This is a genomic window from Devosia sp. UYZn731, assembly GCF_040546795.1.
Taxonomy (GTDB): Bacteria; Pseudomonadota; Alphaproteobacteria; order Rhizobiales; family Devosiaceae; genus Devosia.
Map to the genome: position 1 here is coordinate 1 of NZ_JBEPOL010000009.1, position 110,299 is coordinate 110,299.

Annotated in this window: 122 protein-coding genes and 8 pseudogenes (1 of these 130 cut by a window edge); 68 read left to right on the forward strand and 62 right to left on the reverse strand. The window is 59.3% G+C overall.

Going from position 1 to position 110,299, the window contains the following annotated elements:
• Positions 1–266: 266 nt before the first annotated feature.
• Both ABIB57_RS20755 and ABIB57_RS20760 read left to right on the forward strand, forming a co-directional pair.
• On the forward strand, positions 267–530 hold the full coding sequence (locus tag ABIB57_RS20755) for a helix-turn-helix domain-containing protein (RefSeq protein ID WP_354043371.1): 264 nt from the start codon (positions 267–269) through the stop codon (positions 528–530).
• Positions 527–1,768, forward strand: coding sequence for a type II toxin-antitoxin system HipA family toxin (locus tag ABIB57_RS20760; RefSeq protein ID WP_354043164.1), 1,242 nt, complete (start codon positions 527–529; stop codon positions 1,766–1,768). The genes ABIB57_RS20755 and ABIB57_RS20760 overlap by 4 nt, the downstream gene beginning before the upstream one ends.
• 181 nt (positions 1,769–1,949) lie before the next feature.
• Here the strand turns inward: ABIB57_RS20760 and ABIB57_RS20765 are convergent, their stop codons facing one another.
• Positions 1,950–2,888, reverse strand: coding sequence for an aldo/keto reductase (locus tag ABIB57_RS20765; RefSeq protein ID WP_354043165.1), 939 nt, complete (start codon positions 2,886–2,888; stop codon positions 1,950–1,952).
• 98 nt (positions 2,889–2,986) lie between these two features.
• Between ABIB57_RS20765 and ABIB57_RS20770 the strand changes: the two genes are divergently transcribed.
• Together ABIB57_RS20770 and ABIB57_RS20775 are read left to right on the forward strand one after the other, a co-directional pair.
• A complete protein-coding gene (locus ABIB57_RS20770) occupies positions 2,987–3,808 on the forward strand; it encodes a LysR family transcriptional regulator (protein ID WP_354043166.1) in 822 nt (273 codons plus the stop codon).
• A 193-nt stretch (positions 3,809–4,001) separates the two neighbouring features.
• Positions 4,002–4,484 carry a group II truncated hemoglobin gene (locus tag ABIB57_RS20775; RefSeq protein ID WP_354043167.1) on the forward strand — a complete coding sequence of 161 codons (483 nt, stop codon included), beginning with the start codon at positions 4,002–4,004 and terminating at the stop codon, positions 4,482–4,484.
• Positions 4,485–4,552: 68 nt separating this feature from the next.
• Here the strand turns inward: ABIB57_RS20775 and ABIB57_RS20780 are convergent, their stop codons facing one another.
• On the reverse strand, positions 4,553–5,128 hold the full coding sequence (locus tag ABIB57_RS20780; RefSeq protein WP_354043168.1) for a TetR/AcrR family transcriptional regulator: 576 nt from the start codon (positions 5,126–5,128) through the stop codon (positions 4,553–4,555).
• A gap of 123 nt (positions 5,129–5,251) precedes the next feature.
• Between ABIB57_RS20780 and ABIB57_RS20785 the strand changes: the two genes are divergently transcribed.
• Positions 5,252–5,632: a DUF4267 domain-containing protein gene (locus ABIB57_RS20785; protein ID WP_354043169.1), complete on the forward strand. Its 381-nt coding sequence runs from the start codon at positions 5,252–5,254 to the stop codon at positions 5,630–5,632.
• A 1-nt stretch (position 5,633) separates the two neighbouring features.
• Positions 5,634–6,005: a DoxX family protein gene (locus ABIB57_RS20790; protein WP_502914440.1), complete on the forward strand. Its 372-nt coding sequence runs from the start codon at positions 5,634–5,636 to the stop codon at positions 6,003–6,005.
• Positions 6,006–6,054: 49 nt separating this feature from the next.
• Here ABIB57_RS20790 and ABIB57_RS20795 read toward each other — a convergent pair whose 3' ends face one another.
• Positions 6,055–6,387, reverse strand: a complete 333-nt coding sequence (locus ABIB57_RS20795; RefSeq protein ID WP_354043170.1) for a hypothetical protein — start codon at positions 6,385–6,387, stop codon at positions 6,055–6,057.
• 256 nt (positions 6,388–6,643) lie between these two features.
• Here ABIB57_RS20795 and ABIB57_RS20800 point away from each other — a divergent pair, with 256 nt between their 5' ends.
• The 3 genes from ABIB57_RS20800 to ABIB57_RS20810 are packed head-to-tail and all read left to right on the forward strand — an operon-like array spanning position 6,644 to position 9,331.
• Positions 6,644–7,633 (forward strand): NADPH:quinone oxidoreductase family protein, encoded by a 990-nt coding sequence (locus tag ABIB57_RS20800; RefSeq protein WP_354043171.1) that lies wholly within the window; start codon positions 6,644–6,646, stop codon positions 7,631–7,633.
• 41 nt (positions 7,634–7,674) lie between these two features.
• On the forward strand, positions 7,675–8,013 hold the full coding sequence (locus ABIB57_RS20805) for a YciI family protein (RefSeq protein ID WP_354043372.1): 339 nt from the start codon (positions 7,675–7,677) through the stop codon (positions 8,011–8,013).
• Positions 8,014–8,023: 10 nt separating this feature from the next.
• Entirely contained in the window at positions 8,024–9,331 is a 1,308-nt protein-coding gene (locus tag ABIB57_RS20810) for an RNA polymerase sigma factor (RefSeq protein ID WP_354043172.1), read from the forward strand.
• Between the two features lie 318 nt (positions 9,332–9,649).
• Here the strand turns inward: ABIB57_RS20810 and ABIB57_RS20815 are convergent, their stop codons facing one another.
• Positions 9,650–10,057, reverse strand: a complete 408-nt coding sequence (locus tag ABIB57_RS20815; protein ID WP_354043173.1) for a winged helix-turn-helix transcriptional regulator — start codon at positions 10,055–10,057, stop codon at positions 9,650–9,652.
• A 78-nt stretch (positions 10,058–10,135) separates the two neighbouring features.
• On the opposite strand from ABIB57_RS20815, the gene ABIB57_RS20820 reads away from it, so the two are divergent.
• From ABIB57_RS20820 to ABIB57_RS20835, 4 genes are all read left to right on the forward strand, one after another.
• Entirely contained in the window at positions 10,136–10,978 is an 843-nt protein-coding gene (locus ABIB57_RS20820; protein WP_354043174.1) for an NAD(P)H-binding protein, read from the forward strand.
• Between the two features lie 132 nt (positions 10,979–11,110).
• Positions 11,111–11,476 (forward strand): MarR family winged helix-turn-helix transcriptional regulator, encoded by a 366-nt coding sequence (locus ABIB57_RS20825; RefSeq protein ID WP_354043175.1) that lies wholly within the window; start codon positions 11,111–11,113, stop codon positions 11,474–11,476.
• Between the two features lie 63 nt (positions 11,477–11,539).
• On the forward strand, positions 11,540–12,253 hold the full coding sequence (locus ABIB57_RS20830) for a DUF8737 domain-containing protein (protein ID WP_354043176.1): 714 nt from the start codon (positions 11,540–11,542) through the stop codon (positions 12,251–12,253).
• Positions 12,254–12,287: 34 nt separating this feature from the next.
• Positions 12,288–12,881, forward strand: a complete 594-nt coding sequence (locus ABIB57_RS20835; protein WP_354043177.1) for an NAD(P)H-dependent oxidoreductase — start codon at positions 12,288–12,290, stop codon at positions 12,879–12,881.
• Positions 12,882–12,986: 105 nt separating this feature from the next.
• Here the strand turns inward: ABIB57_RS20835 and ABIB57_RS20840 are convergent, their stop codons facing one another.
• The 4 genes from ABIB57_RS20840 to ABIB57_RS20855 form a co-directional block, all read right to left on the reverse strand.
• Entirely contained in the window at positions 12,987–13,826 is an 840-nt protein-coding gene (locus ABIB57_RS20840) for an SMP-30/gluconolactonase/LRE family protein (protein WP_354043178.1), read from the reverse strand.
• A gap of 99 nt (positions 13,827–13,925) precedes the next feature.
• Complete coding sequence (locus ABIB57_RS20845) at positions 13,926–14,330, reverse strand: GFA family protein (protein WP_354043179.1); 405 nt, start codon at positions 14,328–14,330, stop codon at positions 13,926–13,928.
• Positions 14,331–14,396: 66 nt separating this feature from the next.
• The gene (locus tag ABIB57_RS20850; RefSeq protein WP_354043180.1) at positions 14,397–14,825 is read right to left on the reverse strand and encodes an SRPBCC domain-containing protein; all 429 of its coding nucleotides are present in this window, start codon (positions 14,823–14,825) and stop codon (positions 14,397–14,399) included.
• A gap of 90 nt (positions 14,826–14,915) precedes the next feature.
• Positions 14,916–15,323, reverse strand: a complete 408-nt coding sequence (locus ABIB57_RS20855; RefSeq protein WP_354043181.1) for a winged helix-turn-helix transcriptional regulator — start codon at positions 15,321–15,323, stop codon at positions 14,916–14,918.
• Positions 15,324–15,422: 99 nt separating this feature from the next.
• On the opposite strand from ABIB57_RS20855, the gene ABIB57_RS20860 reads away from it, so the two are divergent.
• Together ABIB57_RS20860 and ABIB57_RS20865 are read left to right on the forward strand one after the other, a co-directional pair.
• A complete protein-coding gene (locus tag ABIB57_RS20860) occupies positions 15,423–16,331 on the forward strand; it encodes an NmrA family NAD(P)-binding protein (protein WP_354043182.1) in 909 nt (302 codons plus the stop codon).
• Positions 16,328–16,915, forward strand: coding sequence for a dihydrofolate reductase family protein (locus ABIB57_RS20865; protein WP_354043183.1), 588 nt, complete (start codon positions 16,328–16,330; stop codon positions 16,913–16,915). The genes ABIB57_RS20860 and ABIB57_RS20865 overlap by 4 nt, the downstream gene beginning before the upstream one ends.
• A gap of 80 nt (positions 16,916–16,995) precedes the next feature.
• Here the strand turns inward: ABIB57_RS20865 and ABIB57_RS20870 are convergent, their stop codons facing one another.
• From ABIB57_RS20870 to ABIB57_RS20880, 3 genes are all read right to left on the reverse strand, one after another.
• Positions 16,996–17,307 carry a hypothetical protein gene (locus ABIB57_RS20870; protein WP_354043184.1) on the reverse strand — a complete coding sequence of 104 codons (312 nt, stop codon included), beginning with the start codon at positions 17,305–17,307 and terminating at the stop codon, positions 16,996–16,998.
• A gap of 73 nt (positions 17,308–17,380) precedes the next feature.
• Positions 17,381–18,460, reverse strand: a complete 1,080-nt coding sequence (locus ABIB57_RS20875) for an RNA polymerase sigma factor (protein WP_354043185.1) — start codon at positions 18,458–18,460, stop codon at positions 17,381–17,383.
• A gap of 21 nt (positions 18,461–18,481) precedes the next feature.
• Positions 18,482–18,931 carry a tautomerase family protein gene (locus ABIB57_RS20880; protein ID WP_354043186.1) on the reverse strand — a complete coding sequence of 150 codons (450 nt, stop codon included), beginning with the start codon at positions 18,929–18,931 and terminating at the stop codon, positions 18,482–18,484.
• A gap of 197 nt (positions 18,932–19,128) precedes the next feature.
• Here ABIB57_RS20880 and ABIB57_RS20885 point away from each other — a divergent pair, with 197 nt between their 5' ends.
• Entirely contained in the window at positions 19,129–20,025 is an 897-nt protein-coding gene (locus tag ABIB57_RS20885; protein WP_354043187.1) for a sigma-70 family RNA polymerase sigma factor, read from the forward strand.
• A 110-nt stretch (positions 20,026–20,135) separates the two neighbouring features.
• On the opposite strand, the gene ABIB57_RS20890 is transcribed toward ABIB57_RS20885, so the two are convergent.
• From ABIB57_RS20890 to ABIB57_RS20900, 3 genes are all read right to left on the reverse strand, one after another.
• Entirely contained in the window at positions 20,136–20,711 is a 576-nt protein-coding gene (locus tag ABIB57_RS20890; protein ID WP_354043188.1) for an MBL fold metallo-hydrolase, read from the reverse strand.
• 21 nt (positions 20,712–20,732) lie between these two features.
• Positions 20,733–21,137 (reverse strand): DoxX family protein, encoded by a 405-nt coding sequence (locus tag ABIB57_RS20895; RefSeq protein ID WP_354043189.1) that lies wholly within the window; start codon positions 21,135–21,137, stop codon positions 20,733–20,735.
• 81 nt (positions 21,138–21,218) lie between these two features.
• On the reverse strand, positions 21,219–21,764 hold the full coding sequence (locus ABIB57_RS20900; protein ID WP_354043190.1) for a dihydrofolate reductase family protein: 546 nt from the start codon (positions 21,762–21,764) through the stop codon (positions 21,219–21,221).
• 127 nt (positions 21,765–21,891) lie between these two features.
• Between ABIB57_RS20900 and ABIB57_RS20905 the strand changes: the two genes are divergently transcribed.
• Positions 21,892–22,410, forward strand: a complete 519-nt coding sequence (locus ABIB57_RS20905; protein ID WP_354043191.1) for a winged helix-turn-helix transcriptional regulator — start codon at positions 21,892–21,894, stop codon at positions 22,408–22,410.
• Positions 22,411–22,504: 94 nt separating this feature from the next.
• Here ABIB57_RS20905 and ABIB57_RS20910 read toward each other — a convergent pair.
• Positions 22,505–22,735, reverse strand: a pseudogene (locus tag ABIB57_RS20910) (Gfo/Idh/MocA family oxidoreductase); the annotation flags it as partial.
• Here ABIB57_RS20910 and ABIB57_RS20915 point away from each other — a divergent pair.
• Positions 22,623–23,024, forward strand: coding sequence for a hypothetical protein (locus ABIB57_RS20915; RefSeq protein WP_354043380.1), 402 nt, complete (start codon positions 22,623–22,625; stop codon positions 23,022–23,024). The pseudogene ABIB57_RS20910 and the gene ABIB57_RS20915 overlap by 113 nt on opposite strands.
• A gap of 461 nt (positions 23,025–23,485) precedes the next feature.
• On the opposite strand, the gene ABIB57_RS20920 is transcribed toward ABIB57_RS20915, so the two are convergent.
• From ABIB57_RS20920 to ABIB57_RS20940, 5 genes and pseudogenes are all read right to left on the reverse strand, one after another.
• A complete protein-coding gene (locus ABIB57_RS20920) occupies positions 23,486–23,830 on the reverse strand; it encodes a HepT-like ribonuclease domain-containing protein (protein ID WP_354043192.1) in 345 nt (114 codons plus the stop codon).
• Positions 23,820–24,116 carry a nucleotidyltransferase family protein gene (locus ABIB57_RS20925; protein WP_354043193.1) on the reverse strand — a complete coding sequence of 99 codons (297 nt, stop codon included), beginning with the start codon at positions 24,114–24,116 and terminating at the stop codon, positions 23,820–23,822. Before ABIB57_RS20925 ends, ABIB57_RS20920 begins: the two co-directional genes overlap by 11 nt.
• A 269-nt stretch (positions 24,117–24,385) precedes the next feature.
• Positions 24,386–25,509 (reverse strand): annotated as a pseudogene (locus tag ABIB57_RS20930) (nucleotidyl transferase AbiEii/AbiGii toxin family protein).
• Positions 25,490–26,233: a DUF6088 family protein gene (locus tag ABIB57_RS20935; RefSeq protein ID WP_354043194.1), complete on the reverse strand. Its 744-nt coding sequence runs from the start codon at positions 26,231–26,233 to the stop codon at positions 25,490–25,492. Before ABIB57_RS20935 ends, ABIB57_RS20930 begins: the two are co-directional and overlap by 20 nt.
• 108 nt (positions 26,234–26,341) lie before the next feature.
• Entirely contained in the window at positions 26,342–26,635 is a 294-nt protein-coding gene (locus tag ABIB57_RS20940) for a hypothetical protein (protein ID WP_502914442.1), read from the reverse strand.
• Positions 26,636–26,637: 2 nt separating this feature from the next.
• On the opposite strand from ABIB57_RS20940, the gene ABIB57_RS20945 reads away from it, so the two are divergent.
• From ABIB57_RS20945 to ABIB57_RS20960, 4 genes and pseudogenes are all read left to right on the forward strand, one after another.
• Positions 26,638–26,964, forward strand: a complete 327-nt coding sequence (locus ABIB57_RS20945) for a hypothetical protein (protein WP_354043195.1) — start codon at positions 26,638–26,640, stop codon at positions 26,962–26,964.
• Positions 26,940–27,056: pseudogene (locus ABIB57_RS20950) on the forward strand (DUF1403 family protein); the annotation flags it as partial. The gene ABIB57_RS20945 and the pseudogene ABIB57_RS20950, both read left to right, overlap by 25 nt.
• Positions 27,031–27,654, forward strand: coding sequence for an SLAC1 family transporter (locus ABIB57_RS20955; RefSeq protein WP_354043196.1), 624 nt, complete (start codon positions 27,031–27,033; stop codon positions 27,652–27,654). The pseudogene ABIB57_RS20950 and the gene ABIB57_RS20955, both read left to right, overlap by 26 nt.
• Positions 27,596–28,159: a gluconokinase gene (locus ABIB57_RS20960; RefSeq protein WP_354043197.1), complete on the forward strand. Its 564-nt coding sequence runs from the start codon at positions 27,596–27,598 to the stop codon at positions 28,157–28,159. Before ABIB57_RS20955 ends, ABIB57_RS20960 begins: the two co-directional genes overlap by 59 nt.
• Positions 28,160–28,476: 317 nt before the next feature.
• Here the strand turns inward: ABIB57_RS20960 and ABIB57_RS20965 are convergent, their stop codons facing one another.
• From ABIB57_RS20965 to ABIB57_RS20975, 3 genes are all read right to left on the reverse strand, one after another.
• Entirely contained in the window at positions 28,477–29,799 is a 1,323-nt protein-coding gene (locus ABIB57_RS20965; RefSeq protein ID WP_354043198.1) for a type II toxin-antitoxin system HipA family toxin, read from the reverse strand.
• Positions 29,789–30,124, reverse strand: a complete 336-nt coding sequence (locus ABIB57_RS20970) for a helix-turn-helix transcriptional regulator (RefSeq protein ID WP_354043373.1) — start codon at positions 30,122–30,124, stop codon at positions 29,789–29,791. Before ABIB57_RS20970 ends, ABIB57_RS20965 begins: the two co-directional genes overlap by 11 nt.
• 423 nt (positions 30,125–30,547) lie before the next feature.
• On the reverse strand, positions 30,548–30,790 hold the full coding sequence (locus tag ABIB57_RS20975; protein WP_354043199.1) for a hypothetical protein: 243 nt from the start codon (positions 30,788–30,790) through the stop codon (positions 30,548–30,550).
• Between the two features lie 54 nt (positions 30,791–30,844).
• Here ABIB57_RS20975 and ABIB57_RS20980 point away from each other — a divergent pair, with 54 nt between their 5' ends.
• Positions 30,845–31,018: a hypothetical protein gene (locus tag ABIB57_RS20980; RefSeq protein WP_354043200.1), complete on the forward strand. Its 174-nt coding sequence runs from the start codon at positions 30,845–30,847 to the stop codon at positions 31,016–31,018.
• A gap of 371 nt (positions 31,019–31,389) precedes the next feature.
• Here ABIB57_RS20980 and ABIB57_RS20985 read toward each other — a convergent pair whose 3' ends face one another.
• From ABIB57_RS20985 to ABIB57_RS21000, 4 genes and pseudogenes are all read right to left on the reverse strand, one after another.
• Positions 31,390–31,572, reverse strand: coding sequence for a helix-turn-helix domain-containing protein (locus tag ABIB57_RS20985; RefSeq protein ID WP_354043201.1), 183 nt, complete (start codon positions 31,570–31,572; stop codon positions 31,390–31,392).
• Positions 31,573–31,585: 13 nt separating this feature from the next.
• Entirely contained in the window at positions 31,586–33,424 is a 1,839-nt protein-coding gene (locus tag ABIB57_RS20990; protein ID WP_354043202.1) for a type II toxin-antitoxin system HipA family toxin, read from the reverse strand.
• A gap of 90 nt (positions 33,425–33,514) precedes the next feature.
• Positions 33,515–33,871: pseudogene (locus ABIB57_RS20995) on the reverse strand (Rossmann-fold NAD(P)-binding domain-containing protein); the annotation flags it as partial.
• Between the two features lie 368 nt (positions 33,872–34,239).
• Entirely contained in the window at positions 34,240–34,872 is a 633-nt protein-coding gene (locus ABIB57_RS21000; RefSeq protein WP_354043203.1) for a hypothetical protein, read from the reverse strand.
• A gap of 657 nt (positions 34,873–35,529) precedes the next feature.
• Between ABIB57_RS21000 and ABIB57_RS21005 the strand changes: the two genes are divergently transcribed.
• Entirely contained in the window at positions 35,530–36,093 is a 564-nt protein-coding gene (locus tag ABIB57_RS21005) for a LysE family translocator (RefSeq protein WP_354043204.1), read from the forward strand.
• A 279-nt stretch (positions 36,094–36,372) separates the two neighbouring features.
• Complete coding sequence (locus ABIB57_RS21010; protein WP_354043205.1) at positions 36,373–37,422, forward strand: helix-turn-helix transcriptional regulator; 1,050 nt, start codon at positions 36,373–36,375, stop codon at positions 37,420–37,422.
• Between the two features lie 761 nt (positions 37,423–38,183).
• On the opposite strand, the gene ABIB57_RS21015 is transcribed toward ABIB57_RS21010, so the two are convergent.
• Complete coding sequence (locus ABIB57_RS21015; protein ID WP_354043206.1) at positions 38,184–38,951, reverse strand: hypothetical protein; 768 nt, start codon at positions 38,949–38,951, stop codon at positions 38,184–38,186.
• A gap of 1,102 nt (positions 38,952–40,053) precedes the next feature.
• Between ABIB57_RS21015 and ABIB57_RS21020 the strand changes: the two genes are divergently transcribed.
• Together ABIB57_RS21020 and ABIB57_RS21025 are read left to right on the forward strand one after the other, a co-directional pair.
• Positions 40,054–40,281, forward strand: a complete 228-nt coding sequence (locus ABIB57_RS21020) for a CopG family transcriptional regulator (RefSeq protein WP_354043207.1) — start codon at positions 40,054–40,056, stop codon at positions 40,279–40,281.
• Positions 40,278–40,715 carry a TA system VapC family ribonuclease toxin gene (locus ABIB57_RS21025; RefSeq protein ID WP_354043208.1) on the forward strand — a complete coding sequence of 146 codons (438 nt, stop codon included), beginning with the start codon at positions 40,278–40,280 and terminating at the stop codon, positions 40,713–40,715. Before ABIB57_RS21020 ends, ABIB57_RS21025 begins: the two co-directional genes overlap by 4 nt.
• A gap of 122 nt (positions 40,716–40,837) precedes the next feature.
• Here the strand turns inward: ABIB57_RS21025 and ABIB57_RS21030 are convergent.
• Positions 40,838–41,020: pseudogene (locus tag ABIB57_RS21030) on the reverse strand (ABC transporter ATP-binding protein); the annotation flags it as partial.
• Between the two features lie 357 nt (positions 41,021–41,377).
• Here ABIB57_RS21030 and ABIB57_RS21035 point away from each other — a divergent pair.
• The 4 genes from ABIB57_RS21035 to ABIB57_RS21050 all read left to right on the forward strand — a co-directional run bounded on the left by ABIB57_RS21035 (position 41,378) and on the right by ABIB57_RS21050 (position 46,062).
• Positions 41,378–41,620 carry a hypothetical protein gene (locus ABIB57_RS21035; RefSeq protein WP_354043209.1) on the forward strand — a complete coding sequence of 81 codons (243 nt, stop codon included), beginning with the start codon at positions 41,378–41,380 and terminating at the stop codon, positions 41,618–41,620.
• 843 nt (positions 41,621–42,463) lie between these two features.
• Entirely contained in the window at positions 42,464–43,408 is a 945-nt protein-coding gene (locus ABIB57_RS21040) for a substrate-binding domain-containing protein (RefSeq protein ID WP_354043210.1), read from the forward strand.
• Positions 43,409–43,477: 69 nt separating this feature from the next.
• A complete protein-coding gene (locus ABIB57_RS21045; protein ID WP_354043211.1) occupies positions 43,478–45,049 on the forward strand; it encodes a sugar ABC transporter ATP-binding protein in 1,572 nt (523 codons plus the stop codon).
• Complete coding sequence (locus ABIB57_RS21050; protein ID WP_354043212.1) at positions 45,046–46,062, forward strand: ABC transporter permease; 1,017 nt, start codon at positions 45,046–45,048, stop codon at positions 46,060–46,062. The genes ABIB57_RS21045 and ABIB57_RS21050 overlap by 4 nt, the downstream gene beginning before the upstream one ends.
• An 822-nt stretch (positions 46,063–46,884) precedes the next feature.
• On the opposite strand, the gene ABIB57_RS21060 is transcribed toward ABIB57_RS21050, so the two are convergent.
• Positions 46,885–47,952, reverse strand: coding sequence for an acyltransferase family protein (locus tag ABIB57_RS21060; protein ID WP_354043213.1), 1,068 nt, complete (start codon positions 47,950–47,952; stop codon positions 46,885–46,887).
• 293 nt (positions 47,953–48,245) lie between these two features.
• Between ABIB57_RS21060 and ABIB57_RS21065 the strand changes: the two genes are divergently transcribed.
• Positions 48,246–48,614, forward strand: a complete 369-nt coding sequence (locus ABIB57_RS21065; protein WP_354043214.1) for a VanZ family protein — start codon at positions 48,246–48,248, stop codon at positions 48,612–48,614.
• Between the two features lie 473 nt (positions 48,615–49,087).
• On the opposite strand, the gene ABIB57_RS21070 is transcribed toward ABIB57_RS21065, so the two are convergent.
• Together ABIB57_RS21070 and ABIB57_RS21075 are read right to left on the reverse strand one after the other, a co-directional pair.
• Positions 49,088–50,260, reverse strand: a complete 1,173-nt coding sequence (locus ABIB57_RS21070; RefSeq protein WP_354043215.1) for a sensor histidine kinase — start codon at positions 50,258–50,260, stop codon at positions 49,088–49,090.
• A 314-nt stretch (positions 50,261–50,574) separates the two neighbouring features.
• Complete coding sequence (locus ABIB57_RS21075; RefSeq protein WP_354043216.1) at positions 50,575–50,952, reverse strand: VOC family protein; 378 nt, start codon at positions 50,950–50,952, stop codon at positions 50,575–50,577.
• Between the two features lie 341 nt (positions 50,953–51,293).
• On the opposite strand from ABIB57_RS21075, the gene ABIB57_RS21080 reads away from it, so the two are divergent.
• Positions 51,294–51,857, forward strand: a complete 564-nt coding sequence (locus ABIB57_RS21080) for a dihydrofolate reductase family protein (RefSeq protein ID WP_354043217.1) — start codon at positions 51,294–51,296, stop codon at positions 51,855–51,857.
• Between the two features lie 287 nt (positions 51,858–52,144).
• Here ABIB57_RS21080 and ABIB57_RS21085 read toward each other — a convergent pair.
• From ABIB57_RS21085 to ABIB57_RS21095, 3 genes and pseudogenes are all read right to left on the reverse strand, one after another.
• Positions 52,145–53,193, reverse strand: a pseudogene (locus ABIB57_RS21085) (flavodoxin family protein).
• Between the two features lie 201 nt (positions 53,194–53,394).
• Positions 53,395–53,967, reverse strand: a complete 573-nt coding sequence (locus ABIB57_RS21090) for a hypothetical protein (protein WP_354043218.1) — start codon at positions 53,965–53,967, stop codon at positions 53,395–53,397.
• A gap of 180 nt (positions 53,968–54,147) precedes the next feature.
• Positions 54,148–55,551, reverse strand: a complete 1,404-nt coding sequence (locus ABIB57_RS21095; RefSeq protein ID WP_354043219.1) for a beta-propeller fold lactonase family protein — start codon at positions 55,549–55,551, stop codon at positions 54,148–54,150.
• 186 nt (positions 55,552–55,737) lie between these two features.
• On the opposite strand from ABIB57_RS21095, the gene ABIB57_RS21100 reads away from it, so the two are divergent.
• Positions 55,738–56,175 carry a cupin domain-containing protein gene (locus ABIB57_RS21100; RefSeq protein ID WP_354043220.1) on the forward strand — a complete coding sequence of 146 codons (438 nt, stop codon included), beginning with the start codon at positions 55,738–55,740 and terminating at the stop codon, positions 56,173–56,175.
• Complete coding sequence (locus ABIB57_RS21105; RefSeq protein WP_354043221.1) at positions 56,118–56,651, forward strand: helix-turn-helix domain-containing protein; 534 nt, start codon at positions 56,118–56,120, stop codon at positions 56,649–56,651. Before ABIB57_RS21100 ends, ABIB57_RS21105 begins: the two co-directional genes overlap by 58 nt.
• Before the next feature lie 259 nt (positions 56,652–56,910).
• Here the strand turns inward: ABIB57_RS21105 and ABIB57_RS21110 are convergent, their stop codons facing one another.
• From ABIB57_RS21110 to ABIB57_RS21150, 9 genes and pseudogenes are all read right to left on the reverse strand, one after another.
• Positions 56,911–57,420: a sensor histidine kinase gene (locus ABIB57_RS21110; RefSeq protein WP_354043222.1), complete on the reverse strand. Its 510-nt coding sequence runs from the start codon at positions 57,418–57,420 to the stop codon at positions 56,911–56,913.
• Positions 57,421–57,583: 163 nt separating this feature from the next.
• Positions 57,584–57,810: pseudogene (locus ABIB57_RS21115) on the reverse strand (alpha/beta fold hydrolase); the annotation flags it as partial.
• Between the two features lie 98 nt (positions 57,811–57,908).
• Positions 57,909–59,141 carry a peptidase T gene (gene pepT, locus ABIB57_RS21120; protein ID WP_354043223.1) on the reverse strand — a complete coding sequence of 411 codons (1,233 nt, stop codon included), beginning with the start codon at positions 59,139–59,141 and terminating at the stop codon, positions 57,909–57,911.
• 121 nt (positions 59,142–59,262) lie between these two features.
• Positions 59,263–60,597 carry an amidase gene (locus tag ABIB57_RS21125; RefSeq protein WP_354043224.1) on the reverse strand — a complete coding sequence of 445 codons (1,335 nt, stop codon included), beginning with the start codon at positions 60,595–60,597 and terminating at the stop codon, positions 59,263–59,265.
• Positions 60,594–61,970: a dipeptidase gene (locus ABIB57_RS21130; RefSeq protein ID WP_354043225.1), complete on the reverse strand. Its 1,377-nt coding sequence runs from the start codon at positions 61,968–61,970 to the stop codon at positions 60,594–60,596. Before ABIB57_RS21130 ends, ABIB57_RS21125 begins: the two co-directional genes overlap by 4 nt.
• Entirely contained in the window at positions 61,967–62,719 is a 753-nt protein-coding gene (locus tag ABIB57_RS21135; RefSeq protein WP_354043226.1) for an SDR family NAD(P)-dependent oxidoreductase, read from the reverse strand. Before ABIB57_RS21135 ends, ABIB57_RS21130 begins: the two co-directional genes overlap by 4 nt.
• 1 nt (position 62,720) lies before the next feature.
• Entirely contained in the window at positions 62,721–63,752 is a 1,032-nt protein-coding gene (locus ABIB57_RS21140) for a ketopantoate reductase family protein (protein WP_354043227.1), read from the reverse strand.
• The gene (locus ABIB57_RS21145; RefSeq protein ID WP_354043228.1) at positions 63,749–64,450 is read right to left on the reverse strand and encodes a creatininase family protein; all 702 of its coding nucleotides are present in this window, start codon (positions 64,448–64,450) and stop codon (positions 63,749–63,751) included. The genes ABIB57_RS21140 and ABIB57_RS21145 overlap by 4 nt, the downstream gene beginning before the upstream one ends.
• A complete protein-coding gene (locus ABIB57_RS21150; RefSeq protein ID WP_354043229.1) occupies positions 64,447–65,436 on the reverse strand; it encodes a GntR family transcriptional regulator in 990 nt (329 codons plus the stop codon). The genes ABIB57_RS21145 and ABIB57_RS21150 overlap by 4 nt, the downstream gene beginning before the upstream one ends.
• 184 nt (positions 65,437–65,620) lie before the next feature.
• On the opposite strand from ABIB57_RS21150, the gene ABIB57_RS21155 reads away from it, so the two are divergent.
• From ABIB57_RS21155 to ABIB57_RS21195, 9 genes are all read left to right on the forward strand, one after another.
• On the forward strand, positions 65,621–67,192 hold the full coding sequence (locus ABIB57_RS21155) for an ABC transporter substrate-binding protein (protein WP_354043230.1): 1,572 nt from the start codon (positions 65,621–65,623) through the stop codon (positions 67,190–67,192).
• A 65-nt stretch (positions 67,193–67,257) separates the two neighbouring features.
• Positions 67,258–68,196 carry an ABC transporter permease gene (locus ABIB57_RS21160; protein WP_354043231.1) on the forward strand — a complete coding sequence of 313 codons (939 nt, stop codon included), beginning with the start codon at positions 67,258–67,260 and terminating at the stop codon, positions 68,194–68,196.
• On the forward strand, positions 68,193–69,041 hold the full coding sequence (locus ABIB57_RS21165; RefSeq protein ID WP_354043232.1) for an ABC transporter permease: 849 nt from the start codon (positions 68,193–68,195) through the stop codon (positions 69,039–69,041). The genes ABIB57_RS21160 and ABIB57_RS21165 overlap by 4 nt, the downstream gene beginning before the upstream one ends.
• Entirely contained in the window at positions 69,038–70,027 is a 990-nt protein-coding gene (locus tag ABIB57_RS21170; RefSeq protein WP_354043233.1) for an ABC transporter ATP-binding protein, read from the forward strand. The genes ABIB57_RS21165 and ABIB57_RS21170 overlap by 4 nt, the downstream gene beginning before the upstream one ends.
• A complete protein-coding gene (locus ABIB57_RS21175) occupies positions 70,024–71,055 on the forward strand; it encodes an ABC transporter ATP-binding protein (RefSeq protein WP_354043234.1) in 1,032 nt (343 codons plus the stop codon). The genes ABIB57_RS21170 and ABIB57_RS21175 overlap by 4 nt, the downstream gene beginning before the upstream one ends.
• Positions 71,052–72,575 carry a carboxypeptidase M32 gene (locus ABIB57_RS21180; protein ID WP_354043235.1) on the forward strand — a complete coding sequence of 508 codons (1,524 nt, stop codon included), beginning with the start codon at positions 71,052–71,054 and terminating at the stop codon, positions 72,573–72,575. Before ABIB57_RS21175 ends, ABIB57_RS21180 begins: the two co-directional genes overlap by 4 nt.
• Positions 72,572–73,522, forward strand: a complete 951-nt coding sequence (locus ABIB57_RS21185) for an isoaspartyl peptidase/L-asparaginase family protein (protein WP_354043236.1) — start codon at positions 72,572–72,574, stop codon at positions 73,520–73,522. Before ABIB57_RS21180 ends, ABIB57_RS21185 begins: the two co-directional genes overlap by 4 nt.
• Positions 73,522–74,058 carry a ribonuclease E activity regulator RraA gene (rraA, locus tag ABIB57_RS21190; protein ID WP_354043237.1) on the forward strand — a complete coding sequence of 179 codons (537 nt, stop codon included), beginning with the start codon at positions 73,522–73,524 and terminating at the stop codon, positions 74,056–74,058. Before ABIB57_RS21185 ends, rraA begins: the two co-directional genes overlap by 1 nt.
• Positions 74,055–74,987: a succinylglutamate desuccinylase/aspartoacylase family protein gene (locus tag ABIB57_RS21195; protein WP_354043238.1), complete on the forward strand. Its 933-nt coding sequence runs from the start codon at positions 74,055–74,057 to the stop codon at positions 74,985–74,987. Before rraA ends, ABIB57_RS21195 begins: the two co-directional genes overlap by 4 nt.
• A 45-nt stretch (positions 74,988–75,032) precedes the next feature.
• Here ABIB57_RS21195 and ABIB57_RS21200 read toward each other — a convergent pair whose 3' ends face one another.
• The 3 genes from ABIB57_RS21200 to ABIB57_RS21210 form a co-directional block, all read right to left on the reverse strand.
• Positions 75,033–75,395: a response regulator gene (locus tag ABIB57_RS21200; protein WP_354043374.1), complete on the reverse strand. Its 363-nt coding sequence runs from the start codon at positions 75,393–75,395 to the stop codon at positions 75,033–75,035.
• A gap of 2 nt (positions 75,396–75,397) precedes the next feature.
• The gene (locus ABIB57_RS21205; RefSeq protein WP_354043239.1) at positions 75,398–78,019 is read right to left on the reverse strand and encodes a PAS domain S-box protein; all 2,622 of its coding nucleotides are present in this window, start codon (positions 78,017–78,019) and stop codon (positions 75,398–75,400) included.
• A gap of 323 nt (positions 78,020–78,342) precedes the next feature.
• Positions 78,343–78,924: a TetR/AcrR family transcriptional regulator gene (locus ABIB57_RS21210; protein WP_354043240.1), complete on the reverse strand. Its 582-nt coding sequence runs from the start codon at positions 78,922–78,924 to the stop codon at positions 78,343–78,345.
• Between the two features lie 247 nt (positions 78,925–79,171).
• On the opposite strand from ABIB57_RS21210, the gene ABIB57_RS21215 reads away from it, so the two are divergent.
• Positions 79,172–80,302 (forward strand): alpha/beta hydrolase, encoded by a 1,131-nt coding sequence (locus ABIB57_RS21215; protein WP_354043241.1) that lies wholly within the window; start codon positions 79,172–79,174, stop codon positions 80,300–80,302.
• Positions 80,303–80,540: 238 nt separating this feature from the next.
• Here the strand turns inward: ABIB57_RS21215 and ABIB57_RS21220 are convergent, their stop codons facing one another.
• The gene (locus tag ABIB57_RS21220; RefSeq protein WP_354043242.1) at positions 80,541–81,461 is read right to left on the reverse strand and encodes a LysR family transcriptional regulator; all 921 of its coding nucleotides are present in this window, start codon (positions 81,459–81,461) and stop codon (positions 80,541–80,543) included.
• 115 nt (positions 81,462–81,576) lie between these two features.
• Between ABIB57_RS21220 and ABIB57_RS21225 the strand changes: the two genes are divergently transcribed.
• Positions 81,577–82,440: an NAD(P)H-binding protein gene (locus ABIB57_RS21225; protein ID WP_354043243.1), complete on the forward strand. Its 864-nt coding sequence runs from the start codon at positions 81,577–81,579 to the stop codon at positions 82,438–82,440.
• 209 nt (positions 82,441–82,649) lie between these two features.
• On the opposite strand, the gene ABIB57_RS21230 is transcribed toward ABIB57_RS21225, so the two are convergent.
• Positions 82,650–83,048, reverse strand: coding sequence for a winged helix-turn-helix transcriptional regulator (locus tag ABIB57_RS21230; RefSeq protein WP_354043244.1), 399 nt, complete (start codon positions 83,046–83,048; stop codon positions 82,650–82,652).
• Between the two features lie 121 nt (positions 83,049–83,169).
• Between ABIB57_RS21230 and ABIB57_RS21235 the strand changes: the two genes are divergently transcribed.
• Entirely contained in the window at positions 83,170–84,018 is an 849-nt protein-coding gene (locus ABIB57_RS21235) for an NAD(P)H-binding protein (RefSeq protein WP_354043245.1), read from the forward strand.
• Positions 84,019–84,182: 164 nt separating this feature from the next.
• Here ABIB57_RS21235 and ABIB57_RS21240 read toward each other — a convergent pair whose 3' ends face one another.
• Positions 84,183–85,076 carry a LysR family transcriptional regulator gene (locus ABIB57_RS21240; protein WP_354043246.1) on the reverse strand — a complete coding sequence of 298 codons (894 nt, stop codon included), beginning with the start codon at positions 85,074–85,076 and terminating at the stop codon, positions 84,183–84,185.
• Between the two features lie 97 nt (positions 85,077–85,173).
• On the opposite strand from ABIB57_RS21240, the gene ABIB57_RS21245 reads away from it, so the two are divergent.
• On the forward strand, positions 85,174–85,968 hold the full coding sequence (locus ABIB57_RS21245) for an SDR family NAD(P)-dependent oxidoreductase (RefSeq protein ID WP_354043247.1): 795 nt from the start codon (positions 85,174–85,176) through the stop codon (positions 85,966–85,968).
• 212 nt (positions 85,969–86,180) lie between these two features.
• Here ABIB57_RS21245 and ABIB57_RS21250 read toward each other — a convergent pair whose 3' ends face one another.
• On the reverse strand, positions 86,181–87,080 hold the full coding sequence (locus ABIB57_RS21250) for a LysR family transcriptional regulator (protein ID WP_354043248.1): 900 nt from the start codon (positions 87,078–87,080) through the stop codon (positions 86,181–86,183).
• A gap of 117 nt (positions 87,081–87,197) precedes the next feature.
• Here ABIB57_RS21250 and ABIB57_RS21255 point away from each other — a divergent pair, with 117 nt between their 5' ends.
• The 6 genes and pseudogenes from ABIB57_RS21255 (at position 87,198) to ABIB57_RS21280 (ending at position 93,882) form a co-directional block, all read left to right on the forward strand.
• On the forward strand, positions 87,198–87,812 hold the full coding sequence (locus ABIB57_RS21255; RefSeq protein ID WP_354043249.1) for an FMN-dependent NADH-azoreductase: 615 nt from the start codon (positions 87,198–87,200) through the stop codon (positions 87,810–87,812).
• A 550-nt stretch (positions 87,813–88,362) separates the two neighbouring features.
• Complete coding sequence (locus ABIB57_RS21260; protein WP_354043250.1) at positions 88,363–88,803, forward strand: DUF2231 domain-containing protein; 441 nt, start codon at positions 88,363–88,365, stop codon at positions 88,801–88,803.
• The gene (locus ABIB57_RS21265; protein ID WP_354043251.1) at positions 88,800–90,239 is read left to right on the forward strand and encodes a PQQ-dependent sugar dehydrogenase; all 1,440 of its coding nucleotides are present in this window, start codon (positions 88,800–88,802) and stop codon (positions 90,237–90,239) included. Before ABIB57_RS21260 ends, ABIB57_RS21265 begins: the two co-directional genes overlap by 4 nt.
• A gap of 445 nt (positions 90,240–90,684) precedes the next feature.
• The gene (locus tag ABIB57_RS21270; protein WP_354043252.1) at positions 90,685–91,164 is read left to right on the forward strand and encodes a hypothetical protein; all 480 of its coding nucleotides are present in this window, start codon (positions 90,685–90,687) and stop codon (positions 91,162–91,164) included.
• A 9-nt stretch (positions 91,165–91,173) separates the two neighbouring features.
• Positions 91,174–91,576: pseudogene (locus tag ABIB57_RS21275) on the forward strand (transposase); the annotation flags it as partial.
• A gap of 476 nt (positions 91,577–92,052) precedes the next feature.
• The gene (locus ABIB57_RS21280; RefSeq protein ID WP_502914451.1) at positions 92,053–93,882 is read left to right on the forward strand and encodes a potassium transporter Kup; all 1,830 of its coding nucleotides are present in this window, start codon (positions 92,053–92,055) and stop codon (positions 93,880–93,882) included.
• 358 nt (positions 93,883–94,240) lie between these two features.
• Here ABIB57_RS21280 and ABIB57_RS21285 read toward each other — a convergent pair whose 3' ends face one another.
• Positions 94,241–94,441 carry a PilZ domain-containing protein gene (locus ABIB57_RS21285; RefSeq protein ID WP_354043254.1) on the reverse strand — a complete coding sequence of 67 codons (201 nt, stop codon included), beginning with the start codon at positions 94,439–94,441 and terminating at the stop codon, positions 94,241–94,243.
• 264 nt (positions 94,442–94,705) lie between these two features.
• Positions 94,706–94,993, reverse strand: a complete 288-nt coding sequence (locus ABIB57_RS21290; RefSeq protein WP_354043255.1) for a PRC-barrel domain containing protein — start codon at positions 94,991–94,993, stop codon at positions 94,706–94,708.
• Positions 94,994–95,262: 269 nt separating this feature from the next.
• Between ABIB57_RS21290 and ABIB57_RS21295 the strand changes: the two genes are divergently transcribed.
• Positions 95,263–95,445: a hypothetical protein gene (locus ABIB57_RS21295; protein ID WP_354043256.1), complete on the forward strand. Its 183-nt coding sequence runs from the start codon at positions 95,263–95,265 to the stop codon at positions 95,443–95,445.
• A 286-nt stretch (positions 95,446–95,731) separates the two neighbouring features.
• Here ABIB57_RS21295 and ABIB57_RS21300 read toward each other — a convergent pair whose 3' ends face one another.
• Positions 95,732–96,145 (reverse strand): hypothetical protein, encoded by a 414-nt coding sequence (locus tag ABIB57_RS21300; RefSeq protein WP_354043257.1) that lies wholly within the window; start codon positions 96,143–96,145, stop codon positions 95,732–95,734.
• Between the two features lie 231 nt (positions 96,146–96,376).
• Between ABIB57_RS21300 and ABIB57_RS21305 the strand changes: the two genes are divergently transcribed.
• The gene (locus ABIB57_RS21305) at positions 96,377–96,634 is read left to right on the forward strand and encodes a hypothetical protein (RefSeq protein ID WP_354043258.1); all 258 of its coding nucleotides are present in this window, start codon (positions 96,377–96,379) and stop codon (positions 96,632–96,634) included.
• A gap of 61 nt (positions 96,635–96,695) precedes the next feature.
• Here the strand turns inward: ABIB57_RS21305 and ABIB57_RS21310 are convergent, their stop codons facing one another.
• Positions 96,696–96,998, reverse strand: coding sequence for a hypothetical protein (locus ABIB57_RS21310; RefSeq protein WP_354043259.1), 303 nt, complete (start codon positions 96,996–96,998; stop codon positions 96,696–96,698).
• 78 nt (positions 96,999–97,076) lie between these two features.
• On the opposite strand from ABIB57_RS21310, the gene ABIB57_RS21315 reads away from it, so the two are divergent.
• Complete coding sequence (locus ABIB57_RS21315; RefSeq protein ID WP_354043260.1) at positions 97,077–97,364, forward strand: hypothetical protein; 288 nt, start codon at positions 97,077–97,079, stop codon at positions 97,362–97,364.
• A gap of 119 nt (positions 97,365–97,483) precedes the next feature.
• A complete protein-coding gene (locus ABIB57_RS21320) occupies positions 97,484–97,909 on the forward strand; it encodes an SH3 domain-containing protein (protein WP_354043261.1) in 426 nt (141 codons plus the stop codon).
• A gap of 645 nt (positions 97,910–98,554) precedes the next feature.
• Here ABIB57_RS21320 and ABIB57_RS21325 read toward each other — a convergent pair.
• Entirely contained in the window at positions 98,555–98,860 is a 306-nt protein-coding gene (locus ABIB57_RS21325; protein WP_354043262.1) for a hypothetical protein, read from the reverse strand.
• A gap of 944 nt (positions 98,861–99,804) precedes the next feature.
• Here ABIB57_RS21325 and ABIB57_RS21330 point away from each other — a divergent pair.
• The 10 genes from ABIB57_RS21330 to ABIB57_RS21365 all read left to right on the forward strand — a co-directional run bounded on the left by ABIB57_RS21330 (position 99,805) and on the right by ABIB57_RS21365 (position 105,013).
• On the forward strand, positions 99,805–99,957 hold the full coding sequence (locus tag ABIB57_RS21330; protein ID WP_354043263.1) for a hypothetical protein: 153 nt from the start codon (positions 99,805–99,807) through the stop codon (positions 99,955–99,957).
• Positions 99,958–100,514: 557 nt separating this feature from the next.
• Entirely contained in the window at positions 100,515–100,841 is a 327-nt protein-coding gene (locus ABIB57_RS21335) for a hypothetical protein (protein ID WP_354043264.1), read from the forward strand.
• A gap of 252 nt (positions 100,842–101,093) precedes the next feature.
• The gene (locus ABIB57_RS26860; RefSeq protein WP_502914452.1) at positions 101,094–101,348 is read left to right on the forward strand and encodes a glycoside hydrolase family protein; all 255 of its coding nucleotides are present in this window, start codon (positions 101,094–101,096) and stop codon (positions 101,346–101,348) included.
• Positions 101,269–101,475, forward strand: coding sequence for a glycoside hydrolase family protein (locus tag ABIB57_RS26865; RefSeq protein WP_502914443.1), 207 nt, complete (start codon positions 101,269–101,271; stop codon positions 101,473–101,475). The genes ABIB57_RS26860 and ABIB57_RS26865 overlap by 80 nt, the downstream gene beginning before the upstream one ends.
• Positions 101,472–101,729, forward strand: coding sequence for a hypothetical protein (locus tag ABIB57_RS26870; protein ID WP_502914444.1), 258 nt, complete (start codon positions 101,472–101,474; stop codon positions 101,727–101,729). Before ABIB57_RS26865 ends, ABIB57_RS26870 begins: the two co-directional genes overlap by 4 nt.
• Positions 101,730–102,056: 327 nt before the next feature.
• Entirely contained in the window at positions 102,057–102,227 is a 171-nt protein-coding gene (locus tag ABIB57_RS21345; protein ID WP_354043265.1) for a hypothetical protein, read from the forward strand.
• 43 nt (positions 102,228–102,270) lie between these two features.
• A complete protein-coding gene (locus ABIB57_RS21350) occupies positions 102,271–102,438 on the forward strand; it encodes a hypothetical protein (RefSeq protein ID WP_354043266.1) in 168 nt (55 codons plus the stop codon).
• Positions 102,425–102,748 carry a hypothetical protein gene (locus tag ABIB57_RS21355; protein ID WP_354043267.1) on the forward strand — a complete coding sequence of 108 codons (324 nt, stop codon included), beginning with the start codon at positions 102,425–102,427 and terminating at the stop codon, positions 102,746–102,748. Before ABIB57_RS21350 ends, ABIB57_RS21355 begins: the two co-directional genes overlap by 14 nt.
• A gap of 691 nt (positions 102,749–103,439) precedes the next feature.
• Positions 103,440–103,688, forward strand: coding sequence for a helix-turn-helix domain-containing protein (locus ABIB57_RS21360; RefSeq protein ID WP_354043268.1), 249 nt, complete (start codon positions 103,440–103,442; stop codon positions 103,686–103,688).
• Positions 103,688–105,013, forward strand: a complete 1,326-nt coding sequence (locus ABIB57_RS21365) for a type II toxin-antitoxin system HipA family toxin (RefSeq protein ID WP_354043269.1) — start codon at positions 103,688–103,690, stop codon at positions 105,011–105,013. Before ABIB57_RS21360 ends, ABIB57_RS21365 begins: the two co-directional genes overlap by 1 nt.
• A 413-nt stretch (positions 105,014–105,426) precedes the next feature.
• Here the strand turns inward: ABIB57_RS21365 and ABIB57_RS21370 are convergent, their stop codons facing one another.
• The 6 genes from ABIB57_RS21370 to ABIB57_RS21395 all read right to left on the reverse strand — a co-directional run.
• Complete coding sequence (locus ABIB57_RS21370) at positions 105,427–106,134, reverse strand: VIT1/CCC1 transporter family protein (RefSeq protein WP_354043270.1); 708 nt, start codon at positions 106,132–106,134, stop codon at positions 105,427–105,429.
• 122 nt (positions 106,135–106,256) lie between these two features.
• Positions 106,257–107,444 carry an NAD(P)/FAD-dependent oxidoreductase gene (locus tag ABIB57_RS21375; protein WP_354043271.1) on the reverse strand — a complete coding sequence of 396 codons (1,188 nt, stop codon included), beginning with the start codon at positions 107,442–107,444 and terminating at the stop codon, positions 106,257–106,259.
• Entirely contained in the window at positions 107,441–108,100 is a 660-nt protein-coding gene (locus ABIB57_RS21380) for a class I SAM-dependent methyltransferase (RefSeq protein ID WP_354043272.1), read from the reverse strand. The genes ABIB57_RS21375 and ABIB57_RS21380 overlap by 4 nt, the downstream gene beginning before the upstream one ends.
• A 50-nt stretch (positions 108,101–108,150) precedes the next feature.
• Positions 108,151–109,236: a type III polyketide synthase gene (locus tag ABIB57_RS21385; protein WP_354043273.1), complete on the reverse strand. Its 1,086-nt coding sequence runs from the start codon at positions 109,234–109,236 to the stop codon at positions 108,151–108,153.
• 96 nt (positions 109,237–109,332) lie between these two features.
• On the reverse strand, positions 109,333–109,833 hold the full coding sequence (locus tag ABIB57_RS21390) for a cytochrome b (RefSeq protein WP_354043274.1): 501 nt from the start codon (positions 109,831–109,833) through the stop codon (positions 109,333–109,335).
• Positions 109,834–109,931: 98 nt separating this feature from the next.
• Positions 109,932–110,299: the end of an FAD:protein FMN transferase gene (locus ABIB57_RS21395; RefSeq protein ID WP_354043275.1), read on the reverse strand. 532 nt of this gene lie beyond the right edge of the window; 368 of the gene's 900 nt are visible here — the last part of the coding sequence; its start codon lies beyond the right edge, outside the window — the gene reads right to left on this strand; the stop codon is at positions 109,932–109,934.

Here is a 110,299-nt window from a genome sequence, read left to right on the forward strand (position 1 = left end):
GCCACTTGACCATCCCCGCACCGCGGGAAACTATCCTACAGGCGGGTCACTTCTCAATGACAACCCCGGGTCAGTTCCAGGCGACAATCAACACTGACTGCGGCCCACATGGTTAGTGCCCCATTATGCGGAGGGCGTGACTTGCACAAGATCGCCTTCAGACGAAGGACATAACTAATAAGAGATATTATCTTTTCCATTATGTGCGATTATCCCATATAATGGTCATTATGATATCCATTAAACTGAATTCACCTACTGACGCAATGCGTGGTGTCGCCGTTCGGGCGCGTCGTGCCAGGCTGGAGCAGAACCTCACTCAAAATGGACTGGCGTCTCGCGCCGGGGTAAGTATGGGTACGCTGAAGCTGTTCGAGACTTCCGGCAAGTCTTCTTTCGAGACGATCGTGAAGATCGCGTTCGCTCTCGGTGCCGAAGCCGAAATCGAAACGCTATTTCCTGACCGGCCTATCACCAGCATCGACGACGTGCTCGAGGCGGCACCACGCAAGCGAGGGCGGCGCAAATGAAACAAATCGACCATGTGGTCCTAGTTGACGTCAGCTTGGACGTTGGCGCCGACAAGTTGCCTATTGGACGCCTTGGATGGCGAACGGGGGAACGTCGCAGCTATTTCGAGTACAGCGAGGCAGCCCTCGACTCCAAGCTTGCACTTTCTCCCTTCGGCCTACCCCTGAAAAGAGGGGCTCAACCCGCACCGAATGCACCCTTCGATGGCATGCACGGCCTGTTCAACGACAGCCTTCCCGACGGATGGGGTCGTAAACTGCTGGACCGACGCATCCAGAAAATGGGCTATGACTACTCGACCCTTTCACCGATGGACCGGCTGAGCTTCGTAGGAAACACCGGCATGGGTGCGCTGCGTTATACACCTGTCGGCGAACTCGAAGAAGTTGAAGTCGGTGAACTCGATCTCGATTGGTTGGCCGAACAGGCAGAATTGGTCCAAGCGGAATCGCCGGCTGCCGACGTGGAACGATTGCAAGCGGCTCAGGGCGGGTCCGGTGGCGTTCGTCCCAAGGTCGTCATCGGTCTCAACCCCGATACCGGGCTTTCGATGGCTGACCGAAACCAAGGCCTTCCCGCCGGATTCGAACCATGGATAGTCAAGTTCCGTTCCGAACAGGACCCGAAGGAAATTGGGCCTGAAGAGTATGCCTATTCGTTGATGGCGAAGGCAGCGGGCGTGGAAATGCCCCCGACGAGGCTACTCCATGGCGGCAGCGGAGCCGCTTACTTTGCCGTGCGCCGCTTCGACCGGACATTGGACGGCCCCCTTCACATGCACACCCTGAGCGGCTTGCTTCATGCCGACCACAAGGCCCCTGAAGTCGACTACTCGGCACTTTTGAAAGCGACCCGTCTGCTGACACGGGACGAACGCCACGTCGACGTCATGGTGCGTCGTATGGCCTTCAACGTCCTTGCCCGCAACCGGGATGACCACTCCAAGAACCATGCTTTCCTCATGGCAGCCGACGCCAGCTGGTCTCCCTCCCCGGCCTATGACTTGACCTTTTCGCTCGGTCCGGGCGGTGAGCACAACATGGCGATTGCCGGTGAGGGCCGAAATCCGTCCTCAAAGCACCTCGTGGCCGAAGCGGTCAGAGCTGGCCTAACCGTCGCGCGCGCCAACCAGATAATCGATGAGGTGAAAGCGGCGATCTCGGTTTGGCGTGACCATGCCGCGCAAGCCGGACTTTCCGAGGAAAGAACGGAAGAGCTGGCGGCATTCCTCAGATGATCGCCTTAACATTCTAGTTTGGATTGCGGACGGCATAGTGGCTGACGATTGCCCGCGCCGCCGCTTGTGACGAATATCCTCGATTTCGATTCGCATAATATGCGGTACGGAACGTTGGTTTTTGCGCAATGCGGATTGGCAGCCTCGGCGCATTTCAGTCAGGGTCTAAGTCCCATTGCGCTTAAAGAGCCTGGGCAGTTAGGGCTTCCTGTGTGATTTCCGCTGCCTTGAGATAGTCGCGCAACCGGTCCACACTTCTGGTCGCAATCAGTGGGATGGTGTTGGCTTGCTGCATCAGCCAAGCCAAAACCACCTGATTAGGTGTGACGCCTAAAGCCTTTGCCGCCGCTTCCACCTTCAACAAACGCTTGCGATTGTCGGGTGTATCATAGCGCTCGGGCAGGGGGGCTCCTTCATAAACTCCGGTCAACAGTGTCGAATAGGCAACTAACGTCAGGTTGCCCCGAAAAGCCAGATAACCCGCCAGTTCAGTGGAAACGACTTTCTGCGGCCCCAAATCCGCCGATTGTTTCGGCTGCAAATAGGAGTGTCGTTGCTGCACAACTTGATAGGATGAGTAGCCCCTCGTGGCGCTGAGTTGGCGCGCTTCCTCGATGCGCCAGGAGGAATGATTGGAACAGCCGATTTCCCTGATCTTTCCCGATTTGCGAAGGGTTTCTAACGCCTCCAGTGTTTGCTCCGTCGGAACCTTTAAATCCTCGATATGGACATAATAGAGATCAATCTGGTCTACGCCCAGACGGTGCAGGCTCAGGTCAGCCGCTGCAGCGATTGCCTTGGCGCCGAGGCCCTCGGCGGCCTCGAAGCCAGATCCGGGCACGGTCGGCTGGGCGCCGACCTTGGTAGCGATGACAAGCTCGTCCCGATTGCCCCGCATCCCGATCCATTCACCCAGCAGGCTTTCGCTTTCGCCCCCTTTGCCACCCTCCGCCCAGAAGGCGTAATTATTGGAGGTATCGAGGAAGCGTCCTCCAGCTTCAAAGTAGGCATCGAGAACTGCAAACGCTGCGTCGCGAGCAATGGTGGTGCCAAATTCGAGACAGCCAAGACACATAGCCGAAACGTTTAAATCGGAGGAGCCTAGCTGAACGAATTTCATGGAGACCTCGTTGATTGGCCGCCGCTCGGGCTGGGACCTAGCCCGTTTTACGTCGCTCGATCTGTCATTACAATGAAATCCATTGTAATGTTCATTTCATGGATGAAACGAAGTTCGACTGGGACGACCTGCGCTTATTCCTTGCCGTGGCGCGGCAAGGTGGGTTGGCTGCTGCTGCCGCCTTAACTGGAAAGAGCCCGCCTACGCTAGGGCGACGCATGCTCAGCCTTGAACGTCGATTGGGCCTGGACCTGTTCGAACGCCTGCCGCGTGGCTATGCGCTGACCGAGCAAGGTAAAGACCTGTTGGCTAAGGTCGCCGAACTCGAAGGCCAACTGACACTGCTGTCCACCGCTAATGGACGGGTGGCCGCGCCGGTTGTCAAAGTCTCAGCGGGAACCTGGACGACCCATTTGTTGTGCCAGCGCGTGACTGATTTGGTAAAAGACGATTCCATCGCCTTGCGATTTATCGCGGCCGACCAGGTGCTCGATATCGGTCGGCGCGAAGCAGTGATTGGCATCAGAAATCAACGGCCTGAACAACTAGACCTTGCTGGAAGGCGCGTCGGGAAAGTGCAGTTTGCGGTCTATGCGGCCGACAGTAAGATCTCGTCTTGGGTACGGGTCATAGGTTCCACGCCGTCGGCCAAATGGCTCCTGAGTAAGACTAGCGGCGCGCAGGCTATGGAAGTGACCAACCCTCGCAATGCGCTCGATCTCGCGCTTGTCGGCGCGGCTCGCGCCGTGTTGCCCACCTTCATCGGCGATGCTCAGCACGGACTGCAGCGAGTGACGCCAGCGATCGATGACCTCGAACATGAACAATGGCTGGTTACGCATCATCAAGACCGCTTCCTGCCTGAAGTCCGGCGGACCGTCGACCGGGTGTACGCCACTTTGCGGGCGGCGGTCCAGTAAAGCGGCGAAGGGCGATACGGCTCATTTATGTTTGTCGCTGGGGCGTCTCTATGTCTTAAATATCGAATACTTGGTCCGATCGTGCATGGTTGCGCCGTCGGCAACCATCCTCGCCAGCAAACGTCATGCTTCACTCAACACCTGTCCAACTGGGCAGTTGACAGGGTGACACATCACGAACACTTTTAATGCCATGTCGAACACTCCAAAAGTGCCGTCGCTCTATGAATGGATTGGGGGGATCGAAGCCCTCGAAAAACTCATCGGCGAATTCTACGGCCGAGTCAGGCTAGACGAAATTATCGGTCCCGTTTTTTCCAAGATGGGCGCCGACCATCCACAACACGTTGCTGCCTTTATCGGCGAGGTCCTTGGTGGACCGCCGGTTTATTCTTCTAATTTGGGCGGTCATTCCGAGATGATCCGCCACCATCTAAATCGCCACCTGACTGAGCAACAGCGACGTCGGTGGCTATCTCTTTTGCTGGATACCTACACCGACTTGGGTCTCCCAAGTGACCCAGAATTTGCGTCTGCGCTTGTTGGCTATCTGGAGTGGGGGAGTCGTTTGGCTGTTCTGAACTCCCAAGCGGGGGTCTCTGAGCCGAGCGCTTCGCCGATGCCAAAATGGGGCTGGGGCGAGGTTAAGGGCCCCTATATCACTGGAGGCGACTGACCGTAAATTTTGGTTTAGAGGCGAACCAAAAGATCGCATCGTGCGGGACCTACGCACCACTTCCTTTGTTACGCTTTGGCGGCAACGATCGCCTGAGCAACAAGCATGATGCGCTGGTCGCGCAGGTCAGGGCGGATGCGGTTGGATCGTTCGAGTTCCGCAAGGCCGTGTAGGGCAGCCCACAGAGTCTCCGCGACAACTTCGGCATGATCGCAAAATGGGGCGACAGCAACGGTGATCGCGTCAAAGCCAGCCCTCAGCTCCTGTCTTGTCTCAGCGTCTCCGAATAGCAGTCCAGTTGGAAGCACAAACATCGCCTCGTAAAGCGCGGGGCGACTCAGCGCAAAGTCGAGATAGGTAGCAGATGTCCGCAACAGGGCGTCTTGGGGTGAGGCCGCCTTGGCCACCGCTTCCCCCAGTTGGGCCGCAAGTTCACTGAACCCCTGCAGGGCAACGGCGGCGACGATGTCGTCACGATTGGAGAAATGCGCGTAAAGGACCGGCTGACTGTATTCAATTTCCCTGGCGAGGCGCCGAATCGTAACCGCCTCCCAGCTTTCGGCTTCGGCAATCTGGCGGGCAGTTGCGACAATGAGCGTTTCGCGTTCCGCTTTCTCCCTGCCCTTTCGCTCTGCAATACCCATGTCCGCGCTCCTGGCCAAACCGAATGTTATTGCCAGGGATTATAGCGCCGATTGACAATCTAGCAACGATTGAAATATTACTAGCGGCGCTAGGACAACGATCTTCGTTAGAAAGAGTATATCATGACGTGGTTTGTAATGGGGGGTGCCTTGGTTGTGGCGCTGGCAATCATAGCAATCGGCATAAGCTACCTGGCCAATCCGATCGCGATGGCAGGCGGCTTCGGGCTGCCTCTTCCGGGAGACGGCACGAACGTGCCTTGGTGGCTCCGGCTCAAGGGCGTGCGCGATGTTGTTTCGGGAACGCTGGTTATCGCCTTCATGATCTGGGGGAGTTCTACCAATGTCGGTATCGTATTGGCAGTCGAAGCGATGATCCCCTTGGGCGACATGCTGCTCGTTTTGGCGGCGAAAGGTTCCACGGGGCGCGCGCTTGGCATTCACGGCACAACAGCTGCCTTCATGATCGTGATTGCAATCTTGATGCTGACGGGAGTGCGCTGAGATGATTCATGTGCTTGCACTGTGGTTCTTGGTCGTCGCCTTCGCCGGGGCGGGCCTGGGCAATGTCGTAAGCGTTCGCAGAGCGTCTAGCGATTTTTCGCGCTGGGGCTATCCGCGTAGGTGGGGGTTGGCGACCGGCCTCCTGGAAATCGTTGACGCGCTACTCTTGTGGTTGCCCGCCAGCCGCATTTTCGGTTTAATGTTGGGGGCCGGCAGCTGCAACGGTTTTGCGTCACCGCGTACCCGCCCATCTTGCCCCACTCAGCGTCTTCTTTACACTGATTGGGCTTGTAGCGCTCACCTCTTGACGCGCGTCAGCGCTCGATCACTTGGCAGTGGACCACCACGGTCAATTATGAAGCGCGGGGAATAGCTTCGTTCTGGAACACATCGGCCATTTCTCGCCGGGCAAACAGGTTGCGTCAATTGACCCAGGTGCCCAGGTTGGTCGAGACGGTGACATCGGGCGAGGTGGTGACGATGCGGTTGGCCAGATTGCTGTCGGTCTTGGCAATGGCGTCGAGAATCTTGCCGACGGCGGTTTGGGTTGAGGTCGCGCCGGTGCCGACAAATTGCGGACCGATGGTATTGATCTGTGGTGAGGTTAGGCGACGACTTTTGGTGGCGTTGAAGGGCACCTGCGCGAGAAAGGCTTCTGTGGCGTCCGGATCGGCAATGCCTTCGAAACTGTCCCATTCATGGCCGTCGCGAACTTGCATCGACTGGCGCAGGATATCCATCTGCGCCGAGGTCATCTGGTCGGCGTGATTATCCTTGTGGCCGGCGAGCGGGGTCGCCCAGCCCTTGACAGTATAGGCGATGAATACGATGGGCGGATCGCTGCCGGCGGCTTCAAATTGTTCGAGCAGGCTGGGACCTGAAAGCGGTCGTTAAATGCGTCTGGCAACAATTTTCGCTACCGCCGATCAAAATAGCCCGGCCTCAATCGTCATTGCTGTATGGGCGCAAACCAAGGCGCCTGATACCGAACCGGAATAAGGCGATTTTCCTATGAGCATTCCAGCCGCCATGCGTGGCCTTCAACAGACCTCCCTCATTGGCCCGCAAGACTTGCGGATGATTGTAGACTTGCCTGTACCGGCGCCCGGCTTCGGCGAGGTCCTGATCCGCGTCATTGCGGCAGGTGTAAATGTAGCCGACCTGTCGCAGGCCTATGGCAACTTTCGAGGTGGTCCGCAGCCACCCTATATCGCCGGGTTCGAAGGTGCGGGCGAAGTTGTAGCCGTAGGCGAAGGCGTGACTGGTCTCTCGCCTGGGGCGCGTGTCATCGGCGTGGGACACGGCGCCTTTGCTGAATACATGGTCCTGCCGGCAGTCGCCGCTGTACCCGTTCCCCAAGGCTGGAGCGATGCACAGGCGCTCGGACTTGTCGTTAATCTGCCCACGGCCTTGGCAACGCTGAAGCTTGGAGGGCTTGCTCGCGGACAGACGGTGCTGGTTCATGCGGCTGCCGGCGCAACCGGCCAAGCGTCGGTAAAGATCTCCAAGCACTACGGTGCTACCGTGATCGCTAGCGCCTCCGCTCCCAAACATGAAGTCGTCCGCGCCTTAGGAGCGGACCACATTCTTGACTCGAAAAATTCAGACATTGCCGCTGAAGTTCTGCATCTAACAAGCGGGGGCGGCGTTGATCTCGTCCTCGAATCGGCAGGCGGTGCTACCTTCGAGGCCAGTCTGGCATCGGCAAAACGCGTCACCGGAAAGGTCGTCGTGTCCGGCCTGCCCGGCGGGGAAGCCACGCTCAGCAACTGGGACTTGGTGTATCGGCATCAGGTACACGTGATCGGATTCAACATCGGTATGTTGATCTGGGCAGCTCCGCAACTGTTCGGCGAAGTCATGGACGAGTTGTTTGGCTTGATCGGGGCCGGCGTTCTGTCTCCTGGTCAGACGACAGTGTATCCGCTTGCTGACGGGCCAAAGGTTCTGGCAGCTTTGGAAAACCGATCCAGTATTGGTAAGCTGGGTCTGCGGCCCTGACGCCTAAGTCGCGGCCAACTCGAGGATGAATCGTGCAGTACATGCTCTTAGTCTACTGGACCGAAGCCGAACACGCGGCTGCTTCTGATGGGCAGAAGGCGGAGAGTTTTGCGGCCTACACAGCCTATGCCGAAGTGCTGCGGCAGTCTGGCGCGCTGGTTACATCCGCTGGACTACAGCCCTCTTCGACGGCAACCGTTGTGCGCGCGCCCGACAGTCGCCCGGCCCTTTGGGATGGGCCCTATGTCGAGAGCAAGGAGCAATTGGGCGGTTACTTCGTCATTGATGTTCCCGACCTCGATGCCGCCATCGCCTGGGCCGTGCGGTGTCCCGGCGCGCAGCGTTACGCGGTAGAGGTGCGTCCTCTGATGGTCTACTAAGCCGCCTTCGATGTCGGGCAGGGACCATGACAGCGCAGTCGATATCACCGAAGCGGTTACCCGTCGAAGTTATGGCAAGCTCGTGGCCATTCTCGCTGCCCGAACCGGTGACGTGGCTGGAGCGGAGGACGCCCTTTCAGATGCTTTTACGTCCGCCCTCGTTGACTGGCCACGGAGCGGCCTGCCCCAAAACCCCGAGGCGTGGCTGCTGTCCGCCGCGCGACGCAAGCAGATCGATACAGGGCGTCACAGCAAGGTCAGCACCGCTGCGACCGACCATCTGCAACTCATGGCAGACGAGCTGCAGTCAATGGCGAACGACAGGCAGCCAATATCCGACGAACGGCTCGCCCTGATGTTCGCGTGCGCACACCCGGCAATCGAACCAGGCATCCGCGCGCCCTTGATCTTGCAGACCATTCTAGGCTTCAACGCTCAGACAATCGGCTCTGCTTTCCTGGTTGCGCCAGCGACCATGGGGGCACGGCTGTCGCGAGCAAAGAACAAGATCCGCGCCGCCGGCATTCCATTGCGTGTTCCAGATCGTGCAGACCTGCCCGAGCGCCTAGCAGATGTGCTTGGGGCCATCTACGGAGCCTATGCCTACGGATGGAGCGATCCCGCCGGCATTGACGGCAGCGTCCGAAATCTCGCCGAGGAGGCAATATGGCTGGGCCGGCTGATCACCAAGGTACTCCCAAGGGAACCAGAGGCACTCGGCCTTCTCGCCCTGATGCTTTATTCACAGTCGCGGCTCAATGCCCGCCGGGATCGCCAAGGCGAATTCATTCCACTCGCCGAACAGAAGGTCACGGAGTGGAACAAGACAATGATTGTCGAGGCCGAGGGTCTGCTGCTCAGTGCCAGCACACTTGGCGCTTTCGGTCGCTATCAACTGGAAGCGGCAATTCAATCGGCACATATAGCGGGACGCCGTGGAGGCGCCACAGACTGGCCGGCAATCGAACGCTTCTACGATGCACTTTGCGCAATTACGGATTCGCCCGTCACCTCCATTAACCGCGCCATCGCCATCGCAGAAACGCGCGGTGCGTCTGAAGGCCTGGCAGCAATGCCGGTGCCCCTCGCAGGGGACCGGCTTAACGAGTACCAACCTTATTGGGCGGCACGCGCGGAACTGTTAATACGCCTGTGCGATTTCGACGCCGCGAAAGAGGCCTACGGAAGAGCTATCGGCCTGGAAGCTGACCCTTCCGTGCGCCGGTTCCTCCAAACGAAGAAGGCCAATCTGGAGAGACGGGCGGACTCACATTCCCGGCGAAGCTTCTCGCTACGCGCTTTTGACCGCATCGAATGATGTCAATCTCTCTGTTTCCTCCCCGAAAGCCGACAGTCTCCTTCCACCCGATCATGCCGCTACCAGCTTGGCCCATGCGGTGGCAGCAGCCGACCCTTTTTCGGTCGTGCGTGCCCGAGGCCCGAATTCCTAAAGCGGCCTTTCGTCTTTGTGATGGGACGTCCGTTTCTCGCACCATTTCAGCCGTGATCCAGGCCAGCGCAGTATGGCGGGTGAATCCCGATGCAATCGGGCTTTTAGCCGTCGTGTGGTGGCTTCTCATGCGAACGAAATTGGCGGAGTTACTGGAAAAGGCGTGAAAAATGGTCTGTTAGTTCATCACACGAGAGGCGTTAACGGGAATCTATTTAATCCGATTACCGAGCGATCGGCCCGAGGCCCGCGAGACTGCAGATAGCTGGTGCCAAACTCGCCAAGCGCGCGGAATGTCGCCGTCAAGCCGGCCCCCAACTCCGTCAATTTGTAAACATCGCCTTTGCCATCAACGGCGGGAGCGCGCGCCAACAGGCCCGCATAGTCCAGCTCGCGCAGGTTGCGCGTCAGTTCCTTGGGCGCAATGGAGTCAACATGGCGCAGCAAAGCGCCGTATCGCAGCGGCCCATGCAGGTAGAGCGGACGTAAGATCGGCAGCTTCCATTTTCCCGACAAGACGGTGATTGCCGTGCCCACCGGGCAGTTTTGCGCCAGGTCCGCACTGACCGGATCCATAGCTTGAAATGCGGTCATTTCCAGGTACCTCGCGGTTCGTTGAGCCTCATCTACGCCAAAGATAGGACTGGCCCATCGAAAAGCAAAGGAATGACCATGAGCAAAACCATCCTCGTCCTCGGCGCCACCGGCAAGATCGGCCGTCGGCTTCTGCCTATCCTGAAGCAACAACACGCCGCAGAGGTCAGGGCCGCCAGTCGTTCCGCCAGCGCGGGGTATATCCCGTTTGACTGGCATAATCCGCAAAGCTGGACATCGGCAGTGACGGGGACCGATGCCGTCTTTCTGATTGGCCCGGAAATGGTCGAAGACCCGTCCGACCAGATTGGCGCCTTGCTCGACCTGGCCAGCAAGCACGGTGTGACAAACGTCGTCGCCGTCAGTTCGCTGGGAGTAACCTTTCCGAACGAACCGGCAAACTCGGGACGGCTGAAGGTCGAGGCGGGTATCAAAGCGTCGGGCCTGACCTGGACCATCTTGCGCCCCGGCGGGTTTCACCAGAATTTCAGCGAAGGATTCTTCGCACCCGGAATTCAGGCAGGCATGGTGCAGACCGCCACTGGCTCCGGCAAAGCGGCGTTTATCGACGCCGGAGACATCGCGGCCGTGGCGGCCATCGCACTTTCTGGCACGGGACACGAAGGGCAAATCTACGCCCTCACCGGCCCGCAGGCATTGTCCTTTCCCGAGGCGGTGGAGATTGTTGGCGCGGCAATGGGGCGCAAACTCGCCTATAGCGCACTGCCCGAGGACGCATTTCGCGCCATGATGATCGGCTTCGGCCTGCCAGCAGGATTTGCCGACGTGGTGGTCAGAGATCAGATCGCCATCCGGGACGGCTATGCCGCCGATACAACTGCCACAGTTGCTGAGATAACCGGCAAGCCCGCCGTGTCATTTGCGGAGTATGCCGCAACCGCATTCCACCGAGCCGACTGAACGCTGCGCAAGGGCTCTGCGGTAGTCGTTGCCAAACACCAGCGTCGGCAACGAATATCGTGGGCCGTTGATGCACTGGCTCCTACGCGCCCGCCGTTGACATAGCACATTACGTGCAGATACACCTATTACATGAACGCGCCCGATGATTTCGCCGAATGCCAAAGCTGCCGCTGCGCCGCCGCGCGCAGGCAGGCCCATAAACTGACACGGCGTTACGACGCGGCGTTGCGGCCACACGATTTGAACATCGAGCAATTTACGCTTCTGGTAAACCTCATCGTCGGCGGACCAACGCCAATAGCGCTGCTGGCGGAACGGCTTGGCCTCGAACGCACAACCCTGACGCGCAATCTTGCGGTGGTCTCAAAGCGCGGATGGATCGACATCATGCGCGGCGAGGACCAGCGTGAGCGCGTCGTGGTGATTTTGCTCGCCGGACAGCAAAAGGCCGATGATGCAAGGCCAGCGTGGAAGCGCGCACAGGCAGCGGCCTGAACGACAACAAAGCCGCCCAACGACGACATAAAGAGTGTATATGCACCTAATTGGAGAAGCACGATGCAGAGTCTTGCGGTTTGGGCGTGGGGCACTTTGCCGGTCGCCATCGTTTTTAACGTGGCCATGCTGACGCTCAGTCTAGCTGACCGTCACCGATGGGCCGTAGTCGGTCTGGCGGCCGGTGCAGCTCTGTGGGTTGGCGCCCAACTTGGGTTGGCCGCCGGTGGCATTTTTTCCGGCGACATGGCGCGGCAGGTCCCGGTCATTGGCGTTGTGGTCTTGATCCCGCTGGTCACGCTTGCTCTGGCGGTGGCGTTCAACCCGACCGTGCGCCAATGGGCCCTCGAACTGCCGATGCAGGTTCTGGTCGGCCTGAACGTGCTCCGGGTTTTCGGCGCATTTTTCCTGTTGCTGGCGCTGCACAATCAAATGGCCGGTCCGTTTCCCTATTCAGCCGGATGGGGCGATGTCATCACCGGCATTGTCGCGGCGCCACTGGCGCTAGCCATCGCCCGCGGTCGGGCAAGTTCGGGCGCGATCTGGACCTGGACCCTGTTCGGAACCGCAGATTTGCTCGCTGCCGTATTTCTCGGTACCATCACCTTCAATGGCGGACCCGGACAATTGCTGGTCACCGGCGCCGGATCAAACGCCATTGGCGTTCTGCCCTGGTCCCTGATTCCAACAGTCCTGGTGCCGTTCTATCTGGCAACGCACGGCATCACCTTCCTGCAACTCAGCGTCCGCCCGCCCGCCGTGCTGAAGTCGGCATGAAGGCAACAGCAGGACACCAATTGCGGCCCTCTGAATGAACATCATCGCACCGCGCCACATCCTCCTCGTCCTGGCCCATCCGCAACCAACCAGCCTGTGCAGCCATCTTGCGCAGACTGTTATCGTCGCACTGCGCGATTTGGGATGGAGCGTCGATGTCCTCGACCTTTACGGCGAGGGGTTCGAAGCGGCGATGAACAGGGAGGAGCGGAGCGCTTACTATAGCCACGCCGCCCGCGCCGCGTCTGAACATCAGGCGCGACTGGTCGCGGCGACGGACCTGGTGCTGGTGTTCCCGACCTGGTGGTTTTCTTTTCCTGCCATTCTAAAGGGCTGGTTTGATCGGGTCTGGGCGCCCGGCGTGGCGTTTGCGCACGGAACGCCAATCACACCGCTCCTGACGGGCCTCAGAAGTTGCACCGTAGTCACGACCATGGGCTCGCCCTGGTGGGTGGATCGCATTGTGATGCGTCAGCCGGTGCGCCGAGTGCTCAAGACCGCCATTCTTGGTGCCTGCGCACCGAAGGCGCGTTTTCGGATGCTGACACTCCACGATGCGGAAGCCGTGAGACCGCGGCGCCTCGCCGCATTTGAACGGCGGATGATTGCAGCATTGCGGCAGCTTTAGCGGCACTCAATTCGTACCAGCGAGACGCTATAAACGATGGCCAGGAGTGGGATCTGCACCATATTGTGGCGCCTTCAGACCAAATCCGAGCGGCGGACCGAGCTATTACCGTCTCGGAAACCCGGCATGCGGTACCGCGACGGGTGTCGACAAGAGCCGCCCAGTGCGCTGAGACGGATCGATTTTGCCGTTCCACTCGTTGGCCGCAATATACAGGGTTTTGCCATCAGACCCTCCCAGCATGCAGGCAAAAGCCATGCGGTCAAGAGGCACTGTATCCAGCACAGCGCCACCTTCAGAGATGCGCAGGCAGCGCTTGCCTGAGCTGGCCCAAATCGCACCCTCGGCGTCGATGCAGATGCCATCGCCTCCCTGTCCGTCGATTTGCGCCCAAAGCCGCTGGTTTGACAGCGTCCCGTCGCGTGCAATGTCAAATGCGGTCAATCGCCCGTTGTAGGATTCTGCGCAGATCAACGTTTTGCCGTCCGGGGTGATCACCATGCCGTTCGGAAAAGCCAATTCCCCTTGCTGGCGGATTATTTCGCCATCTGGCGTTACCAGGACGATGAAGCCGGGACTGAAATCGCCGCCGGGGAACTGGAAATTGATGTTGTTGAGATAAATATGCCCGGCGTCATCAATGACGATCTCGTTGTAACTGAATGGCGCCTCTGACAGATCGGCGAAATCCGTCACCTGACCGTCAGCAAGTATCTGCAATTTGCGGGCGGTGGAATTGACAACGAAGCACCTGTTACTGGCATCCCAGTCAAAGGAGAGAGGCAGGGACTGGATTTTCGCCATGGTCTGGCTAGTGCCGTTGTCATCCACAGCGTAGATAGCGCCACCCAGCCAATCGGCAAACCAGATGCGCCCGTCGTGCCAACGCGTGCATTCGCCCATGATAATATCGGTCTTGAGCGTTGTAATGTTGTGATCGGTCAATGCCGCCTCCGTATCCTGAACAATGTCGGACCAGTCGGCTCCATTTCGACACGTCGCCAGAGATTTTTCAGCGAAGTGAGCCACGAGGCGACAGCAACCTCACAAATGGCGAATTTCGGCAGGCTGGCGATCCCAGCGGTCATGCAGGCCGTCTTCGTATTTGATCGGGGCGGACATCACCGCATCCATATCAATCGCATCCAGCGCGACCACGCTGACGTTGTAGTATTTGCGGGAAACATCGGGAAGCTCGACATATTCGTAGGGCCTGATACCGCATTTTTGGCAGAAATAGTGATGGGCGACTCCTGATCCAAATACGTAATCCGCACGGTGCTCCTCGACACCAAGCGACCTAAAATCCTCGACGTCGACCTTGAATGACCAGAAGCGAGCCTTCGCGCAGACTGAACAGTTACATTTGTCGCTCCCCGCCGCGACATCGATATCCGCCTCGAACCGCAGCGCCCCGCAATGGCACCCGCCGCTATAGGTCTGCTTCACGACAATCTCCCTTCATCGTCTCTGACCAATGCCGGAACCAGCTGTGCCAACTGCGGATCATGACACTCAAGTGGTCTCGGCGGCCTTCTTCAACCCCTCGAGCATCATGGCGTACATTTTCTTGAATTCAGCCTTAGTTTTTTCATCATAGGTCTTTTGCTTGCCGCGGCCGAACTGCTCAAGAATGACCCGGCTGTGCACTCCTTCGGGCACAATCTGGTATCGAAGGAAATTGTAACTCTCGGGACGTTCCTCGGTCCGAGACCAATGCGTGAAGCTCAATTGCTTCGGTGCGGTAGCGGATTCGATCTCGCCGTAGTCGGAAAATGGCTTGCCGTTCCATTCGCCATGCAGGCGGTATTTGGAGCCAGGCGCCCAGTCGGTATCCATCGTGGCGCCCATAAACATCGGCGATGTCGCGTTGGTCATCGCCCGCCAAACCGTCTCGGCGTCTGCGTTAATTGTGGTCTGAACTTCTACGATCGGTGTGTCCATTTCATCCTCCTCGACTTCATCACTGAACAATGCGCTAGCGGAGTCCCAGGCTCAGCACGCCTCATTTTGGCATGCCCGCCCGTGGCTCCGTCATCCACCCCGCAGGTAGGTTTGCAGCTGTTGGACAGCGTCGCTTCCACCTTGCTTCATAGTTTCCGCGATCCGTCCCAAGTCTCGATCAGCCTTGCGGTGCTTGCTGCCCCAAAAACCCAGCTCAACCAGAATTGGCAACAATTCAAGACCTGCTTCCGTCAGGCGATAAATGACTTTGAGACCGTGTCCAGGGTCGTCATGGCGCGAAATAATGCCTTCTTGCTGCAGGGACTGCAGGCGTTCGGCCAGCGTTCTGGACGAAATTCCCTCATCGGACTGAAGAAACTCCCTGAAATGGGTTTTTCCAGCAAAGGCCATGTCCCGAATGAGGAGCAGCGTCCATCGGTCTCCGAGCAACTCAAGGGACAGATTAATCGGGCAGCCGGATCGTTCACTGGTCGACATTCTGCCATCCCATAAGTCTATGGTTTATCATTGCAAGCGTTCCGCCTTCATGTCAATGCTTCCAAATGTAAAGCATATTGTTGCATTAGGAGAACAGGCATGCCCAATTGGACTGATCACCAGGTTGCCGACGCAACCGGAAGGGGCAAAACCGTCGTCGTCGGTGCCACCAGCATCGTCGGCGCCGCGGTCGTCGCAGAACTCGAATCGATGGGTCAAAGCGTAAGCCGGGTTTCGCGCGGCCTTGGCGTGGCGCTCGACGATGCCCCAGCGCTGGCGGAGGCTTTCCAGGGCGCCACCGCTGCCTTCATCATGATTCCATTCGATGTCGTGGCGCCGGACCTGAGGCAATTTGAGGAGATGGCAATATCAAGTTTGATCACCGCCATTGCTGCAGCAGAACTGCATCGCGTGGTTTTGCTCAGCGGCCTGAACGCCCATCTCAAGATGGGAACCTCGCTGGGTGCGGCGATAATGGAAGATAAGATCGACGCCCTCAAACTGGCCGTGGTCGTGCATTTGCGTGCCGGCTTCTTCATGGAAAACTTCGTCAACGGCATGGGTTTTCAAGATCAGGCGCAGACCGGAACGTTTGCAACGCCGTTTCGAGGCGATTTGCCGATGCCGCTCATCGCAGCGGCAGATGTCGGCAGATATGCGGCACGGCTGTTATCCGCAACGACCTTGCCGGCTCACCGCATAATCGAGCTGCACGGAGGCGGACACTACACGATGGAGCAGGCAACAAAGATACTGGGTGCTGCAGTTGGTCGTCATTTGCGCTATCAGCACGTGTCGCTGTCTGACGCCACGGACGGCATGATCGCCAGCGGAATGTCAGCAAGTTTTGCCGATGCTTTGATGGAAACCGCACGCAGCTTCAACCAGGGTGAGGTGTGGGCTCTAGAGCCGCCGATGCCAGGCAACACCACCCCGACCACCCTGGAGACCTGGGCCCAGAGCACGACCCTGACCCCAACCCGGTCGCTGATTGGAGATACGTTGTGAACAAGCTCATACTTCAAATGCAGATGTCTGTGGACGGTTTTGTCGGTGGCGATGGGCAGCATCGCTGGCAGCTGTGGGACTGGGTTGGCGAATGTCCTTGGGACGACGAACTGAAGCGAGATTTCAACGCCACCTTGGCCTCTATCGGCACCATCCTGTTGAGTCGAAAGCTGGCCGAACAGGGTTACCTCACGCATTGGGCCAACGCCGCCAAGAAATTTCCACGAGATAGCTTTTATGCCTTCGCGCAGCAGATCACGTGCGTTCAAAAAGTGATTTTGAGCCGCACCCTTGAAACCTCGGCGTGGAACCGCACAAGAATTGCCAAAGGCGATATCGCCAACGCGGTCGAGGGCCTGAAACGCAATGATGACGGCGACATAATCGCGTTCGGCGGCGCCGGGTTAGCCGCCTCGCTCATTGCGGCGCGTATGGTGGACGAATACCAGCTTTTCATCAATCCGGCGGTGCTGACGACTGGTGAACGACTGTTCGACACGACCGGGTTTCAGAATCTGGATCTTGTTGGATCCAAGTCTTATGACTGCGGCATGGTCGTCAATCGATATAAAAACCGCCGCTAGCGGCACCAACGGTTTGCAGGGCTGCCCACCGAGCAGTTTGGGGCAGACCTGCATGAAGGCTCATAAAATACGAAAGAGGGTCACTCGCTGCCGGTCTGATCAAAACCATATCGGCCGACGATTTTGGCGGACCGGAATTCCGGACCGGTTTCGCGGAGCGCCTTCCCTTCATTCGCGAACTTTGAAAACGCCGGAAATTCGCTGATCGGGCGCGGCGCTGCGCTCTCGTCAACGATGTGCAGAAACCCACCGTCGTCGAGCGCGATGACCATGTAATTGATGCCGTCTGGCCGCTCCTCATGAAGTTCTGCCAGAACACTGCCGATCAAAGCGAGGTTATCGGCGGCCGCACCCGGCAACGTTTTGTAGCTGACAACATTGATTTTATGCATAGTTACGCTCCTGAATAAGGGCGATTGTTCGCCGATCCAGTAGATACGCAGCTCGTTGCCCCGGGATACGAAGCTACCGTCCGAGATCGAAACGTCTGGCGGCCGCGACCTGACCCAGCATCCACGGCATCATCGAGAAGTCCCGGACCTGACCAATCAGTCCATCTTTGCCTCCCACCAGTCGCACCGCCGCATATAGCGTCCAGGCACCATCACGCAGCATGTGGATCGACACGACCGGTTCATCTTCAATGTGACCGAGTTCGGCACCGAAAGACCGCGACGAATCTGAATACCAGCCAAGGTAAGGTGCATCGTTCAGGGGGCCTGCAAAGTGGTCGGCGACGCGAAGTTTGGCGTCTGCAGCGATCATGTCACGCAAGCCATCCCAATCCTGATTATTAAACCGATCAATATACTTTTCGATCAGCGCAACGTCCTGCGAATGGGCAAAGTAGGAGGCTGGTTTGTCTGCCAGCGTCGCCAGTTTTGTGCGGCCACGATGCAGCGCGGACTTTACGCCACCTTCTGACGTGTCCAATATCTGCGCCGCCTCTCCAAGCGAATAATCAAGCACGTCCTTAAGCAGCACACAGGCACGCTCCATTGGCGGCAGCGCTGTGATCATACGCTCAATAGCCCGGTCCAACCCTTTGCCCACCGGCTCGATCGGCTGAACTATCGCGTCCACATCGAACAGGCCGATCCGCACCACGTCACTGCCACGCCGACGCAGAAAATCGATGCTTCGATTGTGCGCAATCCGAAACAGCCAGGGTCGAAGCGGTCGCGTTTCATCAAACTGTTGGCGTTTGCTATAGGCCTCAAACACCACCTCCTGTGCGATGTCCTCGCCGTCAAGCATCGACCCCACCATTCTCGCACAGTATCGTTGCAGGGCAGGCCGCAGATGCCGCAGCGCCTCCAGATATGCTCGATAGTTGGCGTCGAATGAACCGACAAAATCCAGTTCGCTGATTTCGTTCATGGCCTCGGGCCCCACTTTATCTTGCAACAAGATGCGCACCGCGCTCACCGGAGCATCAACGCGGCTCTTACGACTATCGTTGTTCCTTCGAACGGCCTGCAACGTTGATGCCAGCGGGTTTGGCAGTGAACCCACATTCGTCGAGACGTGGTGATGGGGCGGCATGTCCGCCCCATCACCACAGTTTTACATTACTTCAGTCACCATTGGATTTTCAAAGGCCAGCGTTCCGTCAAGCGCGGCATTTTCCAGCCCGACTTCGTGGATGAAGACCAGGACCCACTTTGTCGAAATCACCTTGCCACTCGGCAATGGCACATCTTCACTGCTCGGATCGTAGGCCTCAACAAGCGCTTCGGTGATCTCTTTGGCCAACCGACGCTTGCCATCCACAGTCACGCCGGGAGGTGCCACGATGTTGCAGATCGTGCGGACAGGCTCCATGTCGAGACGGCCATCCTGGCTAACGCTGTCCAGCGACCACTCGCGCAGAAAAACTCGTGTATCGGGGATTGGCCAGGCACCGTGAATTGCAGAGAAGAGACTTTTGACGAGTTTTCGCCTGGCATCGACCGCAATGCCGGGAGGGACATCGATATAGGCTATTGGCATGTGTTCATTCCATTTCAGTTGCATGAACTGATCTGCAGTTGGCCTTGCGCCACTTCTCGAGTTCCGAGGGTGGGAGGCAACCGAAGTCAGTAAAACTATGACGGCTGGGCAGCCGAAATGGATTCCAACCCACAAACAAAGAGTTGGGGACGTGAATATATCCAGGTCCGTAAGGCGCTGCGCCTGCGTATCTAATTTCCGTCGACACTCGTATCGGGTTGATGAGCAAACATTTATCCCCCGGCAGCCTCACGCCGACTGCACACGAAACATTCGAGAGGCGGCTTACAGTGCTCCGCCCGGAGTTGCACCGATACGCCTCACGCATGGTGGGCTCGGCCGTCGACGGCGAGGATGTTGTGCAGGATGCACTGCTTAGCGCCCTGGTGGCTTTCGACACAGTCGGCCCCAAGGGTGATGATCGACCTTGGCTCTTTCGCATCGTGCACAATGCGGCAATCGACTACCTACGAAAGCGACAGCGTCGAGAGCGAACCGTTGCGCTTGTTCAGCGCGAAATCGCGTCAGACGGAAGCGAACTCAACGATAAGGTTGCCTCGCGTGCTGCACTGTCGCTGTTCATGCTGCTCACCCCAACGGAGCGCGCCGCCGTTATTCTGTCAGACGTTTTCAGCTACTCAAACAATGAGTCCGCAGCAATTCTTCAAACGAGCCTTGCAGCGTTGAAGGCCGGGCTGCATCGCGGTCGGATCAAGTTGCGGCGACTTGCCGATTCTCCCAAGCCGGAACGATCCTTGGACGACCGTGAACAGGCTCGGTTGCGGCGTTTCGTTGATCTTTTCAACGCCCACGAATTCGATGCCATTCGTGCAATGTTGTCGCACGACGTGCGCTTTGAACTCGTGTCACAATTCAGTGGCGACAGACTTTCGTTCGCTGCATATTTTACTCGGTATGCCGACATGACGGACCGACAGCTTGCAATAGGTACCATAGATGGGCAACTCGCAGTGCTGGTCGTCCGCACTGATATTCCGGCGGACACTCCCAACAGTTTGATCCTGATAGATTGGGCCGAAGAACAGATTATCAGGCTCCGCGACTACAGCCATGCACGTTACGTCCTTACCGGCGCGTCGATCTTCCGCCTCGCGTAGGATTTTGTTTGTCCGGTGCATTTTCGAGCAAAGGTGACCGACTGAACGGACGCACCCGGCCATGGATCGCTCAAAACCCGACTGTACAGTTCCGACCCCATTTCGGTCGATCAAACCGCACGACCTAATGCCCTAAAGCTGACCAAATAATTACAGAAATCCTCGGTCCAGTGGTCGAGATTGCATAAGGTACACGCGACAATAATCGGTCGCTCACTGTTCTCGATGACGACGATCTGCATTCCGTCCGAATGTCCAGGTGCCGGGACCAATCGTATGCCTGGAAGCAGATCGTATTCTCCATCCACCGCCACATATTGAACGCCTGGCGCGTCTACCCATTCACGTATCGTGTAGTCATCCTTAGTGCGGGCATCGTCCAATTCCTGCCGCTGCACATAGATCGGCTTGCCGGCGAAGAGATGATTATTGCCGCAGTGGTCGAAATGCAGGTGGGCGTTGACGACAATATCAATGCTGGCGAAGTCAAAGTCCTGATCGCTTAAGGGATAAAGTCGTGGTTTCATGTCAGCGGCGGCTGGGTGCAATTCGCGAATACCGGTGTCGACCAGAATCCGCGCGTCCGGATGGTCGATGACGTGAACATTGACCGGGATGCGTGTGCCCGCTGCAAGCAGATCAGCGACGAGATAGCGAGTGACAGTCGTTAAAGGATACGCGGCCATGTGCGGAGTTCCACTTTGGGGTCAGGCATTTTGGGTGAGCAAAGGCGCCGAGGGTACGTTCGGCGAAGCAACTTTCCGGCCTAAGTTCTGAGTGAGGAAGGATAGAACCAGCAGGCCCAAGGCGACGATGGCGGGAATGAAGCCCATGTCGCCAACGCTCAGATGAGCCGAAATTGCCAACAGCAGGTGAAAGAACATACCAGCATAAGCGAGGTCGCTTAGGCGTATCGACACTCGCGTCAGGATCGCCAAAGGAGCAGCGATTTTCACCACTATCAGAACGGTTACCAGATAGGCCGGATAGCCGAAATGGGCGAAGCCCTGCTCCACCAGGGGTCGCCGCATAATGTACATCACAGCGCCGGCGGCATAGACCGAGCACAATAAGGCCGTGCTAATCCAGTAGGCGGTCATTCCCTTTTTCATTGTACTCTCCATGTGTTGCGGTTCTGCGGATGAATTCGCGACTGGTCTTCGTCGCATTCATAGTCGCAAAGCGTCAGCGCCCTAAGCAGGGACGTATGTCAGCTTGATTGCCTGCTCACCGATATTTTCGGTGTCAACGAGCCGCAGCGGCGGCGGCGCCATTCGAAAGAATGGTTTTCCACTACCAAGCACCACCGGCATCAAATAGAGCCGATACTCATCAATAAGCCCGAGCTCAGTCAAAAGCCCTGCCAGCTCCGGTCCGGCAACGTCGATCTCGCCGTCTTGCTTACTTTTCAGCGCCTTGACGAACCCTTCAATATCCTCGGACACCACGGTCGCGTTCGGGCCAACCGACTTCAGGGTTCTAGAAACCACCCATTTGGGCTGGGGTCTCCAAGCTGCAGCAAAGTCGCGCCCGACCTCGTCCTGTCCCGGCTGATCTTCATCCCAATAGCGCATCAATTCGTATATTCGCCGACCGTACAGACAACCGGTGAGCTGGCGAACGTGGTCATTAAAGTGGCGATGAAGCACTTCTCCCGGCATCGGCAGGCCGGGTCCTCCCTCTTTGCCTGAAACATAACCATCAAGGGATTGCATCATCCCGAACACAATCTTTGCCATACGTCGGCTCCTAGCTATTGGCGGCAATCTGAGCGGGCCCGCATTCATTTCCGCTCTTCACCGTGCTACCAACCTTCGTGGGGTCAAAACCATCACTATTTTGCAACCAGTCTGACGGAGGTCATTCATGAATCTGCGACGATCAGGATGTCCAATCAACCTCACGCTGGAAACCTTTGGCGATCGATGGAGCCTGATTATCCTTCGCGACATCATGTTCGGCGGCACACGGCGCTCCTTTCGCTCCCTGCTGACCGAAAGTATGGAGGGGATAGCATCCAATATTCTGGCAGACCGGCTTAAACGCCTGACCGCCAACGGCCTTCTCTCGCGCAGCGGCGATCCAGGCCATAAGCAAAAAGCCATCTATGCTCTTACGTCAAAGGCCATAGACCTGGTCCCGTTGATGGTGGCCATGGGCAGCTGGGGTCTGCGTCACACACCGGCGTCAATGGAACTTTCGATCCGTGCACAGGTCCTCGAAGATGGCGGCTCGCAACTGTGGGACGCGTTCATGGACGAACTGCAGTATCTCCATCTGGGAGCGCTACAACCTTCGGACTCGGTCTTTGCCAAGATGCAGTCGGCCTACGAATCCGCCCTAGTTGAGAAGGCTGGCTCCCGCGTTTGGCTGCCGGCTCTGTAATGTCGGCCGATGCACAATGGTAACCCTTCAGCCAAGCTGCCTGCTGAGCGTTAAGCGTGATCGGTTTTTCTATCAACACATGCTTGCCAGCCCTGATCGCGAGTGCGGCCGCCTCCGCATGGAATGGATGTGGTGTGGCGACATAGATGGCGTCGACATCGTTCGACGCGGCCAGGGCATCGTAGCTACCATAGGCGGAGGCTACCCAGTGCGTGTCCGCAAACTCAGTTGCCTTTTCCAGCGAGCGCGATCCCACGGCGCTCACCGTCATGTTGTTAGCGATCAAGTCCTTGGTGAATGCTGCCGCGATGCCACCGAGTCCCAATACGCCCCAGCGCAATCCAGTCATGTTACTGCCCTCCAACGTCGGGAATTTGATTGCCTTGTGCCAGCAAGACTTCCGGTATCATCATAACCCGACCGCAGGAAAAGACCGATGTCTTAGAGGGTGCCAGAAGCTCGTTGATGAACAGCAACCTCCCCTTCGCCTTGTGCTTGGTTCGACCACAATTCCGACGTTCAAGGCCGCCTATGAACAGCGGCTGCAAATCTGGAACGAGTGGGCAGAGCTTTCGGAACGTGCTCAGGGCAAACCATCTGCCTTGGCAACCTGAACATACCGGATTCCGCACGCGACGGTCGCCGAGCTCATGTTGGCGTTTATGCTGCTGCCGCGAAGACCAGCGACCGATGGATCGCCTAGATGAGGATTTCGATCAACCTTATTTTGCCGGGTTCTACGAGCGTCGGATCGTGAATGGGACTGGTCACAACCTGCCACAGGAGGCTCCAACCGCCTTCGTCACCGCAATGCTTACGTTGGCACAGGTGAGATAGAGTTTCGCGCCGACGGCAGGCTCTTTTGCATAGCTGAGGTTGTCGCAATGTTAGGATTTACGCGACATCAACGTCCGTCTGATTGCAGTGGGCGGGCGTTTGACCGCTAGGTCCTTTTCCTCATTCGGGACGTCATAAAGCTTCGCTGTCTGCTCGCTCAGCTAATGGATGAGAATTCTTTCGACCCTAGCCATGATGGCGTCCTGCATCTGGTAACGTCGTAACGTCGCGGCCTCGGTTACTGGCTATTGGTCAGCTCTGCCTCGACGGCCTGGGCGATACTATCCAATTCGCTCCGCACCGTCTTCCAGACGAAAGCGCTGGCCACGTCCTCGTAGTCGTGGCGGTACACGTTGCCGGCGCCGGCGATGTTCGCCCAGGGCACATCGGGATGGCGCTGCTTCATTTCCTCCGGCAAGCGGCGTGAGGCTTCGGAGATGATCTCCAGGCAGCGTGTAACGGCATAAACCGCCATGACATTATCGGCGAAGGCATCACGGGTCTGGTCGGCGAGGAACTGCCGTGCCAGGACGATATTGTGCTTGATGGTCGCCAGGACCCGCTGCGTGTCCCTAGAAGGCATAAATGGCGTCGTTGACCGCAGCCGGTTTCACATACGGCTTCAACGCGTCACGATCGACGACATCTACGGGGCCATCAAACAGCGCAGCGATATAGTCCTTTAGCCCGACGTACTCGAACACGCCGATCGAGGTGGCGGGGTCGAGTTCGATCATGATGTCGATATCGCTGTCCGAGCGCGCCTCATCCCGCGCGAGCGAGCCGAACAGAGCAGCATGGCGCACACCCTGCCGCTCGAGTTCGGCTCGGTGCTGTTTCAGCATGGCAATGACAGCGCGCTTGTTCATCGTGCTAAAATAGCGCCTCGCGACTTAATTTGCCACCACTAACCCAAATTTTGCGGGGTCGCGGATTGCTGCCCGCTTCTGGGAAACCACTTCGGTCGGTTGAGCGGCTCCAAGGAGCACAAAGCGATCGATGGATTCGCATAATATCGGATATGGATCGCCGGCTTGGCGGAAAGCGGCATGTCTTGTTTCAATTGGATCGTCCTGCCCGGGCTGGACCCTGCGCGATCATGCGGTAGATGGTCTGATGGTTGCCGCCACTTCTTCCTTCAATGCGAGCCAGGCTGGTTCAAGGTTGCGGGCAGGGTGAAGTTGAGGAATTTGTCCAACTCTTCGATGCTTGTCATGACGGCCTCAAAGCTGGGGGCCTTGCCGAAAATCATCGCCGACATCCGCTCATAGTCGGCGGCGAGCTTCTTGCGTATGTCCTCGGTCGGCACCAATCGGAAACTGCCCGATACGGCGCGGTCATATCGATGATCGGGTGCCCGGAACATCAGCTCCTTGTGCTGACGGCTCGCCTCGGCAAGCTCGAGCAAGGAGGCCGTGACCCTTCCATAGTCGGGATGCGTCCATATCTGGTGGACGTCGTAATAGTGCCGTGAATAGCGATTGAGATCGGGGACGGGTCGTTCGGGGTTGCCTTCAAGGCTACGCTTTTCGCTCATTTCGGTCATTGCATGCAGGATCAAGACCTTTTCCCAGAAGGTCCGTTCCGGCTTGACGGTCATGACACCGTGCACCGTGAGGTCCGTCCCCTCGCGCATTTCAGGGGCAAGATAGGGTTCGATCTGCCGGGGTTCGGCCGGGACGGGATCGGGCCGGGCGCCGCCTTCGATGCGAACCGCTGCGTCGACATAGCCGCCGCTGGTGTCGAAGACGCTCCTGTAGCGGCGAACCAGAATATCGAGCGCGTCCTTGTCGCGATAGGCGTCGTGGCCAAATTCGATTGAGAACAGCCCTCTCGACCGCTGGCCGCTTCGACCTCGGCAATCTCCTTGGCCAGGAGGTCTCGCAGTGGCCCCGAAATATAGACCCGCGCCGCTTCGTCCACCTGATTTGCCAGCGCCTTCTGCTGCTGATTGACCGAGGGCAGCGCGGTGATATCGGCCTCGAGGGGAACGCCTAGATCGGCCTTGTATATGCCGATGTCGATGTCCTCGGAAAAGCGTCGGATCAGGCCATAGGCCTTGCTGAGGCTGGTGCCACCCTTGAAGTAAAGCCCAATCGGATCGCCTTGGCGGCGGTTGAAAAGGAAGTCCAGGATCCAGCAGACATAGAGGTCCTTTTCGACGTTCTCCGCTCGCGTTTCTAGGCTCGCCGCAACGCTCGAAAAGAGCGCGATGCGCTCCTCGTCCGGAGAGCGAAGGATATCAATGAACGCCTGATACATGTCGTCCCTCTGGATCGTCTGAGCCGGTAGGGTTGTCGTCGGCGGCCCTGATGGTGACGCTGCGCTCGATGTCAGTGATGACCGGGTACATCCAGGCGGGCAGCGCGCTGATATTCTCGCGCAGGTCCATGAGGATCGCCTCCCGTTGGGTGCTCCTGGAAAGATGGCGCACGATGCCATTCAGGATGGTGTCGAGGCTTGATCGATCACCACGAAACCAGCCCAGCGCCTGGATCACGCGCATGGCCGGCCGTCCCGCCCAAAAGGCGGACTTGGCAGAGATGCGCTTGAAATCGAGGACATAGACGACCGGCGCAGTCGCCCGCGGGTCCCCGGCATTGGCTTCGATTGCTATAGTGCGAGGGTAGGTATCGGCATAGATCGTGGACCGCGCCGGCGTGGCCGTCGTCAGGCCAAGATCGTTGGCCGCAGTCAAGCCATCGATCAGCACGCGGAGTTTGTCGCGCCGCGCAATCGCATCGACGAAGGATGCGCGTGGCGGAAACACCATCTTCCCCGTCAGGCCGCTTTCACCGGGTTTGTCATAGAGACCGCGATGGGGACGGCGAATTTGACCGCTGCTGGTGAGCCGTTGAAGCGCCTTTTCGACGGCGTTTGGCGTGCCGATATCGAGAAAGTCGGCGCGTGACCAGACGCCCGAGGGCGCGGCCTGGGCAATTCTGTCCTGGATGCGTTCAACCGTGGCCGAACGGGGATCGGGCATTCAAGTCACCTCTGACCAAAGAATATATACAAACTTTGGTCAGTAGCAAGGAACTGACCAGAATTTATATCGAAACTTTGGTCAGTAGCGTTGAACGGCGCTAGCGTTTTATTCGGCCCGCGAGAACAAAACCCGATCCCGCGCGCGCACTGGATCGCTCCAATCGCGCCCGAACCAGGCTTTGGCACCCGCGGCGGGCGGACGCTTCAATTCCAACGGGCCTCCGGTGCCCCTCTTCTCGGACGCCACACGGAACACATAGTGGTCGTAGATCCGAACGGCCTCGATCATGTAGCTAGTCGCCACCGTCCGGTCGCGCACCACGACGAGGTTCTCTCCGTTGTCCACTCTTGATGGCTTGGCGCCGATTGGCCAGCCGGACGACGAGCTGCGATGAGACATCTGTGCGCCCGGTCGCCGAGCAGCATCTTGGTTTGAAGTGGGATGAGGATCTGGCCGAGGTGGTGGCCAATGCCGAGGATATGGTGGTGTCGTCGCAGCCGGCGCCAGTGTTGGCGGCCGAAATCGCCGCCGCCGTCTATCGCGCCCGGCCCGATGACGAATTTCTGGGCTTCTGGCTTGCCGACATGCTGCTGATGGGGCAGGTGGCCCCTTCCATCTTCAAATCCGGCGAGAACCGCAAGCGCATCCGGCCGGAGGAGAAGGTTGGGGCAGGGCGGTGCTTTTGGCTTATGCAACCGCTGCGGTGGAGGCCTGCGATCTTGGGATAGAGTTGGCGCAGCGGGCGGCAAAACTGACAACGGTGGCGCCAAAGTTGCGCGCTAAGGGTTCTGGCGATGTCATCAAGCTGCTGCTGTCCGATGACGCTGTACCGGGGTCATGGTCGAGCCCAAAACTGTCGGCACGCGGCGCCAGGCGTACTTTACCTGCCCAGCGTCGCCGGAGGATTTGTCACCGGCACGACGGCCGCTCTCCTGGGAGCACCGGACTGGGGCCAACTCGCCTTTGGCGCTGCCCTGTTTTCCTGGCTGGCGATCGAGTCTGTCTTGTTGCACCGTCTCTACACCGGCCCGGTGATGCCAGCGCCGCTGCGCCCGACCTTGGGGATTCAACTTGCCCCGCCCGTTGTGGGTGCAGTTGCCTATCTCGCAGTTTCTGGCGGCACGCCAGACATCTTTGCGCATGCCTTGATCGGCTATGGCTTGCTGCAGGCACTGCTGCTGTTGCGCATGCTGCCTTGGATCTTTGAGCAGGGTTTCTCCATGGGCTACTGGGCATTCACATTCGGCGCAACCGCCTTGGCCGCCGCCACCTTGAGGCTGGCAATCAATGGCGACCAGGGAGCGACGGCGACCCTGGCTCCCTGGCTATTCGTTGCCGCCAATTTCGTCATGGTTGCAATTGCCTTCGGCACATTGCGACTGGCCCTTAAGGGCCGCTTGCTTCCAAACTCTCTGTGAGGTCAACAAGCGCCCTGCCGCTGGAGCCGCATGGGAGTGTTCAACCGCATCCTGGCCGAACTGGTGGCGCAGAAAGTCGAGCCTTGGTCAACGCCTGGCGACCCATTGCGGAGTGCCGTTTGTCGAGGGCGACCTGCTGCACTCGCTATCCAGCATCGCTAAGATGTCGACCGGGATACCGCTCGAGGATATCGACCGATGGCCTTGGCTGGACGCCATTTCTGCCGCGACGGCTCGCCCGAAAAAGGGCGCCATCGCGAGTTGTTCATGTCTTCGCAAGGCCTATAGAGACCGGCTGCGAGCCTCGCTTGGGCCGGATTTGCGGTTAGTCTTTGTTGATGTGCACCCTGACGTCCTGGTTCAAAGGTTGACGAGCAGGCCCGGGCACTTCATGCCGTCGTCGTTGTTGGCCAGCCAATTGGCTACCCTGGGGCGTCCCACGGATGAGGGCGATGGCCACATCCACCATCACGTGACTGAAGCCGAGAGTTTCCATCTCATCTAGTCAATTCCGGAGAGCACGAAGCACGACTTCCCGCGAATTGCCGCGCAATGCCGAGACGTGAGCAGGTGGCATCGCCTATCGGGCAACAACAGCCCAATGGGGTGCTGACCGAGGGGGCGACGGGCTATGCCCGCCAAACTGGCTAACGATGCTGGGCTGCGAGAATACGTTGAGCACAGGCCCGCGGGTAGGTGCCTGTTCGTCCCGGAGAGAGGTGACGCCGTTGTTGTGCGCTCGACTCCCCGTGAGGTTTGGCCAAGCAGACGAAGAAGGATGCCGATCCAAGCGCGTCTAACAGCAGCGTCGGCGCTTCCATCTTAAATGTTCCCGCCGGTAATCAGCGTGGTCTGTGCATTTCGATAGGCGCCCCGCAGTCCGTCGTGGCCATTCAGGCCGTCGAGGGCGTAACCATTGAGGAATTGGCGTCCGGCAAACAAGTGGCGGTCGACCTTGCTCAACTCGGCCTCCTCACAGACCGACTGCCAACTTTGCGCAATGGTTGCGACCTGGTGCTCGATTAGCGCGGCCGCTTCGGCTTCCTTCAAATGATAGTCTGGCGCCGCCGCAAGGCAGGTTGCGAGCGTGCTGGCGCGATTGTCACCCTTAATCAGCATGGCCTGGGTGGCCACGTTGCCGGTGCGGCCTTGCGGACAAATGTCATATGCAGGCGTCAGTGTCAGCTGCTTGCCATCCCAAAAAGCCGCGTGGTTGCGGGCATGATCATCCGTATTGCCACACAGCACGTTGAAACAAATCCGGCCGTAGAGTTCCCGCAACGTTGCTTTGGGATCGCTAAAGCGGTGGCGAACCAGCTCTGCCAGATCCTCATAAGAGGCGTAGCGCGCCATCATCTCATCAAGCCCAAGCATGGTGAGTGCCGAGACCATGGAGCGACGTGTCCAACCCTTCGCGCTATGCGCGCGGTCGAAGCGTTCAATCAGCAGGACATCTTTATGAGCGGCGTGGGTTATTGAGACAGGAGCAGCATTGAGGCCGCAGGCTGTCGCCAACTTCATCGCGATGAATTCTGCCTTTACGACGCTATAGGTGTCGTTGCTGGCGGAAAATTTTGCGATGAATTTCTTCGCTCCTTCGTTTATGAGTGCCTTCGGCCGCGCGCCGCCAATTGATGTGCCGTGGTTGAGAGCCTGATCCAGCGCGGGTGTCAGAGGCAGGCCTTTTTCGATCATTGCGGCTGCTTCCATCAGTTCGTCGAGCGACGCCTGCGCAGCAAGGCGTGGCACATACTCAGTGGCGGACGCTTGGAAATCGAGCGCCCCAATGCGGTCTGATCCCGACTGTAGCAGGAAGGTCAACTCGCTGATGTTGGGCGCGCCGACAGCATCGGGCTTCCTCCCCGTCAACCTGTTGATGATCACACGGCGGCCCCAAGCATCTGGCGAGCCGTCGCGAATTGAATTCGGCATCATCAACCCGTTGGTGAATTTGATTGTGCCCTCTTGCAGCGGTAGTTCCGGATCGTAGACGGAGATCGCATTGTTGCGACGTCGGTAGCTCGCACCATAGGTGAAAAGCAGTCGCTCACCATCCTGATCGAGGCGACCTGCTACGATCGGTTCTGTTTCTTTCGGAAGCCATATCCAGACAAAGGCCTCCGTTGCTTCTGCCTTAGAAATCATCGTCTACCTTCTTGACGCTGTGACGCACGCTCTTGGGAAGCAGGGTCAGTTTTTCATTGAGGCGTGTAATGTGCGCTTTCAGAGTGTTGCGCTCGTCATAGTCGAACAGGCGCACGCCAACGATTGACGCGACTTCGAACACGATGCCGATTTCAGGTCCTGGCGAACCTTTCTCAATGTTGGACAGGGTTGTCCGGCTAATGCCTGCACGGTCAGCCAGCTCTTGCGCCGTTAGTCCGCGTTCTGCTCGGCTGACGCGGATCAGCTTGCCCAGAACGATAAGGGCTTCGCGCGTGACTCTTGAGTAGCTTCTGTTTCGAGGCATCGTGACCTGCATTGTTCATTTGACTGAACGTGAACGATTTATGTGTCCATAATTATGGACTTGATGCCACAAGTCAGTCTTGCCGTCAATCGCGTCCATCTAAGTGAACATAGAAAGACTTAATGTCCATAATTATGGTCATTTCTCCTTCCCAAAAATCTGCTGGTTAGGCTTGGAGCCAATGCTCAACCATCTGAGATCGCTCAGATTCGCATAATAAGCGGTCCGGAACGCGAATCTGGAGCCGTAGCGGAGCCTGTAATGTGCGGAGCGCTTTTCAGGCGCCTTCAGCGCTGATTTTGTTCTGCTGGAACGGCAGAGACTAGGAGGTCTGCATCTCTGCCGCCCGGTTTGCCAGGTCTGCCAGCTAGAGCCACAACCAATATACGGGCTTGGATTTCCACGCTTGCATCCAGCTGATGTTCAAAGTGTGATGGCCATCGCCGCGCGCGCCGACTCCAGTTTAACGCGATGGGTGATGTAGGTGACGCCCAGATAGTCCCGGGCGGTCAGCGCGGCCGGGTAATGAAAGTTCAGGGTCTGGGGGTCCTTGGCGTCGACCTCGATCGACCAGTTATCCTTGATCGGCTCCCCAAGTTGGGCGGCGATCGCCCCTCTCAGTGCGGGAAGCATATTGTCGGCGATACGCTTTTCGATATCGACCATGAGTTCATCGATGAGCTTGGCTGGGCGACCTACGATACCGCACGCCCCGGCACCTTGCGCCTCATACCCGCCCAGCATCGTCTGAAAGATCTGCGCGCCGACTACTCGGCCATGCAGGCGATGATGTTCGACGAGAAATCCTATTCGTTCGATGAGATCCTCGCCCGCATCGAAAAGCTGCAGGCGAAGATAAATACAGATGCGCCGGCTGACGATACGCCGAAATAGGGTTTGCTGCCGGGCATGGTGTTGTATTTGCTACCTAACCGACGCAGCCAGAAGAGGTTTCAGACATGTCGTTACGCTGCCTCGATGATCAAGGCGCCTCGGTCCTGGCTTCTGACATGCTCCCGGACGAGTGGAAGTCGCTCACAAGAGAAAATCGTCGGCTACATCACTTGAGGTCGAATTCTCAGAATTAAATGGAAAGCGACATGATCTCGTTCGCCCAGCGCTCGGGCCCGAAGACGACTGTCATTCATCGTCGCCGCTGAGGTCCATCATCCGGCGTATCTTTTCTTTCGTCGCCAGGTCCATGGTCTGGTATTTGCGGAAGAACGCTGTGTCCGTCGCGTCGGCAACCGGGACCGACTCGGTGATCAGGTAGCGGGCGTCACGCCGAGAACGATCGCGATTTTGGCGATCTTGTCCGCCGACGGACGCGGCGGGTTGTCGTTCTCCAATTGCCATATGTAGCTTTTGCTGGGCTCGGCCAGCTTGTCGAGGGTATAGCCCTTCTTCTTGCGAAGCGTTCGGATCTTCTCGATCAGGAGTTTGAGCATCGCGTTCCTCCTTCTAGGTGAGGGATTCAAGGCGCTCTTTGACGAGCGCGCGCATGGCCGCCGCCGCGTCCGCCGCGGGCGAGGCCGGCTCCACCAGCGGCACGGGGCCCAGGCCGCCCAGCGCGCGGGCGAGTGCGGATGCCAGTTCATCAATGGCCGCGTCCGCGTCGGAAGCCCTGAGACCGGCGGTGGCGGCGAGGGCCTTGAAGTCGGCGCGGCGCAGACGGTCATCCTTGCCGTTGAGCTTCAGGGCCATGCGGTCGCGCGCAAGGCGCGGGAAGACGCGGGTGGTCACAGCGTCATAGAGCGGCGCGACGCGCACGCTCGCGAACGTATCGCTGCCGGGCTCCGCGATCTTCAGGAGAGCCAGGTTCTTGAGGTGCATGTCGCCGTCGGCAATCAGCCAGGCGAACAGCGCGCGCTTCAGTATGAGGAGCAGGTCAGCATCGGGATCTGTTGAAAGAGGCCGCACGGCTCGGGCGACGCGCTCGATCGTGCCGTCATACTTGGCAGAGGTCGGCACCCCCAGCACCGATGCGAAATCCTCAAGCGCGAGGAACCGCGTATCATTGTCACCCCGGCGGATGTCGAAGCGCTCGACCAGCAAGGCGGGCGGCATGCCGTCGGGCATCGCGACGAGCGCCATGGCGGGCGCCTCAAAGCCCGCCGCCGCGCCCAGCGTGAGCGCCTGCCATTCGATGATGGGCAGCATGTCAAAGCCGCTGGTGCCGGCGGGCTTGAGGATATGCGTGAAGGGACGGCCCTCGCTCGGAATGAGCGCGCCATCGTGTGCCAGGAACATCGGGGCCTTGATCTGTATCCCCGAAAGGCGCGGGGTATCGCTGCGCGCAAAAATCGCGGCGAGGTTGGCTTCAAAGCTTTCCTCGATGGCGGTGCGGCCGGGTCCTTCATAGCGGCCGGTGAATACACCGCCGTTCCTATAAGCGGACAGGCGCGTACTGAGAATGTCAGCGGGCAGGGAAACCAGTTCCTTTTGCGTCTCGGCGATCGTGATATTCGACATGTAGCGCCGGCCCGCGCGCAGCTGCGCGCGCTCGTCGCGCTCGCCGAGAACCGCTTCCAGCCAGCCTTCAGGCAGCAGGGAGACGATGAAGGGCGGCAACTGGCCGGGCACGGTCTGGCGCAGAAGCGGCGGACCTTTTTGGTCGGAAGGTTTCCAGCGCCACTCAAAGCCGTCGTGGGTGAGATTGCCGATCGGTTTCTGATGCCAGGCGACGATCAGGTCCAGAGCGGCTTCGTTCCGCGCGGGTGCGGCGGCAGGGCCGCGTAGGAGGAGACGCTCGGCCTGTTCGCCTTCGCGGTACCACTCATTCTCGCGGGCAAGCGTCCACACCGCGTCGGCGGCTTTCTGGGCGCTGCCATATTCCTCGATGAGGCGCTGCACGATCGTCTCGCGCATGGCTTCGTCAAGAGACTGCGCGTGCTCGCTGCGAATACGGAATGCTTCGAGGAAGCGTTGACGCAATGCGGAGACCGTGACGGTGAACTCGCCCATCCCGTCATCGACGACGGCAGAGGCGACGGAAGGGTGTGCGGGTGCTGCGTTCTGTATGATCTCGAGGGCCCGCAGCCGTGTACGTTGAATCCGCCGCCCGCTGATGAACAGACGGCCGTCGCGTGTCGGTCCGAGCAGGACGGCAGTGGCTGCAGACAGGTAAGCCCGCGGATAGAGGTAGCGCGCGATCCGGACCGCGTGCTTCATCACCATCGCGTCGACATCATCGCCCGCATCAACGTAAACGCCCCGCATCAGCTGGACGAGCTTCCCGGTCTCGGCGTGGTAGTGGCTGCGGGTCTTGTCTATGTTCTCGCCGACGAGGAAAAGGGGCATTAGTCTAACTTTCGCGTATATCAGATACGAGAAAGTTAGGTTTTCGGCCTCTAAATGTCAACTTTCGCGTGTTTGAAATACGAGAAAGTTAGAAAACCGGTCGAGGGGCAGGCTTGCAGAGCTGACTTCGCGGCGCATGAGCTCGATGGCTGTGATTTCGCCGATGTCACGGCTGTCGATCATGGCGAGCCCCTTGCTGCCGATCGGCATGGGATAAACGCCATGGCCGCACGACGGCGGGCCGGAGGATGGTGCCCTCGAAGCCCATCTGCTCTATCATTCGCTCCACACCGAACTTGCCGGCAAAGTGGGGCACGTTGACATAGATATCGCTGTGAATGACCGAGAGATAGACCAGCTTGGTGACGCCGGCGGCGCGAGCCACATTGAGCGTAATCAGCGCCTGAATTCGTCCGGGGGAACGGCATTGAGCAGGAAGAGCGTGGAACACTATACGGGATGAGATATCAAGAATTATTGGTGATATCTAATCGAGTATCGAAACCGTAATGACAATTCGATCAGTTTTGTTGCAGCCCAGCATTGGGCCGCAAGTGAGATTGAGGAGGGCCCGACATGGCGTTGGAACGGTCGGACTCTGATTCGCATAATATGCGGATTGGAACAGAAGCGGAATCGGCGGCAACGGCGTGATTTTCAGACAGTCCGCTTCCGGGTGCACACAGCTCGAAACCATCAAACGGAGGGCAATACCTAATCCCGTCCTCTGCCGGTCAATCCTGGGACCACCCTCAGTGGCGCAGTTGTAGTTCTCCCCGTTGCCATCCGGCTCAGTGAAAAATCGAGGGTTGAGTTCACTTCACCTTTTGCTTCGCACCTTGCACTGGTCCGATAGAGACAAAGTTGCCTGAAATAACCTTGGATTCGACATTGGCGATGGATGCCAGATTTTCTTCTAGCTCCACCCCAACGTCGATCACTCGTTCCAACACGTCATTGTATTCGGTCGAGCTGCCTTCGGTCTGAAAAAGAATAAGATCCAGTAGTCCCTCAGTTTTTTCCGCGAGGGCAGCGGCTTCACGGTGGGCGCCCCTATAGCTTTCGAGATCGGGTGTAGCGCCACCCATTTTACCGAAGGATTGAGCGACCCTAGTCGAATTAGCAGCGACCTTGCGCAGGCTAGCAAGCCTTGTTCGAACTGGTTGGAAAAGTGCTGTCACTTCCTGCACTGAAATTTCTCGGACACCGCCATGTTGATCTACCATCTCAGCGTAGGGCCCCGTCAGCTTTGGCTCTGTAGTGACCCTGTGCTCTGATGGGGAAGGTCTCTCAAATGGAAAACCGGCTCCGATTAGAGGCAGGGTAGGGCGAGAGGCGGATGGGGGCCGCTGAGCTGCATGGAGCTGTGCTTTCCGCCGCGCTCTAGTCCGGACGATCCACCAGGCACCAATAGCCGCAATGAGTGCTAAGGCGACGATCAGTTCCATGTGGTTTCCTCCGGCCGATCTCTACGATGCAGCGAATCGGCGGTGACGAAAAGCCGTTGTTTTTACTAGGCTGGGCAGTGCCCCCTGCTGTGTGGCCATGATGGCCTCCTGAGCCAGGTACTCCGCATGATAGTTCATCCGCAAAATGGTCCAGCGCGGCGCGTTCCGAATGAGATGGTTTTCGCTTGCCCAGTATGCTGCTCCAACATCGCGCTCGGCGACGTCGCGGGCTCCGGCACCAGACAAGATCACCACATGATTAACGCCGGCGCTCACCGCGGCGACAACTTCGGTGCCGCGCCGCCGTTCGACAGCCCTTATCGTGCTGACTTATTCGTGCCGCGTTCGGTGGACTTATGATTGGTGAAGCCAGCTTTGGTTCACAAGCCTGAGAAGGCTTTAGGACATCGCTTTGCAGTTGACTTCTCTCACCTTAACGTAGCTCCAACATCTTTTACGGCAAATGGTACAGCATGTTATACGGGTTATGGCGCAACATGAAATAGCTGCCGCGGCCTCCAATGGTCATTCAAATGAAGGATGCGACCAACTGGAGGCGTGATCATAGTGCCGGTCCTTGAATGAGACCCCGGCCCAGGCACCATGCTGGCAGTGATGACGTCTTCGGAAATGCTGTCAATCGTGTTGGGATACGCGATGATGCTCATCGTCCCCGGGCCTAGCCTTCTCATCGTAGTTCAAGCAAGCCTTGCCACGCATCGTCACCAAGGCCTTGTCACGGCGCTTGGTGTGGCGATGGGCGCCAGTCTGCTGGTGTTGGCATTGGCGTTTTCGACGGCATATCTCGTCACGTCCAGTACGGTGGTCGAGGCCGGCCGCGTGGTGTGCATACTGGTCCTTTTGATCGCGGCCTTTCGCGCTTTGCGCAGCGGCATGCGGCAGGAGGAGGCTCAGGTCAGCCGGCCCAGCAATGGATTGGCACCCTTTGCAATGGGGCTGACTACGGCGATGTCCAATCCCCTCAGCCTGGGGTTTTTTGGCAGTGCTGCGCTTTCCCTGCCTGGCCGGGGCGATCTTTCTAACCTTGCCTCACTGCCGCTCGTCGTCTTCGTCATGGCCTTTGCCTGGTATGGCCTGATCGGCTTTGTCATGGCGCGACCGCGGCTCAACAGGGTCCATCGTAGCCTGTTTCGGCTTCTGTCCATCGGCAGCGGCATCGCGCTGGTCCTGTTCGCGGGAACCATGGCACTGTCGAATTGAAGCTGGACAGCTCATTCATTTGAATGATGTGGCGGTCCATTTTGCCGGGCATGCTTGCCGCGCGTGCGACCGCCAGAGTGGCTCGAGGCGGCAGATCGTTGTCGGTCTTGACGCAGGCCTGAGCATGGGGGCACTTTGGGCATAATCCGAGAGCTTGGCTGCGGCGTCCGGCGTCTTCGTTGCTCTTGTGGTATCATTTGTGGTGTTGCTAGGGATGGCATCCTGCTCAAAGAACCCAAACGCGTGAGCGTTCTAGACCAGATATACGAAGCCGCCTTCTTGCCCGAGCTGTGGCCCGAAGTGCTTGGTCATATCGCCAAGATGAGCAATGCCCATTCGGGGGCGTTGCTGATAATCGATCCGAAATTGCCCCCGTTGTTTGCTGCGACACCCAACGTTATCGACACGCTTGCCGAGTTCGCACGGACGCCATACTGGTACGAGAACCCGCCGGCCCACCGTCTACGCAGCATAAAATATTCCGGATTCCTCGAACGCGCCGACTTCTTTACCCACGACGAAATAAACTCGGACAATCCCTACCACGCCAACATGGAAAAGATCGGCGCTGCCTGGCAAGTCGGGTCCGTGATCGACATGCCCGACGGCGAGATGGCCTTGTTCACCTTCGAACGGGGGCACGGATTGCCCGATTTCGACGCCGGTGAGCTGGCACGTCTCGATACGTTCAGGCCCCATCTTGCCCGCGCCAGCATGCTCGCCTCGCGCCTCAAGCTCGATCGCGCGCAGGCAAGCGTTGCAACCATGAATGTTCTGGGTATTCCCGCCTGTGTGGTGGCCGCAACGGGCGTTGTGCTGGCGGTTAACCGGCTTTTCGAGGCGCTAGGCGAGGCCTTGCGTCCGGCAGCCTTCGGACGGCTTGCCGCGCGAGACCGGCATATCGACAAACTGCTGCAAGCGGCCTTGCCGGGACCGGGGCAAACGAGCCAGCCCGAGGTGCGGTCGTTTCCCATGCGCCGCAGCGAGGGCGACCCGGCGATTGTCGTCCACATCATTCCGTTGCATAGGTCGGCCAGCGATATTTTTGACAGCGGCGCCGCGATCGTGGCGGTGACTGGCTATTCGGTAACGGGAAACCTGCCGTCCGATACCGTGCTGCGCGGGTTATTCGACCTGTCGGTCGCCGAAGCCGGCATCGCTACCGAACTGTCTGCCGGAAAGACGGTCAAGGAAATTGCCCTTCTGCGTGGGGTCAGCTTGGCTACTGTGCGTACCCATCTGGCGCAAATATTCCGAAAGACCGGAACAAACCAGCAGGGACAGCTGATCGCTCTGCTTAAGGGCATTAGCGGCCATTCCGAGGACTGATCCCTCCAGTAACCGTGCCCGAGATACAACACCACACCAATCATTCTGCTGGGTCATTCATACGGATGATGTGTGAATCGAGCACATGCCGGAGATTTCTCCCTAAAGAGTGGGAGATTCTTATCACACAGTGGCGTTCTAGTCAGGCGAGCGGCATCGCTTTTGCGCTGACATCCGGCGGACTGTCGTCGCCGAGGACACCATAGCCCAGCGTGGCGTTCATAGCGGGTGTCGTTTGGCACTTAATTACGAGAATTGAAGTAGAAGGATTCTCACATTAACTGCATCTGAGCGGCCGCCTTGGTCACGCGGGATCGGGCTATCATATCCTTGGCGGTTGCCGCAGCATTACTAGAGGCGAAACCGCGTAGAAGGCAGCGTGCCGGCCAATCCAGGATGACAAGAGCTCATTGGAATGCGGCGGCAACGGCACCGGCAATCGCCGGGCCTTAATGATGTCCATCATCCTGCGAATGCTGCTTCGGCGTCGAACTCCGGTTCCCAGTTCTCGACCGCTTCGTCAGTGATGTGCTCGCGGCCGCTCACGACAGCCTCGATGGCGAGGCTGTTGATCATCTGGAAGATATTGGCGGTGATGCCTTCGGTAATCTGCAGCGCCCGCCGCAGCGATTTTGGCGTCAGGATCGAGGGTCCTCGCAGGGGTATTTCGCAAAATCGATACCACCAGAGTCTCGAACTGCTCGTTGGCCGCCCACCTGGTCAAGGTGAACTGCTCGTGACACCACGCCCCCTTCGTCTCTTTACTCGGCCGCAGACGGGGGCGTCGCGTTAGCGCAGTCCGAGAGCCCTAAGCCAAACATCAACCTGGTCGAAAGCATCCTGCTGCCACTGATCGGGTGTCCTGTCGCCCAGGGCATTGCTTTTCTCGACGAATTGCCTAACGCAGCTCGGGCCGTGCCATCCGGCTTGTCAAACTTTTCAGCGATATTGCTATAGCCGACCTTCCCGTCCTCGGTTTCGAGCACCGGCTTGCAGGCGACCGCTGTCTCTGCGGCACCACCGGGGAAATTCCTGATGCAGTAGTATATGTCGTAAGCGTCCTTCAGCTTGTGTCGGCCCTTGAGCGCATAGCCTTTCATTGCCAGCAGCGCGGGGATCGAGGCGACAGCGATCTCAACACGATTGTTCCCGCCGTTCGGCATCGCCCCTTCTATCGCGACAAGCTCGTAAAAACGGCTGGCGAGTTCGGCGCCGTTGGCGCGCATGACCGCGAAATTGTCCAAAATAGGGGTCGGGTTCTTTGCATTGACCGCATTTCGCGGCATCAGAAAATCCACGATCACATCGATCACATCGATCGCTGGCTCGCCGTCCTTGCCCGGCACCGTTCGCACTAGCTGAAACGACCGCAAATGTTTTTCTTGCTGGTATCCGGCATCCAGCAATGCCTCAACGAGGCCTGTATACTCGTAGGCACCCAGCTCTTCCGGACGCAGGCTGAGATCTATGTCGATCGTGCCGATGAGGCGTCTCGTCGTTGTCCAGCAATAGCCAGGGGACGGCCCCACCTACTACGGCGTACTTGCCTTTATAACCGCCGAGGACCTGGCCGATTTCCAGCAGGACCGACCTTACTGCCGCGCTCGTTCGGTCGCCGTATTCGGCGCTATGCTCAAGCACTGCGGGTGGTTCGACCATGGCATCCTGTTCCGTCTGAGAAAATCGGCGGCTTCCTGGCCTCGTTCCCCGAGTGAGCACAAATCCAGATAGGTCTGCACGACACCCGTCGTCCAGATACTCGGTGAGGGCTCGATTTGGTCGAGAAATACCCCTTCGTCATTAACCACCGTCACCTTGACGTTGACACCTCGCTCCTTTGGCACCAGCGATAGCTTTTCCCGTAAGGCAGCCATACCCGGGCGGTCGGCGTAAAAGTATTCCCAACTTCGTTCGATTGTAGCCGAGAAGCTCCAAAGCCGATGGTCACCGCAACAGATATCGGGTTGGCTGTCCTCTAGGCATGGTGGCGACAACACTAAGCGCGTGTCCCATGGCATCGGCGAGCGTGAACGTTTGGGACAGCTGGGCTAGCCAGCGCTGGCCCGCCTCCCTCGGACACATTGCCGCCGAGGGCAATGTACTCACAGGCTGCGCCTTGCAGGGCCTCGCCCGGCAACCGCGCTACGCTCCGCAGACCCGCAGCGCGGGTGAGCCGGTTTATGGAAGCGGCCCTTGGTCCGCGAGCTACGTTCAACCGGTCCGACAATCAACCAAGGCATCCGGCTTGAGAGGAAGAGGCGGGCCGCGAGGGGTCGGTCCGGCGGGGTCCAGAGAGAGCGTCCGGTGGATCATCCCGCCGCTGGCTCTCCCTGGACATCTCGATTAACCTGATGATTTCCTCCGCAACCGGTGATGTGTCTGCCGCTCACATGCGGCCCAACCGCTCCCGGCGACGACGACGCGCCAAGAAGGGATCATCTGGAACCCGGCCAACTGAGCCGAACCCGCCGGCCCCATAGCGGGGTCGGCCCTACTCGCAACCTACGCGGCGTCAGGATGATCAGATGCTTAGCAGGATGAAAGCTCCTTCGATCGCGCACGCATCCTGCCTATTGAACAAGACGCCATCCACGCGATATGATGCGTGATGATTGATGCAAGGCCCAGACCATGAGAACAACACTGGCTATTGATGACGATGTTCTCGTCGAAGCCAAGGCACTGGCCAGACAGCAGAACAGAAGCGTGGGCGAGATTATCTCGGACCTTGCCAGGCGTGCGATGCGCCGTCCGCCGGCCGGGGCCCAACGCAATGGAATCCCCCTGCTTGCGCCCCGACCAGAGACACCCTTGGTAACGCTCGAGCTCGTCAACTCTCTGCGCGATGAGCTGTCGTGACGTTCCTGCTGGACGTAAATGTGCTTATCGCGTTGATCGACCCCAGCCATGTTGCCCATGACGACGCGCACTTTTGGTTTGAAACCACCGGACAAGTGGACTGGGCAACATGTCCGCTAACCGAGAATGGGGTCATTAGAATTGTCGGCAGCCCTAAATACCCCAATTCACCTGGCTCGCCTGCAAATGTTGCTGAGATCGTTAGAACGCTGAGGGCACTTCCAGGCCATAAGTTCTGGCCGGACGCTCTGAGCCTGTTAGGGTGCGAGCATGTGGACGCAACGAAAATCCTGACGTCGGGCCAAGTCACAGACATCTATCTTCTTGCCCTTGCCAAGACCAAGGGCGGCCACCTTGCCACATTTGACCGAAGGCTGTCTGTCGCTGCGGTTAAGGACGGGAAAGCTGTTTTGCGCCTGATTGGCACCGGTTAACTCGCTGGACAAAGGCCCCAACACCCTGAAGAAAGGACAACTGATGCTGCAACTGGTCCCGTCTTGCAGAAAGGCCGAGGTCGCTCCCGGCGACAAGCTTCTCGTTGCGACCACCTCGATCGTCAGAAACTCGTCGACACCTTATGAAGGCCGGCATAAAGCCCGTCATGCTGCATCAGCTGCTCATGCGTACCTTCCTCGCCGACGCCATTGGGAGTTAGCACCATGATGCGATTGGCGTGGCGCACGGTGGAAAGCCGGTGCGCAATTACAATCGTGGTGCGCCCCTGTGACAGGGTCAGCAGCTTCTTGATTCTTAGCCCAATGGCTCCGGACAAATGCTCCAGAACGTCGGACTTTCGCCTCAACTTGAGGAGGTAACGAGGGTATTGAGGGGTGCAATGGACTACCGTTTCCGAAAGAGCGCAGAGCAATGCCCATTTTGACCGCACCCAAAATTGACCCATATGCCGACTTAGACTACCGAGCTGATGCCGACGACATGGGCGACGAGTTCAAGCCTAGGAAGGTTATGAAGCCTCGCCCGCGACGGCGCTAGGCGACCACACCCGCACGAAACGCCGACCGGCTGAGTTAATCGACCCTGTTTGCCGGTTGTGGAACGCCGAATTTCAGTTGCTACTGGCGGTAGGGGTGCGCCAGTGAATAGAATCAACGTCTTTGAATTCAACCGACCGCAGCGCAAGGCAATCACTAAGTGCGGTTTCATCGCCGAGTTCCTGGACAATATGCCGGACGTCGGACAGCGCACACTTAACAAGCTTGTCGCGCGCGGCGTGCTTGAGGTGAGTGATCAGCACCGTCCTGGCGCTCCAACATATAAACTCACCGCATACGGCAACGAAGTTCACGACGCCCTACAGGTGGCCAAGCGTCTGTTCTGAGCAGAGGCCGACGCGACTCTCGCAGCGATCGCAGGTGCCGACATGCCAAGCTTTACCGTCCCGGCCGCCGGGCGCGATCCCCGAAAGCCCGAACTGAATTTGACCGAGGCCAGCGAGATGGCTCAAGCTGGCTTTCGGTTTTCGATTTTTTCTCCGGAAGCTAGTGAGTTCCAGCTCAGCCGGCCATGGCAGTTGGCTCAAGACATGACCCAACATACTTTGACGTTCGTGCAGGACGATGGTAGGAACCGATTTCGTTAACCCGCGTTAATCTCTCGCGGGTTTGCCCCCGCGGCATCTCCAAAGAGTTCTGACCCCGGCCATGCACAATGCCGGGGTCTTTCTGTGCCAACATACTCGGAACCAAGAATTGGCAAACCGATTTACGCACCATCACCAGTCCACACCCTCGACTGATGATTGGCCGCCGACCGTCGTCCCCAACTTGGTCGGCAACCCGATCAATTTGAGACCAGTTGTCGATGCCTAGAGTATTCCGCGTTTTTGAATGCCGCACCGACGCAATTGGCCCCCTCGAACTTCGGCTCAGAATCCCTTGGATTAGCTCGGCGAGGGGCCGCGCAGCAGGGTCGATGTCGCGTCCCACGCGCTATGCTAGGTACAACAGAATCCGGCAAACCCCGCGGTGGTTCGAAAACCAGTGGGCATGTTCCGTCAAGGCGCTGACTCGTCAGGTGAGAAGCTGACGTCGGTTTATCTGGTTTCCCTCACGGTGAGCTTCGTTACATCTTTGGCCCTTGCTCCAGCGGGAAGCACAACATACGCTTTGGTGCCGGACGGTCACAAAGATGCCCGCTGACGACCCTTAACGGGAGGAAACCCATGGACAGACGCAGTTTTCTAATGTCTTCGGTGGCGCTTGGTGCGCTCGCCGTTGCTGCTCCTGCCTTCGCGCAGGACAAGTTGACGATACTTGGATCGGTACCCAATCTGGGCTTTCCATTCTTCGTGCACATGCTCAACCAAATAAAAGCTGAGGCCGCCACGCAGGGCGTTAATATCATCGAGAGCGACGGGCAGAATTCCGCGCCCAAGCAGACCGCCGATATCGAGTCCGCGATCGTACAGAAGGTCAACGCGATCGTTATCTCGCCGCTTGACGTCAACGCGCTGGCTCCTGCCATTGAACAGGCGATCCAGGCTGGCGTACCAGTCGTGACCATCGACCGTCGGGTCGACGGCGTAGAGGGCATTCTTGCCCATGTGGGTGCCGACAACGTTAAAGGCGGCGAGGCCGAGGCGCAGGCTATGGTCGACGCTTTCCCGAATGGCGCCACCCTATTCCATCTGCAGGGTCAGCCCGGTGCCGGCCCGGCGATCGACCGTAACAAGGGCGTGCACAACATTCTCGACGGCATGGCCGACAAGTACAAGATCGTGTTCGAGCAGACCGCCAATTTCGCCCGCGACCAGGGACTGGCCGTGACGGAAGCTGGCCTTGCCGCAAATGGCAAGCCCGACGCGATCATCTGCGCCAATGACGATATGGCGCTCGGTGCGCTCGAGGCCTGCGCGGCCCGTGGTTTTGCCGACGTGAAGATCTATGGCTTCGACGCGTTGCCGGAGGCCTTGGCATCGGTGCGTGACGGCGGTCTTGCTGGCACGGTCGAGCAGTTCCCGGGCGAGCAATCGCGCCAAGCGGTCAAGATCGCGGTCGCCTTCGCCAAGGACGGCACCAAGCCGACCGAAACATTGGTTCTGCTGACCCCGATCGTCATCTCCAAGGACAATCTGGACAAGGCCGAACGCATCGGCGAAGCCGGCTAAAATCGGTTTGCCGGCCGGGCTCCCAAGAGTTCCCGGCCGGACCTTGCTCCAGACCAACAGGAGGGGCCGATGGCAGCCCTCGCCGTGTCACCATCGCTAGCGCCGCTGCTCGAAGTGGTTGGCGTCTCCAAGGAATTCGCCGGTGTCACGGCGCTCAACAACGTATCGCTCGAAGTGCGGGCGGGTGAAATCCTCGGCCTTCTTGGCGAGAACGGGGCGGGCAAATCGACGCTGCTCAAGATCCTTTCGGGCGCCCAACCCGCTTCCAGCGGCCGGATCGCCTTTGGCGGGCAGGACTACATGCCGGCCAGTCCCGAGGCGGCCAAGCGCGCCGGGATCGTGACGATCTACCAAGAACTCAGCCTGATCCCGACGCTGTCTGTGGCCGAGAACATCTTCATCGGCCGCGCGCCGGTGGGTGCGTTTCGCATCATTGACTGGCGCCGGATGCGGCAGGAAACGCGCAGTATCATTGCCCGGGTCGGGCTGACCATCGATCCGGACACTCCGGTTTCGGCGCTCTCGGTGGCGGAGCAGCAATTGGTTGAAATCGCTCGGGCGTTGTCGCTCGAGAGTAGGCTGATCATCATGGATGAGCCCACTTCGGCGCTGACCGAGACAGAGGTCAACCAATTGCTTGCCATCATGAACCGGCTGCGCGGGGAGGGCGTGGCGATCATGTTCGTCACCCATCGGCTGGAGGAAGCCTCCACAATCTGCGACCGCGTGACCGTGCTGCGCGATGGGCGTCTGGCGGGCCATCTGGTGCGTGAGGGCGGCCCGATCCAGTTGCCCCGGATTATCGAAAAGATGGTGGGACGAGCGGCGTCCGAACTCTATGCCCGGCCGGCCCAGAGGGGTATCGCCGGCGCCGTGCGGCTGACGGTGCGGGGTTTGCATACCGTCCGCGATCCAGACGCACCGCACGCCATCGTGCTGCAGGGCGTCGACCTCGATCTCAAGGCCGGCGAGATTCTTGGCGTGGCAGGCTTGGTGGGCTCGGGGCGGACGGAACTGGCACGGGCGATATTCGGGGCCGACAGGATTGCGGCGGGGACCATTACGCTCGACGGAAAGGCCATTGCGCCAAGCTCGCCAGCTGATGCCATCGCACTCGGGATCGGGCTGGTGCCGGAAGACCGCAAGCATCAGGCGATTTTTCCCATGCTGGGAATTCTGCAGAACTTCTCCGTGGCGACGCTTAGGGCCCATTCCAGTGGCATGGGCATCATGGCGCAGCGGCGAGAGCGGACCGCGCTGGCTGAATACAAAAAGATGCTGTCGATCCGCATGGCTTCGCCCGACCAGCAGATCGATGGCCTGTCTGGTGGCAACCAGCAAAAGGTTATCCTGGCGCGCTGGCTGGCGCGCGACCCCAAGGTGCTAATCGTCGACGAGCCGACCCGCGGGGTGGACGTCGGCGCCAAGGCCGAGGTGCATCAGATCTTGGTGCAGTTGGCCGCGCGCGGCATTGCGGTGATAGTGATTTCCTCCGAACTTTCGGAAATCCTGGCGGTGAGCGACCGGATCGTCACCATGCGGCAGGGCCGGGTGAATGGCAGCATGATGGCGGTCGATGCGACCGAGGAAAAACTGATGGCGCGGATGGCGCTCGAGCAGCGGCGGGGGAACCGGCAATGAGCAGCACAACAGAGCCGGCCGGGCGCAGTGGGCCGAACGGTTTCGCCATCGCCAAGCGCTTCGGGCCGCTGATGTTCCTGCTGGCGCTGATGATTGTGTTCACCGCCATGAAGCCAAGTTTCATCGACCCGATCAACGTGTTCAACATCATGCGGCAGATTTCCATTACTGGCCTGATCGCGCTGGGCATGACCTTCGTGATCCTCACTGCGGGTATCGACCTCAGCGTCGGCTCGCTGCTGGCGTTCTGCGGCATGATCGCGGCGGTCGTCGCTAAGGGCGGCACCGCCAATTCGATGTCGCTGTCGGCATCGGGATCGTCTGGCTTCGGCTGGTTTGCAGCACTCATCGCTGCAGTCGTGGTCGGCGCCCTTTGTGGTGGCGTGCAGGGCCTGGCAATCACGCGGCTCAAGGTGCCGCCATTCGTGGTCACCTTGGGCGGGCTGACGATTTTTCGCGGGCTCACGTTGACGGTATCGAGTGGCGGTCCGATTTCGGGTTTTGACACTTCGATGCGCTGGTTCGGTACGGGCCTGATCGGCCCGGTCCCAGTTCCGGTTATCATCTTCGCTATCGCCGCGGCGTTGTGCCACTTGGTGCTGCGGTACACGCGCTATGGTCGCTCGGTCTATGCGGTCGGCGGCAATGCCGAGGCCGCACGTCTGTCCGGACTGCGTGTCGATCGCATCCTGATCTCGGTCTATGTCATCGTCGGTTTTTTCGCCGGGTTGGCAGCGTTCGTATTGGCGGCCCGCTTGAATTCGGCCGAGGCCGTTGCGGGGATGGGGTACGAGCTGACGGTGATCTCCGCCGTGGTTATCGGCGGCACCTCGCTGTTCGGCGGGATAGGAAGTGTCGGCGGCACGGTGGTGGGTGCAGCGCTGATCGGCGTGCTGCAGAACGGGCTCCAGTTCAACAATGTATCGTCTTACACCCAGAGTATTGTCATCGGGCTCATTCTGATCCTGGCTGTGGCCTTCGATCGCTGGCTCAAGTCCCGCGCGAGGTCGTGAGCCGTTTCCCATGCTCGGGCCTGCGCAATAGCAGGCATTGGCGCGCGGCGGACGGGCAGCGGTGCCGATAGGCGAATGACGGCTTTTGGACCTGGAACAGGCGATAGCTGCCGCTCTTCCAGCTGCACGCCGATGGCGGGTTCCGACCCCATATAAGCCGTTGAGGAGAGGATTTCGATTTCTCAAAACCTGCCCTTCCGGCTGGCCGGCTCAAATCGACAACGGCGTGGGAAGCGGACAGTCCGCTTTTTTCGGAAACACCCACAGCAGTCGGAAGCCTGGCGTGTGACGCGCGGATCGATCCCATCGCCTTGATCTCTCACGCGAGCGGTCCTACGAGATTGAGCATGACCACACACCTCTGATTGGCCGCCCGCAGCGGCATTGGGCGAAGCGCCGTCCCGCATTCACGCGGGGCGAAATTCAACTGGCCCAGCCAAAATCAGAGATCTGAATGCCCACACTTTACTCCATTTGTGGTCTTCCCGGTTCGGACAAGACCTCACTCGCGAAAACCATCGAACATGAAGCAAGGTCGGGGCCAACTTCCACTTCTAGGCGATGTCGTGTGCAGCCCCCGTCGCACCCCGACACAATTACCTGACTGCCAGGCGGTGCCAATTCGCCTGGCGTAGCCATCAGGCTTGGCTGTATGGCGCCCTATATTCAAGCGAGAGCGAGACGATTCGCGTAGTGCTTCGGCAGACGCGCAATGGACAGGCTGCCCTGCGATCTGGTTACCAGTACTGAGGCTGCCTATTTTGCCTGGTTCATCCCTCCGTCGAGCAGCTTGTCCGCGGATGCGCGAGGATTAATCCCTTCTCAGACACTAAGCCGCCGCAGCCTTGATTGGCGCCGGACGATGCCGTCGCTTGGCAAGCCTGCGACCCTCGGGGAGAAGAGCCGCAGGATCGGCCTTTCAATAAACTGGTGGACAAGCAGCCCGGCCAGAAGTGCTCCAATGATCGCCGTCGCAATGGTGAGGTCATACTTCAACATCCCCTCGATCGGCAGCAGACGCGAGGCAAGCGCAACCGCGACTCCCACCACGAACATATGGACGAGGTAAGTTGAATAGGATGCGTCGCCGAGCATCTCCAGCGGCCTGACCTTCCGAGTTTGAGCGTCAAACCGGACACCTGCCATTAGCAGGCACGCTGAGGCTACCAGCAGGGCAACGAAGGTCACGGCACCATCGGTGGTGAGTCCGAAGACAAGGGCACTGACGCCGGTAACCACCAGCAATTGAGCGAAAAACTTGGGCACCTTCTCCAAGCGCCGCTCGATGAACAATTGTCCGATCCATCCGCCTGCGCAAAAAGCCAGAAGCGATACGTTTGCGTAAAAACTCAACACCAGGTTCTGCGGCTGTACGATCAGGCCGAATGTGCTCAGCGCAGCAAAAATTGCGGTGAGCACAACGACCCGCCACCGGGAACTGAGGGCCGCGCAGGCGGCGAATGCCAAGTAAAAGAAGATTTCATAGTTTAGGGTCCATCCCAAGCTCAGTAGCGGGCTATAGCCACCGCGTCCTGGCGCTTCATGAGGGATGAACAACAAGGATTCAAAGTAGTGCGGCCATGTGAAAACCGTGCTCTTGAACAGGGACGGCATGACCAAGGCCAGCAAGGCGGCGATGGTCGTAAATAGCCAGTACATCGGCACCACACGGGCGGCGCGGCGTTTGAGAAACCGGCCAGGCGAGAATGAGCCGGTTCCCGTTATGGCCACCATGATGAAGCCGCTTATGACGAAGAACAGCGTCACCCCCAGCTCGCCGAGATTTTCCAGCAGCTGACTTGACTGAGGCAATGGATGGTCTGCGGCATGAGCGACGACGACCAGCACCGCCGCCAGTCCGCGCATGTACTGAACTGAATATAGCTTCACTATCAGCCCCACCGTTCAACTAGACGGACTCAAAAGTAGCACCGAGCCTCGATGCAGCGCGAAAGTCTCGGCCATCAAGGTTAAGGCGTCAGCCGGGATCTCACCGCCAACTCGCTACAGGCCCAAAGGGTAGCCCAGAAACTGACTTCGCTCAGCCGGGAGACTTGTTTGTTCAACCCCGGATATTGTCGATGCCATCGGTGGAACCATAAGACCAGAGGGCTCGGCCGCCGCCGGGGTTTGACAATCCGGGCTAACCATCCAGCATTCCAGACGCTTTTTGTCGGCGCTGAATGTTCTATGACAAAATCATGACGCACACTGCATTTCGAATTCTCGCTTGGCTGCTTCTGTCAGCGATTGTGTTTGCCACACTAGGGCCACTTGGCCTCCGTCCGATTAGCGGCTATCCGGTGCAGATCGAGCGGGCTGCAGCGTTTTTTGGCGTGGGCCTCGTCTTCGTTCTTGCTTATCCCCGCCACATCGTGGCGGTCACGGTGTTGGTGCTGCTCAGCGCAGTAGGACGGGAGGTCCTACAGACTTTTAGCTTTGATCGCCACGGACGAGAGATAGACGCCATAGCTAAGATCATCGGCGCCTTGGCCGGATTGACGGTTGGCATGATTGCGACCAAAATACTGGAAATGCGATCGCGCTTTTGAAAAGCGCGGTCTCTGCAACGCCAGCCCGCGCGGCGCTCTTTGTCCCAACAGTGAACTTCTGGATCGGGGCCGGTCGCCGGGGGCCGCTTTTGGATCGGGAAAGAGAGATAACAGCCCTTTGTCAGACTGCTGGCCAAAGGCAGCTATCGACCCCATGGCTGCCCTCCCCAAGATCAGGCAATGCGACCGCATAAAGTCACGCGATGATCATTAACGGTAAAACAATGCCATCCGAATAGGCAACAATCAAAAGTGGCATGCTTAAAGTAAACCGCGTCTCTTTCTCATCGCATGCGACGCTGAGCTCGCCACCGCGGGCCGCTACGATCTGGTGAGCGATATACAGTCCCAAACCTACCTTGCCGACCCAAGCATAGCGCGCCTTAGGTGCAGAGAGACACATCCCCATAAGTCAGTCGGATGTTTCAGAATTAGAGACGCGGTTTCAAATATTGACGCTTATTGGTGACGGCCTACCGCTTCTGAAGACTATCAGGTGATTGAGCGAAATCTCCCCCACCGACCGACGCATCGATGGACCGGGGGAAGATAGCGGTGAATCTGGTGCCGTCTTTTTCAGACGAACTAACCTTGATGGTTCCGCCGTGGGCCGAGACAATTTCTTTTGTAATATAAAGTCCCAAACCAAGGTTTGTGGTGCCGCTGCCTTCGTCTTCGCCTCGGACCATGGCCTCGAAGATTCCAACGATCGTATCTTTGGGTATCGGGATGCCTTGATTATGGACGGAGAGTGAAACAGCATCTGCCTCGCCGCTGACTGTGATGTCGATGGGCAAGTCGGTAAAACCATACTGGACAGCGTTACCAAGCAGATTTGAAAACACCTGTCCAATGCGAGGTCTGTCCCATAAGCCTATGGTGTCGCCCGAGCTCTTGATCAAGAACGTTCGGCTTGGATGAAGGCTCCGCATCTCCTGAACCAGTTGGCGACACACGAAGGCCATATCCATCTGCTCACGGATGACCTTCATGCCTGAGCCAAGCCGAGCCCGCGTAACATCTACAAGCTGATCAATTATTTCAATCGCCCGCGCGCCGCTTAGGCTAACCTGCGCTATGAACATCTTTTGGCGCTCAGTCAGCGACTCTATTTTTGCGATCAGCTCGGCTGACATCATCATCGCGCCAATAGGATTGCGAAGATCATGCCCCAAGACCGCTAAAAACAGATCGCGGGAGTGTTCTACCTTTTTTGAGTAGTAGCTGATCGATTCCGTCGTTGCTTGATCGATGGCCTCGTTGAACCGAACTAGATCTGCCATACTCTGACGCGTCGGTTCCAAATCCTGAGCGCCCCATAACTTGGTTACGCTGGCGCGAAGGGCGCGATATTCAGACACCATTTGATCGAGATTGAAGCCGCCTGCTTGGCGTAGGGCTGCGTGAATCTCGGCAACGCTGTCCATCGGTGACTTAGGCTTCTTGCCGCGCGATTTATCCACCTGCTCGGTGTCAGTCTGGACGGTGTCAATATCGTCCGCGATGAAGTCGAGGATGAAGCTAATATGGTTACGCAGTGAAAGTGGGGTCATGCCATCGGCAGCTGGAACCAACGAGCGAGCGAAACTCTCCCACTCAGCAATGATTGCTTGGGAGTTTCCGCGGATAAAGGCCGACAGTCGCATGTTATTCCTACCTCGGTCGCCGCCTGAGGAAAATTGACGCTAAATGTCGTTAGGGATGATCCGCACTAAAGGCTAGGAGACGCCTTGGATCGGTCTGTCTGAGAGCAATCATTAACATATGACACAGACTCCCTAAAAACCATAACGTCATCGCTGTAGGAGAAAATGCTTCGCTGTCTCCAACAGCTTGAGGCAATGCGGGCCGTCTAAGTGGGGCGAGAAGGCCGGGGCGGGTAAAGCCGGGCCCTTTCGCACAATTCAAGGCTTTGCACCACGCGTAACTTCATTGTCGAGCGACAGTTAGCTTGGGCAGGCTACTCATTTCCTGCGACGCCAATCAGGTTCCCTTCTGGGTCCTTAAAGCGTCCAATAACCAAGGTTCCGGCGGGATTGCTGGTCGGCCCAATGATACGGTTTCCGCCAAGCTGTTCCGCTAATGCCAAAGCTTCCTCGACATTTTCCACACCGACATAAAACAATGTCTGTGGGGAAAAAGCTTCGCCTCCTCCAACACCACCAGCAACGCCGATGTCTGAGAGGGGAGAGATGAATCCATAATTTTCAGGCTCTGAAACGGTATCGGAAACTTTGCCGGAAAGATCGTATTCCCAGCCAAAAAGTCGATTGTAGAATGATCGGAGGCTTTCGGGATGACTTCCGATAATTTCAAAATGAACTACAGCGTTGGGCATAACGCTCCCCTTTGAATCGTCAGCTTGGACCTCGCATTATACACAACGAACGACACACCCCCGCAAGGTTTATTGGGATTGGCGATACGGTGCAAAAATCAAGATTTATGCGCCACACAATGTTTGTTCGTCACAAAATTCGGGATCGATATCCCCCTGATCGTTGTTTTCCGGACTAAAGCACGTGCAGAAGGAACATGACTGAACTCGTTTGCGACCTCATCATCAGCCTTGACGGCTTTGCATAGGCAAGCAACCGGTGGAGCAGAAATGATGCGCGCTATCACCATGTTTACCATTACTCCCAAGGGACAGGCGCAGAAACATTTGAAGGAGATGACATGCGGAAAGTGACCCTGATTATGAACGTATCGATCGATGGCTATGTCGTTGCACCGAAGGATGCGGATATCGATATCCAAATGATGGCCGAGCCAGCAGAACTTAAGAAATGGAAGCTTGATCGCATCTCGCGCGCAGGAACGTACATCATGGGCCGTGTGACCTATGATGGGATGAAGACTTTCTGGCCAAAGTCCAAGGACCCCTATGCGGCACCGATGAACGACATCCCTAAGGTCGTCTTTTCCAAAACCCTGAAGAAGGCGGACTGGCCGGAAAGCACTATCGCCACCGGCGAACTCGCCACCGAAATCGCAGCCTTGCGGAAACGGCGCGGAGGCGAGATCATCGCATGGGGCGGGGCGCGCTTCGCGCAGGCGCTGATCCGCGCCGATCTTATCGATGAGTTCGCGCTGATTACCGCCCCGGTGGCATATGGCGGCGGTAAGCCCTTATTCATCGAGCTTCCCAAGGCATTGCAATTGAAGGTGCTGGGCACGACCAACTTTGCCAGTGGCCATATGCTGCGGCAGTATGCAGCAAGGAGCGCTGGTCGTGCCTAATGGGCATATCGCAGAAGGAGAGCCTGATGAAACCGACCATAATCGCCTTTGACGGTGCGCCGACGAAGTAGGGCAACGAGACGCTGGCCAAGCGCCGGCGCGATAAGCCCAAGACGCGGGCCGTCTAAGCGGGGCAGGAAGGCCGCGCAAAGGCAGGGCGGGCAAAGTCGAGCCTTGTGCGCTATTCAAGGCTTTTGCGCCGCGCGTAACTTCGATTGTGCAACGACAGTTAGCCTAGCCAAGCTACTTATTTCCTGCGACGCCGCTCGTCCTTCAGCTTCGTCTAGCTACTTCTGCCGTGGTCGCTTCAGATCGGCGCCAGCCGAGGTCCATCTGCCTTCCCGCTTCGCCTCTATAGCTTCGACCAGCGTTTCGGCGGCATTTTTCACTTCGCCCTGTATGGCCTTGTCCATATCCAGGGCTTTGTGGCTGGTGGCGTAGCGTTCCCAGTAGCCGATGTAGCGGTCAACCTCGGCCTTGTTGCCGGCAGTCTCCAGACCCATGAAGCTGAGCCATGCACTGATCGAGCGGCGCACATTTTCGGCGCCTTCGACGTCACCGTGCACCACGACCGAAAACAGCCGGCCTTTCAGATATTGCGGATAATCCCACCCATCGAGCTCAAGTTGCTTGGCTATTTCAGCGTCCTGCCGTGGGTCGAGGTCGGGTCGGAATTGCCGCCATCGGCGCAAACCATTCGGTCCATCATGGCCTTGAGCGGCGAGGTGACCTGATACCAGTTGACCGGAGAGACGATGAAAACGGCGTCTGCCTTTACCCACATCGGATAAATTTCGTTCATCCAGTCCTGCGTCTGGCCGAGCGAATAGTTGGGATAGCAGGAGCATGGGAAATGGCAGAGCGTCGCAGCCGTCGAAAAACAGGTTTTGCAGGGATGGATGCTGCGTCCATATTCGGACGAAGTTCGCGACAGGTCTAGCAACTCAACGTCGATGTCGGCCGCGTCGAAAACCTTGGAGGCAATCTTGGCCAGCCGGAACGACTTCGAGGTTTCGCCCGGGCAAGTGTGCTCACTGCGCGAGGCGGAATTGACCACCAGGACGCGGGGGCGCCGTTTCTTGATTTCGTAGAGGCGCTGCGCCTTATCGACTGCTGCCTTAGCGGCAATCCAGTCATCGGCAAGATCGCAATCAGGGTCGCTGTAACCAGTACCCGCCTTGTGCGTCAGTGGCGACTTGCGCGCATTGATATAGCCATCCCACGCAGCATCCGCGATCGCGCCCAGCGAGACCTTGAGGCTATCGAATGCCGGGTCGATGTACTGGCTTAGAAACCGGCTCTTAAACTCGGCTTCCTTGAGATTTACCGAAGGCATATCTTTGCGAGGCTTGGGGGCTATGGCGTTTTTTCGCTCATGACATACTCCTTGGCAACTGCAGAACGGCGCCGATAACAACGTCGCAACGCACTAAAGGCGTCGGGGGCCGGGATCGACCTCAAAGCGGCGACTGTGACTGGAGCGGTGCCGATTTCCAGGAGGCCGCCACACCGCAGCGGCCTCCTGGGGAGTGGGTGGTTACATCGCCGGCGGGGTCATCGCCAACTTATTGCACTCTGCCATAGCGTCAGCGGACGAAGTGTCGATCATCGACATCTTGCCGTCCTTGTCGCTCATCATCATCATGCAACCAGGGGCTGGTTTGGCCATGCCCATCATCGTGTCGGCCATGGCCGGATCGGTGACCATCATTGAGCCCATATGCCCGTCCGGCATCATTGCCATCGCCATGTTCGGCGCCATCATGGCAGGCGTGGCCATATTGTCATCGGCGGGCATTGCCGCCGGCGTCATCGCCAGCTTGTTGCATTCCGCCATGGCGTCAGCTGACGAGGTATCGACCATGGACATTTTGCCGTCCTTGTCGGTCATCATCATCATGCAGCCCGTAACAGGCGTGGCCATGCCCATCATCTTGCTGGTCATCGCGTCGTCCGTCATCATCATCGAACCCATGTGGCCGTCGGGCGTCGTCGCCATCATCATATTGGGGGCCATCATGCCGGGCGTCATTGCCGTCTCGGCAGCGAAAGCCGGGCCAATGGCCAAGGCAGCAATACACACGGCACTAACAAAATAGTTGAGGCGCATTTTATGCTCCGATCTGGGGTTATGCCGCAAAAACAGCGGCGTGTTACCTTAGCGCTGTAGAAAGTCTGCAGTTGTTCACTTCTCTGTCAGGCTCCGGCACCGTACGTTTTCGGGCAAAACCCGGCAGAACGAAATCAACCGCCGCACGATTAGCGCGACGGCTCAATAATTTACGGAGAATTACTTCGAGAACCCTGTGAGCCCCAGAAAGTTGTAGGCGCCCTTGAACGTGTCGGCCGCAGCCTCGACGCGGGTTTCGTCGACCAGTGTCAGCTTGCCGGACTCGGCATTGAACTGCGACACGGTAAACGACTGGTACGAGCCATTGACATAAAGGCTCTTGCCATCGGGGGAGATGTACAAGTCCTTGGTGTCGCCGGCCGGAGTGGTGTCGGCGCGGTGCGCAAAAGCGGTCACCGGGCCAGGGCCTTCAATGGACACGTCGCCCGAGGATGAAACATTGAATTCCGAAATGATGTTGCCGGTGAAGCTGGCAACGTAGAGCTTCTTGCCGTCGGGGCTCAGCACGGTCCAGCAAGCTTCGTCGGCGCCGCCATTGGCATCATCGCCGGTGCCGAAATTGGCTGTCTTGGTGATGCTTTTGCCGTCATCGGTCAGGACAGTCAGGCTGTTGTCGAGCGTGTCGGGTGTGAGATTAAAATTGGACACGTAAACGCTGTCGCTATCAGCTGACCAGCTAAAGCCGATCGAGCCGGCAATGCCGGTTTCTTCAAAATGCCGTTCGCCGTCAACTTTGCCGGTGGCCACATCAAAGTCATAAAAATACACGCGGCTAGGGCGCTGTTCGGTTGGCATGGCGGTGGCAAAGTGGGCTACGCCCCAGGTGGCGAGTGCGAGCTTGGTTCCATCAGGGCTGAACTCGACGTTGTCGGGTCCGCCATTCATGCCGTCGAACGTTTCGAGCACGCTGTTCATCGTCAGATCGCCAGTCAAGGAGTCAAACGACATCAGCGCAATGTTGCGGTCGGGCGAGACTTTGGAAATGTCGCCGCCAGCGGCGAAGAATTCCTTGTTGGGATAGTACTCGATAGGGTCTTCTCCCTTGCCGCCTTTCTGTATGTTCGGATTGCCCATTTGATTGGCGACAACGACCCAATAAACGGTGCTGCCTTCCGATTTTGGCTCGACGGCAATGCTAACCGGGCGGGCGCCACCGGATGGCACATTGCCCTTTAGCGTCAGATCGCCCGTGGTGCGATCGAGGTTGAATACCGAAACGGTGTTGCCGCCGGCATTCACGTTAAGCAGGTAGTCGCCAACAATTTCTATGCCGCCTTGCGCGTCGAAGTCGCCGGCGGCGTCGCCGCCAGCGGTCGGATCGGCGCCGCCCTTGGACTCGGTGGAAAAGGCCCTCTCGTTCTTGAGCGAGCCATCGGCGTCGCGATCGAACGCCACCACACTGTTGGTATCAGTGCCATTCAGCGTTGTGTAGATATAGCCGGCAGCATCCTCGGCTGCAAAGCTATGTCCAGTCAGGATAGTGGTTGACAGCAGCGCAAATCCCGCCAGTTTGACGAGTACAGCCTTTTTAGTTTCGAACCCACGCGAAATTATTTTTGTCATTGTCTTTGTTCTCCATGAGGGGACCGCATCCACTGTGGCGGACACGTCTGAGCTGGCCGTACGCCGGTAGCGAAGTTGTTTGAAACTTCTGCGCTGCGGCACCGTTACATCCTGTTGAGCCGGCCATCTATGGAACCCGCGAAGCGGTGCTTGATCGTTCCAAATGCGTGCTGTGGGGAGCCAGACGTGAGCGCGATTTTTGACCGCCTACTAGGTTCTCTCGATCTCAAAATTAGTGCGATTGGCTATTGCGAAGTTCACTCAGGCTGGCGCCTGTCGTTTCCGCCATCCCCGATCGCCCATGTGCATTATGTTCTACAAGGCACCGGGCGGCTGGAGATCCCCGGTCGCCAGCCGATCCTGCTGGGTCCGGAAACTTTCGTGCTGATACCCTCGGCGCTCAAAGGCCAGTTCGAAGCCAGCGGACGCACGATACGGGAAGTGGAAGCTGCTCTTGAAGCGCAGAATGGGCCATCGCTCCTGCAGCATATCAAAGCCGGCGACGGTACCGAGATGCCGCTGGTGTTTGTCTGTGGCACCGTGATGTTGGACAGCGCCGGACGCCGGTGCTGCTCGACCCGCTCGGGGAAACCATCACCAGCGCCAAACTGGAATCCCCAATAGCACCCCGCGCCATCGAACAGCTGATTTCTGAACTTAGCACCCCCCGCGCTGGCAGCCGTCCCATTGTCGAACAGCTGCTGCGTCTGTGCCTGCTCTTGCTGCTGCGCATGCAGCACGATGAGGGGCGCTATCCCGAATGGATGCTGGGTTCGGCCTCAAGCAACCTGCTCGAACAGGTTATCCTCAAGCTCATTGATATGCCCGAAGGCGATTTTTCCATCGACGAGCTTTCACGCATGGCAGGCATGAGCCGCAGCAGCTTCCTCAGAATTTTCACTGAAACTCTGGGCCAAAGTCCTGGCGAATTCGTACGCGATCTGCGCCTAAAACAGGCCGCGCGCTTACTCGCCACCACACAACGACCCATCGAACGGGTTGCGACAGCCGTCGGCTACGAAAGCCGCAGCCACTTCTCAAAGCTTTTCAAGTCGCGGTATGGGGTCGATCCCACGGAATACCGGCGCAACGCGCAGTAGGGACTTACGGATCAACTACCGTACTCGTTCCAATCATCCGTGCTCCTGAAAGCGGCAAGGTTGATGTGTCTCTGTCCCGAATTGGAGGTGCTGTTCATCTCTGGCTACGCGGAAGACGCCGCGCTCAACCGCAGACACAGGGCATGGCATCCAGATAATGGGCAAGCCGTTCCAGTGGGACGCTTTCGTGCGAAAGGTCGCCGACTGGCGATCCCGGATATAAAAGACTGAGTGCCGACCCAACTGCGGCTCGCCGGCGTCATTGCATCGGCATCCGGAAAGTGAACTTGGTCTGTTTAGCGTTTGACTCCACCCTCAGTGTCCCACCATGGGCCTCGGCGATCCGGCTGGCGATAAACAGGCCCAACCCCAGGCCCTGCACGCTGGGTTGGACCTCCCGCGATAGAACGGCTGGAACAGGTGCTCCATGGCAGCGGGCGGATCGGCTCCCCCCGTTGACGATCGAGAGGGTGAAATGCCCGTCGGCGATGATTGCCTGGATGGTGATGGGGCGATCGTGTGCGCCGTACGTGACGGCATTCTCCAGCAGGTTAGAAAACATCTGGGCAATGCGGGAATGCTCAAGGTCGACCGCATGCGGCAGATCAAACAGAGCTTCGATGGCCCTATCCGGGTGCCCAACCCGCATTTCCTCGATGACCTGCGCAATCGTGGCTTCGATCCCCCGGTCGCGTTGGCGGTCCAAAGCAATGCCGCCCCCGAGCAGGCTGCGCGCCAGATCCACGACATCATCGATCAGTCCTGACATCCTCGCAATGCTCTCACTCATCAGTCCGAGAATACGAAGGGTCTTTAGGCTTTCAGGGTGCTCCCGCTCTAGGATGCGACGCCCGCCTCAGTCCCGGCGAGCGGATTGCGAAGATCGTGTCTCGCAGCACGGCAATGAATTGCTCACGAAACTGCGCGGTCGGGACGTATTCCCCGACTGCCGGGGCTGCAATGATGTCTTCTGCACATTGAAGGATCAACGTCCGCGCCGTGACGCGCGGCAGATCGGCGCGATTGTCCGAAGTAAAGGTCGTTCGTGCGAATGCCTTGGCGATCGCGGGATCGGTGCGGCAGAAACTATTGGTCAACTCCTCCCCAAGCTCAGGTCGGTCGGATTGCCCATGATCGCAGGCGCCATGGCCGCCGACCAGATACCAACGAGCTATTAGGGCGGCGTAGCCCGCATCGGCTCATGGCTCCTCACGAAATGTCCCACTGCGGAAGTGGGCAATTTGCGGTCAGCGCGGTTCATGCTCGCTCTTCCCAGACGCGCGCCAGTTCAACGATGGTGGCGACGGCCTTTTCCATGTCCTGCCGGCTGACCCATTCGAGGGGGGAGTGGAAGGCATGGCCGCCCGCGAAGATATTGGCGCAGGGCAAGCCCATGAAGGACAGTCGCGAACCATCGGTCCCGCCCCGAATTGAGCCGCGAGTTGGCTCCATGCCCGCCCGGCGGATGGCTTCCACGGCGTAGTCCACGATCTCGGGATTTTGGTCGAGCACCAGTTTCATGTTGCGGTACTGCTCCTTGATCGTGATGCGGTACGTCGAGTGCGGGTATGCGGCGATCACGGTCTTGGCAATCTCATCGACCATGGCGGCCTTTGTAGCCAGTCCAACTTCGGTGAAATCGCGTACGATCATGGTGATCTTCGCCTTTTCCATCGAACCGGTGATGCCGACGGGATGCACGAAGCCATCTCGGCCCTCGGTGCCTTCGGGCGAGACGTCACGCGGCAGCCGGGCAGTGATTTCGCCGGCAATCTTGATCGCGTTTTCCATCCGGTCTTTGGCAAAGCCGGGATGGATGGCAACGCCCGTAATGGCAATTTCCAGTCCGTCGGCGGAAAAGGTTTCGTCCTCGACGGAGCCCGCGGTTTCGCCATCCATCGTATAGGCAAATCTGGCTCCTATCTTATTGAGATCGGCCTTGTCGACGCCGCGTCCAATTTCCTCATCGGGGGTGAACAGCAGCTTGATCGTCCCGTGCCGGATGGACTTGTCATGCAGCAGGATTTCGGCCGCTGTCATGATCTCGGCAAGACCGGCCTTGTCGTCGGCGCCGAGCAGGGTCGTACCATCGGAGGTGATCACGTCGTTGCCGACCTGGTTGGCGAGTTCGGGATGCTCGGCTACGCGGATCACGCGGCTGGCATCGCCGACCAGGGTGATGTCGTCGCCGGCATAGTTGCGCAAAACCTGCGGCTTGACGTTGGTCCCGCTAAAATCGGGCGCCGTATCCATGTGCGAGCAAAAGCAGATGACTGGCACGTCCTTGTCGGTATTGGCCGGCACGGTGGCGTAGACGTAGCCGTTCTGATCCAAATGGGCATCGGCAAGGCCGATGGCCAGAAGCTCGGATACCAGCACACGGCCCAAATCTTTCTGCTTGTCGGTCGAAGGTTGGGTCGGTGAGGCAGCGTCCGACTGCGAATCGATGACCACGTAGCGCAGGAAACGGTCGAGAACGGTATCGGTCATGATGCAATCCGGATTGATGAAGACTAGAGCAGGGTAGGTGCAGGCTTATCGACCCTTGCCCACCGACAAGTGTGTGGGCGTCTCATCGCCTTTGCAAGCCAAGTGCCGTGCGCAAGGGCGATCAGGACTTGGGCCTCCGATAGGCGCCCACTGCGCGTTCGATTGTCCCGGCCATAGCGAGCAGAGCGGCATCGCGCCCCAGTGGGCCAGTCAATTGCAGCCCCACGGGTAGCCCCTCGCTCATGCCCGCGGGAATACTGATCGAGGGATGCCCGGAGACATTGGCAAAACCGCTCGACAGCATTTCGCCCTCTTCGCCATCCTCGATCCGCGGATCTTGGCGTGGTGCCACGAACGGCACGCTGGGGCTGGCCAGCACATCGGCCTGCGCAAATGTCGCTTCCACCGATGCGCGGAACGTTTCGCGATAGCGCATGGCGAGCAGGTAATCGGCTGCCGTCGTCTTGAACCCATCTTCAAGCTGCGCGCGGGTGACAGGAGCATAGCCGAGCGGATTTTGCCGCAGCAGGTCGCGATGGATCACCGAGGCCTCGGGGTGAAGGACCGTCACCAGTTCGGTGTTCACCCGCTCCAAGCCCACGATGCTGATCGGGACCAATTCGGCGCCCCTGGCTTTGAGCAATGCCAGCGCCGCATCGAGCGCTTCGCGAACGCCCGGCGTGATTTCATGCGAGCCGAAATGGCGGTCGATCAGCCCGATCCGCAGCCCGGCGATATCGCGTTGTGGAGCGCTGTCGATGTCGGCGATTGCCGCGAGTCCGATCATCGCATCTGCCACATTGCGCGCCAGCGGGCCGGCGTGATCAAGGCTCCAGGACAGCGGGAAGACCCCATCAAGGCTGACCAGCCTGAAGCTGGGCTTGAGGCCGACAATGCCGCAATAACTGGCGGGAATGCGGATCGAGCCGCCGGTGTCGGTGCCAATGGCGAGCGGAACGATTCCCCCCGCGACGGCAGCCGCCGAACCTCCACTGGAGCCGCCGGATGTGCGTCCGGTGTTGTGGGGATTATTGGTCTGCCCGATATCGGGATGGGCAACGCCATAGGCATATTCGAGCAGGTTGGTCTTGCCGAGGATGATGGCTCCGGCGGCTCGCAACCGGCCAACTAGCTCAGCATCGCGCGTCGCCATCTGTGGCTCGCGCGCCCGCGTGCCGAAGCCGGTCGGCACACCCTCGACATCAATCAGATCCTTGATGGCAACAGGAATGCCGTGCAATGGCCCCAGGTCCAGGCCCGACGCCAATTCGCTAGTCCGCTTTTCGGCATCTGCCAGCGCCATTTCCGCCATCGGATTGGCGAAGGCGTTGAGACTGGGCTCCAGACAGTCGATGCGCGCCAGCGCGTGGCGCACGACGTCGATCGGCGTCAGCCGACCGTCCCGATAGCGTGCGCCCAGTTCGGCAATTTCGAGGAAGCCGATGTCCTCGCTCATCCCTCTCGTCCCAGCCGCTCAATCAGCCGCGCCCAGGCGATGAGGCCGATCCGCAGGTTGGCGAGGCGGAAAAACTCGTTGGGCGCGTGATAGTCCTCGTCGGAGGTCGAGAACGAGAAGAAGATCATGCCAACGCCGAGGTGTTTCTTCATCACCGCGCCAATCGGAATGGTGGCGCCCATGGCGACGCGCAGCGGCTTTTGCCCCAGCACTTCGCCGAATATATCCTCAGAAATCCGCAGCGCCGGCAGGTCGGGATCGAGCGCAAAAGCGGTCGTGCCGGGTCCGTGGCCATGCACTTCGAGCGTGTAGCCGCTGGGCAGCTTGGCTTTTAGATGCGCTTCGATTGCCGAGAGGACTGCCATGGGGTCCTGACTCGCCACCAAACGGCAGGTGATCTTGGCGGAGGCTTGTGCTGGGATCATGGTCTTGGTGCCCGGCCCGGCATAGCCGCCGGAAATGCCGTTGAATTCCAGCGTGGGGACCAGCCATTGGCGGGTCAGCAAGTCTTCGCCCGAGGGCAGAGGGTCGGGGCGCTTGGCGCCGATTTCGTCGAAATAGGCACCCGCGTCGAAGCCGATGGCCTTGATGGCAGCGATGATTGCCGGGTCCGGGGGCAAGGCGCTGTCGGCGAAGCCGTCCACGGTCACATTGCCCTCCGCGTCATGCAGTGATGCCAGCAGATGAGTCAGCACGCGCACCGCATTGGGAGCGCTGCCACCATGCCGGCCCGAATGCAAATCCTTGCCGGCGCCGTGGATTACGACGTCGAGCGCCGACAGGCCGCGAGTCGCCACGGTGACTGAAGCGATATCGGGCCGCCACATGGCACCATCGGCGGATACTACGATGTCGCAGGCGAGGCGCTCCTTTAGCCGCTCCACCGTGGGCTCGAAATGCTGGCTGCCAGACTCTTCCTCGCCCTCGATTAGCATCTTCAGATTGATCGGCAGCCCGCCGCGCAGCTTGCCGACCGCCTCCGCCACGATGATCGGCAGCAGCAACGGCGCCTTGTCGTCGGAAACGCCGCGGGCATAAAGCCGATCATTCCGGATCGTCGGCTCGAACGGCGGGCTCAGCCACTTGTCCAGCGGATCGGGCGGCTGGACGTCATAATGGCCATAGACCAGTACGGTTGGCGTACCCGGCGTCTCGCACCATTCGGCGATCACTGTTGGGTGCCCACCGGTCGACACGATTTCGACCTTTGGAAATCCGGCCTTGCGCATGCGCTCGGCGACGAACTGCGAGGCGGCGGTGATGCCATCGGCGAAGGCCGGGTCGGTGCTGACGCTTGGGATGCGGCAGAAGGCGATCACATCGGCGAGGACTTCGGCCTCCTGGCCAGCGAGATAGTCTTCGATCTCGCTCACTTGCCGCCGTCCACGCTCAACACCTGGCCGGAAATCCAGCCGGCCTGCTCGGAGGCGAAAAACATCACCGCATTGGCGATATCGTCGGGCGTGCCGAGCCGTTTGAGCGCGATATTGTTGAGCAGCTTTTCCTGTCCCTCGGTGCCCATGGCGTCCCATTGCCGCTCGGTGGTCGGGTTGGAGCGCACGAAGCCCGGGGCAATATTGTTGACCGTAATGTTCCAGGCGCCGAGTTCGTGAGCGAGCTGGCGGGTGAGGCCGATCTGGCCGGCCTTGGCGCTGGCATACGCCTGGATGCCGGTCAGGCTGATGCCGAGCCCGGCACCACTGGAAATATTGATAACGCGGCCATAGCGCTGGCGCTTCATCCCCGGCGCCACCGCCTGGGTCATGAAGAAAGCGCCAGAAACGTTGGCATCGAAAATGGTCTGCCAGTCGGCGGCGCTGATCTCTTCGATGGGCCGCCCGACCTGTCCGCGCACGCCACCGGCGTTATTGACCAGAATATCGACCGCGTGCCCGTCGCTCTCGATCTGGGCGATGGCCGACTGCACCGCGTCATGGTCGCCGACATCGAGGCTCAGGCCTTTGCCGCCGCCGAGACGGACCGTTTCAGCCAAGCCCTCCGCATTGACGTCGCAGGCGTAAACGATGGCGCCATGCGCCGCAAAAGCCAGCGCGATGGCGCGGCCAAAGCCGTGTGCCGCCCCGGTGACGACGACAGTCTTGCTGGCAAAATCGATATTCATCTCAGGCCACCGCTACCGTTCCGGCGCTCGCGAGCACCGTCATATTATCGGGCGAAAATGTGCGCTGCCCGGTTTCCATCTCGCGGATCATCGCGATCAGCCGTGCGGTCAGGGGAGTTTGCACGCCGTTGCGCCGCCCGGCATCGACAATTGGACCAAGTTGATCTTGGGCCTCGGTCTGGCGTTTGCGTACCGCGAGGTCGCGCCAGATGCCGGAATGGGATTTGGTCGACTTGCGGTTATGCACAACCATTTCGTCAAACGAGTTATCGATCTGCGCCTGCGATGCACCGGGAACGAAAGCGCCGGGATCAAAGCCATTGAAAGCCTCTGTGGCAATGCCTTCGGCCTTGGCGACAGCGCCGACCTCTCGGCCGAGATCGGTCAGGACGGCGCGATAGGCAGGGTCGGCGAGGGCGTCGGCTATGCTGTCATTGGTCAGCGCTGTGGCGAACAGCAGCGCGCCATAGACGAGCTTGCCCCACAGGTAACCCCAGATATTGCTGGTCAAAACTGCATCGGGTTCGAAGTCGAGCAGCAGCTTATGCAGAGCCACAAGGCGCTCGGTCGTGCTGCCATCGAGTTCGCCGATGACGACGGCGCCGCGGCCACCGAAGGTAACAATGCCGGGTTCGAGAAAATCGGCGCCGAAATTGACGAAGCATCCCATGGTGCGATCGCGGCCGATGATGTCGGCTATGACCAGCTCATTGAGCCCGTTCTGGGCGGAGACGACGACGCCGTTGGGCGCCACATGCGGCAGTAGATCGCGCGCGGCAGCGTCGGTGTGCAATGCCTTCACGCAAAGGAAGATGGTCTCGAATTGCCCGATCAGATCGGCCGGTAGAAACGCCTTGGCCCGGACCGTATCCTCGAAGATTGGCCCGACAATGCGCAGGCCAAATTCGTTCATTTCGGTAACATGCTCGGGGACGTTATCGACGAAGACAACCTCGTGGCCGGTGCGGATGAACGCTGCGCCGAGCGTGCCGCCGATGGCGCCAGCGCCCCAGATCAGAATGGGGTCACTCATGACCACGGCCCCTCCATCAGGGCGCGCGTCTCGGTCACGGCGATGTCCCAGATCGCCTGCATTTCAGCGTCGTCGCGCTCGTAGTAGCCGCCAAAATTGCCGTCGCCCAGATAGGCGCGCACGCCAGCCGGGTCCATGTAGCGCATCCGCGACAGATCGATCATCGGCTTGCGCTGGGTTGGTTGCGTCACGCTGGGCAGGCGGGTCCAGCCGAAATTTTCCATCCACGACGCGTGCGAGGCGACGGTGTCGATTTCTTGCACCTTGGCGTACGTCGCCGGCGCATTCCACCAGTTGTGGAACTTGACCGCATGGCCGGGATTGTCGGCCATCCATTCGATAGCGAGGCTGCCGCCCGGCTGGTTGCCGCCATGGCCGTTGACCAGGAGGATGCGCTTGAAGCCCTGAATTTTGAGCCCATCGAGAATGTCGCGAATGATGCGGGTGTAAGTATCGATGCGCAGGCTGATCGAGCCGGGATAGGCCAGGAAATACGGCGTGATGCCATAAGGCAAGACCGGGAACACCGGAATGCCGAGCGGCTCGGCGGCGTCGAGCGCGACCTTCTCCGCCAGGATCGAATCCACCGACAGCGACAGCCCCGCATGCTGCTCGGTACTGCCCAGCGGAACCACGCAGCGATCGTCGCGCTTGAGATAATCCTCGACCTGGCTCCAGTTCATCTCGGCGATTTTCACGATGCTTCCTTCCGTTCTGCTGGCGCTTGCTGGCTAGCCGCGGTGATGAATGGCATAACCACGCGTTCTATATCGCCGGGGTCCGGCGTGTGGCGGTATTCGATGGCTGACATGGCCGGCCGGGCGATCCCGACAACTGTCTCGGCACCTGTGGAAAACACCACCACATCGGCCGCAGCCAGCACGGCGACGATATCGGCATCGTCGATAGTGGCGGCCGTAATGTCCTGCACATGGGCGGCAAAGCGCTGCACGCCGGCATTGATAATCGGCAGAAAGTCGGGAAACAGCGATACAACCGCCACCCGCGCCATCGGGTCGAGAGCCGCTAGCGCCATGCGCGTGGCTTCGGCGGGAATGAAGCGGATCGACACCACCTTGGTGTTTGGTAACAGGCTCGATACCTCACGATGCCGATTGGCGAACGTCACCACCAGATCGGCCGAGCCGGCGCGATCCTTGGCGGTTTCGTTGCGCAGGATGGCATCGATAGTCATCGGCTCGACGGTGGCGCTACTGCCCAGCTGGGCGGCGATGAAGCGCGCATAGCTCGCAGTGGCTTCGTGGAACAGCCCCACCATAACCACGCTGACGCGGTGGCCTAGGCTGAGGCGGTACGATAGGCGCGCATTGAACAGGGCGGCGACGTCGCTGGTACGAATACCCATGCCCATGGCGTTGTCGATCAGGGCATCGATCTGGCGGTGCAATGCATCGATATCGGCGCGCGCTGCCATGCGGGCCTGCGAGCTGTCGGCCACATAGGTGCCTGAGCCGGGCCGGGAATCGATCAGCCCGTCCTTCTTGAGGTCGCGATAGACCAGGCTCACAGTCATGGGAGCAACGCCGACCTGTTCGGCCAGTTCGCGCACCGATGGCAATGGCTGGCCGACCAGCAGGTCGCCACAGGCAATACCGTACTCGATCACGCCCTTGATCTGTTGGCGAATGGGGATCGGGAGGTCCCGGTCGATAAAAAAGTCCATGAAACCGTCGTCCACGTATGTGTTCTATTTTGCTATCACAGCCACAAAGGATCGGACAAGGTGTTATACTGGCATAGCTCAAATTCAGCGGATGAGCCTGAATTTGGCGCGTTGACGTCACGTAAATCGCATGCAACGTTACATGTTAGTAGAACAGTTTCCCTGCACTCTGAAAGGCGAAAGCATGAAGATCGTGACCATTGCTGCCATCGCGGCGGCCCTTCTTCTTGGCGTCAGTTCGTCGGCCATTGCGGTCGAGCGAGGTGGCATCTTGACCTATGCGCGCTATGCCGACAGCCTGTTCCTTGACCCCGTCCTGAACGACGCCAATGTCGATATCTGGATCCTGTCCAACCTCTACGATACGCTGTTGCTGCCTACAGATGACGGCAAGGGCGTGCAGCCTGGCCTCGCGACGGATTGGAAAGTGTCGGAGGACGGCCTGACCGTCACGTTGACCCTGCGCGACGGCATCAAGTTCTCGGATGGCTCGCCAATCACCGGCGAAGACGTCAAATGGTCACTTGAGCGCGCTGCTGTGCCGGATACGACGTGGCAGTTTCTCGTGGCATCGATCGCCTCAATTGCGACCGAAGGCAATACCGTGACCATCACGCTGGCGCATCCCGATCCGGCGTTTATTTCGGCGCTGACCGTGTTCAATACCGCCATCATGCCCAAGGCGTTGTTCGAGGCAGAGGCCGGCGCGAGCGACGCTGACAAGGCCAAGGCTTTTGCCGAGCATCCGGTCGGCTCCGGGCCGTTCATGTTCTCGTCGTGGGAACGCGGTTCGACGATGAAGCTGCTCAAGAACCCCTACTATTGGGACAAGGGCGAGGATGGCGCTGCACTTCCCTATCTCGATGGCGTGACCTTCGAGGTGATCCCCGACGACGCGACGCGCATCCTGCGGTTGCAGTCCGGCGAGGTCGATGGCGCCGAGCTCATTCCCTATGCCCGCGTCGATGAGCTCGAGGCCTCCGACAATTTGAACATGGAAATGTATCCCTCCACCCGAGTGCAGTACATTTCAATGAACGTGCGACAGCAGGTCAATGGCACGGACAATCCGTTGGCCAATCCCAAAGTGCGCCAGGCTCTGAACTATGCCACCAACAAGGAAGCGATCATCCAGATCGTGACCCACGGCGTTGGTACGCAACTGACCTCGTTCATGTCGACCGCGACGCCAATGCATACCGGGACCGATCCGCTCTACCCCTACGATATTGAAAAAGCCAAGGCACTGATGGCCGAAGCTGGCTTCCCCGACGGGTTCTCGACCAGCCTGCTGGTGCTCGCCGGCAATCAGGACGAAATCGGTATCGGCACCGCCGTGCAGCAGATGTGGGCCGCCATTGGCGTCAAGCTGGAACTGCAGCAGGTCGATAATGCCACCCGCACCCAGCAATATCGCGACGGCACAATGAACATGCGCGTCGCCGCCTGGACCGACGACATTGCCGATCCCAATGAAATCACGTCCTACTTCGCCTATTCGCCCACCATCGACGCCCTGCATTCAGGCTGGAAGAACGATGAAGCTGACAAGCTTTACGAAGCCAGCCAGAGTGAGATCGATCCTGCCAAGCGAGCCGAGGAATACGCCCGCATCCAGGAAATCTTCAATACCGAAGGCCCCACCGTGCCTCTCTACGAGACGCCTTACCCGGTGGCCCTGAGCAAGACGACGATGGGTTTCAACCAGATCCCGCTGGGCAACAACATCTTCCGCGCCGCCTGGCTCGACAAGTAAGCCGATTTGGGTGGGGGCAGGCTTGCCTCCACCCGATTTTCTTCCCTGGGATGCGGAGTGAGCTTTTGTTGCTGATCCCCTATATTTTCCGCCGCATTCTGCAGCTGATCCCGACCTTCGCCTTCATCATCATCGTGGTGTTCATTCTGGTCCGCCTGCTGCCGGGCGATCCTGCCAGCGCCATTCTGGGTGATCGCGCCATCGACGCCAATGTCGATCGCATCAATCACGAACTGGGACTCGACCAGCCGGTTTTCGTGCAATTCCTGGTGTTCGTCAAATCCATCGCCACCGGCAATCTCGGCAATTCCATCGTCCTCAAGATTCCGGTTGTCGACCTGATCGCCCAACGGATGCCGGTCACTCTGATGCTGACTCTGATGGCGGCGATCATCGCGCTGATCCTGGCTCTACCGCTGGCGTTCCTCGCCGCGCTACAGCGCGACAAGCTTGCCGATAACGCCATTCGCGGCGTGTTTCAGGTGGGCCTTTCCATGCCGGTTTTCTATCTGGGTATTATCCTTCTGACCGTATTCGGCGCTGGCTTGGGCTGGTTCCCCGTCGGCGGCTATGGGGAAGGTTTCCTCGATCATGTGCATCACCTGATCCTGCCGGCGCTCACTTTGGCGCTCAGTCTCGCGGCGATCCTGATGCGCAATCTGCGTGCCGCCATCATCGGCGTCGTGGGCGCGGAATATGTCGATTTCGCCCGCGCCAAGGGCCTGCGGCCGCGGCTGATCATGATCCGCCACGTGCTGCGCAATGCGCTGATTTCCACCGTGACGCTGTTCGGCCTCTCCATCGGTACCCTGCTGGGCGGCGCCGTGATCACCGAAACCGTGTTCGCCATTCCGGGGGCAGGGCGGCTGATGATCGACAGCATCTATGGTCGCGACTATCCGGTGGTGCAGGGCATGACGCTGGCGCTGGCGGTCTGCGTCTCGCTGACCTTCCTGCTCACCGATATCGTGCAAGCCTATCTCGATCCGCGAGTTGCCCGATGACTCTGGTCGCAACTGCTCCGGTCGCCAAACGGCGCACGCTTATCCGCATACCATTCACGCTGGTCTTTGGCGGCACCATCATCGCGCTCAGCACAGTAGTCGCGTTTTTCCCGTCGCTGTTCGCTCCCTATGACCCCGTGGCCATGGACTACAATGCGCTGCTGCAGGCGCCGACCATAGCCCATCCCTTCGGCACCGACAGCTTTGGCCGCGACGTGCTGTCCCGCGTCATCCATGCCTATACGGTCGACATGCAGATCGCCGTGTTTGCGACGCTGTTCCCCTTCGTCTTCGGCACATTTATCGGCGCGCTGGTCGGTTATGCCGGCGGCTGGGTCAATGCGCTGTTCGGGCGTGTGGTCGATGCCATCATCACCTTCCCGTTCCTCGTGCTGGTGATCGCCATCGTCGCGGTGCTGGGGCCGGGCCTGATCAACATGTATGTCGCTGTCAGCGTCGTCGGCTGGGTGTTCTATGCCCGCCTGGTGGCGACCGAAGTGCAGGTGCAAAAGCGCCTCGATTACGCCGATTCCGGGCGCGCCATGGGCTACCGCCCACTGCGTATCATCTTCCTCCACCTGCTGCCCAATGCAATCACCCCGGCTCTGGTCTATTGGATGACCGACATGGCGCTGGCCATCCTGCTCGGCTCCAGCCTCGGCTATCTCGGTCTGGGCGCCCAACCGCCGATCGCGGAGTGGGGCGTGCAGATCGCTGACGGCAAGAATTTCATGAATACCGCCTGGTGGATTTCCGTGTTTCCCGGCGTCGCCATCGTAGTGACTGGACTCGGCTTCAGCCTCGTCGGCGACGGCCTAGCCGAACTGCTGAGGACCAAGAAATGACACCGGCCCTCGAAGTTCGTAATCTGACGACGGGTTTTAAGACCGCCAATGGCTGGGTCACGGCGGTCAAAGATGTTGGCTTCGACGTGATGCCGGGCGAGGTGGTTGGCCTTGTCGGTGAATCGGGATCCGGCAAGAGCGTCACGCTACACTCCATCCTCCGCCTGGTACATGCGCCTGGCATCGTCGAGGGCAGCGTCAAATGGCAGGGACGCGACCTGATGACCATGTCCGAGCGCGAATTGCGCAAGGTCCGCGGCGGCGAGATCGCCATGATCTTCCAGGAGCCGATGACCGCGCTCAATCCGGTGCTGCCGGTCGGAATCCAGATCGAGGAAAACCTCAGCGCCCATACAGCGCTCGACAGCCGCCAACGCGCGGCCCGCGCCCGCGAACTGATGGATCTGGTTGGCATTCCCGAGGCCGCACGCCGTCTCAAGGACTATCCGCACCAGTTCTCCGGAGGCATGCGTCAGCGCGTCATGATCGCCATCGCTCTCGCCAGCGGCCCCAAACTGCTGCTGGCGGACGAGCCCACCACCGCGCTGGATGTCACCATCCAGGACCAGATCCTCAAGCTCATTCTCGACCTGCGTGATGAGCTGCAGATGGGCGTCGTTCTGGTGACGCATGATCTCGGCGTCGTCGCCGCCACCTGCGACCGCATGGCGGTGATGTATGCCGGACGGATTGTCGAAACCGGCACGGTCGTCGATGTTTTTGCCGAGCCGCATCATGCCTATACGCGTGGCCTGCTCGGCTCAGTGCCGCGCGGAGGGGCAGGGCGCACGATGTTGCTGTCCATCGAGGGCACACCGCCGGGGCTCGCCTCGATCCCGCCGGGCTGCGCATTTAACCCGCGCTGCACTTTTGCCACCGATATTTGCCGCAAGGAGACACCCATGCTCGCCGAATTCGCCCCGGCCCATCTGGTGGCCTGCCATCACCATCGCGAAGTCGCTGCGGCCGGATCGCCCGTCGCATGAACGCCACCCTGACCCAGACGCTGATCTCCGCTGAGGAAGTCAGCAAGGAATTCCACATTCCGCATGGCATGTGGCGCCGCCTGACCGGCCAGCCTCGGCTGGCGGTGCATGCCCTCAATGGCGTCAGCTTCCAGATCAACCGCGGCGAAACCCTCGGCATCGTCGGCGAGAGCGGCTGCGGCAAGTCCACACTGGCGCGGTGCCTGGTGCGCCTGTTCGATTGCGACGATGGCCGTGTGCGTTTCGAGGGGGAGGATATTGCCGACCTCAAAGGTGCCGACCGCCGGGCCTTCAACCGCCGTGTCCAAATGATTTTCCAGGACCCCTACAGCTCGCTCAATCCGCGTATGCGGGTGCGCGAGATTTTGGGCGAGGCGCTGAGCGTCCACAAGATGCGCCCGCGTTCTCAAATCCCCGCGCGCATTGCCGAACTGCTCGACCTCGTCCGTTTGCCGTCCGACGCCGCCGACAAGTTCCCGCACGAATTCTCCGGCGGCCAGCGCCAGCGCATCGGCATTGCCCGCGCTTTGGCGGTCGAGCCGGATGTGCTGGTGGCAGATGAACTGGTCTCGGCGCTCGACGTGTCAGTGCAGGCTCAAGTGGTCAACCTGCTCCTGCAACTGCAGGAGCAATTGCACCTGACGGTGGTTTTTGTCGCCCACGATCTGCGGCTGGTGCGGCATATCTCGCATCGTGTCGCCGTGATGTATCTGGGCAAAATCGTCGAGATCGGGCCGACCGAGGATCTGTTCTCGGCGCCCCGCCATCCCTATACCAAGGCGTTGCTCGATGCCGCGCCTGAGCTCGATCCCACCAAGCGCACCCGCACCGTGGCCGCGCGTGGCGAATTGCCGAGCCCCATCAACCTGCCCAAGGGCTGCCTGTTCAACACCCGCTGCCCCCACGCTTTCGACCGCTGCTTCGTCGAGCGACCGCTGCTCGGCGACCGTACGCCGGCTCATAAGGCCGCCTGCCACTTGACCGATTTCGGCCTACCCGCAATCCAGAACCTTGAAGCCATTTCATGACCTATTCCGCTTTCGAAGCTGCCATCGCGCAGGTCAACGACATCCTTTGCGCCGTCAACTTGCTCGCCTGGGACTCGCGCACCGTGATGCCGCCCGGCGGTGTTGAATCGCGGGGGGCGCAAGTCTCGACGCTCACGAGCCTGGCCCGCGAACTGGCGACTGGCGAGGCCATGGCTCGCGCCATCGACGGCGCCCGCGCCGAACTGGCGAATGCGCCCGCTGACGACATTCGCCACCGCGCAGTGGCCCAGGCGACGAAGGAAATCGGCATCCTCAGCCGCATTCCTGCAGCGTTGATCGGCGAGGCAGCTGAACTCAAGACCCGCGCCAACGCCGCATGGGTGGAGGCTCGGGCTGCCAGCGATTTCGCCGGTTACGCGCCCGTGCTCGAACGCATGATCGCCATCCAGCGCGAAACCGCCCAGGCCATCGGCTTTGCCGCCCATCCTTATGACGCGCTGCTCAACGGCTATGAGCCGGATATGACGCTGGCGCAGTTGCAGACCATCTATGGCAGCCTCAAATCCGCTTTGGTGCCGCTGATTGAACAGGCCGCTGCAGCGCCACCACCGCGCACCGATTTCCTCCGTCGTTCCTATCCCGTCGAGCAGCAGAAGGCCTTCGGGCTCGCGATGGCGCAGCGCATGGGCTACGACCTCAATCGCGGCCGGCTCGACGACACCGTGCACCCGTTCGAAATCTCCTTCACCCGCCACGACGTGCGCATCACCAGCCGCTTCCGCGAAAGCTGGCTGCCCGGAGGCTTCTTCGCCCTGTGGCACGAAGCTGGCCACGGCATGTACGAGCAGGGCGTCGCACCCGAATATACCCGCTCGATCTTCGCCACGGACCTGATCAATCTCTATGCTGTCGGCGGCGCCAGCTTTGGCATGCACGAATCCCAGTCCCGCCTCTGGGAAAACCGCGTCGGCCGTTCCCGCGCGTTCTGGGATTTGCATTTCGGCGAATTGCAGGCGCATTTTCCCGAGCAACTGGGCGATGTGTCGGCCCACGAATTCTGGCGTTCTGTCAATCAGGTCCGCCCCGATTTCATCCGCGTGGAAGCGGACGAGCTGACCTACGACCTGCACATCATCCTGCGCTCGGAAATCGAGGCTGGCCTGATGGCCGGCGAGATTAAGGTGGCCGAGCTGCCCGGCATCTGGGCCGAGAAGATGAAGATCTATTTCGGCCTCACCGTGCCCAACGACACGTTAGGCGTGCTGCAGGACGTGCACTGGTCGCACGGCTATGTCGGCTCGTTCCCAACCTACACGCTGGGCAATATCATGAGCTCGCAATTCTTCGCCACGGCGCGGCAGAAGCCCGAGATCGCGGCCGGTCTCGACGGCGGCAATTACGCCCCGCTTACGACCTTCTTGACCGACAATATCTATAGCCATGGCCGCTCGTCCTCGCCCGCCGAAACCTTGCAGCGCGTCACAGGGCGCGGTCTCGATACCGCGCCGTATATCGCTGACCTGACCGACAAGGTCGCCGCCCTCACGGCGCAATCATGACCCGCCCAGTCATCGCCATTCACGGCGGCTGTGGCGTTATGGCCAAGCTCGACCTATCGGGGGCCGACTGGGCCGATGCCCGCCACGGTCTGGGCGAGGCATTGCTCGCCGGTTGGCGCACCCTGAATGAAGGCGGTTCCGCGGTGGATGCCGTCGAAGCGGCTATCGTGATTATGGAAGACTCGCCCCAGTTCAACGCCGGTCACGGCGCCGCGCTCAACGCTGGCGGCATCCACGAACTTGATGCGTCGATTATGCGCGGCGCCGATCTGGGGGCGGGGGCCGTCACTCTGGTCCGCCGCATTCGCAATCCGATCCGCGCCGCGCGGGCGCTGCTGGAGCAGGGCAGCCCGGTCATGCTCGGCGGTCCCGAAGCCGACAATTTTGCCGCCCGCTCCGGTCTGGATATGGTCGAACAATCCTATTTCACCACGGAGCGCCGTGTCGCGTCATTGGCCAGCCTCAAGGCCAAGGCGCTCGAAGGTACGCTCAAATCTGCTTCCGAAGCGGAAAAGCACGGCACCGTTGGCGCGGTTGCGCTCGACATCGCCGGGCATCTGGCGGCGGGCACCTCCACCGGGGGCTATAACAACAAGCCTGAAGGCCGCATCGGCGATAGCCCGATCATTGGCGCCGGCACCTATGCGCGAGATGGAGTCTGCGCCGTTTCGGGCACCGGTGCCGGCGAGTTCTTCATCCGCCACGCCGTCGGCCACGAAATTGCCAGCCGCATTGCCTATTTGGGCGAAAGTCTCGCCGCCGCTGCCGCCTATGTGATCAAATCCGACCTCGCGAGCTATGGCATTGGCGCCGGCATCGTCGCCGTCGATGCCCAAGGCAATATCACCGCTCCCTTCAACACCGATGGCATGTTCCGCGGCTGGATAGATGCCGATGGCAATCTCTTCGTCGGCACTCATGCCGACGTCAGTTCGGTCCTTCTCTGATGCGCCAGCCGCCAATCGTCACCGCCGACCTCTACGACGTGCACCATGCCGGCCTTTCGGTGTGCGAATTGCAATTCCGATCCTTCGGCGGCAATCTTTCGTTCTTCGGCCCTTGTGCCACCCTCGCGACACTCGAAGACCACACGCCGGTTCTGGCCGCCTTGCAGCAACCCGGCAATGGCCGCGTGCTGGTCATCGATGGCCAGGGCTCACTGCGCATCGGCCTGATGGGCGACCGCCTCGCCAAATTCGGCGCCGACAATGGCTGGGCCGGTGTGGTCATGAACGGCGTCATCCGCGATAGCCTCGGCATGGAAAATCTCGACCTTGGCGTCAAGGCGCTCGGCACCACGGCCCGCCGTGGCTGGGCGAGCTTCGCTGCCACCAATGATGTTCCGCTCACCATCGGCAGCGCCACGTTCCGTCCCGGTGACTGGGTCTATGCCGATGTTGATTGCGTCATCGTCAGCCGCACCGAACTTGATCTGGCGGTCACGCCCGCCGCGCCTCTGTCATATCCGGACCCGCAACAATGAACGCACTTCCATCCTTCCGCACTGGCACCCCTCGCGTCGAACAAGGCTATGTGCAGCCACTGGCTGGCATCGACATCCCGTTCACGGTCATCGAAGGCACAAAGCCCGGCCCCGTCCTGCTGGTGACGGCGGGCGTGCATGCGTCCGAGTTCTGCTCGATCGAAGCCGCTATCCGTCTGCAACAGACCAAGCCGGAAGACCTCACGGGCACGATGGTCATCCTGCCCATCCTCAACATGCAGGGTTTTCGCAAGCGCAGCATCTACATCATGCCCGAGGACGGCAAGAACCTGAACCGCCAGTTCCCCGGCAAGCCCGACGGGACGCTCAGCGAGCAACTGGCGTTCTGGCTAAGCGATACCGTGTTTCCGCAAGCCGACGCTTATCTTGACCTACATGGCGGCGACCTGGACGAGTCGCTGCTGCCCTTCAGCATTTATCCGCGGGGCGATGCGGGCTCCAAAGCCTTAGCCGTTGCCTTCGGAATCCCGATCGCTATTGCGTCGGACGGCAAGACCAATTCCGTCAATGGCGCCGTCAAGCATGGCATTCCGAGCCTATTGCCCGAAATGAGCGGCAATGGGTTGTGGGACGATGCGCTGGTTGGCGAACTCACAGACGGTATCGCCCGCGTCATGCTGCATCTCGGCATGATCACCGGCCCGGTCAAACCAGCGCCCCAGACGACGCCCGATTTCGTCACCATGTGGGTGCCCACCGCCCCGATGGATGGCCTGTGGTACTCGGCCAAGCAGATCGCCGAAGCCATCGTCACCGGCGAAGTCCTCGGCGAAATCCGTGACGTGTTCGGTGCTGTCCTCGCCACCATTCGCTCGGAGAAGGACGGCATCGTCGTCTATCGCATGACCAGCCTGAGCGTGAACCAGGGCGAAGCCCTCCTCGGCGTCGGCTCGCCCTTGGTCGAGTGAGCGCCACCGACTATCTAGGCGTGGTCTCGACCAGGCAAACGCCGCCTATCTCAACGCAGCAGTCAACGCCGCTATTACACCGTCAGTGGTATACGGCTTGGGGACAAAAAGCCTCTCTGCTGGAAGATCTCGGTCTGATGGGCGATGCTTCCCGGACGTGACGACGATCTTGATCGGCGGCCAGCGGTCTCGCACATATCGCGACAGGGCGAGACCATCCATCGAACCGGGCATATTGATATCGGTGAAAATGGCTTTCACGTCTGGGTTTCGCTCCAGCAAAACGAGCGCCTGCTGGGCATCCACCGCCTCCAGAACTTCAAAACCAGCGTCCTTGAGCTCGTCTGAAATGGAGAAAAGTAGAAGAGCTTCATCCTCGACGACCAGGACCTTGGGACTATCGACCATGATCAAGCGACCTTCCCATGCTGTGAGAGTTCAGGCATGGGTGCCACCAACGTGCAGACTACTCCGCCAGCCTGGTAGTCGACCACGACGGTCCCGCCAAAGTCGGCAGCAAACACCCGCTCCACCAGAAAGCGGCCAAAGCCGCGACGGGCTGGCGCGGTAACCGAGGGACCGCCGGATTCTCGCCAGGTCCATACCAGCTCGTATCCCTGCTCACTGTCGCGCAATTCCCAGTCGATTTGCACCATACCGGTGTCTTGAGAGAACGCGCCATACTTCATGGCGTTGGTACCAAGCTCATTCACGGCCAGTGCAAGTGTGAGGGCCTTCTTGGGCGTCAGTGCCACGTCGGGACCGGAAATGGAAATTTGATCCTTCGGAAACGGCGACATGGCCGAACCAACGACCTCGGAGAGTCCCGCGGATGTCCATCGCGTCCGCGCCATAACGTCATGAGCCGTGGACACCGCGGCCAGGCGCTCGCTGAAATTGGCGGCTGCTGTTTCAAGATCAGTATTGCGCAACGTCTGGGAGGCGATGGCTGAAACCATAGCAAGGATGTTCTTAATACGATGCTCGAGCTCATGGGTCAGCAGTTCCTGCCGCGCCTGCGCTTCCTGTCGGTCCGTTATGTCTTGCATGATGCCGAACATCTTTATCGGCTTGCCGGTCTCGTCGTGTAAGAACTCGATGTGACGAGACAACCATCGGATTTGGCCGTTGTCGGGCCGGCGAATGCGATACTCAACACTGTGAACAGCCGTACCCGCCTCCCGTGTCTGCTGTGTCGACCTAACCTCGCCAAATTCGGGCAGGACGAGGTTTTCCAATAAGCCGATATTGACCCGTTCGAGCTTCGGCAGACCCCAAATCTCCCAGAAATGATCCGAACCAATGACCGTCCCGGTTGCGATGTCGAGTTCGAGGGAGGCGATGCCGGCGGCCTGCTGTGACATCCGGAAACGCAGCTCGTTTTGTGCAAGTTCCTGTTCAGCCTGCTTGCGCTCGGTCGTGTCGATGACGACGCCAATTGCCCTCCGTCCTGCGTCGGAAAGCTGAGCGCGTATCAGCAGCCATTTTTCCGTCGCATCGGGCCAAAGTACCCGGACTTCGGCCTCGAGCTCCGAGCCGCCGGAGAGCATCGTGTCGCGGCCGACTTGTGCCAGGCGTTCGGCTTCGCCGGGCGCGTAACGGCTGAAGTAGTCCTCAGGCGACGGATCGACGTCGGCAGGAAAGCCGAACAGCCGATTGAGTGCTGCAGACGAGGATACCCGTCCTCCCGCAATATCGTAATCCCAAACTGCCAGTTGGCCAGCACCAATGGCCAGACTCAGTCGCGCTTCGCTCTCCAGCAATTGCTGGGAAATCTTCTTCTGGTCATCGATGTCCGTATTGGTGCCAATCCACCTGCCAACCCGGCCTTGCGCATCGGGCAGGCCCACTGCGCGGGCCAAGTGCCAACGGTAAGTCCCGTCGTGTCGGCGAAGTCGAAACTCGGTCTCATACGCCTTTCCTGTTCCCAGGCTTTCACTCCAGCGTTCGGCGGCAGCCGTCATGTCGTCGGGATGGACCATGCTGCTCCAGCCAGCCCCATCGAGAGCCGCGAAGCTGAGACCGCTATACTCAAAGACGCGACTGTTGAACCAGTCAAGCATTCCATCAGCATCGGCTGTCCAGACATGGTTCGGCATTGCCTCGGCAAAAAGCTCGAACTGTTCCTTGCTGGCCCGCAGGTCTTCCCGCGCAACGATGCCTTCCGTGACGTCGGCCCCTTCGACGAATATCCCCACAACTTTGCCGCTCGGGTCGCGGACTGGCTGGTAGATGAGATCGAGGAAGCGCTCTTCGCGCGCCGCCCCCGGACTGCGCTGGATGTAGGCCGTCAGACCACGCCCAACAAAAGGCTGTCCCGTGGAATAAACGCCATCGAGCAGTTCAAAAAACCCTTGGCCCTCGATTTCTGGCAAAGCCTTGCGAACGGGCATCCCGATGACATTTCGATGCCCGATGAGCTGCATGTAGGCCGCGTTAGTCAGGTCGAATACGTGCTCAGGCCCGTCGAGCAGTGCCATGAAACCGGGCGCCTGTTCAAACATCTGCCGCATGCGGTCGCGCTCGCTGGCCAACCATGCCTCTGCCGCCACCTTGGCTGTTGTCTCGACCACGATGGCGATCACTGCGACGGGCGTTCCTGACTCATCAATGATGGGTGAATAGTCGAGGTTCATGAAAGCTTGGTCGGGACGGCCACTGCGATATAGGCTCAGTTCTTGGTCGCGAAAAGCAAGGGTCTCGCCACTCCCGAAGACTACTTTCATGACGTGGTCATTGAAGTCTGCGACCTCGGGCCATCCTTGGAGCACGGGCGAGCCAAGCAGTTGAGGATGGCGCGCGCCAGCGAAACCGGAATACGCGTCATTGTAAAGCATGATGCCCTGTTCACCCCACAGCATGACGATCGGAACGGGCGAACGAAGAGCGATACTCACGCTCGTACGCAATATCGGCGACCAAGTTTCGATGCTGCCGAGGGGCGTCTGCGTCCACTCAAATGCCTGGATCAAATTTGCAAGTTCGCCGCCGCCAGCGAGGAAAGCGTGCCCGCTGGCACCGTTGTCTGTCATGTAAGGATACTCTCAGCCCGAGACGATAAATGCACCTAGGGCAGATTGGTTGCAAGCGGTCGCCCGCGATCGGCTAGGGCTACGGACTACCAAGGCAAAGTTGAGATACTCGGTGCGAGTACCGGAGCACACGCTGCCACACATGCTCAGATAGTCGATTGCAGAAACATACTTCTGACACGAGCGGGTCGGCTCTCGAGTTCAATTGGCTAATCCATAGAACATCGCACAAGGAGAGGGTGTGTCTTCATTCCTCTGCCTCGGGGTGTCCAAAAGCCAAGCAAGTTCGCAGCGTCGATCAAATGGTCCTGGGCCATTTGGGTCTAGCGGACATCCGCAGCCCACCTTTGAGCACTCACATCCGCCAGCGCCCTGAACACCGCCGGCGTGCGTTCGAGCCGGGCGATCGTGCGCGCCCCTTCGAGGGCGGCGACCAAGGCGGATGCCGCGGAAGAGGCCTGCTCCGCAACGAACCCACAGCGCTTGAAATGCTCCGTCGCCATCTTGGTTGAGTCCACAAACCCGCGGGCGACCCGTGCCGTCAGGTCAGGGTCGAGCGACGGCAGCTCATTGGCCAGGTTCTGCATGAGACATCCGTACTGGAAGTTCGAGGCGATCATCTCTTCCGCAAAGGCATCGCACAGTCGATGAACAAAGCTCAGGGCATCGCCCGCCGTATCGGCTGAAATCGCGCCCAGCACGGCAATTCGGTTGGCGACGTATTGATCGATCGCTTCCTCGGCGAGCTGCACCTTGCCCCGGGGAAAGTGAAAGTAGAACGAGCCCTTAGGCGCACCGCTTTCCTCCAGGATTTGGGTCAATCCAGTCGCGGTATAGCCCTGCATTCGAAACAGTCGAATGGCGGCGGCGATCGCATTGGCTCTGGCGTCGGTCTTACGGGTCATTTCGCAACGATATCACAATTGGTTTGACTCAGCTATACCAATCGCCATATTATGGCGAGCACCATACAAAGGAGTAAGCGATGCTCCACTACCTGACCCCAGCTTTCAATACCCCGCCGATCCCTGTTGGCAACGGGTGCGACTGGCCAGTCGCAGCCATGCCCCACCAGCGCATGCACACCCCAAGGAAGGAACTGAAATGACCTCATATGACGAGGGCACACTCCCTGCAGGCGTCCGATCGCGCATGATCCACGCAGTGAACGGCCTCGATGTTCACATCCTCGAAGCTGGCTTCGAAAGCCCTGACCGGCCGCTCGCGCTGCTGCTGCATGGCTTTCCGGATTTAGCCTATGGCTGGCGGCACCTGATGCCGCTGCTGGCCGAGGCAGGCTACCGTGTCGTGGCGCCCGACCAGCGCGGTTTCGGTCGCACCACCGGCTGGTCGAGTGACTATGACGGCGCGCTGACCCCGTTCAGCATCCTGAACGTGACCCGCGATGCGATCGCGCTGGTTTCAGCGCTGGGATATCGGCAAACGGCCATGCTGATCGGACACGATTTCGGCTCACCTGTCGCAGGCTCTTGTGCGATGGTCCGGCCGGATGTGTTCCCCTCGGTGGTGCTCATGAGCGCGCCGTTTCCCGGGGTGCCGGCATTTCCGTTCAACACGGCTGAGAGCGGCGCAGCAACGGCCCAGGCGAACACTGGTCAGCAGCAATTGGCCGTCGCGCTGGCGGCGCTGAACCCGCCCAGGATGATCTACCAACAGTATCTGAGCACGCGAGAGGCAAACCAGGACTTGTCGCACCCGCCTGAGGGCCTGCACACGTTTCTTCGGACCTTTTTCCATGTCAAAAGCGGAGACTGGTCGGGCAACACGCCGCATCCGCTTAAAGCGCCGACACCGCAAGAATTTGCGCAATTGCCGACCTATTATGTCATGGAATGCGGCAAGACGATGCCCGAGAACGTGGCGCCATTTCAACCGACAGCTGCCGAAATCGAAGCCTGCCAGTGGCTGACAGAGGCGGAACTTGCCGTCTATGCTGACGAGTATGGCCGAACAGGATTCCAGGGCGCCCTCCAGACCTACCGCGTCTATACCGACCATGCCTTGACGGCTGAGCTGCGAATGTTCTCGGGCCGGACGATCGATGTCCCTTCGCTCTTTATCACTGGGACAAGCGATTGGGCGACCTACGTGTCGCCGGGCGCGCTCGATCAGATGAAGGCGAGGGGGGCGACGAAGATGAGAAATATCGAGATGATCGACGGCGCAGGTCACTGGATTCAACAGGAGCGGCCAGCCCAGCTCGCCGCACTTCTCATCGATTTTGCCAAGGAGGCCGGCGCTGCTAAACACGTCCGCGGCTAGACTGGGAAAAGCCTGACTTCAGTCGCTAGAACGCTCTAGACCACCCTCTCGGAACGGCAGCTCTTGTCATCTGCCTTTCCGGGAGTACCCGTTCTCCTTCCCACCACCAAGTCGCCCGTCGGCAACGGCTCCTCGTTGGCCGCACAAGGGCAAATGGTGGCGTCCCAAAAGCTGCCACTTGGCCTGCGCGGTCTAATTTCGCGTCTAGTTTGACGGCTTATTCGCTCACAAGGCAAATCTAGCCTGCTGGGGTGTCGTTGGTTTCACGAGCACGGCACATCTCGATAAAGGCACGCAAGGGTGCCGCCGCCAGACGGCTCGGATAATACAGGCGCGGCCCCTCCAGAACTTTCCACCAATCTTGCAGGATAGGAAGGAGCTGGCCGCTGCGGAAGTCCTCTTCGCACCAGTTCTCGAATGCCCCGATAATGCCTATTCCGGCTCGCGCGTAGCTAAGGGCGCTATCGAGGGCATTGACGCTGATGACAAGACTTGGGTTTGCCTCGACCCTGACCTCCTCTTCTCCTCGTTGCAGTCTCCAGGGCATGAGACTGCCACCGGGCAATCGAAATCGGATTGCCTGGTGGTCGACAAGGTCGGCGGGGCCTTTTGGCTGGCCGTGCGCAGCCACATAGGAAGGGGAGGCAGCAAGGGACACGCGCTGCGTACGGGGGCCGATGGGAATGGATATCATGTCCCTCGCCAGTTGCGCCCCATAGCGGATACCTGCATCACAGCCGGCCGCGATGATGTCGACGAGATCATTCTCAACGACCACCTCGACATCGACTTCGGGATGCTTTTGGTGAAAAGCCGACAGGATTGGCGGGAGGATGTCGGGCACGACCGCTCCTGGCACATTGAGCTTGAGTCTGCCGCGAACCCTGTCGGTAGAACTGGCTATCTCCATGACTGCAAGATCGACACTGGCCAAAAGCGGGCCAATCTGTTCGGCCAGCTTGCGGCCATGTTCGGTAGCCTCAACGCTACGCGTTGATCGCAAGAACAGGGGGACGCCGAGGTCGGTCTCAATCTGTGACACCGTCGTGCTGACTTTCGAGGGGGCTATCCCAAGCCGCTTGGCAGCCACGCGAAAACCGCCAGCCTCCAACACAGCCAGGAAAATCCGAAGACTGTCAGCCGACACATTGTTCTTCACAGAGATCGCCCCATTCGAAATCGGGCCGATTATCAGCCCAACGGAGAACAGTTACAACCGACCGACATCACTCGGCAGATGGCACAGCGCCAACTGGCCAACCAGGAGAACCAAAATGCTCGTCGTCACAGGCGCTTCCGGCCAACTGGGACGCAAGATCATCGAAAATCTGCTGCGGCTGGTGCCCGCCGAACGCATTGGGGCCAGTTGCAGAAATCCTGAAAAGCTTGCGGATATTGCGTCCTTGGGCGTTCGCGTGCGTGGGGGAGACTTCGAAGATGCCGAGAGCTTGCGCCACGCCTGGGACGGCGCAGACCGGCTGCTGCTTGTTTCATCCAACGCTGCGGCAACCGGCGGCGATACGCTGAAGCAACATGCAACTGCGATAGAAGTGGCGCAGCGCCTCAAGGTTGGCCGGGTGTTCTACACCAGCCAGGTATCAAGTTCATCGAGCTCACTGTTTCCACCAGCCAGACATCACGCTGCGACAGAGATGATGCTGGCGGAATCCGGCCTGCCGTGGACGGCCCTGCGTCATGGCTTTTACGCTGCGAGTGGGATGGCGATGAACGCCCGGGGCATTAAGGCGCGCACGATTGTTGCTCCGCTAGACGGAAAAGTCGCTTGGACAACCCACGATGACCTCGCTGCGGCCGATGCCGCGCTTCTGACCAGCAACGATGTGGTTGACGGCCCCACGGCGCCGCTGACAGGCAGCGAAGCGCTGGACCTGGCAGATATTGCCCAAATGGCTGGACAAATCCTGGGCACCTCAATCCCTCGCACGGTGATGAGTGACGAGGACATGAGAAAGAATGCCGAGGCATCCGGGGTGCCTCAGGCAGGCATTGGGGTGATGATGGGCTACTATTATGCAGCGCGTGCGGGCGAATTCAGACAGGTGGACAGCACACTGGCCAACATGCTGGGGCGGGAGCCCGAAACCATGTCAGCCTTTATGACAAAAACGCTTGGCTGAGCGGACTAGAGCACGCCGAGCCAGCCCAACAAAATCTGGCCTTTAGTCGCAATCGGAAGGCTCCCTATCCAGTTTCAGTGCTCAACGATGATTTCGCGGACTGCATGCGAGGTCGTCACCGATGCTGTCCATTTGAACTGCAAAACCCCGATCCAATGCTGAACGTCTGGCCCCGACGCGCCCGATCAGGGCCAAGATTGGGGTTGGCGTTATGACTGCTGGCGCTGATCGAAAAGCGCCTGCGCTGCCGCAATCCCCTCGTGGCGTGCCCGTGCCCATTCAACGAGCGACTGCAGCGGCGTCTTTAAGGAATGGCCCGCGTCGGTCAAGGCATAGTCTACGCGAGGCGGAATGGTGGGAAACATAGTCCGCCCCACAAGACCGTCTCGCTCAAGGCCCCGTAGTGTCAGTGTGAGCATGCGGTGTGAAATGCCTGGGATGGTGCGCTGCAGCGCGTTGAAGCGCAACGGACCATGGCTCAAAGCCTCGGCAACCAAGATTGTCCATTTGTCGCCGATCCGGTCAAGGATGCGGCCTAGCGCTTTACAGTTGGCAGCAACCTCGGTTGCGATCTCTGGAACTAAAAGCTCCGATTGTACCTTCGCCATGCCAGTACCTCTACGATCAGATGTGTTCGCGACGCACCAAATCGTGCGTTCTTGCGCGGCTTGCCGGTTACCATCATATCATCACGAACAAAATGTTCGTGACACAAAGGTGGCTCAGGTGATGAATATCGGCGTAAGCGGCGCGAGCGGCAATCTCGGTCAGGCCATCTTGCGGGAACTGGCAGCGGGGGCACAAGGTCGGGGCATCATTGCCATCTCACGTACCCCGGAAAATGCGCCTCCCGGCGTCACGGGGCGTTTTGGGGACTACGACCAGCCAGAGACGTTGGCAATTGCCTATGCCGGGTTAGATCGGCTGGTTCTGATCCCGTCAAACGACATGCGCCCAGGCAAGCGCAGCGAGCAAAATATTGCTGCGATCAAAGTTGCCGTCGCGGCCGAGGTAAAGCACATTGTGATCCTGTCGGGGGCTGGCGCTCGCGAGGTGGCAGAACCGGACGTCGGAGCAGCCTATTGGGCCGGTGAGCGCTACCTCATACAGAACGCGCTGCGGTGGACCATCCTGCGCATGAACTACTATGCCGAGTCCCTTGCGCAGGAGGCGGTTATGGCGGCGCAGCAAGGCGCTTTGGCTGGCTTTGCCGAAAACCGCGTGGCGTTTGTGGCGCGCGACGATATTGCCGCCGCCGCCGCAGGAATTTTGTTAGGCGAGGGGCACGCTGGGGCGACATATACAGCCACGGGGGCCAAGGCTTACTCCGGAGCCGAGCGCGCAGCCCTCATTGCCGAAATTACTGGTAAGCCTTTCGGTTTTGCCGTCGTGACGCCTGGGGCATTCCAGAAAAATCTAGAACAAGCTGGAATGCCAACGGATTTCGTCGATGTTCTGGTTAGTATTCAGCACCACTTCGCAAATGGCGGAATGGATATCGTGACTGGTGACGTGGAACGTCTATCTGGACGCGCTCCAACGGCGCTGAGGGAGGTGTTGACCGGAACTTTGAAATAGAAACGGCAGCCTGTTTTAGGGAGGAGTGCGAAAGATGCCAGTTCCCTTCGTACCCCGAATGAACCGTTTTCAGCCAAGGTCGGTACTATGGCCAACGCGACCCCGTTGCAGACATTCAGCTCAGGTTTTGCACATCAAGGTACGATGCTCCGACTTTGGCTACGTCACCGTCTGAGGCGAAGGGTATCGATCAGTGCTGTCAAAGCCGGTGTCTTCTGGCGCCTCGTCGGATAATAGAGGTGATAACCCGGCAAGGGTGGGCACCACGCTTCAAGGCAGCGGATTAGCCGGCCACTGGTCAGATGGTCAGCCACCTGGTCCTCAAAAATGTAGGCGAGCCCGATCCCTGCGATAACTGCCGCCTCCAAAGTATCGCCGTCGTTTACGGTAAGTGCGCCGTCAACCTTGACCTCAAGGGGACGACCGTTCTCCCAGAATTGCCAGCGAAAGATGTTGCCTGCGCTGGCCAGACGGAAATTGATACAATCGTGCAGGTGAAGATCGCGCGGACTGTCAGGTTTTGGATGCCGTTCGAAGTAAGACGGTGTCGCCACCACTGCTGCGCGGGCATCCGGGCCGATGGGCACCGCGACCATGTCTTTTTCGACCTGATGGCCAAAGCGGATACCGGCGTCGAAGCCACCTGCCACGATGTCGGTGAAGGCATCGTCGACGGAGATCTCCAACTTGACGCCAGGATAGGCTTTGAGGAAGTCGGGTAGCGCCGGCAGGACCAGGGCCATGGCCGGATAGCGGATCGATGTTAGTCGGATGGTCCCCGAGGGGGTATCGCTCAAGGCCGCAAGCGCCTGCACCTGCTCGTCGATGGACGCGAAGGCCGGCCTAAGAGTGTCGAGCAGCCTTTGCCCGGCCTCGGTGGTGCGAACGCTGCGTGTCGTGCGAGCCAACAACCGAATGCCAAGTCGTCGTTCGAGATTACTGACCGTTTGGCTCAGCGTCGCTTGCGACAGCCCGAGCCGGGCCGCTCCGCGCGTGAAACTGCATTCCTCGGCAACGGCGACAAAGGCCGCCAGATCGCTCAAATCCTCACGCTTCATTCATAGACCCAGCCAATGAACCCATTCACATTGTTCAGTCTAATCAAGAAGGCGTCCTTATCCTATCTCCTAGTCACAATTCGAACGGAGATACCAAATGTCCAACACCACCCGCTCCACGGCCCTTGTCACCGGCGCTTCATCCGGCATTGGGGCGACTTACGCCAGGCGTCTGGCGGCGCGCGGCCACGACCTGATCTTGGTTGCCCGCCGCGCCGACCGGCTTGAACAGCTTGCCAATGACCTGGCTGGCACTTATGGCGTCGCGGTTCGCACCGTCATTGCCGATCTGTCGACCGAAGCTGGCGTGGCAGAAGTCGGCGATATCCTCAAGGCAGACGTTTCGGTCGACATCCTGGTTAACAACGCCGGGGTCTCACCGCTTGGCAGTTCCACAACCCTGCCGCAGGAGGTGATCGATACCATGATCGCGGTGAACATCACTGCGCTGACCCACCTGTCGCGCGCGGCGCTGCCGGGCTTTATCGCCCGCAACCGCGGGACGATCGTCAATATCGGGTCGGTCATGGCCTTCAATGCCTTCCCGATCACCTCGGCCTATAGCGGCAGCAAGGCCTATGTCCTGTTGTTCAGCAAGGGCCTGCAGGCCGAACTCAAGGATACCAATGTTCGGGTACAGGCCGTGCTGCCAGCCGGTGTTGCCACCGAAATCTATGACGGGAGTATCATGCCGCTCGATTCGATACCAAAGGAGCTCGTCATGAGCGTCGATAATCTGGTCGACGCGGCACTGGCAGGGCTCGACAGCGGCGAAAGCACAACCCTGCCATCGGTAAACGATGCGGAGCTTTGGACACGCTACGAATCCGCCCGCGATGCGCTGTTCGCAGCGACCCAGACCGGCAATCCTGCTTCGCGATACCGCTTCTGATGCCGGCTGGCTTCTTTCCGGTCTAGGGCACAGCAGAGGCTTCAACTCTGGAAGGGCGTCCGGTTGAGCCTGCCATGTTGCACTGGCGGGCGGACGCCTTCATCAAGTGAATTTGAAATTCCGAAAGCGGCCGCTACCTTCGGAATTGCGATCCTCGGCCAACTGCTCTCTCATGCCGCAAACCGATTGAGCCTTATTCAGATCCCATCGAATTAGAGCGACAGTCGGACCTGCAAATCGTTGAGAAGCCAACGTCCGGCCGGACCAGGTTCATTGTCCACCCTGCGTGCGGCGTAGATGGTCAGGTCGTCTGCCGGGTCACGAGCATCTTCGGCTAGATCGATTTGCACCAGATTGCCGGCTCTGAGGTGCTCGACAATCAAATGACTTGGCATCCGGCACCAACCGAGCCCCGCTAGCAGGAAGTCCAGTCTGCGCCCCAGGTCGACAAAGCGCCACCGCGTTGCGCTGGCCAAGCCGTAGTCGTTCCCCTCCCGATCGACCGGATCAGACAGGACAAGTTGAACATGGCTCTCGAGGTCATCTCGAGTTGCCGGCCGACCGAGCGCGGCCAATAGATGTCCGGCGCCGACCACAGGCATCAGCGCAACGCGCAGCAGTGGCGAAGCAACGACGTCCGACGGCACCGCTGGCAGCAGCAGGCAGAAGGCCAGGGCTACCTCGCCACTGCGCAAAAGGCGCAGGGCTCCACCCAGTCCCTCGGTCGAGAAGCTGATGGGCAGATGCGGATAGGCCTGGTGCAGTCCGCGGAGGCTTTCAATAAGCGGGCCGGTCGGCACGAGCGGATCGATGGCCAAAGCCAGTTCGGGTTCGACCCCGCCACGCGCGCCCGTCGCGACAGCTTCGAAGCGTGCGGCGCTAGAGAGCACCAGCCTTGCCTGGTCGACGAGAACCCGACCTGTTTCGGTCAGGCGCGGCCGATGGCCGCTTCGGTCAAACAGCAGGACACCCTGGCCGGCTTCCAGTGTCGCTACCGATTGGCTGATCGCCGATTGCGCGCGGCGCAATTGGCGCCCAGCCGCAGAGAAGCTGCCGACGTCGGCGATCGTCACCAAGATGCGCAATTGGTCGAGACTAAGGCTGCCGATCACTGTCCATCTCGTTTGCCGATAGAGTTGATCGGTTTATTATCACTCCTTATGGCAAGCGGGTAGCCCTACATAGTCTTCATCTGTTCCGGCTATTGCAGCCAAGAAAGTGCGGACGCTATGCCCAACCTTCTCGTTGTCGAAACCAGCTCGCGCGGAGAAGCTTCGGTTTCCCGCCAGCTGACTAAACGTTTTGTTGCCAACTGGCAGGGCAGGAACCCAAAAGGAGTGGTGGTGCGACGCGACCTGTCCAAGGATGCGCTGCCGCACGTGACCATGCCGTGGCTCTCGGCCTATTTTACCTCACCGCAGGCCCACACCTCGGACATGGTGGAGCAACTGAGTCTCTCCGACACGCTGGTCGCCGAATTGCTGGCGGCTGACGAACTGATCATCGCCACGCCGGTCTACAATTACAATATTCCAGCCAGCCTCAAGGCGTGGGTCGACCACATCGTGCGAAAGGGCCTTACGCTTGGCTTCGACGGTAAGGGTCTGTTGATTGGAAAAAAGGCTACCGTGATCCTGGCATCAGGCGGGGTTTACGGTGAGGCCTCGCCGATCGATCACCTCAATTTTGCCCCGCGCTACCTTGAGGCCATTCTCAACGTGCTCGGCATCACGAACGTGACAGTGATCCATGGCGAAGGCGCCAAGGCCGTGGATCTAGGAGAAGCTTCGATGGAGGCGTTCGTCGACGCCTTTATTCAAGAACCAAACCGCGCCGCCGCCTGATTGATCGGGTGCAGTTGGTCCTCATGGTCTCGCTGCTCCCACCAAGCTCAGGCTTCCCAAGATCGCCGCCTGTCCTTCTGCTCAGGACTAGGGTCCAGTTCGGGTGACAGGACGTGGTCAGGCATCCTATTTGGAAATTTATCTTCCAAAAGCGGCCTGCCCGCCAGCCACCCCGTTTGCGCCATTGCGTTCACCTGAGCAGATGGTCAGCTTTTAGGAAATTGAAACGGCCACCTGGATGGCCGCTTTCCCAGTTTCGCCGCAAGAAGCGGACCGGCAGGAAACCACCCCATTATCGACATCGAGCCAACGGCAGCGGAATGGCAGGATTTGGGAAATCAAAATCCCGGCCTCAACGAGCGAAATGGGGCGTAATGCGGAGGCCCTGCTCGGTTGGCGTCGTGGCTATGGCCGCATTTCAGGCCTCCGAGTATGGATAAATCGACTAACCCTCGGTTTAATTTTTTCATGATCGCAACCCAACCCAGCGTGGCCAGTTGTTAGCCACCGCCCGATTGACTCTATGACTGCCGTACGAGAGCTGGGACCAATGCCACGCACCTATCGACAATCATCTTCGGGGCTTTTTGTCCTGCAACTCCATTCTGCGCTTTTGCAGTTCCCCAACGTCTGCTTCATCCTCGCGCTGCTGACGGATATCACTTATTGGAAAACCGCCAATCTGATGTGGCAAAATTTCTCCGATTGGCTGCTGTTCGCCGGCCTGGTGGTCGGAGGTGTAGCCCTGCTCGTCGGCATCGTTGAACTGTTCATGCAGCGCGGCGAGGATCGGCGGCCCTATTGGCTGCACGCGCTTGGCAGCTTGATCGTCCTGGCCTTGGCCTTCTGGAACAGTCTGGTGCATTCCGCCGATGGTTGGATCGCCGTGGTGCCGTCGGGGCTCGTGCTTTCCGCCATCACAGTCGTGGTCTTGCTCATCACTGATTTTTACGGGCGCTTTATCAGGTCGCGCCGGCTAGGGCACCAATGACCAAATCCATTCGCTTTAGATCGACCGGTATCTTGTTGCTGACGGGCCTGTTGCTTGCAGGCAGGGCTGGCGCGGCCGATTTCGATCCCAGCCAGCAGGTCGGGCCGAATCCGGTCTTGCCCGAGCCAGAGCATGAACTGGTCGCGAGCGTCAAAGTTGCTGGCGTGGTTGGCTGGAAAGACGGCGCAATGCCCACGGTCGCCGATGGTTTGACCATTAGCGCTTACGCGACCGACCTGGCCAATCCGCGCACTGTCCACACCTTGCCCAACGGCGACGTGCTGGTGGTACAGTCGCAGGGTCCTTCGGGCGAACCGTTGGGGCGGCCCAAGGATTTGATCCGCGGCTGGATTATGTCCATTGCCCATGGCGGTGGCGGCGGCAAGCCCAAACAAAGCAATCTGATTACCCTGCTGCGTGACACCAACCGCGACGGCAAGGTCGACGAAACTCACGATCTGCTGACCGACCTCAACTCGCCATTCGGTGTGGCATGGATTGACGATACGCTTTATGTCGCCAACACCGATGCCATCGTGTCCTACCCCTATAAGCTCGGCGACACGTCGATCACCGCGCAGCCCACTGTGCTGACGCAGTTGCCGGGTGGCCCGATCGACCACCATTGGACAAAGGATCTTGCTCTCAGCCCTGATGGCACCAAGCTTTATGCCGGTGTGGGATCCAATTCCAATATAACCGAAAATGGCTTGGCGGCGGAACTGAACCGTGCAGCGATCTGGGAGATAGACCGCAAAACCGGCGCCGGCCGCCTCTATGCCACAGGCCTTCGGAACCCGAACGGGCTGGAGTTCAATGCCGATACGGGCCAACTCTGGGCAGTGGTCAACGAGCGCGACGAGCTCGGTCCAAATCTGGTGCCCGACTATATGACGTCGGTGAAGGACGGTGCCTTTTATGGCTGGCCATGGAGCTATTATGGCGATCACGTCGATGTCCGCGTGCAGCCGCCGCGACCAGATATGGTGGCCAAGGCCATCGCTCCCGACTATGCCCTTTCCAGCCACGTGGCCCCGCTGGGTATGACCTTTACAGTCAACACCGCCATGCCAGTCGCCTTTGCCAATGGCGCCTTTGTCGGAGAACACGGTAGCTGGAACCGCAGCTTTTATGCCGGCTACAAGGTCGTCTACGTGCCGTTCAAGGCCGGCGCGCCCGATGGTCAGGCCGTCGACGTGGTGACCGGTTTTGTCGAGGGCGACAGTGCCCATGGCCGACCAGTCGGGCTCGGCATCGATGGCACTGGCGCGCTGCTGATTGCGGATGATGTTGGCAACACGATTTGGCGCGTCGCCAACGGTGATGGCACCGTCACGCCGCAACCAATCGGGACCGATCAAACGCCGACCGGCCAGGCAGCTCTCGTGCCACAACCCGCGGCGGCAACTACGCCCCCTGCGGGGACGACAAATTAAAGCCTGTGTCAGTGGTGGCGATGGTTCGGCGTTATCTTGGCTGATCAATTCGAACGTGTGGGACGGGCCACTCAAAACGAAAAATTGGCTGCATCACGCATCGCGAGCAATCACCCAGTAGCGGGAGGCAAATGTAATCCTGCCTTACGGCAAGGCTGCCTAAATCTCCGCCCGACGAACCAAGCACATGGCGGTCTGCTGGACGTGCGAGCTGACGAAAAAAATATGCGCGTTATATTCGCATGCCCGTGTGACGAACTTTCAGCACTGTCTCAAGGCGTCCGCTTCCGACGTCTCTCCGCTGAAAAGCGGTCAGTCTGCAAGCCACCCCATTCCTGCCGGCCCATAAGCAACCCGATCGCCGCCGCCTTGATGTAGTTTCAAAAGCTGCCATTGAGCTGCTAATACTGGTGTTTGACGGGCAGGAAAAACTTCGGGGATAGGAATGAGCAATACATTCGCCGGATTAGTCGGCTTTGTGGTGGTGCTGGCAGCGTGCCCAACCCTGGCCCAGGACATCGTTATGGTTGACCTGGGCTATGATGTTACTCTGACTGTTGAGCAAAATACCGAGATACGGGGAGTTCGCGTAGCGGTTTCGCAGTTGGAAAACGAGTGGCAGAGTGTCGGAATTGGCAATGCCGGTTTCACGCCCGAGGACGTTCAAATGGTGAAGCTTTGCTCCGACTGCGCCCAAGTATATTTCGTGCCAATTTGGGATATCCCTAGAAATTACGGCACTGCGACTGGCGTCATACTCTACGAGCGCGGGGCTGGCGGATGGTCGCTTGCGATCTTGCCACTTGATCGACCGACGATCGAGGACGAGGATGGCAAGGGGGTGTTCGCCTTGTTCGACAACCCGCCGAATGCCGAGCCTATTGAATACGTTTTCCGAGACGGCTTGGTGGCGGTCGCATCATAGCTTACTGCTATCAGCTGGTCCATTGGAAGGCATCCAGACGCCGATCTGGTCAACACAATGCTGGATGCAGCCATCGAGACTGTGACTGACGCAGATGCACGGCCCATAGTTCACTCTGATCGCGGTGTGCCCATTATCGCTGGCCAGGTTGGCTATCGAGGATTGGTGACGCGAAGCTGGTTCGCTCAATGTCCCGCAAGGGATGCTCGCAAGATAACGCCGCATGCGAGGGCTTCTTCGGCAGGCTAAAGACGGAACTCTTTTACCCTCGGGACTGGAGAGCCACCACGATCGAGCAGTTCGTCAATGAAGTTGATTCCTACATCCGATGTAAAACGAGAAGCGCATCAAGATATCCCCTGGCTCGCGTAGCCCAGTCGAATACCGAAAAAGTCCAGGCATCGCCGCATAACCGGTCCAAGTTTTTATCCGCACCCCCCGGGTCACTTCTCAGTGGCAATCAACAGTCGACCGATGGGAGCTTGCTGGGCGTCCGATAGCGACCCCACCCCGGCCATTTACAGCCAATGCGGATACCATTCATCTACCAGCATCTAAATTCCGGAAACGGAGAGTAAGCCCGCGCTTGCTGATCAAAGGCCGCCTTGTGCCCGCTTAACCGTGGCAACCAAATCGGCAACTGAGTCAGAGCTTTGGAGTGAATACTCAGCAAGCAGCTGCACTGAGCCGGTTACGCTTACTTCCACTCGACAGCCAAGCCATCAGCAGTCATTGCTTAGAAGCGAATTGAGTGGCGATATACCGATAGCCGGCTCGTGCGTTCAAACTGCACCGGATTACTTATGGGCGAGATCGATGGCTGACTTTCGCGATGACGATCCTGAACTGCCTGCACCGCCACATGCGGGTCATTTCCCTGCATTGGTGATGGGAGCTCTCGGCGTTGTCTATGGAGACATAGGCACCAGCCCACTTTATGCGTTCCGCGAAGCACTTCACGCCGCGGGCGGCAGCGAAGCCGTCACTGGGCCCGAAGTGTTGGGGCTGCTCTCCTTGATCGTCTGGGCTCTGACCATCATCGTGACCGTGAAGTACGTTGGCTTTGTGCTTCGCGCCGACAACAAGGGTGAAGGTGGCACCTTGTCGCTAATGACTCTTGCCCGCAACAGCATTGCCGGCCGCCCGCTCTGGGTCCTCGTTCTGGGCATTATCGGCGCTTCCCTATTTTTCGGGGACGCGATTATCACACCTGCCATTTCGGTCTTGTCCGCAGTGGAAGGGTTGGAAGTTGTCACGCCGCGGTTTACCGACTGGGTAGTTCCTATAACTTTGACCATCATCGTTGCGCTTTTCCTGGTGCAGCGCTTCGGTACGGGCAAGGTGGCGTCGATCTTCGGACCGGTTACGGCGCTCTGGTTCATTGTTTTGGGAATATCTGGACTGGTGCATATCTTCAATGCTCCAGGCATCCTTGCCGCCATCAACCCATACTACGCGGTCCAATTTCTCGCATCCCATGGCGGGTTGACGCTGGTCGTGCTCGGCGCAGTGTTTCTGGCAGTCACCGGAGCGGAAGCCCTTTATGTCGACCTGGGCCATTTTGGCCGCAAACCGATCGTGTTTGCCTGGTTCGCATTGGTGTTCCCCTGTCTGCTCCTCAATTATTTCGGGCAAGGCGCGTTTGTTCTTGCCCACGAGGGCGCTGTAGACCATCCATTCTTTGAAATGCAGCCCGACTGGGCGCGTCTACCAATGGTGATCCTCGCCGCAGCAGCAACCGTGATCGCCAGCCAAGCGGTGATTTCGGGAGCATACTCACTTACGCGGCAGGCCATGCACCTTAATCTGCTGCCTCGGTTTAGCGTGACGCACACTTCAAAAACGCAGTCCGGCCAGATCTACATGCCTGGGGTCAATACCTTACTGCTGATCGCCGTCATAATTCTTGTTCTCGTCTTTCAGAGTTCAAGTGCGCTATCTGCGGCTTACGGCATTGCCGTGACTGGAGAAATGCTAATCACAGCAGTTCTGCTTTTTGTGGTGATGCGTAACATTTGGAAGTGGCAAATCGGTGCAGCCCTGCTGCTGATCATCCCGCTTGTAATCGTGGACACCGGTTTCTTTATAGCTAACTTGGCTAAATTTGCTCAAGGGGGTTGGGTGCCCGCAGTCGTCGCAGCCACTCTGGCTTTTATCATGCAGACCTGGATAGGAGGGCGCAAGTTGCTGTTGCGCCGAACAAAAGCCCAGTCCCTTCCGCTCAATAGCGTCCTCGACAGCATAGCCAGCAAGAAGCTTCACACGATAAAAGGCACTGCGATCTATCTGACCAGCGAGATTGAAGGGGCACCCGTGGCACTCCTACACTGCATCAAGCACTTTGAAACCCTGCACGAACAAAACATTGTCCTAAGCGTGCTAACCGCCACAACGCCTCATGTTGCGGACGATGAACGCGTCAAAATTGAGCCCATCAATGACCGCTTCACCCGTTTGGTTTTGACTTTCGGATATATGGAGACTCCAAATCTGCCCAAAGCGTTAATCAAAGCGCAAACCGCAGGTCTCAGCCTAGACGTGTCGTCCACAACGTTCTTCGTTTCTAAAAGGACGCTTAAACCCACACGGCGTGGCGGCATGCCATTCTGGCAGGACCGCCTGTTCATCGCGCTGGCAAACAGCGCCAGCAATGCGACGGAATATTTCGCTCTTCCGACTGGGCGGGTGGTGGAGCTTGGTACCCAAGTGAGCGTTTAGGAGGTTAACGTGTTTTTGACGCTCTGCGTTGGTTTGGTCGCCATCTTCAGCCAACTTCTTCGCCGATCTGAGCGGAATAAGTATGCCGCCGTTGCAGCGGCCGTTTATTGCGCTTGGGCCTTGCTGCACTTGATAGCAGGGGTTCCCGTCGGTTAGACGGATAGTACACTGAAGCAGGATAGCCTGTCTAACTCCGAGGATGGCAAGCGTTCGACACGTTGGCGGTACGTTGATGATCGGCTTCTTGGTATCGGTGCCTTCGTAGCGGTATTGTTCACCTCACGCCCGACGCGATGGAACTGGAGCTGGTGACGTGTACGCCGGCCAGTTTTTCGCTGAGTGCTCGCTCAGTGATCGGCTAGAGGAAGCTTATGCCAAAACGCCCATCCCGGTGCCATACGAGGCGGCAAGGCTGAAGGATGTTGTCCGGAATGCGCATGTAGATCTCGCCGTGAAGCGGCGCGGACGGCTTAAATGCAAGGCCGGCTCCCGCATCGGAGATGTCTGTTAATGCAACGGACATGCGATCCAGCCCATCACCGGCAACGAGTGTCGCCAATCGTCACGGCTTGTCTAGGCTGTTTGCGGCGATCATGTTCCATTTTACCATTATAGTGTGACGGTGCTTCGCATTGCTAAATGAGGTCGGTAAATCCTTATCGAACGAATGCGCACCCAAGGAGTCGCTGGTGCTGCAAGGAAACCTAGCGTGGGGGCTCTGGTGGGCTCCCTCGCAGCCCGTCGGTTCTGCCTGATCGATTGGGCCGCAACATGGTTTGAGCGTGGCAGCAAAAAGCCCGCCGTTAGGGCCGGCTTATCGCTATCAGTGATGATGCTCGGGCATCTCTTCGAGCTGATCCTTTGTCCAAGATGTCACTGCGTGGACGTCGCCGTTCTCGTCGCGCATGAACTCAAGGTCGCTCAGCGGTACCGCGATTAGCTTCGCGCCAATGCCAGGAAACCCGCCGACGTCGATGATTGCGGAGTTGCCTCCATGCACGTGGTCAACCTTACCCACCTTATGATCGTCGGCCCCATAGATGGTTGCGCCTTCGAGAATTGACGGCGTGAGCTCCCCTGAAGTTAGGCGAACGTGATTTGTATGGTCCATTTTCGCCTCCTTTGAGTTGGGTAGGCTAAACCGCCCACCCGCTTCACGGTTCCGGTATTATTTCCCCTATGGCGAGGACCCGGATGCAAGTCCCCGGTTTGCCGACGCAGATCAATCGCGCAGTTTGGCGTGTCCGGCGGTAGTCGGCGAGTATGCAGGACCGTCGTCGGTCTGCTCTTCAAGCAGGTATTTCCACTTCGCCAGCCGGCGGAGCGCGTCGGCGATCGGCGCCCATTCCGCATCCACGGCAGTCCAATGCAGAGGCGCTCGTGCTTGGCTACAACGCTGAGGATGCCGTCGGGCACCTCGGCTGCGGCGCGCTTCTCGAACGCCTCGGCGTCCTTCTTCAGCGCGAATTGCTTGCGCGGGCGCTCGCCGTTGCCATCAAGGTAATCGGCCTGCAAAGCGGGATGCTTGGTGCCGTTGGTGGTCCATGTGCGCTTACGGACTGACATTTCCACCTCACAACGATACGAATAGCGCGAGCGTTGCCACAGCAAGGCCGGCGCCGCTGAAGATCAAGGAAGACCAATTCAGCCATGGCCGTTGGGTGATTTCGGCTTCGGAGGCCACCTGGCGGCGTAGCTCAAAGGCCGCCGCCTCCGTGAGTTGCCATCCGCTCCACCTTTCTTCCCAGTGGGGAGAGTCTTTCGCCCTTCCTGCGCGCCGGTCTTCGGCGCTCGGCCTGCAGCTCCGGACCGCTGAAGCCCTCCCGATCTACGGCAGGGCATTCGTAAACTATGGCCTACCCTCGTTTTCGAACGATCTCGCAATATCTGCGATCGTCTCCACGTAGTCGCCGTGTACGCCTGCGGGATAATACAGCTCGATGCATACAAGCTCACCGGGCTCTCGGCGGCACAGTGCGTAGAAGTTCAACTGCTGCCGAATGTTGCCGGATAAAACGCCGCGGCCCACTTCATCAACGAAGTAGTTGATCTCCGACGGTCTGAGCGAGCGTTTCAAGTGCACATAAGGTCTGTCGCTCGTTTGCACCCTGTATCGGCGAACAGAAATGGGCTGACCCGGCACAGGCATCTGGATTATTCTGCCGTCTCCAGCTTGATGGGAAACCCAGTCAGCAGCTTGAGCGGAATGCGACGCCAAAGCGGCAAGTACAATAGCAGGCCAGAAGCGCGAACCAAGAGACATCGTTTCGTTCCTTCGCTGCAAGTGCGATGGCGCTATTAGTCCCACTGATTAGTGACGAATCTCATTAACTCCTCGAGAGATTTGAGCCCATCGAAGTGCACCCTGGTATCAGGACTGCGGCTTGGGATCAGACCGGCGAGTGTCGTATGCTCCGGACCGCTGAGGCGGTCTCGACCAGCAGGCATCCCCATCCGGTGCGGGGCAAGGACACCGGCGCTCAAGGAGACGATCATGACTGTTCAGGCAAGATTCTATGTGACCGAAATCAACCACCAGGCGACCCTGAGCCCAGGTCACGTCAATGTGCAGGTGAAGCTGGCGGCGGCCTTCGGCAACTACCTGCAGGGGCTGCCAGAGGGCAACAAGGACTGGTCCAAGTATACCCCGACTGGCGAGCTTTCCATGACCATCACCAAACCGTCTGCCATTGAGCAGTTCGAGGTTGGCGAGATCTATGCGCTGACGTTCGACAAGGTCTCAGCCAGCTAGCGAACCGTCACGACGGAAGAGCTAGAAGACCCCGGACCGGCCATAGTCCGGGGGTCGGCATTCAATGAACGGGCAGGGCCATAAAGGCAGCTATAGCCTGGGCGACGGTTGCTGCCACACCGATTACACCTATCGCAACGCCTGCCCATGCAAAGCGCCGCTCGACGACGCTACAACGCTTCTCGGTGATGAGTGCAGCGCCGTCCCAGTAGAGCGGCATTGTCCTGGGATCGCGGCCAAGGTGGTCGAAGTCGTTGAGCGGGACATTCCGGACGCTTCTCGGCCAGTGACTTGGCGTCACCCAGAGCGGCTCGAACTTAGTGCCAGCGGCCGCGGCCCTGTCCAATGGAAACTGTTCGACCATGCCCATCCTCCCAAACCAGCGTCATGAAGCCTTCGCCCAGGCGCTGGTAAAGGGCAAGACGGCAGACGAGGCTATGCAGTGGCGGGATTCAAGCCCAACCGAGGCAATGCAGCGACGCTTAAAGCAAAACAAAGCACTTTAGATCGGGTCACCGAACTGCAGGAGCGGGGCGCAATACGTGCCGAAGTGACCGTCGAAAGCCTCGCAGCCGAGCTCGAGGAAGCCCGCGGCATCGCCAAGGGCGAGAAGCAGACCGGCGCCATGATTCAGGCGACGATGGGCAAGGCCAAGCTATTCGGGCTGGGCACGGAGGTCATGGCCATCTCCCTCACTGATGATTCGATCCACTGCAGGCTCCGCGCCTAGTATGGGCATGGTGTGACGTCGCCTGTTTACCGCAATGAACGCAGCCTTCAGACTGGGTTCATTTGCACTCGCCTATATCAATGCTGAGGGCAGAAACCTTTCAACGTCTAGGATCGACAATGCGAATTTCTGCAAAAATTGTTTCGCTGATTATGGGCGGTGCCGTGGTTCTCGGGACGGCTGGAGCGGCTTTTGCTACTCCTGCAGTCGCGACCGGTACCGTCAATGTTCGCTCTGGACCATCGGCTGGATACCAGCGGATTGATAGCCTGTCCCGCGGGGAACGGGTAGACGTCCGTGAATGCCAAGGTAGCTGGTGCTACGTTATAAAAGACGGCCCCGATGGCTGGGTGGCAGCTAGCTACCTACAGCGAGGTCGCGTGCAGCAGCAGTCAGTCAAACCATCCGTGAATTTCTCGTTCAGCTTCGGCAACGTCCAGCGGCCGCGCAACCATGGTGGAAACAACTATGGGGACGGCAACCACAATAACCACAACGGTGGATGGGACGGCGGCCACGGCGGTTGGAACAACAACCACCACTAACTAGAAAGGCCCGCTTCGGCGGGCCTTTTGCGTTTCCAGCGGTCACCAGTTGGGGTTTGTTCTGCCTAGCAATGCGGGGTTGTCGCACCAAAGTCTTCGTCCGGTCGGCGGCGTGGCTCCCATTTGAGACCCGCGTAATCGGGCCTTTCCGCTTAGGTACCCTTGCTTTCACCGTAGTCGTGCGCCTTGGGCCACCACCATCCCTCGGCGGTGGCTTTTTCGTCTCAGAGCTAGCGAACCTTTGCCGAGAGCTGGCAAGGCTTAGGCGGCGATCAATTAAGGGAAGAGAGCTTTGCCGACTGCTTGCTCGTCTTCCTCCACAATGAAGACGCGGGTTCCACCTGAGCCGTTCAGTCCCGTTGTTGCTATCCAGGTTTGCCCCTTGATTGTCTGAACGTTTATGACGTGATCTGGATTGATAAGAACGGTTCCGGTACGTTCTGGGTCTGTCAGCCGAATTAGCGCCATAGGTTCCTCCAAAAATGACTAGCCTATCATGAACCCGAACGAGTTCGCGAAGAGCTAGAAGTTGCCGGATCCGAGCCATAGCTCGGGGCTGCAATTCAGCCAGGGCAAGCGAGCCCGGCAGACGCCACCGACCGGGCACAGTCAAGAGGCAGGGCAGACGGGTCGGCATGCCCGCGACTAGCGGTCTCGAATCGTGAAGCCCTGATCTTGGCAGATCGAAATGCGGGTCTCGATCCGTTCTCCGTCGCCCATCGTGACGCGTACAATAGGATTGCAGAACGCCTCGTCTGGTAGGTCGATTGTGACGTCGAACTCTGTGGCGCTGGTAGGCTGAAAATTAATCACTTTGGAATGCATCACTGAAAAGCGCGAAATCCGATCGCCTTGCGGATTTTTGATCGTAATCGTGTGCATTGTTGCAAATGCCGGCGTGGCCGTCGCCAACACTAACAGCGCTGTGGCTGCGTAAAATACGGGCTTCAATATTTCCTCCATTAGCCGGCCGAATAAGGCGCCGCGGCTAGTCGGATAAGTAGCATGGCCTTCCCCCGGCTCTCCAAGCCTCGTCTCTAAGAGTTAACGCCAACGTCGTTCAATGCCCAGCAAGCCACTAGCCCACCGCCTGACCAAAGCCCAGCGCGGAGAACGGCGCCATATGGCAGAGACGGCGAAAGACAAGTCCCTATTGTGTGATAGATCAATGTCATGGATCCAAACACATCTGCAATCGAGCGCGCATTTCATATGGCAAAGTCAGGTCGTTTCACTGACGTGGCTGGCGTCAAAACAGCGCTGAGCGCAGAAGGCTACAGCACCAGTGCCATTGTCGGGCGTGTGTTGCTCGCTCAGTTACGGAAGCTGATCAGGGATGCGAAATCCGGCGTTTAAAGAAGCTGACTGTAGCTAAGGCCCTTCGGCTGTATTAGTGAGTCTAAGTCAGACTGAGGGTGGCCTTTGTGCCGCAAACGGTGCAGCAAAATGTCGTTGTTAAGATGTCCCCAGTCGACTTCAACACTCGGAAGCCTTCAGATATAGCTTTAACGTTCATCTGCGACGGAGCATGAGGGTGATCATTCTCCGAAACGTTTGCAACGCCTTCAGTGCTGCACTCTATGCAAACGAGCTTTACTGAGTATCGATCTTTAGCACTCATCGCGCGGCCCCCTGAAAACAATCAAGGCTATCAGATGGCTCGAGGCGGCAATAGGCCGAAGAGACCATGACACTAGAAGCATAGGCTCGCGCCATTCAGTCCAAGGTTCAGAAGAACCTGAACTACGCGATCGCCCGCGGTCTCACCAACACGGCCAGGTTTGCGTCGCAGAAAATGCAGCAGCAGTTGCCCGCGATCGTCGATCGACCGACACTTTTTCACCCCGCGGGCAATCGGCTTCCAGCCGGCGACCAAGGCGAAGCTTGAGGCCAGGGTGTTTGTTCGTGACGTGCAGGCTCAGTACCTGACGCGCCTGGAGCAAGGTGGATTGCGCCAGCCAATGCCAGGCAGCCCGATCAACATCGCTGTAGGCCAGCGCCTGAACCAGTACGGCAACATCAGCCGCGGTGCGATTGCCAAGATGTGAGCCAAGCCCAACGTCTTCGTCTCGAAGGGGAAGGGTAAGACCAAGCATCTGCCGACCGGCCTGTATGAACGGCTCGACGTGCGCAGCAGGAGGGCTTGGGCTCAAGACGCGGGCGCAAGGTGACGACGGCAGGGGAAATCAGAAGACCCGCCTCAATCTGCTGGTCGCGTTCGAGCGGCAGGCTAGATACCAGCCGCGGTTCAGGTTCAGTGAGCGGGTGATCAAGATAGCGCGCGACACTATCCAGCGCGAGCTTCAGCTGTCGATAGCGGATGCCATGAGGACGATGCGCTAATTGACCCGCCGAAAATGAGGTGCTCGCTCATTGCAGGCTGGGTGGAAGCCAAACCGCTCCCTACACGGTCCCTGCCAGCGGCACCTTCTATCTCACTGCTTGGACTGCTCTTGGCGGTGCGCTTTCAACGCGCGACATCACAACACGCGCCTATATTAATTCGCATCCAACGACTGGCTCGTTCGTTGGGACGGAAGACGCTGGCGTCGGGGCATGTTCTGCTCTGCGCTATACGCACTCAGTCCTTCCCAACAATGTGACCGTGCGGTCTGCCGCCTTCACAGCGGCCGCCGCGCCCACCAAGATGAAGGCGCATACCCGGGTCAAAGAAGTCGATGCCGCCACGGCTGGCACCGATTACACGCTGGAAGGCAGCCGTGATGGCGTTACGACCTGGTCGACGATGACGCTGACCGAACTGTTCACGTCGCCTTCGCCGACCGCAGCCAACGCACCAACCCCTAATGGGGATCATCACCTCGTCTACTCCGAATTAACCGCCCTGCGTTCCCGCGTTCGCTTTGCGCTTTGCGTTTCGGACTTCGCGAAAAGCTTTACCAGTGTCAGTGCGTCGTTGCCCTGCACATAAACCTTCGCCCGCACAACGTTGCCTCTCTGGTTGCCGCCGCGCACCAGGTCTTCACCGAGGGCGAGCCGAGCAGCCTCTTCCGGTGTCCCGGCTATGACTGTGATCCCGGCCAGATCAACCAGTTCGGTCCTGTAGTCCACCACTCGAAACTCTTTTGCCATCCTGACCCTCGCTTCATCGGCCTTTTAGCCACGATGGGGCAGGGAGCCAATCCTCAACATTAATGGAGACTACGCGGAGACGCTTGCGCTTATCCAGCAGTGGGAGGGCTTTCGAGCCGAAGCCTATCCCGACGCCGGCTCGCGCGACGGGACGCCGTGGACAATTGGCTATGGTCAGACGACCATCAAGGGCAGGGCGGTGCGCAAGGGCGACACGATCACTAAGGCCGATGCCCTGGTGCAACTCAAGGCGCGCCTGGCGGCCGTTGCCACAACCGTCGAGCCGCCTGGTCAAGGTTCAGCTTTCCGACAACCAGTTCGGTGCGCTCGTGTCGGTCACCGATAACGTCGGCGTCGGCAGCGCGAAGGTCGCGGGCTTCTCGACCTCGACGCTTCTCAAGAAGCTCAACGCCGGAGACTACAATTCCGTGCCGACGCAGCTCGTCCGCTGGACAAGAACGATGGCCACGTGATGGAGGGGCTGGCCAACCGGCGCGCTGCCGAGGCCGGCCTTTGGGCCAAGGGTGCATTTGTCGCCACCAGCACTGTTGAAGTGCAGGCGCAGGCACCAAAGTGGTCCACTCCAGAGGCCGTTGGCACTGTCCTGGTGGGCGCTGGCGGCGCAACGGGCTTGGCCACCGGCAACGGTCCATTCCAATGGGCGCTTGGCGTCGTGCTGGTGATGCCGCAGGCGTCGTCGCCCACACCTTCATCAGCAAGAGGTTGAACCCGAAATGATGGACTGGATATTCTACTTCGTCCTCGGCGTGGTACCGACCTGGGCCTGGGTGATCATCGGCGGGCTGCTGCTCGGCTAGGCATGGAAGGTCTTCGGCTGGCAGGGCATCGTGGGCGCTCTGGCGGCCGTGGTGACCTTTGGCGCCTACCGTCAGGGCTGGCGCGATCATGACGCTGGAAACCTGCGGCGCTGCCCATTGATGACCATGAGGAGCACCTTGCACCGCCGGCGCGGCGTAAGCGCAATATGTGGAGCATTCAGGACCTTCTCCGCGGGAGGTACGACTGATGCTCCCAGCACCGTTTCGGTCCTCGCATGACGGAATGGATGCTGGCCATGGTCACCGCGATATGGGGCGCTGTGCTGGTGATCAACCCCAACATATTCGACCAGCCGGCATGGTCGGGCCTCCGCGCCATCTTCCGTGATGAGGCCGTCGTCGGCTGGATCATGGTCGGCCTGGGCTTCCTCTGGATCGGGGGCTGATCGTCAACGGCGCCCGCAAGAACGTAACGCCGTGGATCGCTCAGTGTCGGCAAGTCTGGGCTGCTGCCTCTTCGTCGGCATCGCCTACTGCTATTGGCAGTCGGGCATCATCTCGACCTGGCTGGCCATATACCCGGTGTTCGCTGTGGTGGAGCTGCTGAACGTCTATCGCGCTGCCCACGACGCCGCAGAAAGCCATGCTCCCCACTGATATGCCGCCCGTCGCAATTATAACCCTGGGCGTTACCCTAGCGATCATATTTGCCATCAATCGATTTGGTTTCCTGCAGGGCAGAACCGGCATACCGGCTGCGAGCGCGGGTGCTGCACAGGTCGCAGCCGTCATCAACCTCGCCACGGCCGCTGTGGAGGGCCTGACGATGGCGGTGACGGAAAGCAACGTCATCGCCCGCCAGCACGCCCGCGCGACAGATCGGCTTGCGGAGCACGCGGAAAACCTTGGCGAGGGTCTGGACCGGCTACGCGATGAGGTGATCCGGTCGGCTGCGAAGATGAAGTGATGCAATAGAAAACGGCCCCAGCGCAAGCTGGAGCCGCCTTTAGGGAGTGCATCTGGTCAAGCGCGTTCGAACCGCGGTGGGGTTTAATCGGGATCGGCATCGGTTCCTACGAGAGTGAGGGAGTCGGTTTTTCTAGCGCTGTGAACAAAATGAGAACAAAATAACTCTTGATCACATTCCATAAACGCAAAAAAAGAGCCCCCAACCGCTTGGGCGGTTAGGGGCCGGGCTCGCCTTGGGGCAGAAGACGGGCTGATCCTTGGAGGGGACCCGACGAAGTTCAACCCCGCCAAGTCGCGATCGGAGTAAGCCGATGGCAATGGCCCATCCCGGTAATAAGAAAACGCCCCAGCCGCTTTCGCAGTCTGGGGCGCGCCGAGAGGATTGAATGTGATAACAACCTAACGGTGCGAAGAAATTACAACGCGATGCGTTTCGGAACTTTGAACGCGCTGTTCATTTCCACCTCACGTCACCCGGGTCAGGTCCAAGCGACAATCAACACTAACGACCTGAATCGGACCGTCCCCTACGCCTAAATCGTCAATCCCGCCCCTCAGTGAGCGGCAGAAGTATACGCTATGGCGGATATTTCTTGTTTATACGACCTAGCGTATAATTGGACGATATACTTTAAAACGTATATTGCTTTGATATACGCCGGCGCGTATAATGGTCGTCAGAGGACATCATGGACATTGCACGATCACCCCGACAGCTTGGCGCCATCCTAAGACGCTATCGCAAGAAGGGCAGCCTGACACAGACCGACGTGGCCGCGAAAACGCAGCTCCGGCAAGCCACGATCTCGGCACTTGAGAGTGGCGAAACCGGGACGCAGTTGAAGACCCTGACCGACGTACTTGCGGCCCTCGATCTCGAACTGGTCGTACAGCCGCGCCGTAAGTCACTGCCCTCTGATATTGAGGATTTAATATAATGGCGCGGCGTAAATCAAACGCGCCACTCAGTGTGGTCCTAAACGGACGTGACATCGGCACGCTGACCAAGGCCTCTAGCGGCGCGATCGGCTTTCGCTATGCGCCGACCTGGCTTGAGGAGAAAAATGCCATCCCGGTTTCGCTGTCGTTGCCGCTCCGCGAGGACGGCTACGTCGGCGAGCCGGTGATCGCCGTGTTCGAGAATCTACTTCCCGACAATAAGCCCGTGCGCGAAAGCGTGGCCGCCCGCTTTGATGCGGGCGGCACGGACGCTTTCAGCATGCTGTCCGCCATTGGCCGCGACTGCGTCGGTGCGCTGCAGTTTCTGCGCGAGGGTGATGCCAGAGGCGAGCCTGGCGCTATCACCGGAGACACGGTGAGTGACGACGACATTGCCGCCATACTGAACAACCTCAAGACGGCGCCGCTCGGCATGGACGACGACGCCGATTTCCGAATCTCCATCGCCGGCGCGCAGGAGAAGACCGCGCTACTGTGGCACAACGGCAAGTGGCTGCGACCGCACGGCACGACGCCGACAACGCATATCCTCAAACCCCGCATGGGCAAGGTCGCGAACGATATCGATCTCAGCGACAGCGTTGAGAACGAATATCTCTGCATGAAGCTGTGTGCGGCCTTTGGTCTGCCCACAGCCGAAGTCACCATTGAGAATTTTGCCGGCGTGAAGGCGCTGAGCGTGACGCGTTTTGACCGGCTATGGACCCGCGACGGAAAGCTCTTGCGTTTGCCGCAGGAGGATTTCTGTCAGGCCCTGGGCGTGCCGCCATCCCGCAAATACGAGAGCGACCATGGGCCTGGCATTCTCAAAGCCATGGACCTGCTGAGCGCCAGCGACGCGCCGACGCAGGACCGCGCGCAGTTTATCCGGGCGCAGGTCCTGTTCTGGCTGCTCGGCGCTACCGACGGCCATGCCAAGAATTTCAGTGTGTTCCTCTACCCTAACGCCCGCTTCCACATGACGCCTATCTATGACGTGCTGAGCGTTCAACCTACACTGGATGCCAGGCAGCTCTCCGAAAAGCGCTACAAGCTCGCCATGGCAGTAGGCAAAAGCCGCCACTACCACGTCGATGAAATCGTGCCGCGCCACTTTCAGCAGACCGCCAGACAGGCGGGCTTCGAGGACAGGGTCGTAACGACCATGCTCGAAGAGATCTACGACACGGCGACCGAGCGCATTGCCTCGGTCAAAGACGCTCTGCCGGTGGACGTTCCGGACCACCTAGTGGCATCGATCGTTGCCGGCGTCGAGCGGCGTCTGAATGCCATCAAACTTTGGCGGGAGGTGGCCGCGGAATGAACGAGCTCGAGCAGGAATGCATCATCCTCGTGGGACATGATCAACGACTTGGTCAACTGGGCCATGTTCGTCAAGGCTCGGAGTGGGAAGTGTCTTCGGACACCCGAGCGTCGAATAGAACCTGGGAGATGTCACCTCCGCTGCAGGTATCTTTTGCGGCTTGGGCGCGAGGTGATTGAGATTTACATGGCATAATTGCAAAACCCCCAACGTCCGCGCTTGTCGGGGCACCTTCAGGACCCGCTCGTCGTTGGATTCGCATAATATGCGGTCTGGAACGGCTGTTTCCGACCCCATTTCTGTCGTTTAAGCTTGTAGCGAAAACACCCAAAAGCTGCCGTTGTGCAAACCGTTGGTCAATAAGATTAGTCTCCGGAGCGTGGCGGCTATGTGGGTGTATTTCAGAACGGTGGCTAGACGCTGATGCCGAACAGACGGCCAATGAGGGCGGTTACACCCATGGCTGCCGCTCCCCAGAAGAGGACGCGTGCGGTCGGGCGCAGCTTTGGGGCGCCACCCGCCTGGGCGCCAAGTGCTCCAAGGCCTGCTAAGCAGACCAGTGTCGTAACGACCACAACCGGAATGGTCGTACCAGATGGTGCCAGCACGGCTGCAATCACCGGCAGGGCGGCGGCCACCGTAAAGGTTAGGCCCGAGGCCAATGCCGCCTGCAGCGGGTTGGCGCTGTGGACTTCCGACAAGCCAAGTTCGTCCCGGACATGGGCGCTCAAGGCGTCCTTTTCACTCATTTCCCGGGCGACCAACGCGGCCGTCGCCGGCGACAGGCCACGTGACTCGTAAATCGACGCGAGTTCGGCCTGTTCCTCGTCAGGCGTGTCGATCAGGGCCTGTCTTTCGCGTGCAATATCGGCGCGCTCGATATCGGACTGCGAGCTGACTGAGACATACTCGCCCGCCGCCATGGACATAGCCCCTGCGGCCAGCCCGGCCACGCCCGCAATCAGCACGGCGCCGGGGCTTGGATTGGCCGCCGAGACGCCAACGATTAGCGACGACACAGAGACGATGCCGTCATTGGCCCCCAGCACGGCAGCACGAAGCCATCCGGAGCGGCTGATGAAATGTATTTCTTCGTGAGCGGACTTATAAGGAGCGGTCATGGGTTTTCACCTCAGGAGTGGCGTCTGATCGGATGCGCCATGTTTCGTGTGCTCATTATCGCGTTTTGGGAACCACCCCACGGCTTCGAAGCTATCAAAGTCGCCGGGAGGAGGAAAAGAGTTCAGACCAGCGCCGGAACCGGTTTGGTTTTTCCGCTGAGCGCAGCCCCTAGGGACAGGCTGACTGGAAAACGGCCGATGAACGCTTGCATGAGCTTTGCGCCGTTGGAGGACGCTGCCACGCCGGACAAGATCGCCGCCAATCGGATGCGCGTCGCGAACTGATTGCGCCATGCAGAGCGATAGGCTTGTCCAGCGGCAGCCCGGGCGTCGATGTCCCAATGCTCATGCTTGCCCAGCTGCGCCGCCAGGATCCATCCAGATTGCAAAGCCATGGCAATGCCCTCGGCGATAATGGGATGGGACTCTCCGGCAATGTTGCCGACGCGGAATACGTCGTTTTCAAAAGCCGAGCGGATACCTGGTCGGATCGGACCGGCCGCGACCCAGGGCCCCGCCAGTTCTGCCCCCCGCAGGACATCGGCCACATCGGGGCAAGACCCTAGGATGTGATTGTAGGTGGCGTCTGCGGCGCTGCTGTTGGGACTGGCCAAGCGGGCCCGGGCTAGTGCATCGCGGCGCATGCAGAATGACAACGACAAGCGATCGTGGTCGGCCCACACCATGCCGCCGTAGCCGCCTGGAAATGCAATCAACGGCATGAGATCGGGCGGCAAACGGCCACCATGAAAATGGGCCTTGAAGCCAAGGAAGTCATGCGGCCGGTTGATCTTGGCGAGATTGGTTTTGAGCTTGCCGGGCTCCCAGGATCCGTGCGCCGCCACCATAACAGAAGCCTCGAGTTGAAGCTGTTCTGTCGGCGATTCTATCGTGACGGAAGAGCGCTCGACGCCTCGAACGATGTCGGTTGCTCGCCATGGCTGAAAAACCGTCGCGCCCTCGTCACGCGCTGCGTCCAGCAACAAACTATCCAAGACGTCCCGCCCAAGCGCCCGTCCAAAGGCGGTGCCCTGCCCCGGCGGCATAGGCGCTTCGACCGTGTTACCCGCTGCAAAAAGCGCGACCCGCCGAACCTCCGGTCCCGCCTGCCTGCGAAACTCCGCCCCAACCCCAAGCCGCTCGAGCAGATCGACATTGACGGCCGAGGTGAACTCACCACAGACCTTGCGGCGTGGGAACGCGCTGCGCTCGATGATCGCGACCGATCGCCCTTGCTTCGCCAGCCCAATGGCAGTTGCAGTGCCAGCCGGTCCCGCACCGATAATGATGGCATCAAATTGGGCGTTCATGGCGCTGTTGCTCGCGCTACGAAAGCATGGGTGAACGGGCCGACGCGGCGTTCCTCGAGGTCCATTGCCGATCGCTCTGGCCAGAGGAGGGACAACTCGGTCCCGGCGAAACCGGCGCGGACACTGGCAGCCGCATCATGCAAGGTGACGTCGTTTGCGCCAATCGCCCGTAGCCAGCCCGTACTCCACAGCGCCAAACCGTTGCGTCGAGGCTCCGTTGCAAGGAAGCGCGAGGTGATCCCTGGCATCGCAGCGAACAGACGCCGGAGCTGAACTTCCTGGAAATGATGCAGAAAGAGATTGGCCGTGACGACGTCAAACTGGCCAAGTCCCGGTCCGTCGATCCAGTTGAAAACATCGGCGACGACGGGTTCGACGCGCCAACCCAGCAAACCGAAATTGGCCTTGACCTTGGGCGTCATCAGGTCGGCCTGATCCAATGTAACCAGCCCGACAGAGGACCAATCCCGGCCGAGCCTGCGGGCGACCGAGAGCATGAAGTGGCCATCCCCAGCGCCGATCTCCAAGATGCGCAACGGCTTGCGCTCAAGGTTGGCGCGCAGCAGGCCCGCCATGATGGCGCTCTGGAACATCACCGCATTGACACGGACAAGATCGCGTCGCGATGCCATGGCACGGGGATCGTCCACCGCCATCGTGTCGAGCAGTTCCGGCTTGATCAGTCGGCGCGACAGGGGACGGGGCACTAGTTCGCCGCCCCCACCGCCTGGAACATCATGGTCTCGGCGGTCAGGCCGGGGCCGAACGCCATGGCACAGCCGACATCGCCAGCGGCGTGATCTGCCAGCATGCTTTCAAGCACGAACATGACCGTGGCCGAGGACATGTTGCCATTCTCGCGCAGCACGGTTCGCGATGGCATCAGGGCCTCGGGTGGCAGGCTAAGCGAACGCTCGACCGCGTCGAGGACCGATTTGCCCCCTGGATGAACCGCCCACAGGTCGACATCGGCAACGCTCTTGTTGCCCAGGATCGTGCCGATCCCTGCATTGAGCGTGTCATGGATTGCAGCCGGAACCTGACCCGATAGGACCATGTCGAAGCCATCGTCCCGTACGCTCCAGGTCATCAGTTCTCGACTGTCGGCGGCAACGATGCCGCGGAAACTGTCCAGACTGAAACCTATCGCATCGGCACTGACGATCGACGCCGCACAGCCATCGCCCCACAGGCAAAACGACAGCAGTTTTTCCAGATCGGTGGTTTCCTTGAGGTGCAGCGTGCACAGCTCGATATTGACGATCAGAATCCGCGCGTCAGGCTCCGAGCGCACGATATGGCGCGCCTGCTTGAGGGCGTTGATAGCCGCATAGCAACCCATGAAGCCGATAATGGTCCGCTCGATCGAGCTTGAAAGACCACATAGCGCAATGACTTCCAGATCCAGGCCAGGCGCCGAAAACCCGGTGCAGGTTGTGACGATGATGTGGGTTATGAGGCTTCGGTCCTCGCCATCGAGCACTTTCTCGACGGCCTGACGCGCCAGTTCGGGGGCAGTGGCGGCAAACATATCCATGCGTTTGGCCGTACCCGGAAAGCCGCCACGAGCGAAAATACCCCCGACGTCAGCGCTGCCGCCTTCCGGGTCGCTCGCCGGCTCGAAGCAGGAAAACCGATGCTCGATGCCGCCCTTGTCGGCCATGCGGTTGAAAATCGCCCGACGACGCGGGTCTTCGCTCAGTTGCGAACTCGCAAAGCCGATAAAGAACTGGTGGACGTCGTTGGACGGCACCGCCGTGGCGATGCGGTTCAGGTAGGCTTGAGCGGGCATGAGCAGTCCTTCTTGAAGCCAGATCGGCCGGTGGTCGCCATGACGCTGCGATGTGGTCGCGACGCTGAGGGCATCGCGAGATGAGGTGAGTACGGTTCAGCGGGCGGGCACAAGCATGCGCCGCAGCGTACCGTCTCGTTTGACGAATTGGTGAAACACTGCGGCCAGAGCATGAACCGCGATCAATACGATGAACACCGGTTTGCCGAGCTTGTGAATGTCGCCAAACGTGTCCGAAACGTACACCGTCAGCAAGCCAAGCACCGGCATGGCGATCAGCATTGCATAGAATGCCCAGTGCATGAGCCTAGCGGCCCAATCCATCCACGTGGGGCTGGCAACGGGACCGGGCGGGACGCCTTGCGTCAGCCGAACGCCCAGCCGGACAAGGACCAGCGCCAGAATGGCGATCCCGAACCAATAGTGGCCGACGCTTACCGCAAAATCGACGCCGGACGGCGTGGTGCCTTCCTCCGCCGCATCGCGCACATTGGTCATGCCTTCGCCGAAGAATAGCTGGAATGCCACGAGGGCTGCAATCACCCAGTGCAGCGCAATCTGAAGGGTAGAATAGCCTACGGCTTGTTGATCGTTCATGAAAACTCCACTGGCACCCTGCGCGACGAAATCGTCCGCAATCAGCCAGCCTGTCAGGGTTGCAGCTCTAGGGGCCCAACCTGACGCCAAGCTGAAGGCTAAACAAATCTGCCGATCGGCAGTTCCAGCAGATCTTCGCCATCGCGCAAGATAAACAGGGCATCGAGCCCATTCGCCTGCGCCAATGCCGGGCCCTCTCTTTCCCCAGCGACCAGCAAAGCGGTCGCCCACGCGTCGGCGGCCATGGCGTTGGGGGCCAGAACGCTGACCGACGCCAGCCCATTTTTGACCGGGCGACCGCTCCGCGGGTCCATCGTATGGGAAACCAAGCGCCAGTCATGCTCGTGCCAATGCCGATAGTCGCCCGAGGTGGCGATGGCTTCGTCGTGCAGGGCGATGGTGGCGGCTGCTGCGCGGTCGGCCCGGTCAGGTCGTTCGATAGCAATATGCCAAGGGGCACCATCGG

Coding starts and splice junctions, on each gene's coding strand:
- ABIB57_RS20755 (WP_354043371.1), top strand. CDS start 267: ATGCGTGGTGTCGCCGTTCGGGCGCGTCGTGCCAGGCTGGAGCAGAAC.
- ABIB57_RS20760 (WP_354043164.1), top strand. CDS start 527: ATGAAACAAATCGACCATGTGGTCCTAGTTGACGTCAGCTTGGACGTT.
- ABIB57_RS20765 (WP_354043165.1), bottom strand. CDS start 2,888: ATGAAATTCGTTCAGCTAGGCTCCTCCGATTTAAACGTTTCGGCTATG.
- ABIB57_RS20770 (WP_354043166.1), top strand. CDS start 2,987: ATGGATGAAACGAAGTTCGACTGGGACGACCTGCGCTTATTCCTTGCC.
- ABIB57_RS20775 (WP_354043167.1), top strand. CDS start 4,002: ATGTCGAACACTCCAAAAGTGCCGTCGCTCTATGAATGGATTGGGGGG.
- ABIB57_RS20780 (WP_354043168.1), bottom strand. CDS start 5,128: ATGGGTATTGCAGAGCGAAAGGGCAGGGAGAAAGCGGAACGCGAAACG.
- ABIB57_RS20785 (WP_354043169.1), top strand. CDS start 5,252: ATGACGTGGTTTGTAATGGGGGGTGCCTTGGTTGTGGCGCTGGCAATC.
- ABIB57_RS20790 (WP_502914440.1), top strand. CDS start 5,634: ATGATTCATGTGCTTGCACTGTGGTTCTTGGTCGTCGCCTTCGCCGGG.
- ABIB57_RS20795 (WP_354043170.1), bottom strand. CDS start 6,387: ATGACCTCGGCGCAGATGGATATCCTGCGCCAGTCGATGCAAGTTCGC.
- ABIB57_RS20800 (WP_354043171.1), top strand. CDS start 6,644: ATGAGCATTCCAGCCGCCATGCGTGGCCTTCAACAGACCTCCCTCATT.
- ABIB57_RS20805 (WP_354043372.1), top strand. CDS start 7,675: ATGCTCTTAGTCTACTGGACCGAAGCCGAACACGCGGCTGCTTCTGAT.
- ABIB57_RS20810 (WP_354043172.1), top strand. CDS start 8,024: ATGTCGGGCAGGGACCATGACAGCGCAGTCGATATCACCGAAGCGGTT.
- ABIB57_RS20815 (WP_354043173.1), bottom strand. CDS start 10,057: ATGACCGCATTTCAAGCTATGGATCCGGTCAGTGCGGACCTGGCGCAA.
- ABIB57_RS20820 (WP_354043174.1), top strand. CDS start 10,136: ATGAGCAAAACCATCCTCGTCCTCGGCGCCACCGGCAAGATCGGCCGT.
- ABIB57_RS20825 (WP_354043175.1), top strand. CDS start 11,111: ATGAACGCGCCCGATGATTTCGCCGAATGCCAAAGCTGCCGCTGCGCC.
- ABIB57_RS20830 (WP_354043176.1), top strand. CDS start 11,540: ATGCAGAGTCTTGCGGTTTGGGCGTGGGGCACTTTGCCGGTCGCCATC.
- ABIB57_RS20835 (WP_354043177.1), top strand. CDS start 12,288: ATGAACATCATCGCACCGCGCCACATCCTCCTCGTCCTGGCCCATCCG.
- ABIB57_RS20850 (WP_354043180.1), bottom strand. CDS start 14,825: ATGGACACACCGATCGTAGAAGTTCAGACCACAATTAACGCAGACGCC.
- ABIB57_RS20855 (WP_354043181.1), bottom strand. CDS start 15,323: ATGTCGACCAGTGAACGATCCGGCTGCCCGATTAATCTGTCCCTTGAG.
- ABIB57_RS20860 (WP_354043182.1), top strand. CDS start 15,423: ATGCCCAATTGGACTGATCACCAGGTTGCCGACGCAACCGGAAGGGGC.
- ABIB57_RS20870 (WP_354043184.1), bottom strand. CDS start 17,307: ATGCATAAAATCAATGTTGTCAGCTACAAAACGTTGCCGGGTGCGGCC.
- ABIB57_RS20875 (WP_354043185.1), bottom strand. CDS start 18,460: ATGCCGCCCCATCACCACGTCTCGACGAATGTGGGTTCACTGCCAAAC.
- ABIB57_RS20880 (WP_354043186.1), bottom strand. CDS start 18,931: ATGCAACTGAAATGGAATGAACACATGCCAATAGCCTATATCGATGTC.
- ABIB57_RS20885 (WP_354043187.1), top strand. CDS start 19,129: ATGAGCAAACATTTATCCCCCGGCAGCCTCACGCCGACTGCACACGAA.
- ABIB57_RS20890 (WP_354043188.1), bottom strand. CDS start 20,711: ATGGCCGCGTATCCTTTAACGACTGTCACTCGCTATCTCGTCGCTGAT.
- ABIB57_RS20895 (WP_354043189.1), bottom strand. CDS start 21,137: ATGAAAAAGGGAATGACCGCCTACTGGATTAGCACGGCCTTATTGTGC.
- ABIB57_RS20900 (WP_354043190.1), bottom strand. CDS start 21,764: ATGGCAAAGATTGTGTTCGGGATGATGCAATCCCTTGATGGTTATGTT.
- ABIB57_RS20905 (WP_354043191.1), top strand. CDS start 21,892: ATGAATCTGCGACGATCAGGATGTCCAATCAACCTCACGCTGGAAACC.
- ABIB57_RS20920 (WP_354043192.1), bottom strand. CDS start 23,830: ATGCCTTCTAGGGACACGCAGCGGGTCCTGGCGACCATCAAGCACAAT.
- ABIB57_RS20925 (WP_354043193.1), bottom strand. CDS start 24,116: ATGAACAAGCGCGCTGTCATTGCCATGCTGAAACAGCACCGAGCCGAA.
- ABIB57_RS20935 (WP_354043194.1), bottom strand. CDS start 26,233: ATGCCCGATCCCCGTTCGGCCACGGTTGAACGCATCCAGGACAGAATT.
- ABIB57_RS20940 (WP_502914442.1), bottom strand. CDS start 26,635: ATGTCTCATCGCAGCTCGTCGTCCGGCTGGCCAATCGGCGCCAAGCCA.
- ABIB57_RS20955 (WP_354043196.1), top strand. CDS start 27,031: ATGTCATCAAGCTGCTGCTGTCCGATGACGCTGTACCGGGGTCATGGT.
- ABIB57_RS20965 (WP_354043198.1), bottom strand. CDS start 29,799: ATGATTTCTAAGGCAGAAGCAACGGAGGCCTTTGTCTGGATATGGCTT.
- ABIB57_RS20970 (WP_354043373.1), bottom strand. CDS start 30,124: ATGCCTCGAAACAGAAGCTACTCAAGAGTCACGCGCGAAGCCCTTATC.
- ABIB57_RS20975 (WP_354043199.1), bottom strand. CDS start 30,790: ATGGTCGATATCGAAAAGCGTATCGCCGACAATATGCTTCCCGCACTG.
- ABIB57_RS20985 (WP_354043201.1), bottom strand. CDS start 31,572: ATGCTCAAACTCCTGATCGAGAAGATCCGAACGCTTCGCAAGAAGAAG.
- ABIB57_RS20990 (WP_354043202.1), bottom strand. CDS start 33,424: ATGCCCCTTTTCCTCGTCGGCGAGAACATAGACAAGACCCGCAGCCAC.
- ABIB57_RS21000 (WP_354043203.1), bottom strand. CDS start 34,872: ATGGAACTGATCGTCGCCTTAGCACTCATTGCGGCTATTGGTGCCTGG.
- ABIB57_RS21005 (WP_354043204.1), top strand. CDS start 35,530: ATGATGCTCATCGTCCCCGGGCCTAGCCTTCTCATCGTAGTTCAAGCA.
- ABIB57_RS21020 (WP_354043207.1), top strand. CDS start 40,054: ATGAGAACAACACTGGCTATTGATGACGATGTTCTCGTCGAAGCCAAG.
- ABIB57_RS21040 (WP_354043210.1), top strand. CDS start 42,464: ATGGACAGACGCAGTTTTCTAATGTCTTCGGTGGCGCTTGGTGCGCTC.
- ABIB57_RS21045 (WP_354043211.1), top strand. CDS start 43,478: ATGGCAGCCCTCGCCGTGTCACCATCGCTAGCGCCGCTGCTCGAAGTG.
- ABIB57_RS21050 (WP_354043212.1), top strand. CDS start 45,046: ATGAGCAGCACAACAGAGCCGGCCGGGCGCAGTGGGCCGAACGGTTTC.
- ABIB57_RS21065 (WP_354043214.1), top strand. CDS start 48,246: ATGTTCTATGACAAAATCATGACGCACACTGCATTTCGAATTCTCGCT.
- ABIB57_RS21070 (WP_354043215.1), bottom strand. CDS start 50,260: ATGCGACTGTCGGCCTTTATCCGCGGAAACTCCCAAGCAATCATTGCT.
- ABIB57_RS21075 (WP_354043216.1), bottom strand. CDS start 50,952: ATGCCCAACGCTGTAGTTCATTTTGAAATTATCGGAAGTCATCCCGAA.
- ABIB57_RS21080 (WP_354043217.1), top strand. CDS start 51,294: ATGCGGAAAGTGACCCTGATTATGAACGTATCGATCGATGGCTATGTC.
- ABIB57_RS21090 (WP_354043218.1), bottom strand. CDS start 53,967: ATGCGCCTCAACTATTTTGTTAGTGCCGTGTGTATTGCTGCCTTGGCC.
- ABIB57_RS21095 (WP_354043219.1), bottom strand. CDS start 55,551: ATGACAAAAATAATTTCGCGTGGGTTCGAAACTAAAAAGGCTGTACTC.
- ABIB57_RS21110 (WP_354043222.1), bottom strand. CDS start 57,420: ATGTCAGGACTGATCGATGATGTCGTGGATCTGGCGCGCAGCCTGCTC.
- pepT (WP_354043223.1), bottom strand. CDS start 59,141: ATGACCGATACCGTTCTCGACCGTTTCCTGCGCTACGTGGTCATCGAT.
- ABIB57_RS21125 (WP_354043224.1), bottom strand. CDS start 60,597: ATGAGCGAGGACATCGGCTTCCTCGAAATTGCCGAACTGGGCGCACGC.
- ABIB57_RS21135 (WP_354043226.1), bottom strand. CDS start 62,719: ATGAATATCGATTTTGCCAGCAAGACTGTCGTCGTCACCGGGGCGGCA.
- ABIB57_RS21140 (WP_354043227.1), bottom strand. CDS start 63,752: ATGAGTGACCCCATTCTGATCTGGGGCGCTGGCGCCATCGGCGGCACG.
- ABIB57_RS21150 (WP_354043229.1), bottom strand. CDS start 65,436: ATGGACTTTTTTATCGACCGGGACCTCCCGATCCCCATTCGCCAACAG.
- ABIB57_RS21155 (WP_354043230.1), top strand. CDS start 65,621: ATGAAGATCGTGACCATTGCTGCCATCGCGGCGGCCCTTCTTCTTGGC.
- ABIB57_RS21165 (WP_354043232.1), top strand. CDS start 68,193: ATGACTCTGGTCGCAACTGCTCCGGTCGCCAAACGGCGCACGCTTATC.
- ABIB57_RS21170 (WP_354043233.1), top strand. CDS start 69,038: ATGACACCGGCCCTCGAAGTTCGTAATCTGACGACGGGTTTTAAGACC.
- ABIB57_RS21175 (WP_354043234.1), top strand. CDS start 70,024: ATGAACGCCACCCTGACCCAGACGCTGATCTCCGCTGAGGAAGTCAGC.
- ABIB57_RS21180 (WP_354043235.1), top strand. CDS start 71,052: ATGACCTATTCCGCTTTCGAAGCTGCCATCGCGCAGGTCAACGACATC.
- ABIB57_RS21185 (WP_354043236.1), top strand. CDS start 72,572: ATGACCCGCCCAGTCATCGCCATTCACGGCGGCTGTGGCGTTATGGCC.
- rraA (WP_354043237.1), top strand. CDS start 73,522: ATGCGCCAGCCGCCAATCGTCACCGCCGACCTCTACGACGTGCACCAT.
- ABIB57_RS21195 (WP_354043238.1), top strand. CDS start 74,055: ATGAACGCACTTCCATCCTTCCGCACTGGCACCCCTCGCGTCGAACAA.
- ABIB57_RS21200 (WP_354043374.1), bottom strand. CDS start 75,395: ATGGTCGATAGTCCCAAGGTCCTGGTCGTCGAGGATGAAGCTCTTCTA.
- ABIB57_RS21205 (WP_354043239.1), bottom strand. CDS start 78,019: ATGACAGACAACGGTGCCAGCGGGCACGCTTTCCTCGCTGGCGGCGGC.
- ABIB57_RS21210 (WP_354043240.1), bottom strand. CDS start 78,924: ATGACCCGTAAGACCGACGCCAGAGCCAATGCGATCGCCGCCGCCATT.
- ABIB57_RS21215 (WP_354043241.1), top strand. CDS start 79,172: ATGATCCACGCAGTGAACGGCCTCGATGTTCACATCCTCGAAGCTGGC.
- ABIB57_RS21225 (WP_354043243.1), top strand. CDS start 81,577: ATGCTCGTCGTCACAGGCGCTTCCGGCCAACTGGGACGCAAGATCATC.
- ABIB57_RS21230 (WP_354043244.1), bottom strand. CDS start 83,048: ATGGCGAAGGTACAATCGGAGCTTTTAGTTCCAGAGATCGCAACCGAG.
- ABIB57_RS21235 (WP_354043245.1), top strand. CDS start 83,170: ATGAATATCGGCGTAAGCGGCGCGAGCGGCAATCTCGGTCAGGCCATC.
- ABIB57_RS21240 (WP_354043246.1), bottom strand. CDS start 85,076: ATGAAGCGTGAGGATTTGAGCGATCTGGCGGCCTTTGTCGCCGTTGCC.
- ABIB57_RS21245 (WP_354043247.1), top strand. CDS start 85,174: ATGTCCAACACCACCCGCTCCACGGCCCTTGTCACCGGCGCTTCATCC.
- ABIB57_RS21255 (WP_354043249.1), top strand. CDS start 87,198: ATGCCCAACCTTCTCGTTGTCGAAACCAGCTCGCGCGGAGAAGCTTCG.
- ABIB57_RS21260 (WP_354043250.1), top strand. CDS start 88,363: ATGCCACGCACCTATCGACAATCATCTTCGGGGCTTTTTGTCCTGCAA.
- ABIB57_RS21265 (WP_354043251.1), top strand. CDS start 88,800: ATGACCAAATCCATTCGCTTTAGATCGACCGGTATCTTGTTGCTGACG.
- ABIB57_RS21270 (WP_354043252.1), top strand. CDS start 90,685: ATGAGCAATACATTCGCCGGATTAGTCGGCTTTGTGGTGGTGCTGGCA.
- ABIB57_RS21280 (WP_502914451.1), top strand. CDS start 92,053: ATGGGAGCTCTCGGCGTTGTCTATGGAGACATAGGCACCAGCCCACTT.
- ABIB57_RS21290 (WP_354043255.1), bottom strand. CDS start 94,993: ATGGACCATACAAATCACGTTCGCCTAACTTCAGGGGAGCTCACGCCG.
- ABIB57_RS21300 (WP_354043257.1), bottom strand. CDS start 96,145: ATGTCTCTTGGTTCGCGCTTCTGGCCTGCTATTGTACTTGCCGCTTTG.
- ABIB57_RS21305 (WP_354043258.1), top strand. CDS start 96,377: ATGACTGTTCAGGCAAGATTCTATGTGACCGAAATCAACCACCAGGCG.
- ABIB57_RS21310 (WP_354043259.1), bottom strand. CDS start 96,998: ATGGTCGAACAGTTTCCATTGGACAGGGCCGCGGCCGCTGGCACTAAG.
- ABIB57_RS21320 (WP_354043261.1), top strand. CDS start 97,484: ATGCGAATTTCTGCAAAAATTGTTTCGCTGATTATGGGCGGTGCCGTG.
- ABIB57_RS21345 (WP_354043265.1), top strand. CDS start 102,057: ATGACGGAATGGATGCTGGCCATGGTCACCGCGATATGGGGCGCTGTG.
- ABIB57_RS21355 (WP_354043267.1), top strand. CDS start 102,425: ATGCTCCCCACTGATATGCCGCCCGTCGCAATTATAACCCTGGGCGTT.
- ABIB57_RS21360 (WP_354043268.1), top strand. CDS start 103,440: ATGGACATTGCACGATCACCCCGACAGCTTGGCGCCATCCTAAGACGC.
- ABIB57_RS21365 (WP_354043269.1), top strand. CDS start 103,688: ATGGCGCGGCGTAAATCAAACGCGCCACTCAGTGTGGTCCTAAACGGA.
- ABIB57_RS21370 (WP_354043270.1), bottom strand. CDS start 106,134: ATGACCGCTCCTTATAAGTCCGCTCACGAAGAAATACATTTCATCAGC.
- ABIB57_RS21375 (WP_354043271.1), bottom strand. CDS start 107,444: ATGAACGCCCAATTTGATGCCATCATTATCGGTGCGGGACCGGCTGGC.
- ABIB57_RS21380 (WP_354043272.1), bottom strand. CDS start 108,100: ATGGCGGTGGACGATCCCCGTGCCATGGCATCGCGACGCGATCTTGTC.
- ABIB57_RS21385 (WP_354043273.1), bottom strand. CDS start 109,236: ATGCCCGCTCAAGCCTACCTGAACCGCATCGCCACGGCGGTGCCGTCC.
- ABIB57_RS21390 (WP_354043274.1), bottom strand. CDS start 109,833: ATGAACGATCAACAAGCCGTAGGCTATTCTACCCTTCAGATTGCGCTG.